Raw genomic sequence first — 112547 nt, 5'->3', positions numbered from 1 at the left:
AAGCCATTCAATCGACCTTCGATGGAGCCCATTGCCGGGACGACCCGGCAAGCGGTTCGCGCAGACTCGCGCATCTCCCGGGGACGACCCCGCTTTTTCATCGAAGTCTCTCATGGCCTGGATTCTGCTCGTGCTTGCCGGATTCCTTGAAGTGGCTTGGGCCGTCGGCCTCAAGTACACGCAAGGGTTTTCGCGTCTCGTCCCCTCCGTATTTACCATTGTCTCGATGGTCGGCAGCGTGTGGCTGCTGGCGCTCGCCGTGCGGACCTTGCCGTTAGGCACCGCCTATGCGATCTGGACAGGGATTGGGGCCGTCGGCGCCTTCGTCCTGGGGATCGTCCTGTTCGGGGAGTCGGCGTCGGCTGCCCGCATCGCCAGCGTCACCCTCATTCTGGCCGGATTGGTCGGGCTGAAGCTCACGGCGGCGTGATGTGCCACGGGGGCGATGACGTCGCCGCCCCCTTTTTGAGTCACCTGTGGTGCGTCGCCGTAACGCGCGGCATAATGGCGCGGTAACGGTCGCGGTCTGATGCGCGCTGTTACCGCGTCTGCAGGACGCGGACGCGTGATCGTGCGACGCCGTCATGTCGGCGGCAGCGAGGTCACCATGCTTGAATCGATTGCGCTCGGCGCAGGGCTGTCCTGGGGCAGCGGCCTGCGGTTGTACCTGACGGTGTTCTGCGCAGGGCTGGCGGCGCGGCTGGGCTGGTTGCATCTGCCTCCGACGCTCGCCGTGCTGGCGTCGACGTGGGTGATCGCGGCGGCCGGCGTGCTGGCGGCCATCGAGTTCTTCGCCGACAAGATCCCCTTCGTCGACAGTGCGTGGGATGCCGTGCACACCTTCATCCGCATTCCGGCGGGGATCGTGCTGGGCGCGGCGGCGCTGGGGCAGATGGACCCGACGGTCACGGTACTTGCCGGTCTGGCCGGCGGTGCGCTGGCCGGAACGGCCCATCTGGCCAAGGCGGGCAGTCGCGCGCTGATCAATACGTCGCCGGAACCTTTCTCGAATGTCGCGGCCTCAGCCGGCGAAGATGTCTCCACGGTGGGTGGTCTGGCGCTCGCGTTCTTCCTTCCCGCCGTTTTTCTCGTGATGTTGTTGGTGTTCGTCGTGCTGGCGTGGTGGTGGTTGCCGCGTGTCTGGCGCGGATGGCGCTCGTTACTGGCGCGGGTCAAAGGATTGAGGAACGATGGGGTTCACTGAGGTTGCCCGCCAGGCATGGCGGATGTTCCTGCGCGATTGGCGCGCGGGCGAGTTGCATCTGCTTCTCGTGGCGTTGTTGCTGGCGGTGGGCGCGCTGTCCAGCGTGGGTTTTCTCTCCGATCGGATGCAGGGCGGGCTTGAGCGCGATGCGCGTCAGATGCTCGCCGCCGATCTCGTCGTTCGCAGCGACGCTCCCCTGACCCCCGAATTTGCCCGGCAGGCGCAAGCCGACGGGCTGGCGACGGCCGTCATCGCCAATTTCCCCAGCATGGCCAGTGCTACCAGCCAGAGTGGCGAAAGTGGTGTGAGTGCCGGAACGAACGCGAGCCGTCTGTCCTCGCTCAAGGCGGTCAGCAGCGGTTACCCGTTGCGCGGCCGTGTGCGCATCGCGCCTGACGCCGCCGCCAACACCCCGGACGCTCCCGCCACCGACATCCCAGCCCCAGGTACCGTGTGGGTCGATGCCGCGTTGCTCGACGCGTTGCACGTCAAGCCCGGTGACAGCATCCGCGTGGGCAACCGCACGCTGCGCGTGGCGGCGGTCATCACTCGCGAGATGGATCGCGGCTACGGCTTCGGCTCGCTCGCCCCACGCGTCATGATGCGCTTCGACGAACTGCCGTCGACCGGCCTCGTGCAGTTCGGCAGCCGCATCACCTACCGTCTGCTGGTCGCCGGCACGGACGCCCAAGTCGGCAAGTTCGCCGCATGGGCGCGTCCGGCGGCGGAGCAGGCGCGCGGTGTGCATATCGAATCGCTGGAAGACGGGCAGCCGCAGGTGCGTCAGACGCTCGATCGCGCCGAACGTTTCCTCTCGCTCGTCGCGTTGCTCGCTGCCGTGCTGGCTGCGGTGGCGGTCGGTATCGCGTCGCGGCGGTACAGCGAGCGGCATCTCGACGCCTGCGCCGTCATGCGCTGTCTGGGCCTGCCGCGCCGGGCGCTGCGCGGCATGGTGACGCTCGAATTCATCGGACTCGGTCTGATCGGCGGCGTGCTGGGCGTCGGCCTCGGCTATGCGGCGCATGAGGTGCTGCTGGCACAGTTGGGTAACGTGATTCCGGCGGGATTGCCGGCGCCGACGTGGCGTCCGGCGGTGTTCGGGCTGGCGAGTTCGCTGGTGATGCTGCTGGGCTTCGCGTTGCCGCCGTTGCTGCCGCTATCGGAAGTCGCGCCGCTGCATGTGTTGCGTCGCGATGTGGTGGGCGGCGCACGTCGTCAGGGATGGCTCGCCTATGGGGCCAGCGCGTTGGCATTCGGCGCGCTGTTGCTCTTTGCGGCGCGTGATCTGCGCCTCGGTGCGATGGTGGCGGGCGGTTTTATCGCCGGTGCGATCGTGTTCGGCGTGCTGGCCTGGCTGGCAATCCGCGTGCTTGCGGCGTGGGCGCGACGCCACGGTGCGGCCGGCGGGGCCATGGGCGGCATCGGCTGGCGCTACGCGGTGGCGGGGTTGCGTCGTCGCGGGCTTGGCAGCGCGCTGCAAGTGGTGGCGCTGGGCCTGGGGTTGATGGCGCTGCTGCTGCTCGCCGTCACGCGCAACGATCTGGTGGCCGGCTGGCGTCAATCGACACCGGCAGACGCGCCGAACCGTTTCGTCATCGACATTCAGCCGGGGCAGGACACGCCGGTTCTCACACAGCTTCACGCGGCAGGATTGCCCGACGTGCAGCTCTCGCCGATGATTCGCGCGCGGCTCACGGCCATCAACGACAAGCCGGTGACCGGCGAGAGCTATACGGAGGAGCGGGCGAGACGTCTCGCCGAGCGCGAGTTCAACCTGTCGTACACGTCGGCTCTGCCCGACGGAAACCGTGTGACGGCCGGTCAATGGTATGGCGATGCGTCCAAACCGCAGATCTCCATGGAAGAAGGCATTGCGAAGACGCTCGGCCTGAAGCTGGGCGACGTGTTGCGTTTCGAAGTCACTGGGCAGACCATCGACGCGCCGATCACCAGTCTGCGCAAGCTCGATTGGGGATCGATGCGTGTGAACTTCTTTGTCGTGATGCCGCCGGCGGCGCTGCACGATTTTCCGATGACGTGGATTACGTCGTTCCATCTGGAACCGCAGCAGCAGGGCGTGGCGGACGCGCTGGTGCGTCAGTTCCCGAACGTGACGGTGATCGACACGGGCGCCTTGCTCGCGCAGATTCAGCAGATTCTGTCGCAGGTCATCGATGCCGTGCAGGCGCTTTTCCTGTTCACGCTCGCCGCCGGCGTGCTGGTGCTTTACGCGGCACTGGCGGGCACGCGTGACGAACGCATGCGCGAGAGCGGCATTCTGCGTGCGCTCGGGGCGTCGTCGCGACAGCTTCGCGATGTGCATCTGGCCGAGCTGGTGACGGTCGGCGCGCTCGCCGGGCTGCTGGCATCGTTGGGCGCCGGTGCGCTGGGCTGGGCGCTGGCGCGTTATGTCTTCGAGTTCGCGCTGAGCTTTAATCTCTGGTTGCCGGTGCTGGGCATCGGCGCCGGTGTGCTGTGTGCGCTGATCGGGGGATGGAGCGGTCTGCGGGCGGTGCTGCGTCAGTCTGCACTGCGCACGTTGCGCGAAATCTGAGTCTCTCGAAGGGGCGGCGCGCGACAGCGTCTCGCGCCGCAACCGCAGCCTCCGCGATTTCGAGACGGCGATCATGGCAGGCCCGACGGGCCTCGGGCACAATATCGGCCATGACGACCGAAAACACCTCCCAAACCTCTCCGGCGGACGACGATGCGCAGGACACGCCTGCCCAGCCGACCGCCTTTTCGCTGCTCGGCGGCGAGCCGCGCGTGCGCGAACTCGTCGACCGTTTCTACGACCTGATGGATCTGGAGCCCGAATTTGCGGGTATCCGTGGCATGCATCCGGCGTCGCTCGACGGATCGCGCGACAAGCTCTTCTGGTTTCTGTGCGGCTGGCTGGGCGGGCCGAACCATTACATCGAACGATTCGGTCATCCGATGCTGCGCGCACGTCATCTGCCGTTTCCGATTGCGTCGAGCGAGCGCGACCAGTGGCTGCGCTGCATGGCGCTGGCGATGCAGGATATCGGCGTCGAGGCCACGTTGCAGGAGCGTCTGATGCAGGCGTTCTACGGCACTGCGGACTGGATGCGCAACAAGGCGGGCTGAGGCGAGCTAAGGCGCTTCAGGGCAGATATCAGAGATTCATGACGAGCGGCGTGTCCGAGGCGTTCGCCACGCTCGACGACACACTTTTCAGTGATCGGTCGTCCATGCCGCTGTCGTCCGAAGCTTCGCCGGCTTCGAGATCCCATTCGGCGTCCCTGACCCGATAGCGTCCTTCAGTGCCGAACCCCTCCTCGTAGTTCAAGGCACGTTCGACGACATCCATATTGCGTTTGGCTTCCCTGGCGCTCATCCAGTCGACGACGCCGGTCGTCAAGGCATCGCCGAACAGGCGGTAGGCCAATGCCGCGAATCCGATGCAGTTCTGTAGGGTGTCGAGGTGTTGTAACTCAGTGCCCGGTGCTTCGGATGGCGACGGCAAGCCCAATGGCGCGGACGTCGATGTCTCGTCCATTTCCTGCTTGCTTTCATGTCCGCCCGCAAGCACCCCAGTGCCGTTGACGAACAGCATCATCGACGTGCCGAGCAAGGTTGTTTGATACTTCCCGCCGTAAGTCTCGAGGTGCTTCGAGCCGACGAGTTTTCCGGCCGACGCCATCCATGCCGTATTTTGGATTTGTGCGCTGGTCGACGACGGATTGCAGTATTTTCCGACGGCAACGGCCAAATCCATCAAGCTCGAAAGCGACGCGGCAGTGGCAGTGGAAAGCGTAACTTGATGGGCCGTGGAAAGCGTGCTGCTTTCATAGGTTTCCTTGATCGTGCTCAGGCTGGCCGCGCCCAATGCGCTGGCACTCAGCACGAAATTGCTGATGTGCTGAAACAACGCGGCAAATCGACCGACGGCCGGCGGCGACGGTGCGAAATCCTCCAGCGATCCGGCTTTTCGCGCGAGTGCGCTGAGCGCGTCGCCCGCGTCGGTCTTGAATGATGTCCCGTTGTTGCCGGGAAACTGCGTGCCGGTGGCGAGCGACGGGGAAACCGATGGGGTATTGGGGGAGAAGCGAGGGCTGTGCATTGCGGGGCAAATCCTTGATCAAAAGGGCGGGACGAGGCGAGTCAGAGGCTGTCGAGCAGGCGCGTCAGGTTGTCGTGCAGACCCGCGTGGCGATTCGAGCACCGCACCATTTCCAGTGCGTCGCTGGCCATCTCGCGAGCCGTGTGCACATCACCCAGTTGCTGCATGCAAATAGCGGCGAAGTAGAGCGGCTCGGGATTGCCGTATTCGCGTGACACCGCGACCATGAGCGGCGCCACGGCATGTTCGTGGTCACCGAGTTGGCAGAGCACATAACCGAACGCCTTGTAGACGTCGGCGTGCTCGGGAAGCGCGCTGCATAGGACGGCAAAGGCCCGCGCGGCGCCTTCCAGATCGTTCGCGGCATGGAGGGCGTATGCGTGCGCGAGTGCGCTGGCGTCGACCGGTCCGTTGATGTGCCCATGGAGCCACGAATTGGTGGAGGCGCCGGGCTCGCGTCCCATGAAGTCACGCGCAGGTGGTCGAGCGAAGGTGCCCGGCGCGTATGGGTTGCGCTGGGCAATGTGGGGTCTCGTCATGGCAGGTTTCCTTGCTGATGCTTCGAATTCGATCGCGTGGATGCGACCGCCACGTAATGTGCGGCTCACACAAAGTTGCGGCTATTGCACCGCGACAAACGGTGTCGAGAATTCGCGCAAGTTGCGGGCGGTTGGGGCACGCCCTATGGGATTTGAGGCGTCAGGGACTAAAGCGGGCGCGCTTGGGCGATGGCTCAGGAACCTGCCGCAGTGGCCGATAACGTCGACCGTACCGGCATTGGGGCGTGCGATTGTGCCTTGCCATGAGAACCGAAGTCGCGCGAATATGTCCCGTTCCCAAAGGAGGCACTATGACCACCGAAGCGCTGTTTCGACAAGACGCCTATCTGCGCCAATGTGAGGCGCGCATCACCCATATCGACGAGACGGGCATCATGCTCGACCGCACCGTGTTCTATCCGCTAGGCGGCGGACAGGCGGGCGACGCCGGTACGTTCGTGCTTGCCGACGGCACGCGTCTGAGCATTGCCGACACACGCAAATCGAAGCGCGAAGGCGCGACGCCGGACGATGCGGTGCATGTGCCGGCCGAGGGGCAAACCGATGCACTGGCCGGGTTGTCGGTCGGCGATGTCGTCCAGGCGGAAATCGATTGGGCGCGACGCTTCCGGCATATGCGGTTTCATACGGCGTCGCATCTGATGTGCGCCGTGCTGCCGCACCCGGTCGATGGTTGCAGCATCACCACGGAATACGCGCGGCTCGATTTCGTCACGAATGATCCCATCGAGCGCGAGACGGTCGAGGCCGGGCTGGCGGCGCTGATCGAGGCCGCGCGCCCGGTGGCGATCGACAGCATCAGCGACGAGGAGATGGCCGCACGTCCGGAGCTGGTCCGCACGATGAGCGTGAAGCCGCCGGTCGGGCTGGGGCGCGTGCGTCTGGTGCGTATCGAAGGCATCGACTTGCAGCCGTGCGGCGGCACACATGTGGCGAACACGTCGGAAATCGGTGCGCTGCGCGTGGCGAAGATTGAAAAGAAGACCTCTCGCACGCGTCGGGTGGTGTTGGCATTCGCCTGAGTCTGGCATCATCGGCCCATCCCTCATTTCCTTCAGGACGTTCGATGGCGACGCCAGCAGCAGAGATTTCGACGCAATCACAACCGATGCAACCGTGGCAAGCGGTGCTTGATTTCTGGTTCGGAACGCCGGATGCGGAGGTGTACGGGATGGCGCGTCCCGAGTGGTTCCGTAAGTCGGATGCGTTCGACGAAGCGATTCGTGCCCGCTTTGGCGCGTTACATGCGCGTGCCGTTGCGGGGGAATTGAGTGATTGGGCCGATACGCCGCTCGGCGCATGCGCGTTGATCGTGATGCTCGATCAGTTCTCGCGCAATCTCTTCCGGCATCGGGCTGAGGCGTTCGCCGGGGACGCGCAGGCGTTGGCGGTGGCGCGGCGTCTGGTGGAGGCGGGGGACGATCGTCGGTTGCCGACCGCGCAGCATCGCGTTTTCGTCTATTTGCCTTTCGAGCACGACGAGTCGTTGGAAAGCCAGCATCTCTCGCTGGCGTTATATGAGCAACTGGCGCAGGCGTCAGGGCTCGTGGACAACCTCGATTACGCGCGCAAGCACGCCGTCATCATCGAGCGTTTCGGCCGGTATCCGCACCGCAACGCGGCTTTGGGACGTGCATCGACGCCCGAGGAAATCGCGTTTCTCAAGCAGCCGGGATCGTCGTTTTGACGCGTCGGCTTTGGTGCCAGTGAATGGCGAAGAATCCGATGACGTACGCGAGAACGCCGCCGACCACGGCGAAGGCGGCCAACCCGGCGCAGAGATACAGGGTCGCGGCGCCGAAGTCGAACTGCGTCAGTTGTGTCCAGACGCTCTCGCTCGCATGCGCTGCCGCCGCGACTGTCGCTTCGATCTCGGCCTTGGGGGACCAGTCGAGCATCCAGCGCCCCACGCGATGCGCCCCCAGATAGACGAACGGCACGGTCAGCGGGTTGGTGATCAGCGTGCCGGCGGTGGCAAGAAACAGATTTCCGCGCATGAACGCAGCGACGAGAATCGCCACCGGCATTTGCGCCACGGGTAACAAGAAACCGAAAAAGACACCACAAGCCAACCCGGCTGCGACCCCTCGCGGCGTGGCCTGCCACAAGCTACGGCGCAGCAACAATCCGGCGTGCGGGCGCAACCAGCGCGAGCGCAGCAGTCGCATCGGGCGAAGCATCTTTAACATCATGGGCAGGTTGCTCGTCGGAGGATGTGGACCCAGGCGGGCATGGGGCACGGCGTGGCATAGTCAAACGTCCGCATACAACGGATGTCAGAGTGTGACGGGTGGCAAGAGTTCAATGAGGCTCCAAACTCAGGCTGTTGCCGGGAGATGTCACAAGATGCCGGTAAGACGCCACCGAACAAGCCGACGAACAAACCAACGAGCAGCGGGCGCGCGATATCGCTGAAGGGCGTAGAGGGCCGTACGGGGACCGGGCGTTGACGCGATAAGACGGCGGGAAGGCGAGCGGAGAGGAGCGTCGCAAAGTTGGCAAACAACTGCGGCAAACAGCAACGGCAATGAGCGGCAGGAGCGATCGCGAGGCCGACGGAATGCCGAAGGGTGGTGTGCTGCGGCGAGGGGGCTTGAGAAGGCACTGCGCGGCATGGCGGCCGCGCAGCGATCACATCGAAGGGCTTAGATCTGCGAGCGCTGATCCGACCAGCGATCGATTTGCGCCGGCTTGAAGCTGCGCATCGTGTCGAGCAGCGCTTCCGGCGACGTGGCGATTTGCAACTGATCGAGTTGCGGTGCCTTCAGGAACTGCTCGGTCACCATCGACTTGAGGAAGACCATCAGCGGATCGTAATACTGCTCGACGTTGAGCAGGCCGATCGGCTTCGCGTGATAGCCGATTTGCAGCCACGTGAACACCTCGAACAGCTCTTCGCACGTGCCGATGCCACCCGGCATGGCGATGAAGGCGTCCGAGAGGTCGGCCATCATCTGCTTGCGCTGGTGCATGTTTTCGACGACATGCAGTTCCGTCAGCCCGGTATGACCGACTTCCCTGGCCATCAGCGCCTTCGGGATGATGCCGACGGCCTCGCCGCCATGCGCGAGCACGGCGTCCGCGATGATGCCCATCAAGCCGACCTTGCCGCCGCCGTAAACCAGACGGATCCCGGCTTCGGCCATGCGACGGCCCAGTTCGCGGGCCGCTTCAGCGTATGCAGGACGCACACCCGTGGCGGCGCCACAGTAGATACAAATGGATTTGACTTCCGACGACATGCCTTACTGCGCTCCCTTGGACGAGGATTCCCGAGCCATCTTGTCATAAAGCTCGCGCGACTTGCCCTTCAGATACGGGGCCATCTGCGAGAGGATGTGATAGCTCGACTGATGCAACCCCGCGCCGATTTCTTCAGGATCGTTGTACTTGCGCGGGTTCATCACGAATTGGTACGACAACCAGTACGTGGACAACACCACCATGTTGGTGGTCACGACATCGATCTGCTCCGGCGTAATCTCCATTTCGCCGTCGGCCACGAGCAGGTCGCACATCTCGCGTGCGAATCGTTTCTTGTGGCCCACGATCTGCTTGAAATGCGTCTCGAGCGTGCGGTTGCGCGCCAGCAGGTCGTTCAGGTCGCGGTAGAGAAAACGGAAGCGCCACAGGAACTCGGACATGTATTGCAGATACGTCCAGACTTCGTCGAGCGTGGGCTTGTGGTCATCGGGCAGCCGCAGACGCCGTTCGATTTCCTGCTCGAACTGCGCGAAGATGCTGTTGATGATGTCGTCTTTGTTGCGGAAGTGATAGTACAGATTGCCGGGGCTGATTTTCATCTCCTCGGCAATCGTGGTGGTAGTGACGTTGGGTTCGCCGATTTCGTTGAAGAGTCGCAGCGACACTTCAAGAATTCGTTCGCGGGTTCGGCGTGGCGGCTTTGCTTCCATGTCTGTCGGCCCCGGTTAGCGGCAAGCTCGGCGAAGGATGTTCTCCGCTTGCGTTTATGAGTTGAGTGTCAGGTATACGGCGACCGATTATACCCGGCAGCCGACCGGTGCCAAGCATGGGGGCGGGGCAGGAAGCGCGATATCAGAAAAACGCCGTACGTACGAGTTCCACGATGACGGGCCCCGCAAGCGAAGCCCAGGTGAGCAGACACAGGCCGAGGGCGACGAGGACGGCGGCACTGCCGAAATCCTTGGCGCGCTTGGACAGTTCATGCCGTTCCAGTGAAATCCGGTCGATGGCGGCCTCGATGCTCGAATTGACCAGCTCGATGATGAGCACCAGCAGGATCGATCCGATCAGCAGGACACGTTCGACGGCGGTGACCGGCAGAAAAATGGCTGCCGGCAGCAGAATGGCGGCGAGCGCGAGTTCCTGACGGAATGCGCTCTCCTCGAACACGGCAAACTTGAAGCCGGACAGCGAATACTTCAGGGCGCGCCATGCGCGCATGACGCCCCGGTTGCCTTTGTAAGGGTTCGGTTGTTTGTCACGTGGCGGCGGGTGATCGATGAACAAGCGTCAGGTTCCTCGCCGCAACGGGCTCTATAGGTGGGTCAGATCGCAGGCGCGAGCGACGGCTCGGGCTTGCGAGGATGCAGGTGCGAGGCAAACTCTTCCGAGGCCGCTTGCCACGAGAATCGTTCGGCCCATGCACGGGCGCTTTCTCGCGATACTTTCAGCGCGTCGAGACACGCTTCGCGCAGATCCTCACGCAGTGCGCCGCCTTCGCCTTCGGGGCAACCGTCGAGGACATCGACCGGACCCGTCACCGGGAAGGCCGCGACAGGCAGACCGCACGCCATGGCTTCGAGCAGCACCAGACCAAACGTATCGGTGCGGCTCGGGAAGACGAAGACGTCGGCCGAGGCATACACCTTCGCCAGTTCGGGCTGCGAAAGCATGCCGAGATAGTTCACATCGGGGTAGCGCGAGCGGAGTTCGGCCAGTTGCGGCCCTTCGCCTGCGACCCATTTCGAGCCAGGCAGATCCAGCTTCAGGAAGGCTTCGATGTTCTTCTCCACGGCAACGCGCCCCACGTAGAGGAAAATCGGATGTGCTGAATTTAGCACATGTGCTTCCTGCACACGGAAGATGTCGAGATCGACGCCGCGCGTCCACAACACGACGTTATTGAAACCGTTGGCTTCCAGGTCGCGCTTGACCACGGGGGTCGGCGCCATGACGGCGCGCGACGGCTTGTGGAACCAGCGCAGGAAACGGTAGGTGGTGCTCAGCGGAAAGCCGAAGCGCGCCTGCACGTATTCGGGGAAGCGCGTGTGATAGGCGGTGGTGAACGGAAAGTCGTTGCGCAGCGCCCACTTGCGCGCGGCCATGCCGAGCGGTCCTTCGGTGGCGATATGCAGCGCGTCCGGTGCGAATTCCTCGATGCGCCGCGAGACACGGCCCCCGGCGAAGAAGGCGAGACGGATTTCCGGATAAGTGGGGCACGGGATCGTGCGGAATTCCTGCGGCGTGAGCAGCTCGACGCGATGGCCGGCAGCTTCCAACTGAGCGCGCGTGTTCTTCAACGTGCGGACCACGCCGTTGATCTGCGGATCCCAGGCGTCGGTGACGATCATGATTTTCATCGGGCGCTCCTTCGCGCACATGGCGCGGGTGGAATGACACGCGCAGCCGCGCGTGAAGGGGTAAGGGGGGGAGTGCGCCTGTCGTCTCAGGCGCTCACAGGCGTGGCTTTCACGCTCACGCGTGTGTCGCGTTTTTGCGTCCAGTAGATGATCTTCAACTCGCCCTCCATCGTCTCGACGAGTGCCGACAGACTCTCGACCCAGTCCCCGTCGTTGCAGTAGAGCAGGCCGTCGATCTCGCGGATTTCGGGCTTGTGGATGTGGCCGCAGACGACGCCGTCGCAACCCCGGCGACGTGCTTCGTCCGCCATCACATTCTCGAAGGCCGAAATGAAGTTCACGGCATTCTTCACCTGATGCTTCAGATACTGCGATAGCGACCAGTACGGGAAGCCGAAACGCGTGCGCACTCGGTTGAACCAGCGGTTGAGCAATAGCGTGAGCGTGTAGAGCGAGTCGCCGAGATAAGCGAGCCACTTGGCGTGCTGGATCACGCCGTCGAACAGGTCGCCGTGGGTGATCCACAGACGTTTACCCGACAAGGTGGTGTGAAAGGCTTCGTCGCGCACGGCGATGTCGCCGAAGGCCAGCCCGCAGAACTGGCGCGCGGCTTCGTCGTGATTGCCCGGGACATAGATGACTTGCGTGCCCTTGCGCGCGCGGCGCAGCATCTTCTGCACGACATCGTTGTGCGCCTGCGGCCAGTGCCAGCCCTTGCGCAGATGCCAGCCGTCGATGATGTCACCGACCAGATACAGGTAGTCCGAATCGTGGTGGCGCAGGAAGTCGAGCAGGTATTCGGCCTGACAACCTTGCGTGCCGAGGTGGATATCGGAGAGCCAGATCGTGCGGTAGCGGGTGATGCCCTCGGGCGGCGGGTCGAGCGGGTCGGGAGTGTCCGGCGGCAGATCGATCGTGGAAGGCGGCGCGGCGGGTGGGGGGGCGGGCGGGGAGGCGGGGCGGCCCGGCGGGGTGTCTGCGAAGTGACCGGCGCGAGCCGCAGGTGCGGGGATCGGCAACTCGAAGGTGGGTGTCGTCGTCATAGCGGCTCGCACGTCGCGTTGAACATGGGTGCATTGCGCCATGCCTTCGTGAAGGGAAGATGACAGTCATGCGCGTGTCGCGAAAGTGTCTTTTGACGTCGCGCAGATGCGACAGCCGCTTGAGCGGGGCAAAGCGCTTGCCATGCCCTCAGACACTCCGTGCGCCATGCGCGTCAGTTCGGGTGACGCAATCCCTGTGCAACGCGTTCGAGCGTCTCCAGCACCAGTGCCCGCGAACGTGGATGCGTGCCGAGCGACACGTGACCGAGGCCTTCCAGCGCGATGTTGTGCGCGCCTGGCAGCACCGACGTGCGCACGGGATACACCACGTTGTCGTGCGCGGTATAGATCGACGTGATGCGCGCGCGCGCCGTGTCGTTTTCGCCGTTGGCGAGCGCCACGAGCCAGTCGCTGCCGATGCTCATCTGGCGTACGTTGCGTCCAATGCCATGCCGCGCGTGAAGCGTGCCGAAGTGCGGCGAGCCCAGCGTGACCGTATGCACGACGGGCAGCATCGGATAGCGCCGCAGACAGGCGCGTGCCGCAAGACCGCCCATGCTGTGGCCGACGATGACGACCGGCGCGCGTGTGCGTTCGGCAAGCGCCTGTACGGCACCCGCGATGGTGTCGGCGTAGTCGTCGATGTCGCCGAGCAGCGGGGCGAGGTTGATGGCGTCGCAGTAATAGCCGGCGTCTGCCAGATGGCGCGAGAAGCGCAGCCAGAACGCCCGGTTACAGCCGTAGCCATGCAGCAGCAGAACGGCCACGGGGCGTGCCGGACCACTGGGCGCGGCCAGCGGCGCGGCACTGAACCACGGCTGGTAGATGTCGAGCAACAGGATCGACGCCGCACATTCGTAAGCCCAGACCGCGATGTTGGTGCCGGCGAGCGCGCGGCGCTCGGGCGTGGGATCGCCATGCGCGGCCATGACGAAGCCCGCAGCGAGACCGATGGCGTGAGAGACGGGCAACCACAGGATCGTCCAGAGGAACGTGGTCCAGGGGCTGTGCCAGGCCGACCAGGTCGCGATGGCAACGATGATCGACAGCGCGATCTCGACGCCGCCATAAACCAGATGCGGGCGGGAGGCGCGCAACGCGACGGCGCTGGCGGGTGGCGTGCTCATCGTCTCGTCATTTGTCGAGGATGCTGACGAGCCGGGTGCCTGCGAGCCGGTCATGCACGAACTGGTGGTCGGGCATCACGCGCATGGCCAGCGCCCAGAGCACGATCCAGCCGGCGAGCAGCGCGACGCTGCTCCAGCCGGTCAAGCCGAATGCCCAGTCGATGGCCATGGCCGGGAGTACCCACAGCCAGGCAAGCACGTAGCGCATGATGGCGCGGCCGACGCGCAGCGGCTGCCCATGCGCATCCACCAGGCGGATCTTCCAGGTCTTCATCGCAAGGGTTTGGCCGCCGTGGGTCCAGAACCAGACGAAATAGGCGCCGAGAACGAGAAACAGCCACGTCTGCATGGCATGGCGGTACATGAGACCGCTGCGTTGCTGCGTCAGGGCGCTGAAGAGGTAGCCGGCCAGGAACAGCACGCCGAAGAGCAGCAGCGACTCGTAGACCATCGACAGCAGCCGGCGACGCAGCGTGGGCACGGCATAGCTGCCAGGAGCGCTGCCCGGCGAGGCATTGGGCCCGGACGTCTGCCCGGCAAACGGTTGCGAACGCGGCGGCTTGGAAGGCTGAGGCGTAGCGGAGTCGGTCATCGCAGCGTGGTCTGAGGTCTTGTTATCGGGTATTGGGTATCGGAAGTCCCGCGCCGCGTTGGCTACGTTCGCCACGTTCGGCCTGGGCGCTGTGCGTTCGCATCGGGAGCGTCGCCCATTATGCGGAAGATTATGCCGATGGGCCAGCGAGCCCGCCGGTCGGCGCTTGGTGTGCCGTAATGCAAACGGCCGCCCGGAGGCGGCCGTCATGGCGTGTTGCTGCGAGTCGCTGCGTAATGCTGAGCGACGTCGCGTCAGTTGTGGTGGTACAGATCGGAATTGAACGCGTCGCCGCTCTTGTCGCCATTGGCCGGGGCGGCGCTCGCCGCGCCGTTGCTGGCCGCCGACGGAACGGATGCCGCTGCGCCCGGCATCGACGCCGCAGCGGGCTGCGAGGCGGCGGGCACCGAAGCGACCGGCGCGGGAACGGGCAGCGCACCGTTCTTGGCGGCTGCGCCGGTGTCCTTGCGATGCACGGCGGCGTAAGGATTCTTCACCCCCGAGCGGCCCGAGGGCGGGGCGCTCACGACGTTGGGGCGATTGGACTGCTTCTTGTCGTCGGCCGCCAGACGTTTTTTCTGTTCTTCCGTGAGCTGCTGGTACTGCTGCCACACCTGCGCCTTGCGCTCCGGCGGCAACGTCTTGGCGTTCTGGTAGCTTTCGCGCGCCAACTGGCGCTGCTCGGGCGTCAGACGCACCCAGTCGGCCATGCGGTCATGCAGGCGCTTGCGGGCCTCCGGCGACAACGTCTGGAAACGCTTGGCGATTTCGATCCACTTCTCGCGCTGGCGCTCGCTCATGCGGTTCCAGTCCTGGGAGAGCGGGGCGAGCGCTTCTTGCTGCGCCGCATTGAGCTTGGCCCAGGCGCCGCCGGGTGAGGGCAGCGCGGCCGCCGGTGCGCTGCCGTTGGCCGGGACACCGGCAGTCAGCGCGCCGACCGGGGCCGAGGACGTGCCCGGCGCGCCGTTGCCGGTCGCGGCCGACGTTGCGGTCGGCGGGGCGTCGGACACCGGGGCGGCATCCGGTGCTTGCGAGCGGCGCAGCGCGGCCGTGCCGGCAAGAGCGGCGACGATTAGCGCGGCGACCAGGAAAAGTACGTTGCGTCGCGTCACTGGGCGGTCTTGGATGGGGGGACTACTGGGCACGCTTCACATAGGCGTTGAAGCCGTGATCGGCATAGGCCGACAGCGGCAATTCGTCGCTCAATACGGCAGCATCGATATCCGCCAGATCCTGAATGTGTTGCTGATGTTCCCAGTACGCGATGCCGGCCAGACCGATCACCAGTGCGGCGAGCGGCCAGAGCAGGCCAAGGCGGCCGAGCTTGTCGAATGCGCGGCGCGGGCCGCCGATTTCCGGCGACTGCACGGCACCCACACCCGCGAGCACCAGCGCCGGTTGCACGACGGCGACCGGTTCTGGCTTCTTGCGGGCGAGCGCCTCCTGGCGCGCGGCGGCCAGCCGGGCCGCGATGTTCGGCGACGGCGAATCGGACGCTTCGTCCAATGCCAGTCGCACGCGATGTGCGAAGCGAATTTCCCTCGTTTCCAGATCGTGACTCATAACCTGATCCCTTTTGCCTTCAACGCCTGTGCCAACGCGTGAGTAGCACGCGAGCAGTGCGTCTTGACGCTGCCTTCGGAGCACCCCATCGTGGCGGCGGTCTCGGCAACGTCCATGTCCTCCCAATAACGCATGAGGAACGCTTCCCGTTGACGTGTCGGTAGTTTCTGTATTTCCGCCTCGATCAGCGCGAGGATTTCGGCACGCGAAACAGAGTCCTCGCTGCTCTCGGTTTGCACTGACCCATCCTCGCCCAGTAAGGTTTCCAGCGGGTCGAAATCGTCGCGCTCGTCCTCGCCGGGGCCGGCCAGGTTCGAAAACAGCGTCACCCAGGTGTTGCGCACCTTCTGGCGGCGGAAATAGTCGTGAATGGTGTTCTGGAGGATGCGTGTGAACAGCAACGGCAGTTCGGCCGACGGCTTGTCGCCGTACTTCTCGGCCAGACGGATCATCGCATCCTGAACGATATCGAGGGCGGCCTCGTCGTCGCGTACGGCATACACGGCCTGCTTGAAAGCGCGCCGTTCGATGCCTGCGAGAAAATCCGCCAGTTCCTTGTCAGATGCCATCCGGTGGGGTGCACGCAGCGTTTGCCGCTGCGCCTGTGAAATGCCGTGTAAGCGTAAAGATTACGTAAAGATCGCGTAGTCGGTGCGGATGCTACCAAAAACGCGCCTGCCTGTAACCGCTTTTGCTTCCGGTTGCGTCGCGTTGTGTCGTGTTACGACACCGGCGCATTCGCCAGCTTCCTATGATGTGAAGATTGTGCGCCAGCGTGGGGGTCTTGCACCGCACAGTGTGGGAATTTTGCGAAGCGAACTTCGCGATCATGCTGCAAATGCATAAACTCGCTTGACCATTTTGCTGCAAACCAGTAATGTTGCCAGTTCGCAATATCTGTGATTGTCTCAATATCGGCACGCCTATCCGGTGTGTCCATCATTCAGACGCGCAGCTTGAGCCCGGACCATAAGTTCGCGGGGAGAGCACCCGATCAAAATTTTTGCCGAAACTTTGAAAGGTCGACGATGAACATGCCAAGCGCGGAATTCTCCGAGGCGGAAGCTACACGCCACCAAAATACGACTGAAGACATGATTGGCGCCGAGATCCTCGTGCGCTCGCTTCAGGAAGAGGGAGTCGAACATCTGTGGGGTTATCCCGGCGGTTCGGTTCTCTACATCTACGACGAACTCTACAAGCAGGACAAGATCCAGCACATTCTGGTGCGCCATGAGCAGGCAGCCGTGCATGCGGCCGACGCTTATTCGCGTTCCACCGACAAAGTCGGCGTGTGCCTTGTGACGTCTGGTCCCGGCGTGACCAATGCGGTCACCGGTATCGCCACGGCGTACATGGATTCGATCCCGCTCGTCATCATTACCGGGCAGGTGCCGACGGCCGCAATCGGTCAGGACGCCTTCCAGGAATGCGATACGGTAGGTATCACGCGTCCGTGCGTGAAGCACAACTTCCTCGTGAAGGATGTGCGCGACCTCGCCGCCACCATCAAGAAAGCCTTCTATATCGCCAAGACGGGCCGTCCGGGTCCGGTGCTGGTCGACATTCCGAAGGACGTCTCCAAGGCACGTTGCCGCTTCGAATATCCGAAGTCGGTGGCGCTGCGCTCGTACAACCCGGTGACGAAGGGCCACTCGGGCCAGATCCGCAAGGCGATGAGCCTGCTGCTCTCGGCCAAGCGTCCCTATATCTATACCGGCGGCGGCATCATTCTGGCCGATGCGTCGAAGGAACTGAACCAGTTCTGCGACCTGCTCGGCTACCCGGTGACCAACACGCTCATGGGCCTGGGCGGGTATCGCGCGAGCGATCCCAAGTTCCTCGGCATGCTGGGCATGCACGGCACGTACGAAGCCAACATGGCCATGCAGCACTGCGACGTGCTCATCGCCATCGGCGCGCGCTTCGACGACCGTGTGATCGGTAACCCGGAACACTTCTCCTCGACTGCCCGCAAGATCATTCACGTCGATATCGACCCCTCGTCGATCTCCAAGCGCGTGAAGGTCGATATCCCGATCGTCGGCGACGTGAAGGAAGTGCTGCGCGAAATGATCGAGAATCTGCAAACGGCGGAACATGGCCCGGACACCGCGGCGCTTGCTGACTGGTGGAAGCAGATCGAGCAATGGCGTTCGCGCGATTGCCTCGCCTTCGATCGCGAGAGTGAAATCATCAAGCCGCAACATGTGGTCGAGACGTACTGGAAGCTTACGGACGGTGAAGCGTTCGTGTGTTCGGACGTCGGTCAGCACCAGATGTGGGCGGCTCAGTACTATCGCTTCAACAAGCCGCGCCGCTGGATCAATTCGGGCGGTCTGGGCACGATGGGCTTCGGCCTGCCGGCAGCGATGGGTGTGAAGATGGCGCATCCGGACGCAGAAGTCGCCTGTATCACCGGCGAAGGCTCGATCCAGATGTGCATTCAGGAACTCTCGACGTGCCTGCAATACCGCACGCCGGTCAAGATCCTGTCGCTCAACAACCGCTATCTGGGCATGGTTCGCCAGTGGCAGCAGATCGAGTACAGCAAGCGTTACTCCAGTTCGTACATGGATGCGCTGCCGGACTTTGTGAAGCTCGCCGAGGCGTACGGTCATGTGGGCATGCGCATCGAGAAGTCGTCGGATGTCGAGCCGGCACTGCGCGAAGCGCTGGCCCTGAAGGATCGTACGGTATTCATGGATTTCCAAACGGATCCCACCGAAAACGTCTGGCCGATGGTTCAGGCGGGCAAGGGCATCAGTGAGATGCTGCTCGGTTCGGAAGATCTGTAAGACGACGAGGCACGCTCGCGCTGCCAGCCGCTTCCGGCATTGCCGGGGCGCGGGCGCGACGTCCCAAACCAGGACAATCCGGGATACACCATGAGGCACATTATTTCTGTTTTGCTCGAAAACGAGCCGGGCGCGCTGTCGCGCGTTGTCGGGCTGTTTTCGGCACGTGGCTACAATATCGAGACCCTCACCGTCGCGCCGACCGAAGATCGTTCGCTTTCGCGCATGACGGTGGTCACGACCGGCTCCGATGACATCATCGAGCAGATCACCAAACACCTGAACCGGCTCATCGAAGTGGTGAAGGTGGTCGATCTGACCGAGGGGGCCCATATCGAGCGCGAACTCATGCTCATCAAAGTTCGCGCGGTGGGTAAAGAGCGGGAAGAGATGAAGCGGATGTCGGATATTTTCCGCGGCCGCATCATTGACGTTACGGAAAAGACCTATACGATTGAGCTCACCGGCAATTCATCGAAACTCGATGCATTTATCGAAGGGCTCGACCAGACGGCGATTCTCGAGACGGTTCGTACCGGTGGCTCGGGTATCGGGCGCGGTGAGCGCATCCTGAAGGTCTGACCGGCAACGACAACGCGGTAAGCGGATTTCGATCCATTCTGATTTCAGTTTATTTTTGGTAATACGGGACACTCCAAATGAAAGTTTTCTACGACAAAGACGCCGACCTCTCCCTCATCAAGGGCAAGCAAGTCACGATCATCGGTTACGGCTCGCAAGGCCACGCCCACGCACAGAACCTGAAGGACAGCGGCGTGAACGTGACGGTCGGTCTGCGCAAGAACGGCGCTTCGTGGAACAAGGCGGTCAACGCCGGCCTGAACACCCAGGAAGTGGCGGAAGCCGTGAAGTCGGCCGACATCGTCATGATGCTGCTGCCGGATGAGCAAATCGGCGATGTGTACAAGAACGAAGTGCACGCCAACATCAAGGAAGGCGCAGCGCTCGCATTCGCTCACGGCTTCAACGTGCACTACGGTTGCGTGATCCCGCGTGCTGACCTCGACGTCATCATGATCGCCCCGAAGGCCCCGGGCCACACGGTGCGCTCGACGTACTCGCAAGGTGGCGGCGTGCCGCACCTGATCGCCGTCGCACAAGACAAGTCGGGCGCCGCTCGCGACATCGCACTGTCGTACGCTGCCGCTAACGGCGGTGGCCGTGCCGGCATCATCGAAACCAACTTCCGCGAAGAAACGGAAACCGACCTGTTCGGCGAACAAGCCGTGCTGTGCGGCGGTACCGTCGAGCTGATCAAGGCCGGTTTCGAAACGCTGGTCGAAGCCGGTTACGCGCCGGAAATGGCTTACTTCGAGTGCCTGCACGAACTCAAGCTGATCGTCGACCTGATCTATGAAGGCGGTATCGCCAACATGAACTACTCGATCTCGAACAACGCTGAGTACGGCGAGTACGTCACGGGCCCGCGCGTCGTGACGGAAGAGACGAAGAAGGCCATGAAGCAGTGCCTGACCGACATCCAGACGGGCGAATACGCCAAGTCGTTCATCCTGGAAAACAAGGCCGGCGCTCCGACCCTGATCTCGCGCCGTCGTATCACGGCCGAGCACCAGATCGAGCAAGTTGGCGGCAAGCTGCGCGCGATGATGCCGTGGATCGCCAAGAACAAGCTGGTCGACCAGTCGAAGAACTAAGTTGTAAGCGCGACGTGCCGCTCGGTGCGTGGGCAGGGAAGTCTCCGGATCTCTCCGAACTCATGCATCGGTGGCAGACGATGATAGATAGTCGGGCTTGTGGCGACACGAGGTTCGGCCATCCGTGAATCATCGTTGCGTCAGGCCGTCCGTTTTGCCGTAGCCGTTGCTATGGCAAGGCGGACGGCCTTTTTCGTTTCAAACCCAGGGCTTTTTTCGCGTCGTCGCGAGCGGTGTTGTCCGGTCTCGCGAATGTGACGCGAACGTGTCGATTGGGGAAAAAGTGTCGCCACGTCGCGCGCATTGCTACAATGCCGCCACGTCACGGTTTGGCCCGAAGCAGGCCGACCCGCTCACTCAACCGTTTTACCAAGGACGCGAGTTCAATCGCATGAATTATCCTCACCCGATCATCGCCCGCGAGGGCTGGCCCTTCCTGGGTATCGCCGTCGCCGTTGCGCTCGTCGTGCATTTCATGGCTGGCGTGTTTTGGGCCGCGCCGTTCTGGGTGATCGCCCTGTTCGTACTGCAGTTCTTCCGCGATCCGCCGCGTGAAGTGCCCCAGCAGGCCGGTGCCGTGCTGTCCCCGGCAGACGGTCGCATCGTGGCCATCGAAACCACGCAGGACCCCTATGCAGGCCGTGAAGCGCTGAAGATCAGCGTGTTCATGAACGTCTTCAATGTCCACTCGAATCGTGCGCCGGTTGACGGCACGGTGACCAAGGTGGAATATTTCCCGGGCCGCTTCTTCAACGCCGATCTGGACAAGGCATCGCTCGAGAACGAGCGTAATGCGCTGGTGATCGACGTCGGTGGCCAGATCGTCACGAGCGTGCAGGTCGCCGGTCTGATTGCGCGCCGTATCCTGTGCTACGTGAAGGCGGGCGACCGTCTCTCGCGCGGCCAGCGCTACGGCTTCATTCGCTTCGGTTCGCGTGTCGACGTGTACCTGCCGCTCGGTTCGCGTCCGCGCGTGGCCATTGGCGACAAGGTGTCCGCCACCTCGACGATCCTCGCCGAGCTGTAAGCTGCGCCTGACTGCATCAGGGCCGTCGGCGGCGGTGTGACACGGGGTCGCACGTCGCCGCATCGTCGCGTCGGGGCTCGTATCCTGAGCGTGATGACGAAACGGCCTGCAACTGCTTTCGCTTTTCGCGTTCCAATAGCGGTGATCCGTCGCGGGTTCGCCCGCAGTCTTGGGGTCAGTGAGTCGACCCTAGCATCGTCAAGGAGTTACAGATGCCGGAAAACCATCGCGGCCGCTTGCGCAACAATGTCAGGCATCTCTCGCCGTTCGGCCGTCACAAGAATCCCTCAGAGCCATCGATGAACGAAGACCACGATCCGGGTGTGGACGAGGACCTGCCGGTGCGCCCGCGCAATCGCGGCATCTATCTGCTGCCCAACGCTTTCACGACTGCCGCGCTGTTCTGCGGCTTCTTCGCCATCGTCCAGGCGATGAACGACCGCTTCGAGCAAGCCGCCATCGCGATCTTTTTCGCGATGGTGCTCGACGGCATGGACGGGCGCGTTGCCCGCATGACCAATACGCAGAGCGCCTTTGGCGAACAATACGATTCGCTCTCGGACATGACGTCGTTCGGCGTAGCGCCGGCGCTGGTGATGTACGAGTGGATTCTGCATGAGATCGGCAAGTGGGGATGGCTCGCGGCGTTCGTCTACGTTGCGGGCGCGGCGCTGCGTCTGGCCCGTTTCAATACGAACATCGGCGTGGTCGACAAGCGCTTCTTCCAGGGGCTGGCCAGCCCGGCGGCGGCGGCGCTCATTGCCGGCTTCGTCTGGATTACGATCGACAACAAGTTGCCGGTCAACGTGTTCTGGATGCCGTGGGTGGCGTTTTTCCTGACGATTTACGCCGGGATGTCCATGGTCTCGAATGCGCCGTTCTACAGCGGCAAGGCGCTGGACGTGCGCCAGCGCGTGTCGTTCGGCGTGGTGCTGCTGTTCATGGTCGGCTTTATTCTGGTGTCGTCCGACCCGCCGCTGGTGCTTTTCGGCATGTTCTGCCTGTACAGCATTTCGGGCTACGTGCTGTGGGCGTTCCGCTTCCTGAAGGGCCGCCGGCAGCGGATCTTCGGTGAGGTCGACGAGTAAATCGGTCAATACAAGGGGCGTATGAGTACGCCCCCTTGTCACATCTACCTGTCAGAGTTGTCAGGTATTACGCCATCGGAATGTTCTACTCTTGACGATGGCGGCATCGAAGTACCCCCTGTGGCCCGGTCCGCGAGGCAATGCATGTGTGACCCGGCGCCGTTTCCGTAGGTCAATGTGACGAAGGAGAAATCATGGGCATTCTGGACTTCGTGAAGGAAGCTGGCGAAGCGCTTCTCGGCAAGGCGCAGGCGGCTGAGCCGCCGCCTCCCGGCCCCGATGCCGACGCGGCCAATCGTGCGGCAGGTGAAGCCATCGAGAAGTACATCGGCAGCCAGGGGCTGAGTGCGACGGCGCTCAGTGTCGAGTTCGACGGCGCAACACGCACGGCAACGGCGCGTGGCGTGGCGCCGGATCAGGCGACCAAGGAAAAGATCCTGCTGTGCTGTGGCAACGTCAAGGGCGTCGAGAAGGTGAACGACCAGATGTCCGTCTCGACCGCCTCCGCCGAGGCGAACTACTACACGGTCAAATCGGGCGACACGCTTTCGGCGATCTCCAAGGCGCAATACGGTGACGCCAACAAGTACAACGCCATCTTCGAGGCCAACAAGCCGATGCTTTCCAGCCCGGACAAGATTTACCCTGGGCAGGTGCTGCGGATCCCGCCGCTCTGATTCGTCGGCGGCGGCGTCATCGCGATCAGCCCGGCTTCGGCCGGGCTTCGTCGTTTTGGGCGGGAACACCGCGCGGGGCGCGTCGTCGCCTGCAAACGCCCGTGCGCATGGGCGTTGCCGGCGATTCCCCGCGTTGCGAAAACCCCCGATTGCGACTATATTGGCGCTCATGATTTCAGGCGCCACCCCGGCTCCGGGCCTTCCTCACGCAACGCCACCGCTATGCCGTTTTTCCGCCTTCGGGCCGGCCATGCCTGCGCGCGTGGCGCGCTGATTCCCTCCCGGTAGTTGCCCGCCTCAGCGGCCGTGTGCGTGTTTGCGCGCAGGCGCTGCCGCCAGACATCAAGAACAATCCCTACGAGATCCCCACAGGAGCAAATCATGGCCGACAAGCTGATCATTTTCGACACGACCCTGCGCGACGGTGAGCAGTCGCCGGGCGCGTCGATGACGCGCGACGAGAAGATCCGCATCGCCCGCCAACTGGAGCGTTTGCGCGTGGACGTCATCGAAGCCGGCTTCGCCGCCAGCTCGAACGGTGACTTCGAATCGATTCGGGCCATCGCCGGCATCGTCAAGGACAGCACCGTGTGCTCGCTGGCCCGTGCCAACGACCGCGATATTGCCCGCGCCGCCGAAGCGCTCAAGGGGGCGAATTCGTCGCGTATCCACACGTTCATCGCCACGTCGCCGCTGCACATGGAGAAGAAGCTGCGCATGACGCCTGATCAGGTGTTCGAGCAGGCGAAGCTCGCGGTGCGCTATGCGCGTCAGTTCACGGACAACATCGAGTTCTCGCCGGAAGACGGCAGCCGCTCGGATCTGGATTTCCTGTGCCGTGTGCTCGAAGCCGTGATCAACGAAGGCGCGACGACCATCAACGTGGCCGATACCGTCGGCTATGGCGTGCCGGAGCTCTACGGTCAACTGGTGCGTACGCTGCGCGAGCGCGTGCCCAACTCGGACAAGGCGGTCTGGTCGGTTCACTGCCACAACGACCTCGGCATTGCCGTAGCGAACTCGCTGGCCGGCGTACAGCTGGGCGGCGCGCGTCAGATCGAGTGCACGATCAACGGTCTGGGCGAGCGCGCGGGTAACACGTCGCTCGAAGAAGTCGTGATGGCGCTCAAGACCCGCAAGGATTACTTCGGTCTGGATCTGGGCATCGACACGACGCAAATCGTGCCTGCCTCGAAGCTCGTCTCGCAGATCACCGGTTTCAACGTGCAGCCGAACAAGGCGGTCGTGGGGGCGAATGCCTTCGCCCACGCGTCGGGCATCCACCAGGACGGCGTGCTCAAGGCGCGCGACACCTACGAAATCATGCGCGCGGAAGATGTGGGCTGGACCGCGAACAAGATCGTGCTGGGCAAGCTCTCGGGCCGCAATGCGTTCAAGCAGCGCTTGCAGGAACTGGGCATCGAGATGGAGTCGGAACAGGACGTGAATGCCGCGTTCGCCCGCTTCAAGGAACTCGCCGACCAGAAGGCCGAGATTTTCGACGAAGACATTCTGGCGATCGTCTCGAACGAAGCGCAGGCCGAAGGCGGCGAGCACTTCTACCTCGTGTCGATGGCCCAGCATTCGGAGACGGGCGAGCGCCCGAGCGCACGCGTGGTGTTCACCGCACAGGGCAAGGAACTGGTCGGCGAGTCAGACGGCAACGGTCCGGTCGACGCGGTGCTCAACGCCATCGAATCGCAGGTCCAGAGCGGCGCCGAGCAACTGCTGTATTCGGTCAATGCCATCACGACGGGTACGCAATCGCAAGGCGAAGTGACGGTGCGTCTGTCGAAGGCGGGTCGTATCGTGAACGGCGTCGGCACGGATCCGGACATCGTCGCCGCATCGGCCAAGGCTTATCTCTCGGCGCTCAACAAGCTGTACTCGAAGGCCGAGAAGCTCAACCCGCAACTCACGCCGTAATGGGGGCGGTACAACGCATCTGTGTTGTACCGTCAGAGGCCTCTTTCGTCGACAAGCCGATGAGTTCGGTGAAGTTGACGTAAGCTGGGGCAGCCGCCAGAAGTCGATGGAACCCGCCGCAAGCGCTCGCACTCTGCTCGTCAGGGGCGAGCGCTTTTGCTATTTCAACGCCGGATGGCGAGGGCCGTGCGCCTCCTGGTCATGACCTTGAGCGAGCGTGCGGGCTGCAACCGCTGTGCAGCGCTGGGCCGTGGCGTGATGGGTTTCGCAGCGGCCTGCCAGCCGGTGTTGCTGACTGGCAGGCCGGCGTGCATGCCGACGGGCGGTGGGTTACTGGCCGTGGTAGATGTTATCGAGGTGCGGAATGCCGCGATAAACACGTTGCATCGCGCCCGACGCCGAGACGGTGTCGCCCGTCGCGACGCCGGTGACGCTCGTGGCATTCGTGTTGTTTGCGTCACTGCTGCCCGATGCGGCGCGATTCCGCGACTGGCGTGCGAGCTCGGCGTTTGCCATCTGAATGTTCGCCGGATAGCGCGTGTTGTCGCTGGCAAAGGTGTACCCCACATCGTGCAGAGCCTTGAGTTCGGCACGGACTTCCGCACGCGTTTTTCCGGCTTGCGGTGCAGCGATGGCGACGCTCGAAGCGGCGATGAGGATGGCGGTCGTGGTGGCGAGGATGGACGTGTTCATGGTGGGTATCTCCAAAAGTGCAATAGGACAAAAGGTTCCGATCAAGCAGCGCGTTGGCTACCGATCGCACCGATTAGTCGTACGGAGATGCCGGATATGACAGCGAGATGCAAAAAAATTTTTAGAAGGGTGCCGCGTTGCTTGTCGACGTTGCGCCGACGTCGCTTTGACCCGACACGATGCGCGTGGCAAGACGCAGCGTCGCGAGTTGCGACGCATAGGCCCGGCATCCACGGCAAGCGAGTAGATGGACCCGCAGGCGAACGCGCTGGCCTCGCGTGAGCGGCCGGTCGAGTTGCTCGGAGATCGAACGAGTGGCGGTGGTGCAGTTACCCAATAGCATCGTTCGTCTCCAGCCCTTTGGCTGACAGGCAGGTGCGCATGCGAGTGCGCGCACGGTAAAGCAGCGCGCTGCAATGGTTGGCTTCCAGTCCGAGTTCCTGGCAGATTTCGGTGATGTCCATTTCGAGCAACTCGCGCATCGAGAACACACGACCGGTGGATTCGGGCAACGCGTTCAGACACCAGTCGAACATTGCCTGAACTGCTGCCGGGCGACGAGCGTCTCCGGGCGTGGCCACGGTCGCGGGCGTGTGTGCTCCGTCCAGTGCCCGCTGTCGTTGAACAGTTCGCGGTCGAAGACGGAGTCGTCGCCGGCCTCACCCTCCAGGGCAGACGCGTTGATAGTGCGACGTCGCGCCCGCATCATGTCGATGAGCTTGTTTCGCAAAATCGCGAATACCCACGTTTTGTGCTGAGCGCGTCCCGAGAACGCATCCGACGACAGGCAGGCCGCCGTCAGGGCGTCCTGAACGACATCTTCAGCGAGATGATCGTCTCGCAACTGAAGCCGGGCGAAGCGCAGCAGGTCGCGGCGCAAGTGGGCCAGATAGGCGGGGTCGAGAGGGGAATTCGCGGGGATAGGGCGCTCTCCTGTGCTCAGAACATGTTGTTATCCCGTTTCTCGTGCAGCGGATCCGGGCTGATTTGCGTGGTCTGGACGATGCCGTCCGGATCGAAGTAGAAGTTCATCATCGAAAACCACACGTCGTCCTGCTTGAACCGGTACGTCCAGACTTCGCGTTTCATCAGCGGGAATGCCGATGTCTCGACAGGCTCGCCGAAGTGATGCAGGACATCCGTTTTCGTCCACTTGCCGACTTCGACCTTGTTGAACTCGGTCGTCGAGAGCACCTGGGCCGTGCCCAGCAGACGGCCCTGTGCGTCGAAGTCGGCGGCGATCGTTTCTTCACCGAACGGCTTCGTCGGATACAGCCAGCGCGTGATGCCCGGCGCCAGCGGGTAGACCTCCTTCGGCTTGCCGAGCTGCGCCTGCACATCGGCTTGCGATGCCATCGGCGTCAGCGTTTGCCAGGCGGGCGTATAGCACCCGGTCAGGCCCGCGGTGAGCGAGAGCGCCAGCGCACCCGCGCTCAGCCAGCGCACGGGGGCGCTCGCCCCGATGCGCCGGTTCCGGTGGGGGCGTGCCGTGCCGGAAGGGTCGATAGTCGACGCTTTCGAAGGAACAAAGCGGGTGTGAGTACGATACGTCATGGTGGCCCTCGTGGTCGTGGGGAATGGCCCAAAAAGCAGTGCGATGGTGGTGCGGGAACCGGGCACTGGTTGTATTTGGCTAGGATAACGCCCCTGTTCCTTATCGTGGGGGCGCTCGGCTTGCCCGGGGCAGGCGTGGCAGTTATGATTCGCGCCGGGACAGTCCTAGAGGCCTCGATGAAATCTCAAGTCTTGCTTTCGCGTATCTGTGCCGTGGTTTGCACTTTCGGCCTGCTGGCCGCTGCCAGCGTGGCGCATGCGGCGCCGCCGATTCGCCTTGCGCTCATCGAAGGGATGAGCGGGCCGTTCGGTAACGCCGGGGCGATGGTCGAGCGTAATCTGCGGTTCGCCATCGATCGCGTGAATGCGCGGGGTGGCGTGAAGTTGCGCGACGGCGCCCATCCGCTGGAACTGACGGTATTCGACAGCAAAGGGGCGGTCGAGGACAGCCTCGTCCAGCTCAAGGCGGCGGGTGACCTTGGCATTCCGTTTGTGCTCCAGGGTAACAGTTCGGCGGTAGCGTCGGCGCTGATCGATGCCATCAACAAACGCAACGCGCGTGAGCCGGGGCAGCGCATGCTGTTCTTCAACTACTCGGCCGTGGACACCGCGCTGACCAACGAGCAGTGCAGCTTCTGGCATTTCGCGTTCGACGCCAATGCCGCCATGCGCATGCAGGCGCTCACCGAAGCCATCAAGGTCGACGACAGCATTCAGAAGATCTATCTGCTCAATCAGGACTACAGCTTCGGGCGTCAGGTCGCCGGGCTGGCGCGTCAGATGATCGGGTCGAAGCGTCCCGATGTGCAGATCGTGGGCGAGCAGTTCAGCCCGGTCGGCAGAGTGAAGGATTTCACGCCATATCTGGCGCGTATCCGGGCGTCAGGGGCCGATACGGTCGTCACCGGAAGCTGGGGCAACGATCTGACGTTGCTCGTGAAGGCGGCACGCGAGCAGGGGATGGAGCTCAAGTTCTACACGTTCTACGGCAATGCGCTGGGGGCGCCGGCGGCGCTGGGCGATGCGGGCGTAGGGCGGGTGTACGCCGTCGCCGAATGGCATCCGAACGTGGGGGGCGAGGCGTCTGACGCGTATTACAAGGCGTTCCGGGCACGCTATCCGGAGGCACGCGACGACTATCCGTTGCTGCGCATGAGCGTGATGATCGACATGATTGCCGCCGCGCTGGAGCAGGCGGGCACGACCGACGTGACGACGGTGGCGCGCGCGCTCGAGAATCGCCGGGTCCGCGAGGCGCCGGCCGATGCGTGGATGCGGGCGAACGACCACCAGATGATCGAACCGCTGTACGTGTCGGTGATGCGTCGTGCGGGCGAACCGGGGGTGAAATTCGACAACGAGGGCTCGGGCTATGGCTTCCGGACCGTCATGGAACTGCCCGCGAACAAGGTGGCGCTGCCGAGTACCTGCCGGATGGCGCGTCAGCGCTGATCGGGGGCGTGGCCTCCCGGTTAAGCGGCAAACCGTCGATTTGTCGTGAATTTCGGGATAATCCGGGGGGATTTTTAAAGATTGTTCTTGGGGTTTCCCGGATTGCAAGGCCTTGATAGCGCCTTGCGCCCCGTCTGCTGCGGCACAGCGTGGAAAAAAGTGGCGTCGTAAAGCCAGTTCCCGTATAATCGCGCACTTGCAGTTTTGTTTATGTACGGCAACGTACATGTTTTTGTAAGTTCACGGCACGGCCATTCTTCCGTGACCGCGTGTATCCAAAGGAAAGAAAATGTCGAACGCAGATATCAAGAAGTCGGACGTCGTGGCGCAATTCGCCCGCGCCGCCAATGACACCGGCTCCCCCGAAGTTCAGGTTGCGCTGCTGACCACGCGCATCAACGAACTGACCCCGCACTTCAAGGCACACATGAAGGATCACCACAGCCGCCGCGGTCTGCTGCGCATGGTGAGCCGTCGTCGTAAGCTGCTCGACTACCTCAAGGGCAAGGATGCAGACCGCTACCGCGCCCTGATCGAGAAGCTGGGCCTGCGTAAGTAAGCGATTACGATTACGACAAGATGCCTGTATCAGCGTGCTGATGCAGGCATTTTGTTTTTGGGCGGTGCCCGATCGATGTCCTGAGCGCAGGTTCGGGGCGTGTCGATCCGGTGATTGTCGCGGGCTTCGGTGACGATAACGGTCACGCAAACGCTCGCGAAATGCCCGTCTGATTGTCCGGTATTACCCAGTTTATGGGGCCTCGTCGGCAAGCAGGGCTTGTGTCATTCCAGGGTCGTCTCAGCGCAAGCGGTCGCACTGAGCACCGGACTACGCTGGAATGGCATAACACTCCCCCCTGTAAGACGTCGGGATCACCCCGGCAGCGATATCGCGCCGCTGCTGCATTCGCGCGATTCGATATAGGAGTGCAAATGTTCAATAAAGTCGTCAAGTCTTTCCAATGGGGACAAAACACGGTTCGTATGGAGACCGGTGAGATTGCTCGCCAGGCATCCGGCGCCGTGCTCGTCGACATGGACGATACCGTCGTGCTCGCCACGGTCGTGGGCGCGAAGAAGGCCAAGGCTGGCCAGGATTTCTTCCCGCTGACCGTCGACTATCTGGAAAAGACTTACGCCGCCGGCAAGATCCCGGGTGGCTTCTTCAAGCGTGAAGGCCGTCCGTCGGAAAACGAAACGCTGACGTCGCGCCTGATCGATCGTCCGATTCGTCCGCTGTTCCCGGAAGGCTTCTACAACGAAGTCCAGGTCGTGGTGCAGGTCGTCTCGCTGAACCCGGAAGTGCCGGCCGACATTCCGGCCCTGATCGGCGCATCGGCCGCGCTCGCCATCTCGGGTCTGCCGTTCAACGGCCCGGTCGGCGCCGCACGCGTTGCTTACGTCGACAGCCAGTACGTGCTGAACCCGTCGCGTGAGCAGATCGCCAAGTCGAAGCTCGACCTGGTCGTCGCCGGCACGGAACAAGCCGTGCTGATGGTGGAATCGGAAGCCCAGGAGCTGCCGGAAGACGTGATGCTCGGCGCCGTGGTGTTCGGCCATGAGCAAATGCAAACGGCCATCAACGCCATTCACGATCTCGTGCGTGACGGCGGCAAGCCGGAGTGGGACTGGGCGCCGGCCGCCAAGAACGATGCGCTGATCGCACAAGTGAGCGAGCTGGCCGAAGGCTCGCTGCGCACCGCTTATCAAACGCGTGAAAAGCAAGCGCGTACGCAACAACTGCGTACCGTGAGCACGGACGTCATCGCCAAGCTGGGCGAAGCGGCTGCCGCCAAGGGCGAAGCTGCGCCGGACGACATCGAAGTCGGCAACATCCTGTTCGATCTGGAAGCCAAGATCGTGCGTAGCCAGATCCTGGCTGGCGAGCCGCGTATCGACGGCCGCGACACGCGCACCGTGCGTCCGATCTCGATCCGCACCGGCGTGCTGCCGCGTGCTCACGGCTCGGCCCTGTTCACGCGTGGTGAGACGCAGGCCCTCGTGGTTGCCACGCTGGGTACCAAGAGCGACGAGCAGATCATCGACGCGCTGCAAGGCGAGTACCGTGATCGCTTCATGCTGCACTACAACTTCCCGCCGTTCTCGACGGGTGAAACCGGCCGCGTGGGCTCGCCCAAGCGTCGCGAAATCGGTCACGGCCGTCTGGCCAAGCGCGCACTGGTGGCTTGCCTGCCGGGCGCCGACGATTTCGGCTACACCGTGCGTGTCGTGTCGGAAATCACCGAATCGAACGGTTCGTCGTCGATGGCTTCGGTCTGCGGCGGTAGCCTCGCCATGATGGACGCCGGTGTGCCGATGACCTCGCCGGTCGCCGGTATCGCGATGGGCCTGATCCTCGACGGCAACAAGTTTGCCGTGCTGACCGATATTCTCGGCGACGAAGATCACCTGGGCGACATGGACTTCAAGGTGGCGGGTACGTCGAATGGCGTGACCGCACTGCAGATGGACATCAAGATCCAGGGCATCACGAAGGAAATCATGCAGGTCGCGCTGGCGCAAGCCAAGGAAGGCCGCCTGCACATCCTCGCCAAGATGACGGAAGCGCAGTCGGGCGTTCGTACCGAGCTGTCGGAATTCGCGCCGCGCATGGTCACCATCAAGATCAATCCGGAAAAGATCCGCGACGTGATCGGCAAGGGTGGCTCGGTGATTCGCGCGCTGACGGAAGAGACGGGCACGAGCATCGACATTTCGGACGATGGTGTGGTCACCATCGCCAGCCCGAGCGCCGAAGGCATTGCCGAAGCCAAGCGTCGTATCGAACTGATCACCGTGGAAGTCGAAGTGGGTCAGGTCTACGATGGCACCGTGCTCAAGCTGCTCGAGTTCGGCGCGATCGTCTCGGTGCTGCCGGGTAAGGACGGTCTGCTGCACATCTCGGAAATCGCCAACGAGCGTATCAAGGACATCAACGAGTACGTCAAGGAAGGTCAGGCCGTGCGCGTGAAGGTGATCCAGCAGGACGACAAGGGTCGTCTGCGTCTGTCGCACAAGGCGCTGACCGATGAAGAGAAGCAAGGTGGTCCGCTGCTCGTCAAGCGTGAAGGCGACGCCCAGTAAGCAGGGTATCGGCATGACGCAAGGCGGTGCGTAGCTGCACCGCCATTGCCGAAAGCAAAACGGCGACTCGAATGAGTCGCCGTTTTTTCATCTTTCGCACGGATTCGCAAAATAATGCGGAAAAAATGCGGGAAGGGTATTTACAGGAAATGGGTTTGTCATTAGAATCTCATTTCTCTGTTCGGGGGGGTATAGCTCAGCTGGGAGAGCGCTTGCATGGCATGCAAGAGGTCAGCGGTTCGATCCCGCTTACCTCCACCACGGATTCAGAAGCTTGATTTTCAAGCTGCGTCGAAACAGCAAGATTCTTGCAAAAACGATGCAAAAAACTTGAAAATAAAGCTTCACAAGCGAAGAAATGTTGTTTAGAATAGCGTTCTTCGCGAAATGCAGTAAGCGGTTAGCGAAACAGACAAAGTTTTGACGATTTTGTCCCCTTCGTCTAGAGGCCTAGGACATCACCCTTTCACGGTGAGTACAGGGGTTCGAATCCCCTAGGGGACGCCAGAATTGGTGCCGGTAGCGAGTCGGTATCAGTTTGAAAATGCCAAGCAGTTAGTGGCGTAAAGCCCGCTGAAAGTTAGGCGGGTTTTTTTGTCGGTTTTGGAGCGGTAGTTCAGTTGGTTAGAATACCGGCCTGTCACGCCGGGGGTCGCGGGTTCGAGCCCCGTCCGCTCCGCCAAAACCTACGAAGTTCGGTGATATGCGCGTGAAAACGCAGCAATGCCGAGCAACTAGCAGGAAAGCAAAGTGAGTGACATCGCGATGCTGTAGCAAGTTTGGAGCGGTAGTTCAGTTGGTTAGAATACCGGCCTGTCACGCCGGGGGTCGCGGGTTCGAGCCCCGTCCGCTCCGCCAAACGAAGAAAGCCCAGGCTTAACCGCCTGGGCTTTTTTTATGTCTGTCGCAAATCTGTTTGTTGCGCCGCTTTATCGATGTCCTGCAACGGGGCTATTCGGGTGCTTCAATATCGATTTTTCCCTCAGTGATTCGATCTCAAGGTGGCTTGCGGATTTTTCGCGCAATCTATGAAAAATTCGTAGATCGCGCGCATTGCGACTTCCTGCTGACAGGGCGGCTGGATTTTTGCGCCAACTCGCCCTGAATTCAACATGCCGTGCCTCGATCACCGCACGAGGCAGGGGCGCTTCGGATCGAATTTCCAGTCGGGGATCAGGTATTGCATGGCGACGCTGTCATCGCGCGCACCCAGACCATGTTCCAGATAAAGCGCGTGAGCCGCTTCGACAGCCTCCATGTCCAGCGTGACACCCAACCCCGGTGTCGTCGGCACCTGAACGTTGCCGTCGACGATGCGAAGGGGATTACGTGTGAGGTACTGGCCATCCTGCCAGATCCAGTGTGTGTCGATCGCAGTGATCTTGCCGGGCGCCGCCGCGGCGACGTGAGTGAACATCGCGAGCGAAACGTCGAAGTGATTGTTCGAGTGCGAGCCCCATGTCAGTCCCCACTCATGGCACATCTGGGCGACGCGCACCGAACCCTGCATCGTCCAGAAATGCGGGTCTGCCAGCGGGATGTCGACCGACTGAAGCTGAATCGCGTGGCCCATCTGACGCCAGTCCGTCGCGATCATGTTGGTGGCCGTCGGCAGGCCCGTCGCGCGACGGAATTCGGCCATGACTTCGCGTCCCGAGTACCCGTTTTCTGCGCCGCAGGGATCTTCGGCATACGCGAGCACATCATGCTGGTCGCGGCACAGGCGCACCGCTTCTGCGAGCGACCATGCGCCGTTCGGGTCCAGTGTGACCCGAGCTTGCGGGAAGCGTTTGGCGAGCGCGGTGACGGCCTCGATCTCGGCATCGCCTTCGAGTACGCCGCCCTTGAGCTTGAAGTCCTGAAAGCCGTATCGCGCGTGGGCGGCTTCCGCCAGACGAACGACTGCGTCGGGGGTCATGGCGACTTCGGTACGAACGCGCTCCCAATCGTCTCTGGCACCTCGGTTGTCTGCGTAAGCGAGATCGGTCGCCTGTCGGTCTCCAATGAAGAAGAGGTAGCCGAGCATCGCGACTTCGCTGCGCTGCTGCCCCTCGCCAAGCAGTGCGGCGACCGGCACTTCCAGATGTTGACCGAGCAGATCGAGCAAGGCGGCTTCGAGCGCGGTCACGGCGTGGATCGTGGTACGCAGATCGAAGGTTTGCAGGCCGCGTCCGCCGGCATCGCGGTCGGCGAACGCACGACGGGTCTGACCGAGGATTGTCTGAATGTTCGCGACCGATTGTCCGACGACGTAGGGGCGTGCGTCTTCCAGCGTCTTGCGAATCGATTCTCCGCCGGGGACTTCGCCAACGCCGGTGTGTCCGGCGCTGTCCTGGAGGATGACGAGGTTACGCGTGAAGAAGGGGCCGTGCGCGCCGCTCAGATTCAGCAGCATGCTGTCGCGGCCGGCGACGGGAACAACGCGCAATTCGGTGACGATGGGGGTTCGGCTCATGGCAGGGAACGTTGATCAGACCAAAGGGAACGAAGCGTCAGACATACATTGTTGTATGTCGTCAGACAACATTCTATGAAAAGTTCAGTGCGTTGCCTTTTCGGGTATACCCGTTTCGCGATGACCACGTCGTCATGAAGACATTGTGGGTTAAGGGATTTGGCCGTGTAGGTGTCTGATGCCAGCCGGGCTAGAAGGGGGCTGGCATATCGCTTTGCGATTGTTATCGTACAACCATCGATGACGAGGAAGGGCGGGTACTACGTTGCAAGTACCGTCCGGCGTGTGCGCGTCGCTCAATACTCAACGTGCCTTCGCGTGAACGACCCAGCGCAGATACATCAGCAGCCCGACGGCGGCGACCGCAACGCTGGCACTGTTGGCCGCCCAGAAGCCCGTTGCACCGTGCAGCCAGGCGGGGGAGACACCGCCGACGTCGAAACCCAGGACATAACCGCCGCCCAGGCCGACGCCCCACAAGGACACGGCATAGATGACCGTCGGCACGACCGCCACCTTCCATGCGCGAAGTACGAAGACAGCGTTGACCTGAAGCGCATCGAAGATGTGATAAACGGCGACGATGGCGAGCAGCGGCGTGGTGACGGCGGCGACCAGCGGATCGGCGGTATAGGCGGCGAGAACCAATGGTCGGCACAGCCACATCAGCGCAGCCATCACCAGCCCCAAAGTCCCTGCGAGCTCGACGCCCCGGCGTCCCACCAACTGCGCAGCTTTGAAGTCACGCGAGCCGATGGCCTGGGCGGTGAGTGTTGCCGTCGCGATGCCGATCGACATCGGCAGCATGTACATGAGTGCGCCGAGGTTCGCGGCGATCTGGTGGCCGGCGAGGGTGACGTCTCCCAGGCGAGCGATGAAGATCGCCATGAACGAGTACGCCGTCACTTCGATCAGGTAGCTCAGCCCCATCGGCACGCCGAGCTTCAGCAGCGCGCGGATTGCCTGCCATTGCGGCCAGCAGAACTTCGCGAAGACGCCGAACTCACGCAGCTTCGGGTGACGCGCCATGAGCGTAAGTCCCAGTCCGCACGACACCCAGTTGATGGCGGTGGTGGCGATGGCGCAGCCGGTGCTGCCCAGTGCCGGAATGCCGAACCGCTCGACGCCGTAAATCAGGGCGAGGTTCAGCGGCACCTTGAGGGCCAGTCCTGTCACCTGAATGACCATGACGATGCGTGGCTGCGCGACGGCCGTCGACAGCGACGAATACACACGAAACAGCATGGCGGCAGGCAGGCCGTACGCGAGGATGTGCAGATACGCACTTGCGCGGGCTTCGAGTTCGGGTGTCGCTTGCGAGAGACGCAGGATGAACTGTGGATGCGACAGCACCAGGAACCCCGGAATCGCGAGGAATAGCGCGAGCCAGAACGTCTGACGCACCTCTTCGCCGATCGCGGTACGCCCACCCGCGCCGTAAAGCTGTGCTGCGATGGGGGAGAGCGCGACGAGAATGCCCATCAGGCCAACGTAGACCGTGATGTAGATCGAGCCTCCGAGGGCCAGCGATGCGAGATCGAACGCGGATGCGCGTCCGACCATGGCGGTATCCATCACCCCGAAGGCGATGACGGCCAATTGACCAATCAGAACCGGCCACGCGAGTGTGGCAATGCGTTTGATGTCGTGCCACATGGTGAGGGTCGGTGACGGTGGCGAGCGATCAGCGCGGGCGCGCGGCGCGCCGCCACGGACGTTCCTGGAGCACGTAGAGACGGAAGCGCTCGTCGCGGTCGGCCGCGCGGCGGCCTTCCCAGAGTTGGCGCCATTCGTACGGCGCGAGCGACAGCGGTTCGCTGTAATCCTGTGAATCCTGACGCAGCAGCACGTCGCAATCGTCGTCTGCCGAACCGAAGCGCATGTTGCCGAAGTACGCGAACGACGCGAGCTGTGCGTCGCCCACTCTTGCGGTACGGATGCAGGTGTAATCTGCGGGCAGGTGTGCCGAGATCTGCGCGGCCACGTCGCGATACGTGCGGCCGTAGTTCACGACCGGCAGCCAGAGTGTCATGAGCAGCACCCACATCAGGGTTGTGCCGCCGGACGACAGCACCACGCTGCGCCACAGCACCTTCGGGCTGCGCGACACGCGCCATGCCACGAGCGTCACCCAGGCACCCGTGACGAGCAGGGCGCTGATGAGCGTGATCCAGCTGAATTCCGGGGCAAAGCCGGGCACAAGGCGTCGCAGATTACGTGCCGTCGAGGCCGGGAAGCCGGTAATGCCTGCGAGCCAGACGATCCATACGAAGCCCGCCAGCACGGTGAACGAGAGCACGGCAAACCAGTCGATGGCGTTGACCGTGCCGCGCTTGAGCGTGGGCAAACCGAACGCCGCGATGATGGACAGAGCGGGCAGTACCAGCATGAAGAGCTGGTTGCCCTGATGCGCTTGCAGCACGATCAGCACAAGCAGCGTGATGGCGAAGACGAGCGATATGGCGATATGCGGCGCGCGTCGCATACCACGCCAGGAATACAGTGACCACGCAGCCAGCGGCCATGCAGGCCACGCGAACAGTGCGAGGTTCTTGACGATATAGCTCAGCGAGCTGAGTGTCGGTCCGCTGAAAGTGTCTACGCCGATGTCGGCCCATTCGCCGAGCCAGCGACGTGCACCGTCTGCGAACTTGAGCGCGGCGAGCGGCCAGGTGCAGGCGAGGAGCAACGTGATGGGGGTGGACACCAGCAACAGCATGCGCAGGGGCAGGGCGCGGCACACCACGGCAGCGACGATGCCGGCGATCCACAGCGAGAGCGTCATCAGCGGTGAAGACGCGAGCGCCATGCCGCCGAGCGCGAAGCCGAACCACACGGCGCCCTGGCGCGGCTTGTCCAGACTGCGCACCAGACCGTAGATGGCCATCGAGATGAGCGTGAGCTGTCCGACCGTTGCCGTGGTTTCATGACCGCGTTCGGCCAGACCGAAACAGGCAAGCAGAATCAGCAGTGCGCCGTCGGCAAGCGTACGGCCGTAGTCGCGCGGCTCGGGTTCGCCACCGAAAGCGTATTTGAACGGTTGCACTTCCGGGCGGCGACCGAGCAGATAGGTGCCGTACCAGATGAACGTGCAGGTGATGTAGAAGCAGAGGCCTGTGACGATGCGGGCGGCGTCGGGCGCGTCGAGCCATGAGAAAGCGCGAATGGCGAGCGCACCGAGCCACGAGACGAGCGGGCCGTTATCGTAAATGGGTTTGCCTGCGATGTTCGGCAGCAGCCAGTCGGACAAATGACCATGGGCCATCGTCCACATGATGCCGAAGCCGGCAGCGTCTTCGTTTTTCCACGGGTCGCGACCAAACAACCCCGCCAGCACATAGATGACGCAAATGGCGATCAGCAGCGAACGCGGCAGCGCGCTGGTGGCGGAGGCAGTGATGCGAACTCGTTTCATAGGCAATACGGCAGGACCGGCAGAGCGGCCGGATCGGGAAAGCGGAGGGATGGCCGGAAATGACCCGGGGGGTCAAACCTGCGGCAACGCGTGGTGCCAACCTGGAGGAAGGCCCGGGGCGCCCGGAAAAGTCGACAGTATGACAGTAACCGATGAAATGGCGCAGAACAGAACCAAGAAAAAAGGGCAGCCTGAGCTGCCCCTTTCCAACACTTTCCGCAACGCCGGGGTATTGCCCCTGATGCACTGGCCCGCCATCGTCTGCCGGGCCCCGCATCGCGTTGTGCGGCGATCTGCCTGTAAAACTTAGGCAGCCTTGCCGCCGGCGCGGTTGCCGAACTTCTTGCGGAACTTGTCCACACGACCTTCCGCGTCCATGATGCGGGTTTCGCCGGTGTAGAAGTTGTGCGATGCCGACGACGTATCCAGCTTCACGAGCGGGTAGGTCTTGCCGTCGATTTCGATGCTTTCCTTCGACTGAACCGTCGAGCGGCAGATGAACTGGAAGTCGATGCCCGGGGTCATGTCCTTGAACACGACTTCGCGGTAATTCGGGTGAATGCCTTCTTTCATGATGGGCCTTGAGTTAAGTCGGTAGCCAGCCTGCGCGAGTCACCTGACCCGCTAACGCAATTGCCGCCTTTTGACGGAATACGCGTCGACCACTTTCCGGATTTGGAAAACGCGCATTATGCCACGAAAACCACAATTTTCGCAAAGTTTTCATGGGGTTGCGGAAGGCCCGGGCGTCGCGGGCGGCGTGGCGTCCGGCAGCGCAGTGACTGGCGTGGCGGGATCTTGCAGGAAATAGCGCGAAAACAGCGCGTACAGGGCCGGATATTCGTGCCGGAAGGCCTCCGGGGCCACGAAGAACGCTTCGGCGCATACCGCGAAGAATTCCGACTCGTGTTCCGTCGCATACGGATCGAGTAGCGAGGTCGACGCGAAGGCGTCCCAGTCGGCGTCCGGGACATTCGCCACGTGGTGACAGAACTCCTCGTAGGCCGGATCGAAGACGTTGCACCATACTTCCGTCGTCAGATCGCCGTGAAGGCGGCGCAGCATCGGCGGCACGCCGTCGGCCTCGCCACCCTCCATATCGATCTTGTGGACGAATTCATGGATCACGACGTTGTAGGCGAGCACGTCGCTCGCCTGAACGTCTTGCCACGACAGCACGACAGGTCCGCCCTCCCACGCTTCGCCGCTGGCCTCCTGCTCGACGTCATGCACGACGCCGGCCTCATCCTGCACCGTCTTGCGGATCAGAAACTCGCCCGGGTAGAGCACGATGCCGGTCCATCCGCGATACAACGCCGGGGGTAGATGGAGAATCGGCAGGCACGCCTGTGCGGCGACGGAGACGCACATGGCGTCGGTCAGCGGCAGGTCGTGTGCGGTGGAGAAGTGCTTGCTGGCCAGAAAGTCGGTGGCCAGTGTGCGGAGCTTTTCGAGGTCTGCCGAGGTGCGTCGGGAAAGGAATGGCAATGCGCCGACGACTTCGTGCCAGATGCTGTCGTCGATCGCTGTGGCTTTGCGGGAGAGTCCGAGGCTGGCGAACAGGGTCTTGAGCATGGCGTGCGTGTCCGGCGTGGCGCTGCGGCGAGGGTTCGTGCGGTACCAATGCGCCTGCGGCGCAAAGGCAAATGACGCTGACGATTCTAATTTAGCTGCTTCTGGATTGCCGCAAAAATTGCGCCACACAGCGCCACGATGGCGATGAAGTGAAAGCCGTCGATGAACGAGAGAAACGCGGCTTGCCGCTGGATCATCTGGGCGATTTGCGCAAGCGCGGCGCCGTGCGCCTGCGATGCGGCAACGCCTGCGTGAGTGAGCGCATTGGCGAGGGTGTCCAGCGTCTGCGTGAAGATCGGGTTGTATGGATTGGCGACCTCCGTGAGCCGGGTGCGATGCAGCGCTTCGCGATGCTGCTCGAAGGCTACGATCGTCGAGACGGCGAACGAGCCGGACAACTGGCGAAGAATGTTCTTCAGCCGGTAGCCGTGTACGAAGCTTTCGTGATCGAACGTGCGAAACGTCAGGTTTGCCACCGGCAGCACGGTGAAAATGCCGAAAACCGCCTTGAGGGCGAGCACACCGTAGAGCTGCGACTGGCCAGCGTCGGGCGGCATGGCGCCAAGCCAGACGCTGGTGCTGATCGTCATCAGGAAGCCGCTCACGATCAGCAGCTTCTTGTTCGTAATGAACTTTGCGACGCGAAAGTAGGCGATCAGCAGGATCACTGTGAGCAACGCCGAATAACCCAGCAGTTGTCCGGTGCGCTCGACGGTGAAGCCAAGGCCCTGCTCCAGCAGGCGAGGCATCAGATAGCTCTGGGTGTTTGCCAGATAGTAGTAAGCCGCGTACAGGACCAGGCCGACTTGAAACTCGCGTCGACGCAGCGATTGCAGGCGGATGAACGGCGCGGGGTGCTGCCATTGGTGGTAGCCAAACCAGACCAGCGCACCGACACCGACGACGGTCAGCAAGGGCAGCACCGGCGTTTGCAGCCAGAGCGTGTAACGCATTTCCTGAAGCACGACCTGAAACGCGCCCATTGCAAGGGCGAATGCCATGAACGGTGCGAACGGGTAGCTGCCGCCCGAGACGCGATCGCGCAGACGGCCGACGTCCGGCACGGCGAACCAGGCGAGCCCGGCTAGCAGCACCGCGGGCGGCGCCGTGCACAGGAAGAGGGTGCGCCAGGTGTATTCGGACACCAGCAAGCCGCCGATGAGTGGTGCGGCGGCCGCCCCGGTGAACAGCAGCAATGCGAACGTCTGCACCGTCTTGCCACGGCGCTCCGCCGGCACGCTCACCTGCGCCAGAATGCGGCACGAACTCATCCAGCTACCCGCGCAAAATCCCTGAAACGCCCGGGCAATCACGAGCTGCGTCACGCTCTCGCTGGTGCCCGCGAGGATGGCGCCGCAGGCATAGAGCAGTAGCGATGCCGTCAGATAGCGACGGTAACCGATGCGCTCGACGAACCATTGTTGTTTGAGGATGGCGAGCACCGAGGCGATGCCGTAGGCCGTCGTCATCCAGACGAACTCTTTCGGCGAGGCGTCCACGCCGCCCGACACGTAGACGGCGAAGTAGACGAGCAGTGCGTTTTCGAAGAACTCGAGACCGGGAATCAGGCCAATGGCATAGCGATAGGCCTCCGCCCGCATCGGCCGCAAGGGGCCGGCACCCCCGGACGCCGACGGGCGCGGAGGCGTCGTCGGCGGCGATGGTGCGGTATGGGAGGGCGCTGCGGTGCGTGTCATGGCGGGAGAAGGTTGGTGCGGGAGCGAGGGGTCAGCGAGACGACGGCTGGCGCGCTTTCGCGGCGCGTTCGGCCAGCAACTCGTCGGCAGGCACGCCGCGAAGCCGCTGCTCGATGTACTTGAGGTCGTGCTCGATCTGGGCTTCGAGTTTTTCCGCCTCGCGTAACTCGCGTCGAACCTGCGCAGTGCGTTCCCGGAGGGTGTCGAGTTGGGACGTCAACGCCTCGCGCACCACCTGGAGGTCTTCCTCGTTCATGCGCGACTTGCCGGCTTCGACCATCCGGCGCGGGCGCTTGAGCATTTCCGTGATGGCGGCAATCGAGAAGCCTAGCGAGCGCATGCGCAAAATGCGGCCGAACGTGGCCAGATCGGCTTGCGTGTACATCCGGTAACGTCCGCCGCTGCGGGCCGGAACGACGAGATTCAGCTCTTCGTAGTACTTCAGCGTGCGGGCCGTGACGCCGAGCGCAGCGGCCGCCTGACCGACGCTCAGCATTGACGTGTCGTCGAACGAGGTGTCGACGTCGGGTGAGGCGGTTGGGGATGAAGGATCTGCGGGCATGAGCGTGCCTCCGATCGAATGATGGCACGAATATTAGCACAACCTATACGTGAACGTACAGGTTTGGGTGTGTCGGTGATCTTGAAGGACAATCGGCCCGCCACACCACGACGCGGGAGCGTCGAAATGTGGCGGGCCGACGGATCGCGGGAAGGACTGGGTCAGCGTGCCGAGAGATTTGGCGCCGTTTCCCAGCGGATCGCGCGCACGCCAGCGGTGTCGCCGAGCGTCGAGACGAGGTGAACGAGCGCTGCGCGACGATTGCGCTCGCACCGCAGCACGTAATCGAGTTCGAGCAAGTAGCCGCCCGAGCGGTCCGTGCGGGTCGCCATTTCCGGGGTAATGCGCTGGGTGCGCAGTGCGTCGCAGACGGTCGCGTCGATGGCGTCGGCCTTCGATGCCAGCGTCAGGACGACCAGCCGGTACTGCGGCGAATGAGGCTGGTGTGTGTCGCTGGCCTGGGCTACGGTTGGCGTCGAAGCTGCGGCGTTGGGCGCCAGCCGGGCGCGAGCGCGATCGAACAGCGACGGGATAAGCATTTGCAGCGTCATGGTGTCCTCCTGAATCAAGGGCCTGAGACGGCGGATGCCGGGGCTTGGCGATGTGTCGCATAGGACTCGTGATGGCCTCGTCCAGTGTCAACCGGGACGGGAACGTACGAGACGCCATGCAATACATGAATTCGACGCAAGCGTCGGCAGGCTTTCGTTGCTGAATGCGAGCGACGGTGAGATGTCGGACGCGCAATAGCGCCTGGAGCGTGCCTTGTGCCGGACGAGGTGTCCCCATCCGTCAAACAAACGCTGAACTGCGGGGTAGATGCGGGAAAACGAGTCGCGTGATTGCGAGATCGAGAGATCGCTGCCGAAAGACGCGGATGACGCTGGCGTCATCGGAACTCGGTGCGATCGATGCACTACCGCTGCGGCATTGGGACCGGCAGCGGCAGTCGAGGACGACTGCGGGTTACCGGGCCAACGCGTCGCCGGTCATTGCCGACGCTTGCGTGCTACTAGAGCAACTGCCCACGGAAAACTCCGTCGTAATTGGAAAGATGCCATTCTAGGGGTTCGGTGCACCCATGTAAAGAAAATGGCGGCATTTCGCGGCTTTTTGTCGCGAAATTGACGACATTTCTTCAAGTTTTGGCGATTTCTTGATGCGAATCGCCTGGCGTGATGCGTCGAGGCTGAGGTCGAGGCTGGGTACCCCGAGTACGCGTGTCCGCTGGCTCACTCAGTCGGGCAGCACCTTGCCAGGATTCATCAGGCCGAGCGGATCGAGGGCGGTCTTGATCGCGCGCATCAGCGAAAGCTCTACCGGCGATTTGTAAGCGGCCGCCGCCTCACGCTTGAACTGACCGAGTCCATGTTCCGCGCTGATGGTGCCGCGATGCGCATGCACGCTGTCGTGCACCGCGGAGGTCACGGGTGCCTGATACTGCTTGAGAAACGCGGCAGGATCGACGCCTTCGGGCGCCATGACGTTGTAATGCAGATTGCCGTCGCCGAGATGACCGAACGTCACCATGCGGGCGCCGGGCGCGATGCGCTGGACGATAGGGTCGGTGGCCGCGATGAACGCTGGCACTTGCGAGACCGGCACCGCGATATCGTGCTTGATGTTGAGGCCGGTGGCCGATTGCGCGAGCGGAATGCTCTCGCGCAAATGCCAGAGCGCATTGGACTGTGCGAGGCTGCTCGCGACGACGGCGTCGCGCACGATCCCTTGTTCGATGGCGTCGTTCAGCACTCGCTCGAGCAGGTCGCGGGCGTGCGCTTCGCTCTCGTTGTCGGAAAGCTCCAGCAGGACAGCTTGGGCATACGGTTGCGAGAACGGATATCGCTGCTGCTCGAACACCGTCGCGACGAGCTTCAGGCAAAAGTCCGACATCAGCTCGAAGCCCGTGAGCAACGGACCCGCCATGCGTTGGGCGAGATTGAGTAGCGCGAGGGCGTCAGCAGGGCTGTCGAGTGCGGCGAGCGCAGTCATGCGGGCCGCCGGCTGCGCGAAGACCTTGAGCGTCGCTGCGGTAATGAGGCCGAGCGTGCCTTCCGCGCCGATGAAGAGATCGCGCAGGTCGTAACCGGTATTGTCCTTGCGCAGACCGCGCAGTCCGTCCCACAGTTCGCCTTGTGGCGTCACGACCTCGAGCCCGAGACACAATTCGCGTGCATTGCCGTAACGCAGCACGGCAGTGCCGCCCGCATTCGTCGCGAGATTGCCACCGATGGTGCAACTGCCTTCTGCCGCGAGGCTCAGCGGAAAGAGTCGTTCGACGGCGGCGGCGGCTGCCTGCACGTTGGCGAGCAGGCAGCCCGCCTCGGCGGTCAGGGTCATGTTATCGGCGTCGACTTGCCGGATGCGGTCCAGACGACGCAGGCTGATGACGACCTGGCGTCCGCTCGCGTCGGGTGTCGCGCCTCCGGCAAGGCCTGTGTTGCCGCCTTGAGGCACCATCGGTACACCGTGCGCAACGCATAGACGCACCAGTGCGGCGGTCTGTGCTGCGTCAGCCGGGCGCAGCACGGCGAGGGCATTGCCGACATAGCGCTTGCGTTGATCCGTGAGGTAGGCGCTGGTGTCGGTGGCCGCTTCCAGGACATGGTCACGTCCCAGCAGGTCGCGGCAGGCGGTGAGGAATTCGGCGTGGTTCATGGCAGTGGGGGCCTTGCCTGGCCTGAGATCGCGCAGCCCGCTGTTGATTCAGGCGGGGCGGGCGAAGCTGACGGCGCGGACATGAGCAGCGTGAGAGACGTGAGAGGCGTGACGGCTGATCGGTGAGTGCGGTCTGAAACGATAGCGGGCGACGGCTAACGGGCGGCTGTCGCACATGCTTTCGCCGCGCGCTTATAGGGACGCAGGTAAAAGACCGTGGCGAAAAAGAAGACGAGCGAGAGCGCCGTCTCGATCCAGGCCAGTGAGGCGGATGCGCCGGTATCGGACATCCCGCGCACTACGCCTTCCGCAAGAAACAGCAGGATGAACATGCTCGACCATTGAAGCGTGTACAGATTGCCGCGCAGCACACCGCGCAGCGGCAACAACAGAAGCAATGCCTTGAGCACCAGCCACGAGCCGCCGGGACGCAGCGGCGCGAGCCACAATTCCCACGCCACCGACAACGCAATCAACGCCAGCAGACTCGCGATGCTCAGACGGCGCAACCAGTGCGCGCGGTTCGCCGAGGCGTGTGGGGGCACGTCCGGACGGGTAACGTCGTGCGGCAGATCGGGCGGTGTAGCAGTCATGGGCTTGTCTCGTGGGCCTTGAATACTGCGGAGTGAGGCGTGATGACGCGTGGTGACCGGGCCGGCCGGGTGTCGTGGGCGACGCTTGTTCGCTCGCCGTCCTTTATCGCCACCCTTTACCGCCACCCTTTACCGCCACCCTATAACGCTGGCCGCTAACGCCAATCTTCGATCCGTCGCCCGACAGGGGGGACATCGGCAAATCGGCGCCGCCGCCGTTCACGCGTAGCAAACGCTTATTCTGCCAGCTTGCTGGCCGCGCGTGCGAGTCGCGCGCCGAGGGCCGACGCCAATTGACGTTCGTCTGCCGAGAGCGGATTGCCGTCGTGCGCGAAGTGTGTCGCGCCATAAGGCGAGCCGCCGGTGCGCGTGGTGGACAATGCAGGCTCCGTGTAGGGGAGGCCCATGAGCAACATGCCATGGTGCAAGAGCGGGATCATCATCGACAGCAGCGTACTTTCCTGACCGCCATGCAGGCTGGCGCTCGACGTGAAGACGCAAGCCGGCTTGCCGGCGAGCGCACCCGAGAGCCACTGCGGTGTGGTGCCGTCGAGGAAATATTTCAGCGCGGCGGCCATGTTGCCGAAGCGTGTCGGGGAGCCCAGCGCCAGGCCGGCGCACTCTTCGAGATCGCGCAGTTCCACATAAGGCGGGCCGCTATCGGGAATGTCGGGTGCGCTGGCTTCGCATACCGTCGACACGGCGGGAACGGTGCGCACCCGTGCCTGCGCGCCGGGCACACTATCGATGCCCGCAGCGATGCATTGCGCGAGTTGTGCGGTCGTGCCGTGACGACTGTAGTACAGGACGAGAATTTCGGTCATGAAATCGAAGCGGTCGAGTCGGTGGTGAACCGGCCAAAACATTGGGTTCGGACTGAAAAGCCCGCGAAAAGTGCGGGTATTATAGGGCGTTCCTCATGGCGTTACGGTATGTCAGCGTGCGTAAGCGCATCGTTGACGTGCGTTCGGCGCATGACTCTCCCGCATTCCCACGTTCCCTTGAGCGTGGCGACACCGCGCCGGCATTCACTACGGAGCCCGATTTGCTGAAACTGTCCCGCATCAACTGGAATAACGCTCGCCAACTGTTGACATACGCGCTTGCGCGGGCGCAGGACGACCGGATTCCGCAAGTCGCAGGCAGTCTGACGTTTACTTCGATCCTGTCGATCGTCCCGCTGTTCGCCGTGACGTTCGCGCTGTTCACGGCCTTCCCGATTTTCAATTCGTTTCGCGACGCCTTGCAGGGCTTCCTGCTCGAACATCTGATGCCGGAGAGCGTCAACGCGCAGATCTTCAACTATCTCAATCAGTTCGCGTCGAAGGCAAAAAGCCTGACGGCATTCGGCCTGATCGGTTTGCTGGTCACGGCCGTGTTGACATTGATGACGATCGAATCGGCATTCAACGTGATCTGGCGCGTGCCGCGTCCGCGTCCGCTGGCGCAACGTCTGCTCATCTACTGGAGCCTCCTCACACTCGGGCCGCTGCTGTTCGGCGTGAGTCTGTCGATCAGTTCGTACGTCTTCAGCCAGTCGATGTCGCTGGTGAGCACACTGCCGCCTGCGGTGGCGTCAATGCTGAGCCTGATTCCGCTGGCGCTCACGAGCGTGGCGTTCATGCTGATGTACGTCTACATGCCGAACTGCAAGGTGGACTGGCGCGATGCGCTGGTCGGCGGTGTGGTGGCGGCGCTGGCATTCGATCTGACCAAGCGCGGCTTCGGCATGTACATCCGTCAATTCCCGACCTACACCGCCGTCTACGGGGCATTTGCAGCGGTGCCGATTTTTCTGCTGTGGATTTACCTGTCGTGGTTGGTGGCACTGCTGGGTGCGACGATCACGTCCGTATTACCGGCGTTGCGGCTCGGACATTTCCAGTATCCGCGCTTCCCGGGCAGCGATCTGCTCGATGGCCTTACGCTCATCCATCTGCTCAATCAGGATCGCGAAGCCGGCGGAGGCGGGTTTACGACACAGCAACTGGCGCGCACCATGCGCACGAGTCTGGAGCACGCCAACGACCTGCTCTGTCGGCTCGAGCGCATGGGATGGGTCGGGCGTCTCACCATGCAGCCCCCCGCCGAGCGCTGGCTACTGTTAGCCAATCCACGCACGACCACGCTCTCACCGCTGGTGGCCCAACTGGCGCTCAACGTCGACGAACTGGCGCGGCAGATGGAGCGTCACGCGCTCGATGGTGCCCACGTGGCCGACATCCTGCGCGAAGGCAAGTGGGATGTGCCGCTGGCCGACGCCTTGCCGCGCGACCCTTCGGTCAGCGATGACAATGACGATAGCGACGATGGCGACGTCAACGATGACGGCGAAGGCGTCGCGGCAGATGCGGCAGATAAGGCACGCGCGGATCGCGAACGCGAGCCCCATCCGTCTGCGCGCTAAAGTTTGATGCGGCCCACGCAGATATCGCGAAACATGACCCAGTCGCCCATCAGGCTGTAGATCGGATGACGGAAGGTAGCTGGGCGGTTCTTTTCGAAGAAGAAGTGACCGACCCAGGCGAACGCATAACCGCATACCACCGCCGCGAGCAGCCACCAGGCATTGCCTGTCACGGCGAATGTCACCAGCAAGGCGATAACACCCCATGAGCCGACGAAGTGCAGACGACGGCAGGTGGCGTTGCGGTGCTCACCGAGATAAAACGGGTAAAAGTCTGCAAACCGGTCAAAGGTTTGCGCCGACGGTGCGGGCTTCTGTTCCTCGGTCATAGCAAGCCTCCTTGTCCTGAATGGCGAAGGTGACGCGCTCAGTCTCGCACGAATCGCTTGAGGGCATCGAGCAGGGCGTCCGGTTGCTCCGTCATGATCGCGTGCCCCGCGTTGACGGTCTCCACCGTCACCGGTGCGCCCGCGTTGCGCAAGGCGTCGAGCAACGCCTGTGCCGCGCGCGGCGGTGTCATCTGGTCACGCTGCCCTAACACGGCAAGCACCGGACATTGGATGCTTGCGATCCCCTCCGTACCCAGATCGTATGAATTACAGGCGATGAAATCCGTCAGGAACACCTTCGCCGGATTGCGCTGCGCCACGCGCTCCATCAATCGCTGATTGCCGCCCCACGTCCAGGATCCCGGGCTCGGCGCCGAGGGTTTGGCCGCGAGCGTGCTATGGGACCACGCGTTGACGAGTGCGATGGCCTCGGGCTCGCGTTCTGCGGCGGCCGTGAGCAGCGTGTCGGAGACCTTCATCGGATACGCCGTGCCGACGAGCGCGATGCGCGAGACGCGTTCGGGGTGTCGCGCCGCGGCGTCCAGCGCGATCAGCGATCCCATGCTGTGACCGACCCAGACGGCCCGCTCGATACCGGTGGCATTCAGTACATCGACCACGCGGTCCGCCATCTCGCCAATGGTTTCGAGCGGCGCCCCGGTGCTTCGATGATGTCCGGGCAGATCGAGGGCGAGTACGTTCATGCCGTGATGCGCGAGGTACCGGCTTTGCAAGCCCCAGACACTGTGATCGTGTTGCGCGCCATGCAGAAAGACGACCGTGGGCTGCGCGGGGTTCATCGCCTTGCCCGCAGTGTAGGCGTAAAGGTTGTTGCCTGCGATTTCGAAGTTCATCGGCCTTGCCCCTTCGTGGACGATTTGACGGCTGCTTTCAGGCCGCGCTTGAGGTCCTGGATCAGGTCGTCGGGGTCTTCGAGTCCAATGGACAGACGCACCGTGCCTTCGCCGATCCCCGCGGCGGCGAGAGCGGCTGCGTCCATGCGGAAGTGTGTCGTGGACGCCGGGTGAATGACCAGCGAGCGGGCATCTCCCACATTTGCCAGATGGGAGAACAGTTGCAGCGACTCGATGAAACGCTTGCCGGCTTCACGATCGCCGTTCAGATTGAAGCTGAACACCGCACCAGCGCCGCGAGGCAGTAGTCGCTTGGCCAGCGCGTAGTCCGGGTGCGATGGCAACTCAGGGTAGGCCACACTGGCCACCGCTTCGTGACCCGCCAGAAATTCCACCACACGGCGTGCGTTGTCGACATGTCGCGCCATGCGAAGCGGCAACGTCTCGACACCTTGCAGCAGTTGCCATGCCGCTTGCGGATGCAGGCACGCGCCAAAGTCGCGCAATCCTTCACGACGTGCGCGCAGCAGGAAGGGGGCAACGGAGCTTTCCTCGGCGAAGACCATGCCATGGAAACCGTCGTACGGTTCGGTCAGCTCGGGAAATTTGCCGCTCTTTTCGAAATCGAAGGTGCCGCCGTCGATTAGCACACCCCCGATGGTCGTGCCATGTCCGCCCAGAAACTTGGTCGCCGAGTGATAGACGAAGTCCGCCCCATGCGCGAACGGCTGGATGAGCCACGGCGTAGTGAACGTGCTGTCGACAAGCAGCGGCACACCGGCGTCGCGCGCAATCCCGGCGACTTGCGCGATATCGAGCACGTCGAGCCCCGGGTTGCCGAGCGTTTCGCCGAAGAAAAGACGCGTTTCCGGCCGGACCGCGGCGCGCCATGCGTCCAGATCGCCGGGGCGAACGAAGGTCGTTTCGATGCCGAAACGGCGCAGCGTGTAGTGCAGCAGATTATGTGAGCCGCCATAGAGCGCACTTGACGCGACGATGTGCGAGCCCGCCCCCATCAGCGTGGCGATGGCCAGATGCAATGCGGCCTGACCGCTGGCTGTCGCGATGGCCCCGACGCCGTTTTCCAAGGCGGCCATGCGCTCTTCGAATACGGCATTGGTCGGGTTGGATATGCGCGAGTACACATGTCCGGCGCGCTCCATATTGAACAGGGCGGCAGCCTGGTCGGCGTCGGAGAAAACGAACGACGTGGTCTGGTAAATCGGTGTGGCGCGTGCGCCGGTGGCAGGATCGGGAGCGGCCCCGGCGTGCAGGGCAAGCGTGTCGAAGTGCGGAACTGACATGTCGGAGAGGGCCTCGCTGATGGCGTGAAGTGGGCGCTTGAGTGATGAGCGCTGACCGGGCTGACTCGTGATGCAGGCTTTACGTATACGGCAATCCTAGCACCACCTTCGTGCGCTCCGGCAGCCTTTATCTGGTCCATCAGGGAAATTGCGGTGTTGTCCGATGTCGGGGGTAAGGTGTTGTCTTATCACGGGTGCGGAATCGCCCGAAAACCCGCGCCGAGCGGTCATGCGAGCGTCTTTCGCCTTTCCTTTTCGGACGCTTTCCGATAGCATCCATCGAACAGGTTTCAATCCCTATTTGACGCGGAGACAACGGGCGTACGCGTCGGTCATCCGTCTCGCAAGCCGAAGTCCGGCGAGGGTGCTTCGTCGCATTTCGTCGCACATCGGCGCGAATTGCCGCGAGGTACCGCGAATTGCCCGAGCAACACAATGAGGAGTGTGTGCCATGCGTGTGTCTGACATTCTGAAAGTAAAGGGCAACACCCTTTTCACCGTGACCCCGGAAACGTCGCTGGCCGATGCCGTCGACACGATGGCGGAGCACGACATCGGTTCGCTGGTCGTCATGGAGTTCGGCGATCTTGTGGGCATGCTCACGTTCCGCGAAATCATCAACACGATCAGCAAGAACGGCGGCACGGTCGGCGGCTCCACGATTCGCAAGATCATGGACGACCATCCTCTCACCTGCACCCCCGAGACCGACGTGAACGAAGTGCGCCGCATGATGCTCGAGCGTCACGCCCGTTATTTGCCCGTCATGGAGAACCGCACGCTCATGGGCGTGATTTCGTTCTACGACGTGGCGCGTGCGGTCGTCGAGGAGCAATCCTTCGAGAACCGCATGCTTAAGGCCTACATTCGCGACTGGCCTGCCGAGGAAGCGGAAAACGCAAAGTGAGTGAGGCCAGTCAGCGCGAGGCTCGCGGCGACGGCCACCAATCACGACTGCTGAGAGAGCGTCGGTTCGCGCCGTTCTTCTGGACGCAGTTTCTGGGCGCGATGAACGACAACGTGTTCAAAATCGCGTTCACGTCGCTCGTCACCTACCACGCATCGCTGTTTCAGGACGTCGACGGCAAGACGGCGGCGTTCCTGATTTCGGCGATCTTCATTGCGCCGTTCCTGCTGTTTTCGGCGACCAGCGGACAGATTGCCGACAAGTGGGACAAGGCGCGTCTGATTCGATTCGTCAAGACGCTGGAAATCGCCATCATGGTCGTGGGGGCGGCCGGTTTCGTCTGGACGAGCGCGCCGCTTCTCTATACCTGCACCTTCCTGATGGGGCTGCATTCAACCCTGTTTGGACCGGTGAAATACGCCTATTTGCCTCAGCATCTCGCCAACCATGAACTGGTCGGAGGGAACGGACTTGTCGAAATGGGCACGTTCGTGGCGATTCTTCTGGGCACGATCATCGGGGGAGAGATGGCGGGCGCAGGGGCAGGCGCGCTGCCCTGGATCGCGGGCGTGTGCATCGGTGTCGCCGTGGTGGGGCGCGTCGTATCGACGTGGGTGCCGCAAACGCCGGCCGCGCAACCGGATCTGCGCATCAACTGGAACCCGTTGACCGAGACGTGGCGGAATCTGCGTATTGCACGTGAGGACCGCGCGGTATTTCAGAGCCTGCTCGGTATTTCCTGGCTCTGGTTTCTCGGTGCAACGTTCCTCGCCTCGTTCTTCAATTTCGCGCGCGACGTCCTCGGCGCGAGTCCGGACGTCGTCACGTTGCTCCTTGCCATGTTCTCCGTGGGCATTGGCGTGGGCTCGCTGTTGTGCGAACGCCTCTCCGGCGGCAAGGTGGAAATCGGGCTGGTGCCGTTCGGCTCGATCGGCATGACGGTCTTTGCCGTTGACCTTTACTTTGCTAGCCGTGGCGGTACGGCGGGCACGTCGCTGTTGACGGTCGGCGAGTTCATTTCGCGGCCTGCTCACTGGCGTGTGCTGGCGGATCTGTTCCTGCTGGCGATGTTCGGTGGCTTTTACAGCGTGCCGTTGTATGCGCTGATCCAGAGTCGCAGCAAACCGTCGCATCGGGCGCGCATCATCGCGGCCAACAATATTCTCAACGCACTGTTCATGGTCGTGTCCGCGCTCATGGCGATGGCGCTCACCAAGGCCGGGTTCACGATCGATCAGTTGTATCTGGTGACGGGGATCCTCAACGCATTGGTCGCCGTTTATCTGTACACGCTGTTGCCGGAATTCCTGATTCGGTTTGTCATGTGGCTGATGCTTCACACGATCTACCGCATCGATGTCAAAGGGGCCGACCAGATTCCAGATGAGGGGCCCTGTGTGCTCGTGTGCAATCACGTGAGTTTTGCCGACGCGGTTGTCATTGGCGCGTCGATCCGGCGTCCCGTGCGTTTCGTGATGGATCAACGGATTTTTCGCATCCCTGTGCTCTCGTGGTTCTTCCGGACCGTTGGCGCAATTCCGATTGCGCCAGCCCATGAAGATGCGGCCAGACTCGAGCGGGCCTATGAACAAATTGCCAGGGCGCTTGCGGCGGGCGAGGTCGTTTGCATCTTCCCCGAGGGCAAGCTGACTGCGTCGGGGGATCTGCAAGTTTTCCGGCAAGGCGTGCAACGCATTATCGAGCGCTCGCCGGTGCCGGTCGTGCCGATGGCATTGCGCGGGCTCTGGGGCAGTTTCTTCTCGCGGCACGGCGGGGCGGCAATGACGCGTCCGTTCAAACGCGGCATTCTGAATCGACTGGAGCTGGTGATCGGTGAACCGGTCGCGCCGGCCCAGGCCACGCCGGAGTCGTTGCGCGACAAGGTGCTCAAGCTGCGCGGCCCCTGGCCGGTATAATAGAGTCTTTCCGTCCCACCCCAACCTGATCCCCGTATGTCTGGCAATACGCTTGGAACCCTGTTTACCGTGACCACTTTCGGCGAATCGCATGGCCCGGCCATCGGCTGTGTCATCGATGGCTGCCCGCCGGGAATGGCGTTGACGGAAGCCGACATTCAGATCGAACTGGATCGCCGACGCCCGGGCACGTCCCGGCACGTCACGCAACGTAACGAGCCGGATGCTGTCGAGATTCTCTCCGGCGTGTTCGAGGGCGTGACGACGGGCACCCCCATTGCCTTGCTTATCCGCAACACGGATCAACGCAGCAAGGACTACGGCAACATCGTCCAGACTTTCCGTCCCGGACATGCCGATTACACCTATTTGCAGAAGTACGGCGTGCGCGATTATCGCGGCGGCGGCCGTTCGTCTGCGCGCCTCACGGCACCTGTGGTGGCCGCTGGCGCTGTGGCGAAGAAGTGGCTTGCCGAGCGTTATGGCGTGCAGGTGCGCGGTTGCATGACGCAGCTCGGTGACGTGGAGATTCCGCAGACCGATTGGGCGCAGGTGTCGCAGAACCCGTTCTTTGCGGCCAATGCCGATGTTGTCCCGCAGTTGGAAACGTATATGGACGACTTGCGCAAAGCGGGCGATTCCGTGGGCGCGAAGCTGCGCGTCGTGGCGACCGGCGTGCCGGTCGGCCTGGGCGAGCCGCTGTTCGATCGTCTCGACGCCGACATCGCGCACGCCATGATGGGCCTGAATGCCGTCAAGGGCGTGGAGATCGGCGCGGGCTTTCGCAGCGTGACGCAAAAGGGCTCCGAGCATGGTGACGAACTGACGCCGGAAGGCTTCGTCGGCAACAATGCCGGTGGCATTCTCGGCGGTATTTCGACCGGCCAGGATATCGACGTCTCGATCGCCATCAAGCCAACGTCCAGTATTCGCACGCCGCGTCGATCGATCGATGTGGCGGGGCAACCGTCGACGGTGGAGACGTTCGGCCGTCACGATCCGTGTGTCGGCATTCGTGCGACGCCGATTGCCGAGGCACTGCTGGCGCTCGTGCTAATCGATCATGCGCTGCGTCACCGTGCGCAGTGCGGGGACGTGCACATCGAAACGCCGGTCATTCCTGCGCGCGCACCGGACTAAACCGGACTAATCGAGGCGGAGAACGGACAGAGCTCTTGATGCCTTCGTCGCGTTATCGAGCGCCAAACAAGAACGCCAGACAACAGACTGTCTGGCGTTTTTTTACAGTTGCATGCGCTGCGCGGTTGGGTCACTCACGGCATTGCGTGATGGGGCGCTCGTCCTTTGCGGTATAAAGCGTGCCTTCCGGGCCTTTGCTCCACCAGATGAGCGTGCGTCCCACGTGCTTTTCGCCGCTTGCCGCGCGTGCGGGTTTGAGCACTTCGCGCTGCCCCATCCAATAGAGCGTCACGTTGCCGCCGAGATCGTGATCGTCATAGACGACCACTGCGACATGCGAGTTATCGCACAAGTAGCTCACCGTCTTGGCCTGCGCGGCACCTGCCGCAAGCGCGAGCGCACCGGCCAGTGCCACACCCGAAAGTCTTGAGGAAATGCTCGGCATCATGCCTCCTTGCCTTTGGCGTTGATTCGGAGTCAATTCGACACTTGCAGTTCGGGCGAGTTGCCCGGGCGACGTCAACGTCGACGTCCAAACAAAAACCGCCGGACGAACCGGCGGCATTACAACATCACATATTCGGGTAGTTCGGCCCGCCGCCACCTTCCGGCGTGACCCACACGATATTCTGCGTCGGGTCCTTGATGTCGCAGGTCTTGCAGTGCACGCAGTTCTGCGCGTTGATCTGTAAGCGCTCCGAATCGTCGTCGTTCTTCACGAATTCATACACGCCTGCCGGGCAATAGCGTTGCTCCGGACCGGCATACTCGCTCAGGTTGATGCCGACGGGCACGCCCGGATCCTTGAGCGTCAGATGGGCCGGCTGATTCTCTTCATGATTGGTGTTCGAGATGAACACCGAAGAGAGACGATCGAACGTGAGCTTGCCGTCCGGTTTCGGATAAACGATCGGCTGGCATTGCGCGGCCGGCAGGAGCGATTCGTGATCGGCCTTCTTGCGGTGAATCGTCCAGGGCATCTTGCCGCCCAGCAGCTTTTGCTCGATGCCGGTCATCAGTGTGGCGACCGTCAGCCCCTTCTTGAACCACTGCTTGAAGTTGCGGGCCTTGTTCAGCTCTTCATGCAGCCAAGATTGTTCGAACGCGACCGGGTAGGCGCTCAACTCGTCACGCTGACGGTCCGCCGTCAACGCATCGAATGCCGCATCGGCGGCCATCATGCCGCTCTTGATCGCGGCGTGGCTCCCCTTGATGCGGCTCACGTTCAGGAAACCGGCTTCGCAGCCGACCAGCGCGCCACCCTTGAAGACCAGCTTGGGCAAGGCCAGCAGGCCACCGGCCGTAATGGCGCGCGCGCCATACGAGATCCGCTTGCCACCTTCGAGGAAGTGACGGATCGACGGGTGTGTCTTGTAACGCTGGAATTCTTCGAACGGCGACAGATACGGATTGCTGTAGTCCAGACCGACGATAAAGCCGACAGCGACTTGATGGTTTGGCAGGTGATAAAGGAACGAGCCGCCATAAGTCTGCGCGTTAAGCGGCCAGCCGGCAGTGTGGATGACGAGGCCTTCCTTGTGCTTGGACGGATCGATTTCCCACAATTCCTTGATCCCAAGGCCGTAGGCCTGCGGATCGCGGCCATCGTCGAGGTTGAACTTGCGCATCAACTGACGGCCGAGGCTGCCACGCGCGCCTTCCGAGAAGATCGTGTACTTGGCGTGCAACTCCATGCCGAGCTGGAAGTTTTCGGTCGGCTCGCCGTCCTTGCCCACGCCCATGTTGCCGGTCGCCACGCCCATCACCGCGCCGTTCTCGTCGTATAGGATCTCGGCAGCGGGGAAGCCCGGGAAGATTTCGACGCCCAGCGCTTCGGCTTGCTGGCCCAGCCAGCGCACGACATTGCCCAGGCTGATGACGTAGTTCCCATGGTTCTGGAAGCAGGCAGGCAGCAGCCAGGACGGGGTGGCCGTCGCACCGGTTTCGTTCAGGAACAGGAAACGGTCTTCGACCACGGGGGTGTCGAGGGGGGCGCCGAGTTCCTTCCAGTTGGGGATGAGTTCAGTGAGCGCTCGCGGATCCATCACGGCGCCGGACAGAATATGGGCGCCGATTTCCGAACCTTTTTCCAGCACGCAAACGGAAATATCCTTGCCTGCTTCCTGAGCACGTTGCTTCAATCGGATAGCCGTGGACAGGCCGGCCGGACCGCCGCCAACAACGACGACGTCATATTCCATCGACTCCCTCGGGCCGTACTGCTCAAGCAGCTTGGGATCCATTGATGCTCCTGTTATAAACGTTAGAATTCGTGGGTGCGGCCATTTTCCGGGAATGGGGTTCACCTCGCAACCGCATATTAATAGCACGATCGTTCGGTTTGGTAGGTAGGAAGCTCTAGCGGCGGGCCTTGCGGCAACGCCGTAGTTCAATGCAGGTCCAGGCACGAGGGAGAACAAGATGGGTCGTTCGCTGAATCTGGAGGGCAAAGTCGCCATGGTCACGGGGGCGTCGAGCGGGCTTGGCATGCAGTTCGCCAAGGTGCTGGCGCAGGCGGGGGCCAAAGTCGTGCTGGCCAGCCGCCGCGTGGAGCGGCTCAAGGAGTTGCGGGCGGAAATCGAGGCGCAGGGCGGCGCTGCCCATGTCGTGCCGCTCGATGTGACCGATTACGACAGCATTCGCGCGGGCGTCGCTCACGCGGAGACCGAAGCCGGGGCCATCGATATCCTGATCAATAATTCCGGGGTGTCGACACAGCAGAAGCTGGTCGATGTCACGCCGCAGGACTATGACTACGTCGTCGACACGAACACTCGCGGTGCGTTCTTCGTCGCACAGGAAGTCGCCAAGCGCATGATCCGCCGCAGCAAGGGGGATCCGCAGCGACAGCATCGAATTATCAATGTGGCGTCGGTGGCCGGGCAGCGGGCGATATCCATGCTGGGCGTCTACTGCATGAGCAAAGCGGCGGTCATTCACATGACGCGCTCGATGGCGCTTGAATGGGGGCGCTTCAACATCAACGTGAATGCGCTGTGCCCGGGCTATATCGATACCGAAATCAATCACGATCATTGGCAGACCGAAGCCGGGCGCAAACTGATCCAGATGTTGCCGCGTCAGCGAGTGGGTGAGCCAGGCGATCTCGATGGGTTGATTCTGCTTCTGGCTTCAGACGATTCCCGATTTATCAACGGCTCCATCATGACCATCGACGACGGTCTGGCCATCGGCTGAGAGGGTGAAGACAGGCCGGGCGGGCCGATGGCGGCGCCCGATCCGCGCCGATCGCGAGACGATTTTCCCGATTGTGCAGGCCAGTCGCCATGCGGCAATCGGGGATTGTCCGAGGCAGTCAGCTTCATGGCGACGAGCGCATAATTTCGGGACGTTTACGGGAATCGCGAATGGCGTCGTGTTGACGTCGGATCCCGAATCATCTCGAGGACAACATGCGTAATCAAGGCTGGCGGGGGCTCGTCGGAGTCGCGCTTGCCCTCGCCGCAATCGCGCTGCCGGTGGCCGCACAACCTTACAAGGCCGAATACACGCTGTCGATCGTGCCCGATACGGGCTCGCCCTGGGGCAAAGGCACCCAACTCTGGGCGGACATGGTGCGCGAGCGGACTCACGGGCGCATCAACATTCGACTGCATCCCAACGCCACGCTCATGGGCGGCGACCAGACGCGCGAGTTCACGGCGTTGCGTCAGGGGGTCATCGACATGGCCGTGGGGTCGACGATCAACTGGTCGTCGGCCATTCCGGAGTTCAATGTTTTCTCGCTACCGTTCCTGCTGCGCGGCTATCGTTCCGTCGACGCGCTGACGCAGGGCGACGTCGGGCGCGAGCTGTTTCGTCGCGTGGAAGAGCAGGGCGTCGTGCCGCTTGCGTGGGGGGAAAACGGCTTTCGCCAACTGAGCAATTCTCGGCGTGCGATCCGATCGCCTGACGATATGCGCGGGCTGCGTTTCCGTGTGGTGGGCTCCCTGCTGTTCAACGACATTTTCACGGCATTGGGCGCGACACCGACCCAAATGACGTGGGGCGAGGCGATTCGCGCGCTGCGCGCGCGCAAGATCGATGGTCAGGAAAATCCGATCACGATTTTCAACAACGCCAAGCTCGATACGGCCGGGCAACGCTACATCACGATGTGGGATTACGTGGCCGACCCGATCGTCTTCGTGGTCAACCGGCAGGTCTGGGATAGCTGGTCACCGCAGGATCGCGACATCGTACGCGACGCAGCCATGGAGGCGGCACGCTTCGAAGTGACGCTCGCTCGCGAGGATCTGCTGAGCACCGGGCAGGGCATGTGGGATGAACTGGAGGCGCGCGGCGTGAAGGTCACCCGATTGACGCCCGAGCAGCGTCAGCGCTTTGTCGATGCAACGCGTCCGGTCTATGCCAAGTGGAAGGCGCTCGTTGGGCGGGATCTGGTCGAAAAGGCGGAAGCAGCGGTCAAGGACGATTCGATGGCCAGCAAGCCGCAGACCCCGGCCCAGGCTGGCGGCGTTCGCAAGTAGCACTCACGGCCTCGGGCCGATCCCGCGCTGCCGCTTCGGAATCTTCCGAGGCGGCGCTCCCCAGCAATTCTGAAATAACGCCTTCTCGAAGCCAATCCCCATGGCGTGATGCGCGCCGCCCGGGCCGAGGCGCTACACTTCATTCTCATGACGCCTTGTCATTTCTCGGCAAGGCGCTGTTTTCGATCATGAGGAATTTGCAGTGTCGTCAGAGTTCAAGGAAGTCTTCCGAATGAGCATGCCCATTCGCTGGGGCGATATGGATGCTTTCGGACATGTCAACAACACCGTGTACTTCCGCTACATGGAGCAGGTGCGTATTTCGTGGCTGGAGACGCTGGATATCGCGTCGGAAGAGCGTGAGACGGGAGAGGGGCCGGTCATCGTCAACGCGAATATGACGTTTCTGCGTCAGTTGCGTTACCCGGGCGATATCGATTGCCGCATGTTCATCGGTGAACCCGGGCGCAGCAGTGTCGATACGCGCTTCGAACTGCGCCGCGCCGATCTGCCCGACGTCCTCGTCGCCGAGGGCGGCGCCAAGATCGTATGGGTGAACTATCAGGCCGAGAAGTCGGTGCCGCTGCCGCAGGCCGTACGGACCTTGTTTGCCGGAGAGTAATGTTCCCTCCCCCTCCACCCCCGTGATGCACGGGGGAGATTGGGGTTAGTTGCCGAGCAGGCGCTGGACAAGTTCGGTCGCCGTGCCGGCGCCGTATTTTTGCATCAGGCGCGCCCGATAAATGTCGACGGTGCGCGGGCTGATCTCGAGGACCTTGCCGATCTGTTTGCTCGTCTTGCCTTGCACGAGTTGTGCGGCGATTTCGCGCTCACGGGCGGTCAGGGCGACGGCGACGCGTCGCGTGGCCGAAATGTCCTCGAAGGTCCACAAACCGGCGGCGTGCGGATCGTTCACGTCGAGTGAGCGGCCGGTGACATGGCACCAGAACAGCTCGCCGTTAGCGCGACGCATGATGCGCTCATCCGAATAGACGCCCTGTGTGCTCATGATGGGAGGAATGCGCTCGCCGATGCGCTCGAACTCTTTGGGCGACGGATACAACACCTGAAAGGATTTGCCGATCAGTGTTTCGTGGTCGTAACCGAAAATCTTGCCGAGCTGGCGGTTACAGTCTTCGATGATGCGCTGGCGTGAGATGACCAGACCCACTGGTGCGATGTGAAAGGCTGTCTGGTAGTCGAACGTCGGCATGGGGGAAGTACGATCCGGTCGGTCACACGTGCGGCTTCGCCGCGTGTTGCGGCGCGGCGCGCGGGAAGATATGTAATTTCACGTATTGTGCCCCATTTGCGCGGCACCGTAAGCTCTGTGGTTGCATGAGGCGCGTGGACGGTGGCATTTCGAGGGTTCGCGCGAGTCTCGCAACGCGTGAGCGCGCGGCATAATTTCAATTCTCAACCGAGGGAAAGGGACAAACGATGAACAAGGTATACGCCAGCGCCAAGGAGGCGCTCGCCGGTGTCGTCGCAGACGGGCAAACGCTCGCCGTCGGTGGCTTCGGCCTGTGTGGCATTCCGGAGGCCCTGATCGCCGCGCTGCGCGACTCGGGCGTCAAGGGGCTCACCTGCATCAGCAACAATGCCGGCGTCGATGGCTTTGGCCTCGGTCTGCTGCTCGAGACGCGTCAGATCAAGAAGATGATTTCGTCGTACGTGGGCGAGAACAAGGAGTTCGAGCGCCAGTATCTGGCGGGCGAACTCGAGCTTGAATTCACGCCGCAAGGCACGCTGGCCGAGAAGCTGCGCGCCGGTGGTGCGGGCATTCCGGCGTTCTTTACGAAGACCGGTGTGGGCACTGTCGTGGCCGAGGGGAAGGACACACGCGAGTTCGACGGCGAAACGTACATCATGGAGCGCTCGCTGCGCGCCGACGTCGCACTGGTGAAAGCGGCCAAGGCCGATCGCGCCGGCAACCTCGTGTTCAATCGCACCGCCCGTAACTTCAACCCGATGGCCGCCATGGCCGGCAAGATCACGATCGTCGAAGTCGAGGAGCTGGTGGAAACCGGTTCGATCGATCCGGACGACGTGCACCTGCCGGGGATCTTCGTTCAACGCATCGTGCTGAACGCGCATCCGGAAAAACGCATCGAACAGCGCACGGTACGTGCCAAGTAAGCGCCGAGATCAAGGAGATAACCATGGCATGGAATCGTGATGAAATGGCGGCTCGCGCGGCGCGTGAGCTTGAAGATGGCTTCTACGTGAACCTCGGTATCGGCTTGCCCACACTGGTGGCGAACCATGTGCCGGATGGTATGGAAGTCTGGTTGCAATCGGAAAACGGTCTGCTCGGTATCGGCCCGTTCCCGACGGAAGACGAAGTCGACGCCGACATGATCAACGCGGGCAAGCAGACGGTGACGACGCTGCCCGGTTCGTCGATCTTCTCGTCGGCCGACTCGTTCGCGATGATTCGCGGCGGTCACATCAATCTGGCAATTCTCGGGGCGATGCAGGTCAGCGAAAAGGGTGATCTCGCCAACTGGATGATACCGGGCAAGATGATCAAGGGGATGGGTGGCGCGATGGATCTCGTCGCTGGTGTCGGCCGCGTGGTCGTGCTCATGGAGCACGTTGCCAAGGGCGATGCCCACAAGATTCTCAAGGCTTGCGATCTGCCGTTGACGGGCGTTGGTGTGGTCAACCGCATCATTACCGATCTGGGCGTGATCGATGTGACGCCGGATGGCTTGAAGGTGGCCGAGTTGGCGCCGGGCGTGACGAAGGAAGAAATCTCGCAGAAGACCGGCGCGCCGCTCGACACGAGCGCTGTCTGACGTTGGGCGAAGCACTGCGCACGCTCGGCGGGAGTTGGCCGTTGAGCAGGTCGCAGCGCGCGATTGACGACGGGTGGGTTGCCGCGGCCGTTGAACCCGGCGGCCTGTGCGAGTAGGAAGTTGGTTCGTCAAATGCAAAACGGGCGGGGATATCCCCGCCCGTTTTGTTTTTCAGATGTCGCCAACCTATAGCGTCGACTTATAGTGCCGACAGTATCGCAGACTCATTGCGCGACCCAGCCGCCGTCCATGTTCCATGCGGCGCCACGCACCTGCGCCGCCGCTTCGCTGCACAGGAAGACCGCAAGGGCGCCAAGTTGTTCGGGGGTAACGAACTCACCCGACGGCTGCTTCTCGCCAAGCAGCGAGCGCTTCGCTTCGTCGCCGGAGAGCTTGTCCCGTGCCGCGCGATCGTCCACCTGCTTCTGCACGAGCGGGGTGAGGACAAATCCCGGGCAAATGGCGTTTGCCGTCACGCCGGTCTGTGCGTTTTCCAGTGCCGTGACCTTGGTCAGGCCGACAATGCCGTGTTTGGCTGCCACATATGCCGATTTGCCTGCCGATCCGACAAGACCGTGCACCGACGCAATGTTGATGATGCGTCCCCAGTTGCGGGTACGCATGCCGGGCAATGCAAGTCGCGTGGTGTGAAAGGTGGACGTCAGGTTGATGGCAATGATCGCGTCCCATTTGTCCGTCGGAAAATCCTGAATTTCGGCGACGTGCTGAATGCCCGCGTTGTTCACCAGAATGTCCACGCCGCCGAACTCGGATTCGGCGTACAGCATCATTGCCTCGATCTCGCTGGCGCGGCTCATGTCCGCACCGTGATAGCCGACCTGTGTGCCCGTGTGGCCCGCCTTTGCCGCTGCGGCGGTGATGGCGGCGCGCGCCGCGTCGGCGTCGCCGAAGCCGTTCGTGATGAGCGTGGCGCCCTGTGCGGCAAGCGCTTGTGCCATGCCCAGACCGATGCCGCTGGTCGAGCCGGTCACGAGGGCGATTTTTCCTTTCAGCATTGCATGGTCTCCGTGTGGGAGGAGGGTGGGGGAGGAAGCTGCGTTCGATGAGTGCGTTCAATGAGTGCGGCCGCAGGGTGCGGCGCAATGCGACTCATGAGTGACCTCATTCTAGCTTACGGTTCGCGGCAAGCGCGGTAGAATTCGGGTCTGGAAACCGATCCGATGAGCCTGTCATGCCGAGCCACGTGCCGCGTCTATCGAACGTTCAGTGTCTGAGTCCTTCCGGGTTGCATCGCATGGCCTACGCGGAATGGGGCGACCCTGACAATCCCCGGGTATTGGTCTGCGTCCACGGCCTCACGCGATGTGGCCGCGATTTTGACGCGCTGGCGAAGGTGTTTGCGAACGATTACCGTGTGGTGTGTCCCGATGTCGTGGGGCGCGGGCAGTCGTCCTGGCTGGCGAATCCCTCAGGCTACGTCGTGCCGCAATACGTGTCGGACATGGTGACGCTGATTGCGCGTCTCGGTGTGGCGACAGTGGACTGGTTCGGTACGTCGATGGGCGGGCTCATCGGCATGGGGCTCGCGGGACTGCCGGACACGCCGATTCGCAACTTGTTGCTCAATGACGTGGGACCGCATATCGATGCGGCGGCACTCGCACGCATCGGTCAATATGTCGGCATTCCGAAGCGTTTTGCCACATTGGACGAAGGCGCCGATTATCTCTGGTCGATTTCGTCGGCGTTCGGGCCGCATACGCGAGAGGAGTGGCTTGGCCTTAGCGAACCGCTGCTCAAGGCCGATGGCGACGGTTATGTGCTGCGTTACGATCCATCCATCGGCGCGGCATTCGCGGCAATTCCGCCCGAGGCCATTGCTGCTGGCGAGGCCATGCTCTGGGCGTCGCTGGCGGCGTTCCCGGGCCGCACGCTGGTCGTGCGGGGTGAGCAGTCGGATCTGCTCTCACGTACGACGCAAGAACAGATGCTGGCGCACGCGCAACACGCGCGCGCCGTGGAAATCCCCGGCGTGGGTCACGCGCCGACATTCGTGCATGCGGATCAAATCGAGATCGCGCGCCGGTTTTTTGAGGGGTATGCCGACTGATGCTCGCCTTGGCGGCGACGTGCGGTGGCTTATCCGAAGTCAGAAGAACACGAGGAGTTTTACATCATGGCAGTACAACGTTTTTACGTCGAAAAGCGCTGGTCGGACATGGCCGTGCACAATGGCACCGTTTATCTGGCCGGTCAGACCCCCGATGACCGCTCGCAGGACATGGCCGGTCAGACACGTCAGGTCCTCGCGCATATCGACCGTCTGCTCGGCGAGGCCAACAGCGACAAGTCGCTGATTCTGTCCTGCCAGATTTTCATCTCGGACATGAAGTACTTCGGTGAAATGAACCAGGTGTGGGACGAGTGGGTGCCGGCCGGTAACGCTCCCCCGCGCGCCACGGTGCAGGCATTGCTCGCCGATCCTGCCATGCTTGTTGAAATCGTGGTCGTGGCCGCTCAGCGCGAAAGCTGAGTGCGCGACCCGCAATATCCGGGGCGCTGGTCGCCCCGCGTTCCGACATGAACCAACACCAAGCACCGACATCTACAGGGTCGCCCTCGACGCCGGGTGTGGGTGATGCACCTTTGCCCGCCACGCTCGACGACGCCCTCGCGTTCGCCGCGACGCTGTGCGGCGAGAACGTGCTTTCGTCCGGCGAGCCGATCATGGCGCATGCGCGCGGCATGATCGCGATTCTCGACACGCTGCGTGTCGACGAGGCGACGCATCAGGCGGCGGCGCTTTTCTCTGCCGTCGAATTCCTCCCGGATCCGCAAACCACACTGACGCAGAAGTTTGGCGCGGAAGTGGCTGCGCTCGTGATCGATGTGCGCAAGCTGCAACGTCTGTCCGGCGCGGGCGCCCGTGCTGCGCAGGCGATGCCGTCCGACGGGCGCGATCGCGACGCGTCGGCGGAGCGCAAGTCGCAGGTCGAAGGCTTGCGCAAGATGCTGCTGGCATTTGCTCAGGACATCCGTGTCGTGATGATCCGGCTGGCGTCGCGTCTGCAATCCCTGCGCTGGTATGCCGCCGAAAAGAAGGCCCCGCCGGAAGACATGCCGCACGAGGTGCTTGAGATCTATGCGCCGCTGGCGAACCGTCTTGGTATCTGGCAACTGAAGTGGGAGCTCGAAGATCTCGCGTTCCGCTTTCTGGAGCCGGTGACCTACAAGCAGATCGCCAAGCTGCTGGAGGAAAAGCGCGTCGAGCGGCAGACGTTCATCGAAGGCGCGATTCAGCGTCTTCAGGATGAACTGGCGCGCGCGGAAGTGAAGGCCGAGGTGTCGGGGCGGCCCAAGCACATCTACAGCATCTGGAAGAAGATGCGCGGCAAGGCGGTCGATTTTGCCGAGCTTTACGATGTGCGGGCGTTTCGCGTGATCGTCGAAGACATCAAGGATTGCTACACGGTGCTGGGCATCGTCCATAACCTGTGGCAGCCGATTCCGAAAGAGTTCGACGATTACATCTCTCGACCGAAACCCAACGGCTACAAGTCGTTGCATACGGTAGTGATTGGCGACGACGGGCGGGCGTTCGAGGTGCAGATCCGGACGCACGAAATGCACCACTTTGCCGAGTATGGCATTGCGGCGCACTGGCGCTACAAGGAAGCCGGGCAGCGCGGTTATGGCGGCGCGTTTTCGGCGAACGAGGCCTACGACGAGAAGATCGCGTGGCTGCGTCAATTGCTCGCATGGAAAGACGATGTTGCCGATACCGTCGGTGCCGAAGGCGCGGTGCAGCCGTGGGAGCAGCTCAAGCGGGCGACCATCGATGACCACATCTATGTGCTGACGCCGCAGGCGCGTGTCATTTCGTTGCCGCAAGGCGCGACGCCGGTCGACTTTGCCTATCACCTGCATTCGGAGCTGGGGCATCGCTGCCGTGGCGCTCGCGTGGATGGCGCGATGGTGCCGCTCAATACGCCCCTTCAAAACGGGCAGACGGTCGAGATCGTCACGGTCAAGCAGGGTGGGCCGTCGCGGGATTGGCTCAATTCGCAGTTGGGGTATTTGCAGAGCCATCGGGCGCGTCAGAAGGTGCGGCAGTGGTTCAATGCCATCGACCTCGAAGAGACGATCGCGCAGGGCCGTACGCTGGTCGACAAGACGTTGCAGCGCGAAGGCAAGACGTCCGTCAATCTTGAAGAACTGGCGGCGCGTCTCGGTTTTCGTACGCCGGACGATCTTTACGCGTCCATCGCGAAGGACGAGTTCAGTCTGCGTCACGTGGAGCAGGCGTTGTCCGGCAACTTGCCGGGGCCGGAGCCGCGTGACGAAGACACGCTCGTTGCCAAGAAAAGTCTCGACACGAGCGTGGCGCAGGGCGCGAAGAGCGGTGTGCTGGTGGTCGGCGTGGGCGCGTTGCTCACGCAATTGGCGAAGTGCTGCCGCCCCGCGCCGCCCGATCCGATCGTCGGGTTCGTCACGCGCGGCAAGGGCGTGTCGATTCACCGGCAGGACTGCAATAGTTTCCAGGCGATGAAGGCGCGTTCGCCGGAGCGTGTGATTCAGACGGCCTGGTCGTCCGATGTGCTGGAAGGGCGTGGTGTGGCCGCGTATCCGGTGGATATTCAGATCGAGGCGACCGACCGTCAGGGGTTGCTGCGGGATATCTCCGAAGTGTTTTCTCGGGAAAAGCTCAATGTGACGGGCGTCAGCACGCAATCTCGCGGGGCGCAGGCATTCATGCAATTCACCGTGGAAGTGCGCGATGGCGGTCAGTTGCAGCGTGCGCTGGCGCAACTGACCGGGGTGACGGGTGTGGTGTCGTCGCGCCGGCGTTAAGCGATAGGCGATAAGCGACAAGTCGTCGCGGGGTGGCTCGGTCGGCGGTTTTGACGGCCGACCGAGCCGTTTCAAGAGCTTGACCTTGCGATGCAACAACGCGTGAAAGCCTTGTTTGATGCGGTTTTCGATCGGCAGGCACAATAATCGCTTGGCGATGTGACGAAACCTTGCTAGAATCTCGTTCTCTTGCAGTAGGCTCGTAGCTCAGTTGGTTAGAGCACCACCTTGACATGGTGGGGGTCGTTGGTTCGAATCCAATCGAGCCTACCAACGAAATTTAATGCATTGCAGTCCGCGAAACCCCGCAGACACAGGCGCTGGAAAACACTCATGTTGAAGACTGCCCGAACTTTCACAGTGGTGAAGGTGCGACGTTAAGTCGAGGGTGTTTTTCGTCTGGATGCAAGGAATGAAGAGACGGCCTCGACGACAGTCGAGGCCGTTTTTTTTCGTGGTTTGCCGCGTGGCGTGGGCCGCGCGTGACGTTTTTGCGCATGGGAGTGCGACATGATTTCGGTACGTTTGCCTGACGGTTCGCAACGCCAGTACGAAGCCCCGCTCACGGTGGCGCAAGTGGCCGGCTCGATCGGCACGGGGCTGGCCAAGGCGGCCCTCGCAGGTCGCGTCGACGGCAAGCTGGTCGACACGTCTTATCTGATCGATCGCGACGTGAGTCTCGCCATCGTCACAGATAAGGATGCCGACGGCCTGGACATCATTCGTCACTCGACGGCTCACTTGCTGGCATATGCCGTCAAGGAGTTGTTCCCCGAGGCGCAGGTCACGATCGGTCCGGTCATCGACAACGGCTTCTACTACGACTTCTCGTTCCACCGTGCTTTCACGCCGGAAGACCTCGAAGCCATCGAGAAGAAGATGCATGAGCTCGCCAAGAAGGACGAGCCCGTCACGCGCGAAGTGATGTCGCGCGACGACGCCGTGCGTCTGTTCATGTCGATGGGCGAGAAGTACAAGGCGGAGATCATCGAATCGATTCCGGCAACGGATGAGATCGGCCTGTATCGCGAAGGCAAGTTCGTCGACCTGTGCCGTGGTCCGCACGTGCCGTCGACCGGCAAGCTCAAGGTCTTCAAGCTGATGAAGGTCGCCGGCGCCTACTGGCGTGGCGATGCGAAGAACGAGCAGTTGCAGCGTATCTATGGCACGGCCTGGACGAAGAAGGAAGACCAGGACGCGTATCTGCATATGCTCGAAGAGGCGGAAAAGCGCGATCACCGCAAACTCGGCCGTGCGCTGGACTTCTTCCATATGCAGGAAGAGGCGCCCGGTCTCATCTTCTGGCACCCGAAGGGCTGGACGCTCTGGCAGCAGGTCGAGCAGTACATGCGCCGCGTCTATCGCAACAACGGCTATCAGGAAGTGAAGGGGCCGCAGATTCTCGACCGCTCGCTCTGGGAAAAGTCGGGACACTGGGAGAACTACAAGGACAACATGTTCACGACGGAGTCGGAGAATCGCGCTTACGCGCTGAAGCCGATGAACTGTCCTGGGCACGTTCTGATTTTCAATTCGGCGCTGCATAGCTACCGCGATCTGCCGCTGCGCTACGGCGAGTTCGGGCAATGCCATCGCAACGAGCCGTCGGGCGGTTTGCACGGTTTGATGCGCGTGCGCGGGTTCACGCAGGACGACGGTCACATTTTCTGTACGGAAGATCAGATCCTCGACGAGTGCGTGAACTACACGGCGCTGTTGCATGCCGTCTACAAGGATTTCGGCTTTACGGACATGATCTACAAGGTCGCTACGCGCCCTGAGCATCGTGTCGGTTCCGACGAGAACTGGGATAAGGCCGAGTTTGCGTTGATGGAATCGCTGCGCCGTTCGGGCTGCGAATTCGAGATCGCCGAGGGTGACGGGGCGTTTTACGGTCCGAAGATCGAATACACGCTCAAGGACGCGCTGGGCCGTCAGTGGCAGTGCGGCACGATGCAAGTCGACTTCTCGATGCCTGAGCGTCTCGACGCCGAGTACGTCGCTGAGGACAACAGCCGCAAGCGCCCCGTCATGCTTCACCGCGCGATCCTCGGGTCGCTCGAGCGTTTCATCGGTATTCTGATTGAGCACCATGCTGGTGCATTGCCGGTCTGGCTCGCGCCGGAGCAGGTGATCGTCATGAATGTCTCGGAAAAAACGGCCGATTACGCTCAGGAAGTGACGAAAAAGTTGAAAGAACAAGGGCTTAGGGCTCGGAGCGATTTGCGCAACGAGAAAATTAGCTATAAAATACGCGAGCACTCCTTGCAGAAAGTTCCCTATCTCATCGTGGTGGGGGATAAAGAGCAGGAGGGGAATACGGTAGCCGTGCGTGCCCGTGGCGGCGTGGATCTGGGTGTAATGCCCGTTGACGCGCTCATCGAACGTCTTGCGCAGGATTGCGCATCGTTCCAATAACGCCTGTCGGACAGCGCGGCTAAATTTTTGACTTTTTTCGAGGATAAGCAACATCGCTACCGATAAGTCGCATCGCATCAACGGCGAAATCACTGCGCCCGAAGTGCGTCTAAATGGCGTCGACAACGAGCCGCTCGGCATTGTGAAACTGGCAGAAGCTTTCCGTCTGTCCGAAGAGGCTGATGTCGATCTGGTGGAAATTGCACCGACCGCGAATCCGCCGGTTTGCCGTCTGATGGACTACGGCAAATTCAAGTATTCGGAACAGAAGAAAGCGCACGAGAACAAGCTGAAGCAGAAGGTTGTCCAGATCAAGGAAGTCAAATTCCGTCCTGGCACCGACGACGGTGACTACAACGTCAAGCTGCGCAATCTGAAGCGTTTCCTCGAAGACGGCGACAAGACCAAGATCACGCTGCGTTTCCGCGGTCGTGAGATGGCTCACCAGGAAATCGGTGCTCGTATGCTGGAACGTCTGAAGTCCGATCTCGAAGAGTTCGGCCAGCCGGAACAGATGCCGAAGATGGAAGGCCGTCAGATGATCATGGTCATCGCGCCGAAGAAGAAATAAGGCCGTGGCGGTGCCGAGTGGCGCCGTCAGGCAGTAAGGAATTGCCGCTGTAGTCCGCAAGGACCGCAGCAGCGATGCAGGGTGCAGTCAGACCCTGAAAATAAGTGGTCCCAGGTCCTGAAAGGGGCGCGATTTTGGCGTCACACCTGTGATCATGTTAAAAACCCTGGAGTTTTTCATGCCCAAGATGAAAACCAAGAGCGGTGCCAAGAAGCGCTTTCGCGTGCGTCCTGGCGGTACCGTTAAGCGTGGTCAGGCCTTCAAGCGTCACATTTTGACGAAGAAGACCACCAAGAATAAGCGTCACCTGCGCGGTGCCGTCGGCGTTCATGAGTCTGATCTGAACTCCGTACGCGCAATGCTGCCCTTCGCTTAAACCCCGACTTAGATAGGAGAGAAACATGCCTCGAGTCAAACGTGGGGTCACCGCACGGGCCCGCCATAAGAAAGTCATCGCAGCAGCCAAGGGTTTCCGCGGCCGCCGCAATAACGTCTTCCGCATCGCCAAGCAAGCGGTCATGCGCGCCGGGCAATACGCCTATCGCGATCGCCGTAACAAGAAGCGTGTGTTCCGCGCTTTGTGGATTGCGCGTATCAATGCAGGTGTGCGTCAGCACGGTATGACCTACAGCGTGTTCATCGCTGGTCTGAAGAAGGCCTCGATCGAACTCGACCGCAAGGTGCTGTCCGACATGGCCATCAACGACAAGCCGGCATTTGCCGCGATTGTCGCCCAGGTGAAAGCCGCCGTCGCAGCCTAAGCTGTAGTTAGCGTATAGCGCGTTTTATCGCGTGCCATTCGCCAGGAGGGGGCTCTCATCGGAGCCCCCTTTTGTTTTTCGCCCGCTTTTTTGCTTGAACATGCGGCCACTCCGACCGCCTAACCTGAGTCTGTAGCATATGGATCTGGAACTTATCGTCAGCGAAGCGCAGCGTGCATTCGCCGCCGCTCCCGACGCCGCCGCACTGGAAAACGAGAAAGCCCGCTTTCTTGGCAAGACCGGTCAGCTGACCGAGTTGCTCAAGGGCCTCGGCAAGCTCGATCCCGAAGCGCGCAAGACCGAAGGCGCACGGATCAATGCGGCCAAGCAACAGATCGAAGGCGCCTTGCAGGCGCGCCGTCAGGCCATGGCCGACGCGCTGCTCGATGCGCGCCTGTCCGCCGAGGCTATCGACGTCACGCTGCCCGGCCGAGGCCTGGGCGCTGGCAGCCTGCACCCCGTGCTCACCACCTGGGAGCGCGTTGAACAGATTTTCCGTTCCATTGGTTTCGACGTGGCCGACGGCCCCGAGATCGAATCCGACTGGTTCAACTTCACTGCGCTGAACAGCCCGGAAAATCACCCGGCCCGTTCGATGCAGGACACCTTCTATGTCGAAGGCAATGACGACGCCGGCAAGCCGTTGCTGCTGCGCACGCACACGAGCCCCATGCAGGTGCGCTACGCGCGCATGAACAAGCCGCCGATCAAGGTGATCGCGCCGGGCCGTACGTATCGCGTTGACTCCGATGCCACCCACTCGCCGATGTTCCACCAGGTCGAGGGGCTGTGGATCGCCGAAGACATCAGCTTCGCCGACCTGAAGGGTGTGTACACCGACTTCCTGCGCAAGTTCTTCGAGCGCGACGACATTCAGGTGCGTTTCCGTCCGTCGTACTTCCCGTTCACCGAGCCTTCCGCCGAGATCGACATGCAGTTCGAGACCGGCAAGAACGCCGGCAAGTGGCTCGAGATCTCGGGTTCGGGGCAGGTGCATCCGACGGTGATCCGCAACATGGGGCTCGATCCCGAGCGCTACATCGGTTTCGCGTTCGGTTCGGGTCTGGAGCGACTCACGATGTTGCGTTACGGCGTGCAGGACCTGCGCCTGTTCTACGAGAACGACCTGCGCTTCCTGCGCCAATTCATGTAATCGATACCGGCCGCCCCTGGCTGGCGCGCAACGTCGCTGCCGCCGGGCTGCCGGAAGTGAAGACTTAACTGCGAGCGAACTGATCCATGCAATTCTCTGAATCGTGGCTGCGTACCCTGGTCGACCCGGATTTGTCGACGGACGCGTTGGCGCACGCCCTGACGATGTCCGGGCTGGAAGTCGAAGAAACCGATCCGGTCGCCCCGCCGTTTCACGGCGTGGTCGTGGCCAAGGTGCTCGAAGTCGCCCGTCATCCGGATGCCGACCGTCTGAATGTTTGCCAGGTGGATGCCGGTACCGGCGAGACGCTCACCATCGTGTGCGGAGCGCCGAACGTTGCGCCGGGCATCAAGGTGCCTTGCGCGACCGTGGGCGCGGCATTGCCACCGGCAGAAGCCGGCGGTGCGCCGTTCCAGATCAAGATCGGCAAGCTGCGCGGCGTGCAGAGCTTCGGCATGTTGTGCTCGGCACGCGAGCTGAAGCTCTCGGAAGATCACGCCGGCCTGATGATCCTGCCGGAAGATGCGCCGGTCGGCATGAACATCCGCGAGTATCTCGATCTCGATGACACGGTGTTCGTCGTCAAGCTCACCCCTAACAAGGCGGATTGCCTGTCGCTGCTCGGCGTGGCGCGCGAAGTCGCTGCCATCACCGGTGCCCCGCTCAAGGATCTGCCGGGGCAGGGCGCGCAAGCGGCGACCATCGCCGACACGTTGCCCGTGCGCATCAGCTCGCCGGAGGGCTGTGGCCGCTTCGGTGGTCGCATCATCCGTAATGTCAATGCCGCCGCACCGTCGCCGCGCTGGATGGTCGAACGCCTCGAGCGTGCTGGCCAGCGCAGCATCTCGGCGCTGGTCGACATCACCAACTACGTGATGCTCGAACTGGGCCAGCCGTTGCACGTCTACGATCTGAACCGTCTGCAAGGCGGGATCGACGTGCGCTTCGGTCGTGCGGGTGAAACGCTCAAGCTGCTCAACGAACAGACCGTGACGCTCGATGAGAGCACGCTCGCGATCACCGACGCCAGCGGCCCGATCGGCCTGGCCGGCATCATGGGCGGTGATTCGACGAAGGCCGGTCTGGAGACGCAGAACATCTTCCTGGAAGGCGCGTTCTTCTTCCCGCAGGCCATTCAGGGACGTGCACGCAAGTACAACTTCACGAGCGATGCATCGCATCGCTTTGAGCGCGGTGTCGACTTCGCGGGCAATGTGCGTGCGCTTGAGCGCGCAACGCAACTGGTGCTCGAGATTTGCGGTGGTCAGGCGGGTCCGCTGGAAGACCAGGTTGCGAAGCTGCCCGAGCGTCAGCCGGTCAAGATGCGCGTGGCGCGTGCCGTCAAGATCCTGGGCGTGCCGGTCTCCGAGCAGGAGATGAGCGAGATCTTCACGCGTCTCGGCCTGCCGTTCACGTTGCAGGATGGCGTGTTCGAAGTGACGCCGCCGTCGTACCGCTTCGACATCGAGATCGAAGAAGATCTGATCGAAGAGATTGCACGTATTTACGGTTTCGATCGCATTCCGGCCAATCCGCCGGTGGCAGCGAGCGAAATGCGTCCCACCCAGGAAGGCCGCCGCTCGCAACATGCCGTTCGTCATGCCGTCGCCGCGCGTGACTATCACGAGACGGTTGGTTTCAGCTTTGTCGACGTGGAATGGGAAGCCGACTTTGCTGGCAATGACAATCCGATAAAGTTGCTCAATCCGATCGCAAGTCACCTTGCCGTGATGCGCTCGACGCTCATCGGCAGCCTGATTGCGACAGCGCGCTACAACCTGAATCGCAAGGCATCGCGCGTTCGCGTGTTCGAAATCGGCCGCACCTATCACCGTGACAACACGGTGGCGTCCGGCGAGTTGAGCGTTGGCGGTTATCGTCAGCCGCTGACGGTTGCTGCACTGGCTTATGGCCCGGTGTTCGAAGAGCAGTGGGGCACGGCAGCGCGTCAGGTCGACTTCTTCGACGTGAAGGGCGATCTCGAAGCGTTGCTGGCACCGCGCACGGCACGTTTCGTGAAGGCTGAGCATCCGGCGCTGCATCCGGGACGCAGTGCTGCGATCGAAGTGGACGGCAAGCGCGTGGGCTTCATCGGTGAGCTTCACCCGCGCTGGCAGCAAAAGTACGATCTGCCGCACGCGCCGGTGCTGTTCGAAATCGAAGCCGAGGCGTTGTTCGGTCGTGACGTGGCAAGCTACGAGGACATCTCGAAGTTCCCGCCCGTCACCCGTGACATTGCCCTGGTGGTCGATCAGTCGCAGCCGGTGCAGGTGTTGCTCGATGCCATGCTCGCCGCACGTCAGGACGATCCGGCGTGCAACGTCGTGCAATCGGTGCGCCTGTTCGACGAGTTCCGGCCCAAGGCCGGCGCGGCGTCGGGCTCGCTGGGAGCGCAGGACAAAAGCTTGGCGTTTCGTGTTACTCTGCAAGACCCCTCGGGTACGTTGCAGGACGAGACGGTCCAGGGCGCCATTAACGCACTGGTACAACGGGTAGAAGGGTTTGGCGCACGTTTGCGCGCCTAAAGCTCAGTAAAAAATCCGGGTGCGAGTGGGTTATCGCACTGTCATCGCCATCGCGTGGGACGTATGAACGAAATGAATCCTGGTGAATTTGAAGCCATGCTTGCGGCGCAGCGGATCGCGCTGGGCCGCAGCGAAGTGAACGAGGTCTCGACCGAGGCGCCGACGCTGACGAAGGCCGAACTGGCTGAGCTGCTGTTCGAGCACGTCGGTCTGAACAAGCGCGAAGCGAAAGATATGGTCGAAGCCTTCTTCGAATCGATTCGCGATGCGCTTGAGTCCGGTGACAGCGTCAAGCTGTCCGGCTTCGGTAACTTCCAGCTACGCGACAAGCCAAAACGGCCGGGCCGGAATCCGAAGACGGGCGAGGAGATTCCGATTGCTGCGCGTCGTGTCGTCACCTTCCACGCCAGCCAGAAGCTCAAGTCGATGGTCGAGTCTGGTGTACTGAGCAAGTAATTCCCCGGCCGCCGCATTCTGTGGCGGCCGTTGGTTTTTCGTCCGCAATTTAACCGTCGTCCCATTCCGCTAACGCCGCGATGGATCACGTTGCCTTGCCGCCGATTCCCGCCAAGCGTTACTTCACCATCGGTGAGGTGAGCGAGCTATGTGGTGTCAAGCCGCATGTGCTGCGCTATTGGGAGCAAGAGTTCACGCAACTGCGTCCGGTCAAGCGACGCGGCAACCGACGGTACTACCAACATCACGAAGTCCTGCTGATCCGGCGAATCCGGGAACTGCTTTATGAGCAGGGCTTCACCATCAACGGCGCACGCAATCGTCTGGAGGCGGACACGCCCCGCGGTGCCCGCGCATCCAGTGCTGCAGGCGCCCAGGCGTCTGGTCAGGCGACTGCCGACACGGCGGCAATGGACGAAGGGGCGCTCGACGTAGGCGACCTGCGCCGCCGTCTCGAATCCGTCATCGACCTGTTGAAATCCTGAGCCGGGGTCGCCATCCGGCTTATCTGGCCTATACGGTCCATCCGGCGCCACGTCCTGGTGCTCGTCGGATCCGGGATTCTCCTAATGCGGCGGTGGCCGAAACTTCCGTAATCCGAGATAAGGCACGCTTCACGGCGGGGCGACGCTCGTCCGGCACGATGAACGCCATACATCCCCCGATTGAGACGATACAGAACGACTTCCGGGGGCGGGGCGATTGCCTTACACTTGCCGGAAACATGACGCCCGTCAGTGGCGTCGCCTGGATCCTCTTAACGAACGGGCCAATACCGACCTTACCGCGCGGGGGCGCGAAGGGCTGAAAGGATCTCGACCTATGGCGGAACCGAGCATGATGGGAGCGCGACGCGGACGTTGGGCGACTTCCTATCGCTCGATCGTCGCAATCCTGATTTTCGGTCTCCTGATTCTTGTCCTTCTCTGGACGGCGGTGCTCTGGCGCATCTCCATCGAGCACAAAGCCATTCTGCGTGACACGGCGGCGTCGGCATCGACGGTCTCTACCGCGCTGGAGCAACAGACCCTGCGCGCCATCCGTCAGGTCGATCAGATCACGCGCTTCGTGAAGTATGAGTACGAACGTCGCCGCAGTGATTTCAATCTGAAGCAGACGCTTTCCGACGGCATCGTGGCCGAGCGCTACATGGTGCTCGTGAGCGTGGCAGATGCCAAAGGCAACATCGTCACCGCCACGATGCCCAGCACTGCGGGCGTGAACATTGCCGATCGCGAACACTTTCGCGTGCACCTCGACGACGAGAGCGACGGTTTGTTCATCAGTCACCCGGTCTTCGGTCGCGTCTCGCGCAAGTGGGTGCTCCAGTTCAGCCGACGCCTGAACAATCCCGACGGCACCTTCGCGGGGGTGGTCGTGGTGTCGCAGGAGCCGAGTTACTTCACGTCCGATTTCTATACGAACGCCGTGCTCGGGCAATACGGACAGATCGCCGTGATTGCGGACGATGGCGCCTTGCTCGCGCGTAGCACCGGTGCGAGCGTTGCCATTACCGGGACCGGCGAGTTGCCGCCGTTCACCGCCGAGCAACGCAGCTCGGGTGTGCAGCGCGATCCGATCGACGGTGTGGAGCGCATCGTCGCCTATCGCCATTTGCGCGATTACCCGCTCGCCGTCCAGGTGGGGTTGTCGCTCGATGAGGAGTTGTCCGAGTACCGTCACGTCGAGCGTGTCTATCTCACGATGGCGACGTTCATTTCGGTGGCGCTCGTGGTGTTCTTCGCGCTCATCGCCTACCTGATGCAACGTCTGATCGGCCGGGATCAGCAACTGACAAGGCTCATTTCCTTCGACGCGCTCACCGGTCTGCCGAACCGCTATGCGTTGATGGAGTCGTTGCGCCAGTCGCTGTCGAGTCCCGATCAACTGGGCAAGGTCGCCCTGCTGCACATCGACCTCGACAACTTCAAGAGCGTGAATGACACGCTTGGCCATTCGCAGGGCGACGAGATCATCCGGCAGGTCTCGGAGCGCTTCATTCCCCGTATGCCCGCCGGGGCGATGCTCGCGCGTTTCGCCGGCGACGAGTTCATGGTGCTGCTCGAAGGCGATGGAGCCCCCGAGCAAGCCGAGCCCCTGGGGGAAACGTTGCTGGCGGCGCTGAAGGCGCCCATGGTGGCGGACGGTACGTCGTTTGCGTTGCATGCCAGCATCGGGGTGACGTTCTGGACCAAGCCGGAAGAGACCGAGGCGGATCTCATCAAGAAGGCGGATCTGGCGATGTACTCGGCCAAGGAGGCCGGCAAGAGCGTGGTACGCGTCTATACGCAGCAAATGACGTATCAGGCCCATCAATTGGTCGTCTGGGAGCGTCAGATGGAGCAGGCGCTGGCCAACGGGGAGTTCTTCCTGGCGTATCAGCCGATCATTTCGCTCGGCAGCGATTGCATCTGCGGCATGGAAGCGCTGATTCGCTGGCGTCACCCGGAGCGTGGGGTGCTCAGCGCAGGCGAGTTCATCCCGTTGGCGGAGACGACCGGGCAGATCGTGGCCATCGGCGAGTTCGCGCTCACTCAGGCCTGCCGTCAACTCGTGGCCTGGCGCGATACGCCGATGGGCTCGCTGCGCCTGGCCGTCAATGTTTCGTCCGTGCAGTTCTGGCGGGGGGACATCGGGGAACTGGTCGAGCGTCTGGTCAAGGAATACGCCATTGAGCCGCAGCGGCTCGAACTGGAAATCACCGAATCGGTGATGGTGAAGAATCCGGCGCTTGTGGAGATGAAGATCGAGCAGTTCAAGCGTGCCGGTTTGCGCATTGCGCTCGATGATTTCGGCACCGGTTACTCGTCGTTGTCCTATCTGACGCGTTTTCCCGTCGACACATTGAAAGTCGATCGCTCGTTCGTCGAATCGATTCCCGATTCATCGCGCTCATGCCTGATGATTTCGAATATCGTCAATATTGCCCGCTCGCTCGGCATCGATTTGATCGTCGAGGGGGTAGAGAACGAGCGACAACTCGATTGGCTGCGTCACTTCGTTCCACTCAGCGCTCAAGGCTATTTATTTTCCCGTCCGGTGGAAATTGGGCAGCTGGATTCGCTAATTGCCCGATTTGGCATTTGCCGATAAAGAAGCAGTAAATGATAAACGTAAAACCGAGCTAGTTAATACGTTAAATAGATATTGGTAATATTTCGAATGTTCGACGGTTTTTCATACGGCATCATCGTCGGAGTACTATAGAATCACTTCGTTCTCGCAATGGTTTGAAACGGCGTGAACGGATGGCCGTCGGCCCCAACCGGCAGTAGATCGGGCAGGGGTGACGGGCTGTCAACAGCCTGCAATTGTCGGGGTGGACAATGGCAGGTAGCAGGGATCCGAAGGCGCGGGGCGCGACAAGCCGGGGATCGGAAACGAGGGAAAGTGTTTGACGCGCAGACCAGAATTGGCGGGAATTCGCAGGCACAACGAATGCCGGTCGTGACCAGATGCGCTGTCCGGGGAAGTGACAGAAACGCGACTAGATGGAAGCGAATACTTTGCCAACGTAATAAGTGAAAAATATTAGAACGAGCGTTTGATTTTCGGATGAGGATAAGGCATTGGCTTTATGCCGCCTGTGTCTCGGTCGGCGTGCTGGTCGCCTGCTGGGTTGCCGCTGACCGCACGGCGACGTCTCTGGTTGGTGACAAGCTTTCGCAGAGTGTCGATGCGGGGCAAACGGTCGCTGATCGCGTTGCCGACGGCATGGTGCACGCCATCAACACGGATTTGTCGATGGTCAGAGCCATCCCGTCGACACTGGCCGAGGTGGATTTGCTGCGTGACGTTCTGCCCGCGGCGGGCGCTCGCCCGGCGAGCGCAGACATCGTGGCGCGCGCCAACGAATTCTTGCGCGGGGCACAGGGCTACTTCGGTGTGGACCGCGTGTGGGTGCTCGACCCCAATGGCGTCTGTGTGGCGGCAAGCAACTATCGTGATGCGCCGTCCCCCGTCGGGCAATCCGTGGCCGGTGTTCCATACGTCACACACGCCTTGCTCGGCGATCGCTTCGAGGGCTACGCCTCCGGCTGGGAGCAGCAGGCGCCTGGTCTTTACTTCAGCGCCCCCATTTATCGCGACGGCTCGCTGATCGGCGTGGTCATGACCAAGATTGGACTCACGCGTCTGCGCCATTGGGTCGGCAGCGGGGAGTCATTCATCACCGACGGCAACGGTGTCGTCATCATGGCCAACGATCCGCGCTTCGAGAATCGCTTCATGCTCGATGGCAAGCTCGGTTCGCTGTCTGACGTCGAGCGTCTGGCGTTGTATCAGCGTAACGATTTCGCGCGCATGCCGATCTCGCAGTTCAAGCGGGCGCCGGGGCGCTCCAATGCCTGGGTGCCGCAGGAATTGCTTGACCGGATGTCTGAATTCAACGACCAGCACAAGCCGTTCGTGATCTCGTCGCGTCCGAGTTCGAGTAACGATCTGGTGGTCTATGCGGTCGAGAACGTCGAAGCCTGGGAGGCATTGACGCGCCAGCACGCCAAGGACCTGGCGCTGTGCTTGTTACTGTATCTGGGCGGTGTCGTCATCGTGGCGCTGGCCGGCTGGACTTACTGGCGCGAGCGTGTGCAGCATCGCGAGACGCGTCAGTCGAATGAAGAGCTCCGCGCGGCGAACAACCAGTTGGCGTTCGAAGCCAGCTACGACGAACTGACGGGTAGCCTCACGCGCCGCTACTTCTTCCATCGTTTCGAGCAGTTGTTGGAGGCGGCGCAACGCAAGAACGAACCGATGAGCCTCATCGTGGCCGATCTGGATCATTTCAAGACGATCAACGACACCTACGGGCACGCCATCGGCGATCAGGTGCTGTGCCGGTTTGTGCTCGTCTGCTCGTCGACACTGCGCGGTGACGATCTGATCGGACGCATCGGTGGCGAGGAGTTTGCGATTTTGCTGCCGGGCGCGAGCGAGCGCGATGCCCTGCGTGTGGCTGACCGGATTCGTGAGCGCTGCAAACGTGAATCGCTGGAAGGCAGCGAACCGCCGCTGCGCTTCTCGGCCAGTTTCGGCATCACTGAATGGCAGGAGACGGATTCACCGATGAACATGGTCGAGCGTGCCGACATGGCGCTGTATCGCGCCAAGCGCGCCGGGCGCGACCGCTGCTGGGTGTTCTGAGCCCGCCAATCCAGTTTCGCTGCGGTTACCAATGTCACGTTTGGTAACCAAAGAGCGAGTCCTTTCCCCGCATTTCACGGGAACCCGCATGTCTAATGGATCAAGCAGGCGTGGCGAATGCTTCGTCACGCAGGATCCGAATAGTTCGTGCAGGAGACATCATCGTGAAAAGCACACTCATGCTGGCCGGCGGCGCTGCCGTCGCCTTACTGTTGGGCGGTTGTGTGGCGGTGCCTTACGGGGCGCCCGCATACGGCGGCGGATATTACAGCGGATACGACTACGCGCCTGGTTACTACGCGCCGGGCTATGCCGTGGCGCCGGCGCCGGTCGTCACGTTCGGCGTGTCGGGCGGGGGGTACTACGGAGGCGGCTATCACCGCGGATGGGGCCGTGGCCGTGGGTGGGGCTGGCATCACTGATGCCGTGTCTGCGAGCCGAACCGCAGGCGGCGCAGATATTTGACGGATATCGCGGCATCATCCCGAGCGCGGGGGGGAGGGCATAGCCGACGCGCCCGGGCCGGGCAACGCCGTCTCGTGTCAGAACTCCGACAGCGCGAAATCTTCCTTCGACACGTCGCACTCCGGGCAGCGCCAGTCGGCGGGCACGTCGGCCCAGCGCGTGCCGGGGGCGAGGCCGTCGTCCGGCGCGCCTTCGGCTTCGTTATAGATCCAGCCGCAAATCAGGCAAATCCAGCTCTTGAATTCAGTGGGGGTGTCCAGCGTGGTGGTCATGATGTCGATTCATCAGGGAAAACTTGGGCGACCCGCATTGTAAGGCACGCGCGCGACATCGTCCTGTTTGCGAACCGGCGCCGGTGCGCAAAGTTAATCCAGATCAATGGATCGAAGGGGAAATGCCAGTGGCGCGCCGCGACGCAACGGCAGGGGATGCGCCGGCAGACGCCGGCGCGGCAACCGTCACCAGTGAATCTGGTTGAGGAAGATCGGGGCCATCTGGGCCAGCGAGTTCAGCAGGGACATGGCGGTATCGCGGTGCGAGACTTCCTTCCACAACCGGCTTTCCTTCACGACACGATCGCGATCTTCCGAGGTCTGCACATCGGGTTCGCGCAGCCGCTTGATCAGATCGATGACGGAGGCCCGGTCGACGGTTTCGGTGACCGAGTGTCGCGCGAGCAATTCGTCCAGATGGACGCGTTCGGCTTCCGTTACCGATGTGTCGAGCGTATCGGTTCGGGCGTCTGCTGGCGTGGCGTTGACGGACGGCTTGTCGGATTGGGTCATACGAGACGTTCTCCTCGCGAGGTGTCGCATGTCTCTATCATAGGCCGTTTCCCTTGTGCTGCGAACCCTCCCGTGCACGCGATGCCGGGCACCCGAGCCGTGAACCGGCAGGGAGCGGTTGGCAGCATCTCGTGCTGTTTCGCGCCGATTCGTGGCGTGTCAAAGCTGTGACAAGGCTGTCTGGAAGCAGGGTCGACGTGACCCGGAAACGAGCCAGAAGCGGTGGCAAACGTCAAGCCCAATAAATTTGTCCAATGCTGACGCTGAAACGGGCAATCCTCTTGACAGCGTGTAACGGCGGGCGTTCTGCGAGGGTGGTGTGAGGTTATCCAGTGGGTTATCCACAGAAGCTGTGGGTAACTTTAAGGGGACGACAGGGATTCGCCGCGATGTCAGCGGCGTGACCCCTGTGTGACGTGTCACCGAAACAGTGGACGCAGCATCAGCAGGGCGAAGAACAGCGCAACACCGACAGGCAACAGTCCCGTGAAGAAGGCGGGCCACGGGGCGCGTGCGCGGTGGCGTGCACCGAACGACGAGATCAATCCCGCACAAAGGCACAGTACCCCGACACCCCAGGTGGGGTTCGGACTCTTGAGGACCCAGGCGGCCGCGGCGAGCAGCCCGATCCACGCGAGCGGCGTGGCGCCCGGCGGCGGCGGTGTGACGTCGACGGCGGCCGGTTTGGTTTGACGGGCTTTGTTGGCGGTGTCTCGAGGCTCAGGGGTATTGGCGGACATTGCGATTCATGAGAGGCGGTAGGCGTGTCGGAAATCGATGGGGACGACACGCGAAAGCCGCAGCATAGCAAACGTGATGGCCAATCGCTCAGGACGTCACGCCATGCAAGGTGAGCGCGCCCGGGCGTCGCTGCGACATGCCGGGGTATCGCTCCGGTGCATCGACATACCAGATGGATGTCGAGTCGACGTCGCGCGTCGGCGCGAAGGCGGGCGGCGTGGCACACCGGTTGTCGAGGTCGACGTGCCACTTGTGCACCGGTTGGCCCGTGAACGTGGCGGACATGGCGGATGTGATGGCGGGGCGCTTGTCCGGGATCGGCGCGTTCGGCATCGCCCGAACGGCCACACACGGTTGATGAAATGCGTCGACGGGTGTGGCGGAGGCAGGCGGCATCGACTGCGCTCGGGCAAGTGGCGATGCGCTCAGTGCCAGAAGACCGAGTATGAGGATGGCGAGGACGCCCATAAGGTCGACGCGCCGCCATTCGGCAACAGCGGTTGGGTCAGCGGCCGTCGACCGGATGCGTTGAAGGTCGTGGCAAGGCGGTGTGACGTGTCTCGGCGGCATGATGGGCTCCGTCGGGGCAATCGTTGAGAGGGGCATTGCATCGAAGCGCATGGCGCATCGTGCAACGTTTCCCGCAACCAGAAGCCAATATCGTGCCGGATCCGATAACTTTTTGATTTGTATGGTGTTATTCGTGATGTGACACAAGCTGAAGTCACTTCTCCTGCATCAAGTGTTGCAGTTCCGAAACGTGCACTGGAGAATCGACGTCGAGGCGCTTCATGTGCCATGCAGATATGCAGGCATTCTCAGACTCCCTGAATACTGTATATAATTACAGTATTCACTCCACGGCGAGACACGATATCCCATGAAAGCCAACTACTCCATCGCCGACATCGAACAGGCGATCAATTACTGGACAAGCCATCAGGCTGCCGACAGCAACCTGTCGCTCTGCCCGTCGGCACGCGCGTTGGCGAATGTTTATGGCGAGATGATCTATCGTCGAGAGACGAGCGTTGCCGCCGACGCCCTCAATGGCGAGCAAAGTCAGGCGATCGAGACGGCCCTGCATCAAATGGAATTGGGGCTGGCACCTTGAATTGGCGCTTGGCGTTCAGCGGATGAATCCGGAGCGCGGCGCGCCGAAATCCATCGGGAGCCCTCGAACTCAGGCCGGGTGAGCCGTATGCCGACGCGCAGACCATTGCTCAAGCCAATGCTCGATACCGTCGGCCGATAGCGCAGGCGAGAACAGATAGCCTTGTGCGACGCGATAGCCCTGTGCGACCAGCAGATCGCGCTGGGCTTCATCTTCCACGCCTTCCGCGACCACGGTGAGATGCAGGTTACGGCCGATGCTGATGATGGCATTGGTCAGCGCGCGCACCGTTTCATCGCGCGTGATGTCATGGACGAAGCTGCGATCGAGCTTCAGTTCCGAAACCGGCAGACGCCGCAGATACCCCAGGCTCGAATAGCCGGTGCCGAAATCGTCCATCGAGAGACGCACGCCCAGGTTGTGGACTTCCTCGATGATGCGCAAAGTGCTCGGGTTGTGGTCCATCAGCACGCTTTCCGTGATTTCGATGGCCAGGCACGACGGCGGCAACTCGTGATCGGCCAGCGCCTCTGCAATCGTGCGCGGCAGATCGTGGTCGTGGAAATTGGTCGGTGACAGGTTGACCGACACATTGCTGATACCGATGCCGCGCCGCCGCCAGTCCGCCAGTTGACGGCACGACTCGTGCAGCGTCCATATTCCAAGTTCGCCGATCAGTCCGCATTCTTCCGCAAGCGCGATGAAGCGCGACGGCGGCACGTCACCGTGTTGCGGGTGTTTCCAGCGAGTGAGCGCTTCCGCCCCGTACACCGAGTCGTCGAGCAGATTGATCTGCGGCTGATAGAAGAGTTCGAGCTTACCCAGACGCAGGGCGTCGCGCATGGCGGTCTCGAGTTCGAGGCGCTCCTGCGCGTGGATATTCATGTCTTCGCTGTAGAAGCGCACGCTGCCCGGGCTTGTCATCTTTGCCTGATACATCGCCATGTCGGCATGTTGCAGCAGCAGGTCGAATTCGCGACCGTGATTCGGAAACAGGCTGATGCCGAAGCTGCCCGACGGGACCAGCGTCACCCCTCCGATCTGGCACGGCGCCGTGAGGGCGCTGCGCATGCGTTCGATGGCGATGTCGAGCCGCTCCGGGTCGCACTCCGTGAGCACGGCCACGAACTCGTCGCCCGAGAGTCGCGCGACGATGTCGGCACCGCGTAGCGCCCGGCGCAGACGCTGCGCGATCGTGCGCAGCAGTACGTCTCCCGCCTGATGCCCGAGCGAGTCGTTGACCTGCTTGAAGCGGTCCAGATCGATGAAGATGACGGCCATGCGCGTGTTCAATTCCGTCGCGCTGGCGATGGCCTGCGCGGCGAGCACGCCGAGCATGCTGCGGTTGGGCAGGCCGGTCAGGCTGTCGGAGAACGCCAGTTGACGAATACGCGTGCGCGATTCGTCGCGCTCGAAGGCGAGTTTGCAGAGATGCACGCACACGTCGACCAGACGCTCGTGCAGCGCATTCGGGCCGCGCACGGTGCGGTAATAGAACGCCAGCACGCCGAGCACCCGCCCGTCGTTCGCAATGATCGGCATCGCCCATGACGCCGCCAGGCCGAACTCGGCGGCCATCTCCCGGAAATCGGCCCAGCGCGGGTCGTTCGCAATGTCGGTCACGATGACGGGGCGCGCCAGAAAGGCGGCCGTGCCGCAGGTGCCCACGTTAGGCCCGATGGCGACGCCGTCGATCGTCTTATGGTATTGCGCGGGCAGACTTGGCCCGGCTTGCGGGCGCAACCGGCCCTCGGCGTCGACCCGCACGACCGAGGCTATGACCTCGGGGGCGATCTGCTCCAGTTCGCGGCACACGAGCGTGAGCACTTCCACGAGCGGCGCATCGCGCACCATCGCGGCCAGCGCCTTGTGCTGCAACACTTCCTGAATCTTCGATTGCGTGATGTCGGTGAACAGCACCACGGCATTCACGAGCTTGCCGTGGGCATCCAGAATCGGGTTCGTGACAACGGAGACCCACAGCGGCTGACGCTGCGCGGTCCGTACGAGCACTTCGCAATGGCAACTGCGGCCGTCGCGGGCGGCCACCAGACACCCTGAGAGCGCCTGCCGGATGTCGAGCGCCGACGTGTCGTCGGCGAACTCGCCCAACGGGGCATCGGCGAACGGGGCATGCGCCAATTTGCCGAGCACCTCGCTCGCGGCATAGCCGAGCATGCGCGTAAAGCCTGCATTCACGTAACAGACGCTGCCCTGTGCGTCGGTGATGAGCACTGCGTTGTCCGTCTCGTCGACGCCGAGCGAGAGCAGGTGCAGACGGGCGTCGTCGGCGGCCTGGCGCGCCACGCGCTCGGTCACGTCCACGGCGAACTTGATCACGTACGTGAGATTGCCGTCGTCGTCGAATACGGGGTTGTAGGTGGCTTCGAGCCAGAGCGCGCTGCCGTCGCGGCGAAGGCGCCGTACCTGATCGGTGTGCGAGCGTCGGGTGCTGACGACTTGTGCGAGTGCGTCGCCGCAGGTGTCGTCGAGCGGATCGCACAGCATGGCGTGGCGTTTGCCGATCAGCGCGTCGCGTGTGTACCCGAAGACACCGAGGAGTTTGTCGTTGACATCGACGACGGTGCCATCCGGCGTGAGCGTGAGCATGCCCAGCGAGCGGTCGAGTGCTTCGAGCAACGCTTCGCGCCCCGGCGCCGGTGTGGCGCCGACGGCGGACGGTGAACCGGGCGCGACCATCGAGCGGACCTCCTCGGACGTCCTGAGGACATTGTCGGGTGTGACTGGGGCTGACACGCCAAAATCGCTTTCAAGTATAGCGACCTGCGGGGGCAGGCTCACGTGGGAGAAACCGGGAGACGACAAGTGACGATGGCGTCCCGGGCAATACGACAGACGGAAGAAAAGCGGTCGGTGGACGGTATTGAGCGACCTTCGCGAGACTTTCCCGCCGGTTGGCCTGAGCGCGCGCTCAGGCCGCCTTGACGCGAATGCGGATTCCGCCCACGGCGACGGTCTGACCCGCGCGGATCTTGCAGGTCTTGCGCGTTTCCAGTTGGCCGTCGACCGTGACTTCGCCGTTGGCCACGAGGACCTTGCCCGCGCCGCCGGAGTCGACGACACCGGTGAGTTTAAGCAGGTCGTTCAGGGCGACGAATTCGCCCGTCAATTCAAAAGTTACGTTTTGCATAGTGGAGCGGATACTACGTAAAAACCCGATGCGCGTCGACAGGTGTCGCGCATCGGTTCAGACGCTCAGGCGTCGATCACGTGTTCGAGACGGCGGTCGGGAATCAGCCACACGGCGGCCATCAGCGCATACAGCGCGAGTGAAACCGCGGGCACCACGAACGCCAGCCCGATGGCCACGGCATACACCACGACAGAAAGCTTGCCCTTGTAATCGCGCCCGAGGGCGGCGGCGAGCCGCTTGTTGCCGCCGTCGTGCACGGCCAGCAGGGCGCGCGACAGAATGAAGTGAGCAATGGCCGCCATGCAGAGCACCACGCCGTAGAGTGCCGTCGGCCAGGCGGTGAAGTGGTTTTCGCCCAGCCAGTGCGTGACGAACGGAATCAGCGACAGCCAGAAGAGCAGATGCAGATTGGCCCAGAGTACGCCGCCGGAGACCTTTTGCACCACCTGGAAAAGATGGTGGTGGTTGTTCCAGTAAAGGCCCACATAGACATAGCTGAGGATGTAGGTCAGGAACGTGGGTGCGACCGGCAGGAGGTCGGCCAGTTCGCTGCCGTGCGGTGCTTTCATTTCCAGCACCATGATCGTGATGATGATGGCGATTACGCCATCGCTGAAGGCTTCCAGTCGGCTTTTGCCCATGCTTTCGTCGATTCGTCAGTACGGTAGGGGGTTACAGCACGGCCACGCGGTTGCGGCCGGCCTGCTTGGCCGCATACAGCGCGCGGTCAGCGCGTTGCAGCAGCGTGCCGAAGTCGGCGTCGTCCGGGGTGATGCTGCTCACGCCGATGCTCGCGGAAAACCGCACGGGGCCGGTCGCACTGGTCGGACCCGGCACGCTCGCGCCGTTGATCGCACTCAGCATGCGCTCGGCCGCCTGGGTCGCACGGTGCGCATCGGCCTCGGGCAACAGCATGGCGAATTCCTCGCCGCCCAGACGGCCGATCACAGTACTCTTGCGCAGTGCCGCCCGCAAGACCAGCGTCAGTTCGACGATGACGCGATCGCCGATAGCATGCCCCCACGTATCGTTGACGATCTTGAAATGGTCGATGTCGAGCATCAGCACCGACAGTCGGCGCTGCTGGGCGCGCGCGGTGGCGAACTGGCGCTCGGCCTGCATCAGGAACGCCCGGCGGTTGAGCAGACCTGTCAGGCCGTCGCGCATCGCCATGTCGCCCAGTACCCGGTTCACGCGGCGGAGTTCGAGTTCGTCGACCACGAGCGAGGAGAGATCGGCGAGCAGGGCGCGCTTCTCGTCGTCGAGATCGCGAGGACGGCGGTCGATCACGCACAACGTGCCGAGCCGATGTCCTTCTGGCGTGCGCAGCGGGGCGCCGGCGTAGAAGCGGATGTTCGGATCGCCCGTGACCAGCGGGTTGTCGGCAAAGCGCCGGTCGGCACGGGCATCGGGCACGACGAGCACGTCGTCGCTGAGAATCGCATGCGAACAGAAGGCCATCGAGCGCGGTGTGTGTGTTGCATCGATACCGCGACGTGCCTTGAACCACTGACGCGACTCGTCGAGCAGCGAGATGAGCGAGATCGGTGTGCCGAGCACGTGAGACGCCAGTCGCACGATACGGTCGAACGCGGGTTCGGGCGGCGTGTCGAGGATCTCATAGCGGCGTAGCGCAGCGAGGCGATCGGCTTCGTCGAGGCCGACGCTGCCGGTACCACCGAGACAGCTCATGCGGCCAGACGAAGGGGACGCCGGCCGTTGCAGGCCTTGGCGGGCGTCGTCGAAATCAGATGAATCGGCACCGGATGCAGTCATGTCGCGACGGGTGGGCAGGGCCCAGCGATTAGACGACAGCAGTGCCGGCGACGGAAATTCCTGCCGCAGATCCGGCAACTGCACGAAAGGTTCGAAAGACTCGAAAGTTCCGAAATTCTCGCGTTGCTGGTGATGCTGGTGATGCTCAAGGCGCTGGCGTGCAAACGCCGGACTCGCAGATGACTCGGATGTCGCGGGAGAGACTTGCGACCGGGCGCGTAGCCAGGTGGACTCCCGATCGAAGACATCCGTGACGCTGTCAATTCTGCCCCGCCCGAAGTCGCTTGGCAATTGCGACGATGCGACGCCCGTTGCAGCGCCCATATCACCCATGCCGCGCATTTCGCCGACGCTGCTCATCGGATTCACTGCGGCGCTCACTTCATCCGTTTCGCCCACGGAAGTGCCTGCTCGCCAGCGCGCCAGGGCGTGCTGTGCCGTCTGGGCAGCTTGCACGGCTTGAGCGGCTTGCACGGCTTGTGCGACGTCGTCGGCGCGGTCCGGGGAGCGCGGCGTGGGCAGAGTGTGGCTCATGAGTTGGCGGTGGAAGGGCTGTCGGGTGGGATGTCGAACGCTTCGCCGGTCTCGAAAAAGTTGCCGCCGGCAATGTAGTGGAGACTGCGCGAGACGCCCGGCGCGAACTGCCAGTGCCCGTCGCGAAACGCGCGCGGATCGGCCCACGCCGCCACGACTTCGCCGAGAAACAGGTCGTAGCGATCCTGATTGTGCGGCTCGGGGATCACGCGGCATTCGAGCCATGCGAGGCAACCGTCGATCAGCGGGGCGCCGATGTGCGAGCCTGCGAAGGCCGTCACGCCGGAGCCGTCGGCAAACTTGTCGGTGTCGCGACCGGAGACTGACCCTACGTGGAGCGTTTCGCGGGCGATGAGGCGCGCGGGCACGTTCAGCGAAAACTCTCCCGACGCTTCGACCAGCTCTCGCGTGAGCGTGTTGCGGTCGATGACGACAGCGACCTTCGACGGCGAGAAATCCAGCGGCATCGACCAGGCGGCCGCCATCACATTGCGGCGTTCGGCGTGGGCGCTGCCGACGAGCACGGTCGGGCCGTGATTGAGCAGGCGGTAGGCTTTCGGAAGTTCGACGGGCAGGCGTTCGGTCATGATGGGCAATCCGTGCAATCTCGATGCATCGTGTTGATCGGGCGGCCCATGATAGCGCGGTGGCAGAGTGGCCGATCGCGTGCATAACGACGGCTGGCGTGCGAACTGACGTCCGAGGAAATGGAAAAAGGCGGCCCGCAGGGTTAGCTGCGGGCCGTACAAACGGCACGGTGCGGGGAGCGCGTGCCGGATCAGATCTGCATGCAGTATTTCATGCGTTCGTCCCAGTCCGGTCCCCGTGCGGCGGCTGTTGAGTGCGGCAAGCGTCTCAGGCGGCGTGACGCTTCAGAAATGTCTCGACGACGCTCGCGAAATACGGCGGGCATTCCTGCATCGGGTAGTGCCCACAATTCGGCATCACCTGCAATGTCGCGTTGGGATGCCATGCGAGAAACGTTCGCTCCATCGCTTGCGCATCGAGTCCGGGGTCCTTGTCACCGACCACGATCAGAAACGGCGTCTCCAGACCTCGGACGTCATCGGCGAAGTCCGCCGTGACCAGCATGTCGAGGTACTTCATCCGGCATGCGGGAGCGACCGAATCACGGTTTTGCCGGACCTTGCGATCGGCCCACGTATCCGAGAGTCCACCGGTGACGAACTTGAACAGTCGTCGAAGGGCGTCATCGTCCTGCGTCGTGCTTGCGAAGAACGCGAGCGCTTCCGGACTAAGACGGTTGCCGGCCGCGGACACCGGACATACGGCGATGGCGCTCGCGATGCGCGACGGGGCGTCCGCCGCCAGCCGTTGCGTCACCATGCCCGTCATCGAGTGACCGATGACGTGAAAGCGCTGCCAGCCGAGATGATCGGTGAGCCGGAGGCAATCTGCCGCAATTTCCGGCACGGTGAATTCGCCGGTCATGTCGATGGAATGCCCGTAGCCGCGCAAGTCGACGAAGGCATAGGTGAAGGCGTGAGCGTCCAGCCAGGGCAGAGCGGTGTCAAAGCTGGTGTGGTCGCCGAGCCAGTCGTGCATGACTAGCACATGCGTGGGGCCGTCGCCGTAACGGACGTAGCCGAGGAGGTTGCCGGTGCTGGCGTGGATGTCGAAGGCTGCTTTCATTTCAAGGTTCCATGTAGTTGGGTGGAACCAAAACGAAACGCCCTCCCGGCGGACCGGGAGGGCGTTTTGAAAGTGAACCGATCGTATCAAGCGGCCAGGCGAGAGTCAATAGCCTTGCTGCTTTGCATTTCTCGACCTTACGAATCACGCCACTCGCGACCCCATGGCATTACCATGCGCCAACATCAAAATGGGAGACCGTATGCGCCGGCTGATCGTCACTGCCTTGTTGGTCGGGGCGACAGGATTGCAGGGGTGCGCAAGCTCGGCACAAACGTTCCTGCTGGGGACCGCCGTCGGCGCTGCTGCCGTGATCGGTGCGGCAGGGTGCTCGCTCGCCTGCCGCTGATCTCCCTCACTCGACCTTCGTCACTCACACCTCGATCGTCTCAATCACTGGTTCGCAGTCGATGGGGAAATTGACCGAATTGGCCACGTAGCACTTCTCGTGCGCGGTGTGATGCAGGTGTTCGGCGAGCGCGACGTCGCCGCCGGCGCGAATCGTAACGTGCGGGCGCAGTACGATCCGGGTGAAGCGTCCTTCGGTCGCGGTGTCGATCATCGTGCCCAGGGCGTTGTCGCGATACCGTTCGACGACGATGCCCGCTTCGGCGCACAGATGCAGATACCAGAGCTTGTGGCAGGCGCTTGCGGACGCGACGAGCAGATCTTCCGGATTCCAGCGGGCTGCATCGCCACGAAAGGCGGGGTCGGCCGAGCCGGGAATCGACGGTTTGCCGTCTGCGCGAATCTCGTGATTGCGCCCGTATGCGCGATAGCCCGAGGTCCCGCTGCCTTCATTGCCGACCCATTCCACCTCGACGCGGTACTCGTGTTCGCCCGATGCCATGACTTCCCTCCGTTCCTGTCGCCGTTGTCGCTGTTGCCAGCGTTGTCTCTACTGAGGGCCGACTGGCGGATGCTGCCGTGCCCGTTCGCGATTGTCGCAGGTGAGCGCGCAGTGCGCCGGTCATTTTCGGCCATCAAAAGGCCGTATCTCGTCGGACCTGGCCCGAAGGCGGCGCCGTAGCGATCATCGCCGGTCGAAAGGGCGGGGGACGTCGGAAACTGAGCCGGCTTAACGTCGGCTCAGGCCAGCGGCTCCGTCGTGAGCGCACGCGTGAGGCCGTGCATCGGGCGGCGCATCGCGACATCGAACGGATTGGTCTGCGGGCCGATCAACTCGGCCTGACGTCGCAGCAATTCCACCACCATCGGCAAACGATCCTGCGACAGACGCGCAGCCAGCGTGCCGACGCTCAGCGCGGCGACAGCGTGCCCCGTACGGTCGAAGACCGGTACCGCGACCCCCGCCATGCCATCGAGCACGCCGCTGTTGCTTCCGGCATACCCCAACTGGCGCACCCGTTCGATCTCGGTGCGCAGGTAGACCTCGTCGAGCACGCCGTAGCCGCGCAACCGCGGCACGTTGAAGCGAATGATCTCCTCGCGCTCCGCTTCCGGCAGGAACGCCAGAATCGCAAGACTGCCCTGACCGACGCCCAGCGCGACGCGTCCACCGATGTCACCGGTGAACGAGCGGATCGGGAAGGGTCCTTCGCACATGTCGAGACAGACCGCGTCGAAACTGCTGCGCACGAGCAGGAAGATCGTGTCGCCGAGGCTTGCGCACAGACGCAGCAGCGACGGGCGGCACAGCGTGCGCATGCCGCTCGGGTTGCCCGCCTGCGCGGCCATGGCGAAGAAATCGATGCTCAGTCGGTAGAGCTTGGACGTCTCGTCCTGCTCCACGACCTGTTCGGCAATGAGGGCGTGAAGAATCCGGTGCACCGTGGCCTGACTCAGGCCGACGGCCTTGGCGATATGGGTGACGCGCTCGCCTTCGGGTTTGGCGACGCCTAGGGCGCGAATGACGGCGAACGTGCGTTGCAGGATGCCTGCGCCGGCGGATTCTGCGGGCGACGCTTCCTTCACGTCGGTCATGCGGGGTGAATCGGAGGTGCTCATCAGGGTCTCGAATATTCCGTCAAACGGAATACTAGCGCAAGCCGATATGGCTTGAAAACTGACGCGATGTCTCGAAACCCCCAAAAACCACCAATAATCATCATAAGTTAGGGATTATCCCGAGACGCTGACACGAAACGAAAGGGCGTATTCATTCGTCAAATATTCCGTCAAACGAAATAATCTGAAAATTTATCTCATTTCATGGAATCGTTATCTTGCGGCATGCAATTTGGCTCGCTACTGTTCGATGCAATTGCATTTCATGTGGCGCATGTGCGCCCCAAAGGTAGTGACCATGTCTTTTCTGACTTTGACGGATGTTTCCAAGACGTTTGGCGAGCTCAATGCCGTCTCGAACGTCAATCTCTCGGTGGAGAAAGGCGAGTTCGTCTCGCTGCTCGGGCCTTCGGGCTGCGGCAAGACCACCACGTTGCAGATGATCGCGGGCTTCGTCGAAGCCACCACCGGGCGCATCACGCTCGACGGGCGCGACATCACCAACATGCGCCCGAACAAGCGCGGCCTGGGCATCGTCTTCCAGAGCTACGCCCTGTTCCCGCACATGACGGTGGCGGACAACGTCGGCTTCGGCCTCGAGATGCGGGGCGTCGACAAGGCAGAACGCAAGGACCGCATTCGCGAGGCGCTCGCGCTGGTGCGGCTCGATGCCCTCGGTCACCGTTTCCCGCGTGAACTGTCGGGCGGCCAGCGTCAGCGTGTGGCGATCGCGCGTGCGGTCGTGATTGCGCCGCCCGTGCTGCTGCTCGACGAACCGATGTCCAACCTCGACGCCAAGCTGCGTGAAGACATGCAGTTCGAGCTGCGCTCGATCCAGCGCAAGATCGGTACGACCACGATCATGGTGACGCACGACCAGTCCGAAGCGCTGTCGATCAGTGATCGCGTCGTGGTCATGGAAGCCGGCCGTATCACGCAGGTCGACACGCCGTACCGGGCGTACGAGCGTCCGGAAACGCCGTTCGTCTCGCAGTTCATCGGCAAGGCCAACATGCTGGCCGGCCGTGTGGCCGCGCGCGACGGCGAGCATCTGCACATCGAACTGGGCGCGCAACTCACGCAGCGCGCAGCGCTCTCGGACCTGGCGCCGCGCGACCGCAGCATGGCGGTGGGCGATGCCATCACGATGTGTCTGCGTCCTGAGAAGGTGCGCCTGTGCGCGCCGTCGGCCGGCCGCTTGTCGGCAACGGTCACGAGCCGCTTCTTCCTCGGCAGCCAGTGGCTGTATCGCGTGGACAGCGCGCTGGGCGAAGTGCTCGTGTGCTGCCAGAACGAAGGCGGCGAACCGTTGAACGAAGGTTCGCCGGTCGGCCTCGACTGGCATCCGGAATCGGTGCGCTTCGTCGCTGCGGGAGCGTGCGCCAATGGCTGAAACCCTGCAAGTCCCGCACACGGACACCGCGCGCCCCACGCGTGCGCCGTGGCATGCCTACCTGCCGATGTGGGTGATGAGTGCGCCGGCCATGCTGCTGTTCGTGGCGCTGGTGCTCATTCCGTTGCTCATGACGCTCGCGCTCACGTTCTATCAGTTCGACCCGGCGAGCGGTCCGATTGCGGCGTTCCAGTTCGAGAACTACAAGGAAGTGCTGTTCGACTCGTACTTCCATACGATCTTCCTGCGCACCTTCGGCATTTCGCTGACGGTCACGGCGATCTGCGCCGTGGTCGGCACGTTCGAAGCCTATGTGCTCTCGCGCATGGGTGACCCGTGGCGCTCGCTGTTCCTGCTGGTGATTCTCTCGCCGCTGCTCGTGTCCATCGTGGTGCGGGCGTTCGGCTGGAGCATGCTGCTGAGTTCCGGCGGCCTGATCAATCAGGCGTTCGGGCTGATCGGCATCGGGCCGTTCAAGATGGAGTACACCAACTTCGCCGTCGTCGTGGCGCTCTCGCACGTGATGCTGCCGTTCATGGTGATTCCGGTGTGGACGTCGCTGCAACGTCTCGATCCGCAGACGGAGAACGCGGCGCTCTCGCTCATGGCGTCGCCCGTGACCACGCTGCGCCGCATCGTGCTGCCGCAACTGGTGCCCGGCATTCTCTCGGGCAGTCTGATGGTGTTCGGTCTGTCGGCCAGCGCTTTCGCGATTCCGAGCCTGCTGGGCGGACGCCGTCTCAAAGTTGCCGCCACCGCCGTGTACGACCAGTTCCTCAGTTCGCTGAACTGGCCGCTGGGCGCGACCATCGCCGTGCTGCTGCTCGTGGCGAACCTGATCGTGATGCTGACGTACTACCGTCTGCTCGATCGTCGCTATTCGCGAAGCATGGGCTAAGGCCCTCGGGTCTTTCGCAGAACAGAACTCACTCGCCATCATGCGCAAAAACAGTCCTCTGGCGCTCGCGTTCCACGCGCTCGTCATTCTCTTCGTGCTCGCCCCGATGATCATCGTGGTGCTGGTCGCGTTCACGCCGGAACAAACGCTCTCGCTGCCCACGCGCGGTATCTCGCTGCGCTGGTTCCGCGCGATTCTCGACTACCCCGACTTCATCGCGTCGTTCTTCACCAGTCTGAAGCTCGCGTTCATCTCGGCCACGCTCTCGCTCGCGATTGCGCTGCCGGCCGCGCTGGCCATCGGCCGTTCGCGCTTTCCAGGACGCAACTTCCTCAACGGTCTGCTGCTCTCGCCGCTGGTGATTCCGGGCCTCGTGCTCGGCATCGCACTGCTGCGCTTCTTCGCGATGCTCGGCGTGACCGGCTCGTTCGGCGCGCTCATCTTCGCGCACATGATCATCGTGACGCCGTTCATCATGCGTCTCGTGCTCGCGTCGATCAGCGGTCTGGACCGCAGCGTCGAGAACGCGGCCGCCTCGCTCGGCGCCGGTTCGTGGACGACGTTCCGCCGCGTGACCATGCCGATGATCCTGCCGGGCATTACCGGCGGCTGGCTGCTGGCGTTCATCAACAGCTTCGACGAACTGACGATGTCGGTCTTCCTCACGGCGCCGCAAACCGTCACGCTGCCGGTGCGCATGTATATGTACGCCACTGAGTCGATCGACCCGATGATGGCGTCCGTCTCGGCGCTCGTCATTGCAGTGACGCTCGGCGCGATGCTGCTGCTCGACCGCATCTACGGCCTGAATCGCATTCTGATCGGCCAGCACTGAACGCGCGCTCAACGACGACTCCTATGTCCAGTTCTTCCCAATTCCCTCAATCGTCGCGCGCGACGGGGCAAACGACCGGCCATCCGCAAATGAAGCGGCTGGCCGAGACCTCGCGCTCGCCGGTCACGTTCTTCATCGACGGCGAGCCGGTGCAGGCGCTCGCGGGCGACACGCTGCTCACCGCCATCCTCACGCATCAGCGTCACGTGCGCATCAGCGAGTTCAGCGGCACGCCGCGTGCGGGCTTCTGCCTGATCGGCGCCTGTCAGGACTGCTGGGTGCGTTGCGAGACGACGACGGCCGGTGGCGGCGATATGCAACTCACGCGTTTGCGTGCATGTTCCACCACCGTGCAGGCCGGCATGCGTATCGTCACGCGTGCGGCCGACGTCAACGAAATTCACGGAGGCTCGCATGAATGAGCGCGCCGGAAACCGGACGCTCGTGAATGGCGCTGACGTCGTGATCGTCGGCGCCGGTCCGGCGGGGATTCGCGCAGCGCAGACACTCGTTGCGGCCGGCGTGCGCCCGATCGTGCTCGACGAAAACATGCGCTGGGGCGGTCAGATCTACCGTCAGCCGCCCGCCGACGCGGGATTCGCGCGCAGCAAGCAGGCGTTGTACGGCTTCGAAGCCGCCAAGGCCGACACCGTCCACAACGCCATGGCCGCGTTGCTGCCGCAGGTCGACTATCGTCCCGAAACGCTGGTGTGGGCGTGCGATCCGAAGCGGCTCCACACGATGCATGGCGGACGCGAAACGGCCGTGCCGTTCAGTCATCTCATCATTGCCAGCGGGGCGACGGATCGCGTGCTTCCGTTGCCGGGCTGGACATTGCCGGGCGTGTACACGCTGGGCGGCGCGCAGGTCGCGCTCAAGGCGCAGGGCTGCGCCATCGGTGAACGCGTGGTGTTCGCGGGCACCGGACCTTTGCTGTATCTCGTGGCGTACCAGTACGCGAAAGCCGGGGCGAACGTCGTCGCGGTGCTCGACACCAGCGCGTTCGTCACGCAGGCGAAGGCTGCGCCGCGACTGCTCAGTCAGCCATCGACGTTTGCCAAGGGCGTCTACTACGTGGGCTGGTTGCGCGCCCGTGGCGTGCGCATCGAAACCGGCGTGACGCTCGACGGTATCGACGGTACTGCCGGGGTCCGCGCGATTCGCTGGCAGCGCGATGGCCGCGACCAATCGCTCGAATGCAGTGCGGTGGGACTGGGCTATGGCCTGCGTCCGGAAACGCAACTCGCCGATCTGGCTGGTTGCCGTTTCGTCTTCGACGATCTCAACCGTTGCTGGCTGCCTGAGCGCGACGCCGCAGGCCGCAGCTCGCAGCCGGGCATCTATCTGGCGGGCGACGGTGCTGGCATTGCCGGCGCCGACGCCGCAGAACTCGCCGGCCGCCGCGCGGCACTGGCGTTGCTCGAAGACCTCGGCATCGCGGCGCCCGCCATGGCTGATGCGCCTGATGCCGCCACCATCGAACGCAAGCTCGCGAGCATCCGCCGTTTTCGCGAAGGCATCGAGCAGGCATTCGCATTGCCGGAGGATCCGGCTTCGCAGTGGCCCGACGACATGCTCGTGTGCCGTTGCGAAGAAGTCACCGCCCGCACTTTGCGCGATTGCGCGCGTCTTGACGGCGTGACCGAAATCAACCGCCTCAAGGCGCTCACCCGCGTGGGCATGGGGCGTTGCCAAGGCCGCATGTGCGGCGAAGCGGCATGCCATGTGCTCGCCGAGGCGAGCGGGCAGACATTCGCGCAAGTGGGTCGTCTGCGTGCGCAGGCGCCGATCAAACCGATTCCGATTGCCCCCATGCTTTTCGACGAGAACGTCGCCGCCATTCCCGAGGAGGCGCGCGATGAGTGAGACCTTGCATTACGACGTCGTGGTCGCCGGTGGCGGGTTGGTCGGCGCATCGGCCGCACGAGCGTTGGCCGAGCGCGGCCTGAAGGTCGCGCTGTTCGAGCGACGCTATTGCGGCGCGCAAGCCAGCGGCGTCAATTACGGCGGCGTGCGTTGTCAGGGGCGTCCCGAGGAGCAATTGCCGCTCGCAATGCGTGCGCGGCGGGTCTGGGATCGTCTGCCGGAACTCATCGGTATCGACGGCGAGTTCGTACGCTCGGGGCACCTGCGTCTTGCGCGTCGCGAGAGCGACCTCGAACCGCTCGACCAGTGGTCCGCCATGGCCGCCAATTACGGCTTGTCCGCCACGGTGTTTCGTGGGGCCGAGTTCCGTCAGCGCTTTCCGTGGCTGGGCGATGGGGCTGTCGGCGGCTCGCTATGCATGAGCGACGGCCATGCGAATCCGCGTCTTGTCTCGCCGGCCTTCGCGCGTGCGGCGCGTGCCCTTGGTGCCGACGTTCGAGAACGCACCCCGATCACATCGATCGCGCATGACGGCAGGCACTTTCAGCTCACGGCTCAGCCCGAGGCGGGCGACGCCCTGCACGTGAGCAGCCACTGGCTGCTCAATACGTCCGGCGCGTGGGCAAATCACATCGCCGGGACGTTCGGTGAGCGTGTGCCGATGCATGCCATCTATCCGAACATGTGGGTGACGGAGCCGTTGCCCCGCTTCGTCGGACACAGCCTTGGGGTCTACGGCGGTGGTGTCTACGCACGTCAGGTCGAGCGCGGTAACTGCGTGATCGGCGGCGGGCGCGGCACCGGCGACGGCGAGTACGCTCAGCCGTCGGCCGACACCACGCGCGCGGTGATGCGCGAGGCGTGTGCGTTGTTGCCTGCGCTGCGCAACGCCTTGCTGATTCGCACGTGGAGCGGCGTGGAAGGCGAGACGCCCGACGACAACCCGATCATCGGGATGAGCCGTACCACCCCGCAACTGGTGCATGCCTTCGGCTTTTGCGGCGGCGGTTTTCTGCTGGCGCCCGGCGTCGGCGAAGTGCTGGCCGATCTGGTCACGCAAGGGCAGACGGCTACGCCGATCGATGCCTTTGCGGTCGACCGGTTCGCGAAAGTCGGCGCGGCCGCTTGATGTACACGAGATGCACACGAGGGAACCCGAGACATGCCACACGTTCTGAGTCCGTCCACAACCTACATTCCTAACACCCTGGAAAACGCAAGGAGAACCACGATGAAGCTATCCCGTAAGGTCGTCATGTGCGCTGCGGCGCTGGCATTGGGCGCGAGCAGCGCGGCCTGGTCGCAGTCGAAAACGCTGTACATCGGCATGAATGGCGGCCCGATGGAAAAGGCTTACACGAGTCAGGTCTTTCCGGAATTCGAGAAGGCCAACAACGTGAAGGTCGTGGTGGTGCCGGGTACGTCGTCGGACGTACTCGCCAAGCTGCTCGCCAACCGGAACAGCCCGCAGATGCATGTCGTGTTTCTCGACGACGGTGTGATGGCACGCGCCATCAGCATGGGGGTATGCCAGAAGCTCGACGATGCGCCGGTGCTCAAGGAACTGCTGCCCTCGGCTCGCGTGAAGGACGACATGGGCGCAGGCGTGCAGCTCGGCATGACCGGTATCGGTTACAACACGAAGCTCTTCAAGGAAAAGGGCTGGGCGGCGCCGACATCGTGGACGGACTTCGCCGATCCGAAGTACAAGGGCAAGGTCGTGTTCCAGTCGGCATCGAGCAGCACGTTCGGTCTGCACGGTTTCCTCGCGCTGAACCGTATCTGGGGCGGTAGCGAGACGAACGTCGAACCGGGCTTCACGAAGTGGGCGTCGACCGTCGGTCCGAACGTCGTCGAGTACATCCCGAACTCGGCGAAGCTCTCGGAAATGATCCAGACGGGCGAAGCCGCGATTTTCCCGCTGACCCCGACGGCCGTGAGCGACCTTCAGGACAAGGGCATTCAGGTCGGCTACGTGGCCCCGAAGGAAGGCGCGGTGCAGTTGCTCGTCGACCTGTGCGTCGTGAAGAACAGCCCGGACAACGCCATGGCGCAGAAGCTTGCGCAGTACCTGCTGTCGGCCAAGGGCCAGTCGCTGGCTGCGGCGGCCGGCGCCTACATCCCGACCAATCCGCAAGCGACGGTTCCGCCGTCGATGCAAAAGCGTCTGGGCAAGCTCGACGACCTGACCAAGAACATCAAGACGGTCGATTGGGATGCCATCAACCAGCGTCGCGCGCAGTGGGATCAGCGCTGGAACCGTCAGATCGAGCAGTGATCGCAATGGTATGAATCGCTGCGCATGACGCGATCGTTCGCGCAGGCGTTGCGCAGGCCTCGAAACAACGACGCCGGGCACCTCAGGTGGCCCGGCGTCGTCGTTTGTGCGGCTTGGCTGGCGTGGTTCGGCGCTGTGCCGATGCTGCGGGTTACATCACGTCCGCCTGCGCGGCGAGCACGTTGAACGCCCCGATCAGTTGCGCGTGATCTGCCGGCATGACGAAGGTATGCAGCGCGTGGGCGGGTTCGTCGAGCACCAGATAGCCCAGGCTCCAGGACGAGAAGGCGCCGGGCTGGCGTGGTGTGCCGTCGAGCAGCACCTGGATGGCGCAATGGTGGCGCGACGCTTCGATGCGCTGACGAGCGTCGGCCAGCGCCTGCGCCGGTCCTTCGATGTACTGACAGAAAGTCATGCCGTCGTAGAGCAGCAGACCGGTCACGCCGTGGGTATCGTTGAACCCGCGTGAGTGGACGATGATTTTGGACAGCGCCACCGGATCGAGATCCGGCAACGCACGGCTGATGTACGCGTAGCACTCGGTCATTGTTATGTCTCCCCCCGTACAAGTCGGCGCATCGCCCCGTCGTGTCGCGTCGATGGCACGATAATGGCGTCGCTTTTGCATCAACTTTGCGTCGACGCGCATTAGAATACCCCAAGTGCGATGCCCGGGACGCTCACTCGCCATGCCGATCAATTATCTACGCGGTTTCACCCAGCCGGTGCGCACGGACGCGGCGAACCGGCGTCTGGGGTGTTCGCTCGCCTTCGTGGCCGGGGCGGCCAACGCCGGGGGCTTTCTGGCCGTCGGTCAGTACACGTCGCACATGTCGGGTATCGTCGCTTCGCTCTCCGACAATCTCGTGCTCGGCCAGTTGCTGCTGGTGCTCGCCGGATTGAGCGCGCTGGTGGCGTTCCTGCTGGGCGCGGCCACCTCCGCCGTGCTGATTCATTGGGGACGACGTCACCACACGCATAGCGAATATGCCGCGCCGCTCATGCTCGAGGCCATGCTGTTGCTGACGTTCGGCATGATGGGTGCCAATCTGGAGGATCACCGGTTGCTTTACGTGCCGGCGACCGTGGGCCTGCTGTGCTACGTGATGGGCCTGCAAAATGCCATCATCACCAAGATTTCCCGGGCCGAAATTCGTACCACGCACGTCACCGGGCTGGTCACCGACATCGGTATCGAGCTGGGCAAGATGAGCTACTGGAACCGGCCGGGCGTGGCGCAGGACCTGCCGCGCGTGGCCGGCGACCGGCAGAAGCTACGTCTGCTGTGTGCCTTGTTGGGCAGTTTCTTCATGGGCGGGCTCGTGGGGGCGCTGGGCTTCAAGCATCTGGGGTTCGTCTCCACAATTCCGCTCGCTGTCGTATTGATCATGCTGGCCATCGTGCCGCTGCTCGACGATTTCTCGCGCAACGCCAGGCATTCGCGCTAACGGGCAGGCTTCCTCGCTAGTTCACCAGTCGGTAACCGTGTCGGGCCATTCGTCATGACTACACGCTCGGACGTATCTCGCAAACAGAGTGGGTTCCGGAGTTGGTTTGGGCAGAGACTGCGCGCGCTGTTCGACAAGTTCGACGACTATCCGGCGATGGTCGGCGTGATCGGCACGGCCATCGCCATTGCAATTCTGGTCGGGGTTTCGCTGTTGCTGCGCGCGGACCGTCAGGCGCGCTACCTGTTTGCCCTCGAACGGGCGCAGAGCGTGGCATCGGTCGTGGCGACGAGTCTGGGCGGCAACATTGCTGTCTACGACACCTTGCTCAAGGAGATGGTCCGTGAGGCAGAGGATCCCACGACACCGTTGTTCCCGGAGCGCGTGCGTGACCGGGTGCGCTTCGGGCAGACGCTAAGTCGCGATTTTCTGGACGATGCCTACGTCGTCGACAAGACCGGCCGTATCTCCGCGCCGCTGGACGGGCAACCGAATGTGGTCGTGAACGTCGCAGACCGCGATTACTTCAGGTCGCACGCGCTCAGTCCGTCACTCGGGTTGTACATCTCGCAGCCTTACGCGTCGCGCACCCATGGCGGCGTGTTGTCGGTGGCGCTCACGCGCCGCATTGCGGCGCCCGATCACACCTTTGCCGGTGTGGCGGTGCTGGCCCTGCGGCTCGACCATCTGGGCACGTTGGTCAGCGATGTGGATTCGGCCGACCTGCGCTCGATCGAAATCGTGGAAGAGAAGGGGACGGTGCTGGCCTGCGATCCCTGCTCAGGCGCGCGGCCGGGGGCGCTGGTCACGTTGCCAGGGGGGGCGGCGCGCAATGGCGATCTGTCGGCGGCGCTCGCGTTTCCGAAGGGCATGAGTGCGTTGGATTACCGGTCGGTGCGAGTGCCCGGGGCGTCGATGTACGTGGTGGTGACGCCCTCGACGCATTTGCTCATGCGCGAGTGGTTACGACAGGTGTGGATATTCAGTGCCATCGCGATCACATGCGCGGCCACACTGATCGCCGGATCGTGGTTGCTGACGGCGGCCATACGCACGCGCTCGAGCGCTGCGGCAAGGCTCGTGAGCCTGAGTGTGACCGACGGCCTTACCGGGCTGGCGAACCGTCGTGCGCTCGACACCAAACTCGCGGCCGAATGGCGGCGCGCGAAGCGGTCCGGCAGTCCTTTGTCGATTCTGTTCGCGGACATCGACCATTTCAAGCATTTCAACGACGCTTACGGCCATTCGGTCGGCGACGACGTGCTGCGTGCCGTCGCCAAGAATATCGGCGGCCATGTGCGGCGCGAAAGCGACATGGCGGCTCGCTACGGCGGCGAAGAGTTTGCTGTGGTGTTACCCGATACGGATGCACAAAGCGCGGCCACGATGGCCGAGCAGGTCCGGCGCGACATCGAGCGCCTGCATATCGATCACGCAGGGAGTGCCGCAGGCATGGTGACGATCAGCGTCGGAGCGGCGACCGGTGTCGCCGGCGAGTGCGGCAGCGCCGAGGCCATCCTGACGGCGGCCGATGAGCAACTCTTCATTGCGAAACAGTCCGGCCGCAATCGCATCAGCACGATCGTGCTGGGCAAGACACCCTCACCCGACGAGCCTTCGGATTCGCCGTCGAGTTAGCGGATACCGGGCGGCCGCCCTCTCACAGAACGTTCCGAGGGGTTGCGATCGCGCGATTCAGGGTGGCGATGCAATCCGCTTGTCGGCCAATGGGCTGAGCAGGGGGCGTCTACTGTGATTAATGCAAGGCGACACCGTGCGCAGAGGCTGAGACAATTCAGCCATCGACAAACACGCCTTGATTCGCCAAACGGGGGGCTATATGAACCGCACTCACTTCTTCGCCGCTTGCCTGTGCCTGAGCGGCGCGCTGATCTTCGGTCACGCCAATGCGCAGTCCTATCTCGGCGCAGGCGATCTGGGCAGCATCCGTCAATCGAATCAGACACCGGCTGTGAGCCCGGCGGTAGCGGCACTCGGCGGCCAGAGCGCGCCCGTGACCGACGCGCATGCCGCCAGCGCCAGCATCAATCGCACGGCAAGCGAGCGCAATGGTCCGGCCACGGGGCCGAGCACGCAGGAAGTGCTCGCGCAGCGCCGGGCGCTCGATACGCGGGACATGCAGCATCCGCGTCAGACCAAAACGTTCGACAGCATCGCCCGTCCGTCGCGCCCGGAGTGAGGCCCGGCACTCGCCGCTCAGTCAGCCATCGCCGGAATGGCGCCTTCCTGGAAGAGAACGCGCGGGGCATCCATCGTGCCGTCCTCTTCGTCGACCAGCACCTCGTAGGCGGCGATGCCCGCGAACCCGGACGCCATCGACTGCGCGATACGCACTGCACCGAATTCGGTGCTCGCCTGACGCAGCTCGCCGGGTTGCAGCACGCCGTCCTTGTTCTTGCGATATGGCACGACGATGAACTTGATGGATTTGGCGTCGCTCATGGTGTCCCTCACGATGAAGTTGAATGATGGGAAATGTAGCATGACTACTGTATAAAAATACAGTGATACGCAATGATTTTTCGCCAAACAACATCTCGTAATGACGACATAACTAGTCAATATTCGTATATTCCTTCGCCGCTTGATAGCCTGTAGTTCTAATCGCGAATTGTTTCCCACTAAGTCGCGACCAAAACGACAAGCATTGAGAGCATCGAATGAATGCAGGCAATCTGATTTCGGCGAACCGACTCCAAGACGGTCTGGTCGTCTGGCTGGACCAGCAATACCACTGGGTAGACGATCTGACGCAGGCGCACGTGTTCGATGCGGACGGTCTCGAGCAGGCGCAGGCGGCCGCCAAGGCCGCTGCGGCTGCCAACCTGATCGTGGATCCCGTGCCGCGTCCGGCCGAACTCGGCGACGCCGGTCCTGTGCCGGTGGACTTCCGTGAACAACTGCGTTCGCGTGGCCCGTCGGTCCGTGAAGACCTCGGCAAGCAGGCGGCAGATGCCGGCGTGCAGGCCGCGCTGGCGGACGCACCGGCCTTGACCGTGGCCCCCGAGCACGCGGGCATCTATCGCTACGATCCGTCGGAGCGCGAATACCTCAAGGACCGCGCGAAGGAGTTCGGTCAGCAAGTGGCGCGCCGTCTGAGCGGCGAGCTGAGCGAGGACGATTTCAAGGTCTACCGTCTGATGAACGGCCTGTACCTGCAGCTGCACGGTTACATGCTGCGCGTTGCGATTCCCTACGGCACGTTGAGCGCGGTGCAGTTGCGCCAGCTCGCGTTCGTGGCGAATCGTTACGACAAGGGCTACGGGCACTTCACCACGCGTCAGAACCTGCAATTCAACTGGCCGACGCTGACCGATTCTCCGGACATTCTGTCGGCGCTGGCGGATGTCGATCTGCACGCCATCCAGACGAGCGGCAACTGCATCCGTAACGTGACGACCGACCAGTTCGCCGGCGCCGCGAAGGATGAAGTCATCGATCCGCGCGTGTATGCCGAAATTCTGCGTCAATGGTCGACGGACCACCCAGAGTTCACCTATCTGCCGCGTAAGTTCAAGATCGCCATCACTGGCGGTCAGACGGACCGTGCGGCGGTGCGTTTTCACGACATCGGCATTCTGGCGCGCACGAACGAGCAGGGCGAAGTCGGCTTCCAGATTTACGCCGGTGGCGGTCTGGGCCGCACGCCTATCGTCGGTACGCTGGTGCGCGACTGGTTGCCCGAGGCCGATCTGCTGCGCTTCGTCGAAGCGATTCTGCGCGTGTACAACGCGCTGGGTCGTCGCGACAACATCTACAAGGCGCGCATCAAGATCCTCATCAAGGAAATGCAGCCGGCGAAGTTCATCGAGATGATCGAGGAAGAATTCGCCCGCATCGCCCAGACGCATCGTCCGCTGGCGGACAGCGTGATCAAGGCCATCGGCGAGCGCTTCATCCTGCCCGAGTTCGCCACGCTGCCGGCGCAGTCCAGCGCGTACGAACAGTCGTACAAGACTGACGTGGCGTTCAAGCACTGGGTCGATACCTGCACGCACGAGCATAAGGTGCCGGGCTACATCAGTGCCGTCGTGTCGCTCAAGCCGGCCGCCGGGATTCCGGGCGACGCCAGCGCGCAGGAGATGCTGGTGCTGGCCGATCTGGCCGACAAGTATTCGTTCAGCGAACTGCGCGTGACGCACGAGCAGAACCTCGTGCTGCCGCACGTGAAGCTCGACGATCTGCATGCCCTGTGGAAGCAATTGAAGGCGGCCGGGCTCGCGACGCCGAACATCGGTCTGATCTCGGATGCGATCGCATGCCCGGGGCTGGATTACTGCGCGCTCGCCAATGCGCGTTCGGTGCCGGTGGCGCAGCGCATTGCGTTGCGCTTTACTGAGGAACAGCAGCGTGACATCGGACCGGTGACGCTCAATGTGTCCGGTTGCATCAATGCCTGCGCGCACCACCACGTCGCTCACATCGGCATTCTCGGTGTGGACAAGGCAGGCAAGGAAAACTATCAGATCACGCTGGGCGGTTCGGCGGACGATAACGCGGCCGTCGGCAAGATTCTCGGCCCGGGCGTGTCGTACGAGGCCGTGCCGCAGGTGATCGAAAACATTCTCGGACGCTATCTCGATCTGCGTCACGAGGGTGAGCGCTTCATCGATACGCTCGGACGTGTCGGCGCGGAAGAATTCAAGGGAGCTCTGAATGTTGATTGATCGTAACGGACTGCCGGCCGAGGACGTCTGGACTTATCTTGGCGCCGACGCGCAATTCGCGCCGGACGCTTCGGACGAAACCCGCAGCGAAAGCGTGCTGCCGCTCGACGCGTGGCTTGCCGCGAACGAGCAGGGCGTGGCGCCTGCCGGTATCCGCGTGCAGGGGCATGACGATCCGGAGCGCATCGCCGCGCTGTTGCCGCAGCTTGAACTCGTGGTGATCGAGTTCCCGAAGACGCGCGATGGGCGTGGCTTCACGCTGGCGAAGTTCCTGCGCGACAAATGGAATTTCCAGGGCGCGATCCGCGCTGCGGGGCCGCTGCTGCCGGATCAACTGGCGATGTTGTGGGCTTGCGGCTTCGATAGCCTGCTGTCGCCCTCGGAGGTGCCGACGGCACGCTGGCGCGAGGCGGCGCTTGCCGCGCAGGTTCGCGCCGGGCGGCCGCGCACGCTGCTGGCGCGTCTGACGGCCTGACAGGAGCGTTCTCCGGAGATCATCTGGTAAAGCAGCACGGGCAGGAAGACACCAACGGAAGGGCACAAACGCGTTTTGACGGGTTTGTGCCTTTTTTGTTGGACGGCGGTTGGTGCAGGGGCTTCAGACGTTCTTGAGGGTTTACGGGCGTTCCACGGGGTTCTCGGGCATTTCCGAAGGGTTGAGCGTGCATTCGGGTTGACGGGGCGTTGAAGGGCAACGACAGGGCGCCTGACGGATACTGCGGCGACGACAAATTTCTTAACGACGTGTAGGAATAGTTCGGGGGTATGCGTCGTTATGGAAGGGAAAGCCGAAGCCGTGCGCGCCGCGTCGGCACCGCAGGGGAAGGCGCGTTTTACACAGCAATAAGATCATGAACGCAAGAAAACGTCTGCCGCTGCGCGCGGTCCTGTCGCGGGGTTGTCTGACGTTATTGGCGCTGGCCTTGTCCGGTGCGAGTGCCTGGGCACAGGATTTTCAGGTGCGAGACAACACTGGGGCGGCCCTCGACGACGCCGTCGTTTATCTCACCCCGGAAGACGGAAAGCTGCCCGCGGGGCGTCCTGCACCGGCGTCCATCGTGCAGAAGCAGAAGATGTTCATGCCCATGGTCACCGTCGTACAGAAGGGCGCCGCCGTCGATTTTCCGAATCGTGACGACATCGCGCACGACGTCTATTCCCTCTCCGATGCGAAGCGCTTCGAGCTCAAGCTCTATCGTGGCGGCTCCAGGCAAGTGGTGTTCGACAAGCCCGGCGTCGTGACCATCGGTTGCAACATCCACGACATGATGATTGCGTACGTCGTTGTGGTGGACACGCCGTATTTCGCGAAGACCGGTGGCGGCGGTCGCGGCGAGTTGCCGACGGTACCGGCCGGCCGGTATCGGGTCGCCGTGTGGCATCCACGACTCGGGAGTGCGTCGGCAACGGTCGTGGGCACTTTTCAGTTGCCGGGAGCGGCGCCCGCTGCCCCGGGCGTCACCATCGCGCCGCTTTCCCTCGTGCTCCCGCTGCGTGGCGACTGAGGCGTGCAGTTCTTTCCCGCATTTCTCCGCTTCCGTAGCCGGATGGTTCGCCTTGGCGTGAGCCTCGGGTGGTATCGACTGCGCACGAAGATCACGCTCGTGTTCGTCGCGCTGATTCTGGTCGTGCTCGCCGTGATGCAAATGACGGCCAGTCGCGCTCTCAACGACGCGTCCGCGGCGCAGGTCAACGAGCAGCTTGCCGTTGGGCAGCGTGTGTTCTGCCGGGCGTTGCAAACCAAGGCGGACGAGCTGACACAGGTAGCGCAGGTTGTCACGGCCGACTTCGGTTTCCGGGAGGCGGTGGCGCTGCACGATCCGGTGACGATGCATTCGGCGCTCGAGAACGTACGGGAGCGCGTGCATGCCGACGTCGCCCTGCTCATCGACCTGAATGGCGCGGTGATTGCCGACTCGCGCATCTCGGGCGTGCGTGGCGACGGTGCGGCACCGGCACTGCCGGGGCCGTCGCGCGGGCGATTACGAGCCAAGGCGGGGACTTCCGTCTCGTCGATCGGCATGCTCGACGGACGGGCTTACGAGTTGGTGAGTGTGCCGGTCAAAGCGCCGCTGGTCATCGGCTGGGTGACGATGGGCTTCTCGCTGGACGATGCGTTCGCGCGCGACATGCACGAGTTGTCGGGGCTTGAAGTGTCGCTGGTGCATCGGGCGGCATCGGGGCAATGGAAGGTGGTGGCGAGTTCGCTGCGTGCGGCGGATCGCACCGAGTTGCAGGCGGCGCTGGCGAGCCACACCGTGTCGGTGACGGAGGCGGCGAGAATGTCGCGCGTGAGCGGGTATGCGCTCAAGGTCGTCAATCTCTCCGGCACGGATGCCCCGGTCGTCGCGGTGTTGCAGCGCTCGGTGACCGAAGCGGCCGGACCTTTCCGTCAATTGCGCTCCACGCTGCTGTGGCTGACGCTCGGCGGCATTGTGATTTCGATCCTGGGGGCGGCGCTGATCGCGCGCAGCGTGACGCGTCCGCTGGCGTCGTTCGTCGATCTGGCGAGGCGCATCGGCAAGGGCGATTACGGTGACGATACGGTGGCCATCGACTTGCGACGCCGGGATGAGACCGGCGATCTGGCGCGCGCTTTCGATTCGATGCGCAATGCGATTGCACAGCGCGAGGAGCGGATCACGGAACTCGCTTACGTCGACACGCTGACCGGGTTGCCGAACCGCGCGGCGTTCAGTGAGCGGATGCAATCGGATATCGAGGAGGCTTACCGTGGCGGCGCACCGTTCGCCGTCATTCTGATGGACATGGACCGTTTCAAGGATGTGAACGACACGTTGGGGCACCACGTGGGCGACCATCTCTTGTGGGAAGCGGGCCACCGGCTGAGCACCGAATTGAAGGACGCCGGATACATGGTCGCGCGGCTGGGCGGAGACGAGTTCGCGATTCTCGTGCGTGGCGGCGATCAGGCGGCGGCCCACCAATGTGCGACGCGTCTGGCGGGCGCGCTGGATGTGCCGATCGTCGTGGATGGTCAGACGGTCGACGTCGGTGCGAGCTTCGGCATTGCGGTGTATCCGGAGCATGGGTCGGATATGCATACGTTGCTGCGGCGTGCCGATCTGGCGATGTATGCGGCGAAGCGCTCGAACCTGGGCGTAGCCATCTACGAGCCGGATACGGAGAGTCGTGACCGGGACCGTCTGTCGTTGATGAGTGATCTGCGTCATGCCATCGAGCATGGCGGCTTGTACCTGTACTACCAGCCGCAGGTGGATCTGGCGGATGGGCGGGCGGTGCGGGTGGAGGCGTTGGTGCGCTGGCGGCATCCGAAGCGCGGCATCGTGCCGCCGGCGGAGTTCATACCGTTTGCCGAGCAGACGGGTTTCATCCGGGTGATCTCGCGATGGGTGGCCGCCGAGGCGATCGCGACGTGCGCGGCGTGGCATGCCCGGGGCGTAGAGGTCGGCATGTCGATCAACCTGTCGGCACGCGATCTCGTGGATACGGACTTGCCGGACTATCTGAAGCGGGTCTTGCGGGAGCACGCGCTGCCGCCGCACTGGCTGTGCGTGGAGATTACGGAAAGTGCCTTGATGGACGATCCCGAGCAGGCGCTGATTACGATGGAGCGACTGCATCGCATGGGCATTCGTATTGCCATCGACGACTTTGGTACGGGGTATTCGTCGCTGTCGTATCTGAAGCGCATGCCCGTGGAGGAGATCAAGATTGACCGGTCGTTCGTGAAGGGCATGGCTCACGAGCAGAACGATGCGTTGATCGTGCGCTCGACGATCGCGTTGGGCCACAGTATGGGCATTCGCATCGTGGCGGAAGGTATCGAGGATGCCGTGACGCTGGAGAAACTACGCGCGCTGGGATGCGATTTCGCGCAGGGCTATTTCCTGAGCAAGCCGCTGCCCGAGGCCGAACTGGAGGATTGGGCGCGGGCATGGCAAGCGGAGCAGAGGGAAGCTTGTGTGCGGGTTTGTCGGTCGATCTGACGCATCACTGGAACGCACACTCCCCGAGTTGAAATGCAGGGGATTCATCCGGTATATTCGGAAAAAAATAATTGATGAGTCGGGGTGCTGAGTAATCAAACACAAATGATTGCAGCGCGTAAGCTTGTACTTTTTCTGACATCGGCCTATATGAGCGGGGTGGCCTTTGCGCAACCCGTGGATGAAACGGCGATATGTGCCGGCATGACGGCGATCGTCGCCACCTGGCGATGCAGCGGACCTGCCGGAGACGCCGTTTGCACGCTGTGGGGCGTAGATGCTTCACGCGAAGGCAAGTGGACCGACAAAGGTCGCTTCGTTATCGAGGGACCGCGATCGGTCAAGCGGGTCAGTTATGCGGAGGCGTGCATTGGCCTTCGCTGCTCCCGGCCGCAATACTCCATCTGTTCAATGCCGGTTAGTCAAGCGGCACAGATCGAAGCGCTTCTGCGTTCGGGGACGTAGCACGGGGCGTCATTTAGCTTTGCCCCATGAAAAAACCCGCACAGCCAATGACTGTGCGGGTTTTTCAATTCTGGTCGGGGCGAGAGGATTTGAACCTCCGACCACCTGCACCCCATGCGGGTGCGCACTCGCCTGAGAGGCGCATGCCGATTGGGTTTTGCGTTGCGTAGCCTAATAACTGCACATTATTTGCGCACGGGAAGCGCCCGTTCCGCAAAAGTGTCCCGCGAAGTATTAGGCGCTATTCCACGGCAATTTCACGTCCAGAACCGATGCCCGCAGCCGGGAACGCGAGCGCCCCGAAGGCATGACCCAAGCCTTCCATGTCAGCTTGTACAAGGTCGACCCAAGGATCGACGTCCTTGCTCGCAACTTGCTCTCCAAGGACCGTTGCAGGCATTCGCTCACGGATGAGATGGAAGAAGTGAGGCCAGAGGTGCCGCTCGTCAGCAAACCCAAGTCCTGCGCCTGCCGCGCTGAAAGGTTGGCACGGACAGGAACCGGTCCAAACAGGTCGGTCATCAGGCCATCCGGCCATGCGGAGGGCGTAGCACCAGACGCCGATTCCTGCGAAGAAATGGCACTGTGTGTAGCCTCGGAGGTCGTCAGGGGATGACGACGAATCGGGTGGTGTGTGGATATCGCACGGCGGCCTCCCTCGTGGTGCTGATTAGGGAGGTAAACTATCATGAAATGCTGTATGAAAATACAGTATTTTGGTGTCGAAGGTGTCGGCTATCCTTCCCGCTTTACGGGGGAGGCTTGTAGCAAATGACCGAAGTTTTTTCGCCGAGAGCGATCGATTGCCTGTTTAGGGCTTCTGCACTGCTGAAAGAGGGAGGGAAGGCTTCCTTGCTATACGCGGCGCTAGAACTTCGGATGGGGATCGAGGGCCGTCTTCATGACATTAAGGACGCGAACGCAGACATTGTGAAGATGAGGAAGGGAATGTGGGAAATAGCCAAGATCGGAAAAAATCTCGATCAAGCATTTCGTACTGGCCAGAAAATATGTGAGTTTTCGATTCAAACTACCGATCGCATTTACTCCGTATTTTTCGGGCCCGTGGGCAAGGATCTACGTGCAATTGGCATGCGCCTTGCCGCTTGCCTACACAGCGCTCAAAACCCCAAGGCATATTCTGATGAGTGGTGGCACGTGTTAGAGGCAGACTTGCGACGAGGCATAGAGTTGCTTTCGGTTTCTTGTGCGTGCGCGGTTATGGGGCCGCCAATGCTAAATGCGGCCACACGTCAGATGAGCATGAACATCTACCCCGACATTCGAGACGAGAGATCGATTGAGTTCGTCGAGGTTACGAAAGCATCAGGGATCGGGTCAGTGCACAACATACTTATTGCTTATCACGACTCACTTCCCGAAGCGGCCAACTGGCTCACACCGTTGGTTCTATAGTCAAGAGAGACTGGGACTGAATCGCCGGGTCACCGTGTTTTCGCAGGATGGACGATATGTGCACAAACTACCGCGTTCCCGATCGGCAGTTGTTCAGCGACAATTACGGCGTGGTCGCGCCGGCGGGCGAGTGGCGGGAGGAGGTCTACAAGGACTATTTCGCCCCGATCATCCGTCCCCGTTGAGCAGAGCTTGGATGTAATTGATCAGTGCGGTTGTGCGTCAGGTTTCATCGGAAATTGACCTGGTGCGCAGGCGTTACCACGACGGCCTTAGCGTATTTGCATGCCGACAATATGCTCGGCCAAACTGGGTGGGTTCGAAGTGTTTGCCAACTCGATGGATCAGTTCTCTAGCCAGCAAGGCGTTAATGACTGCCTCGGACGGCTGTTTAGGACTTTTCTCGGTGATGTGCTGTAGCGCAGCTGTTATTGCCTTCGCTGAAAGGGCGAGCATTTCATGCTCCTATAAGAGTTTTAGGGTGCCCCGGTGCTTCGCTTGAACTCGAAACTCAGTTGGGCTGATGTTGCTTTTCTAAGGACCGTTCACGGAACCACTTGCCTATGCGACCGTGTTGAGCAAATCGTGTGGCTGCGGTTTTCTGGCTCATCGCTATTGCGCGCCCAATAGAGAGGACTGAGCAGAACCTCGTCCTGTCTGGAGGGGTATATTCGGCGTATAGAAACCAGTTGGGGGCGGCGAGCATCATGATGCTTGCGCCGTAGTCTGATCGATTAATTCATCGACCAACGTGCGCCCAAATTTATCGCCGGCTCGCCGCGCGTCGCCGATTGAATCAAACAGAACGCTTTCAAGCCGAAATACTCGCGATTCCGGCGACGGAACAAGATCATCTGAATCGTCTGGGCTTATGCGCACAGAAACGGCGAGCAGCCTTTCGTGCTTCTTCCCAGAAGAATCTCCGGCGGGGTCGTGAAACACCAACGTTACTAGTCGAAAGCCCCTGTATGACTGTGTGCCTTGGGACATATTTCCTCCGGCAGGGCGAGCAGATCCACATCACCGCGCGCATGCGCGGTGATTCGGGAAAGCAAAGGAAGAAGTTACGCGGGCTTTATGTTGGAGGCCTGCAAGCCCTTTGGGCCGCGCGTGACGTCGTACGAGACGTGCTGATTTTCCTGGAGAGATCGAAATTCCGTACGCCCTTGAGGCTGGATTTCCGAGAAGTGCGCGAACAGATCTTCGCTGCCGTCATCCGGCTTGATGAAGCCGAACCCTTTGCTATCGTTGAACCACTTAACAATTCCGGTACTCACGTGAACCCCTAGTTTTCCCGGCGAACTGTCATCGCGGGATGCGTGACTGGTCGCCAGTGGCGGACAAACAAGAAATTCAGAGATCGGAAGTGTCTCGCAAAGATCAGTGAGATCGACGCTGGATCGATAAAAGTCAGACTTGATGTTCGGTACACCACTTATACGCGGGTTGTGCATTGAGCACAATGCAATTCGTGTAACGGTCTCGCCGCTCCCTCAGCGAGGCGGCTCACCGTCCATCTGAGGCAACAATCCCCGCCGGCGACGCAGATCCCCCAAATCCCCCCGCAAGCATTCCAGCGCAATGAGCCTCGTCGCGCCCATCTCTTCTTTCCACGCCTGGTGGATTGCCGACGTCTCCCCGTATTCAGTAGCACCGGGCTTTGGAGTCCGAGGGTTAATGTATCTGCTTTCCTGCCAGTATCTGGGCATATGCTGCTGGCGTTAATCCACCCAGTGATTTCTTCGGTCGCTCCTCGTTGTACTCCCGCCGCCAGGATTCGATCACGACCTTTGCGTGCGACAGGCTGGTGAACCAGTGCTCGTTGAGGCATTCATCCCGAAATCGCCCATTGAACGATTCGATATAGGCGTTTTGGTTCGGCTTGCCTGGCTCGATCAGGAATAGCTTCACACCTCGTACGTGCGCCCAGCTCAGCATCGCACGACCGCAAAATTCCTTGCCGTTGTCAGTGCGAATTGCCTGTGGCAGACCACGATGCAATGCCACTCGATCCAGAATGCGCGTCAGTCCATTCCCGCTGATTGCCCGTTCCGGCACGATGGCGACCGCCTCATGCGTTGCATCATCAACCACCGTCAGGTTCTTGATCACACGGCCTTCGGCGGTTCGGTCGAACACGAAATCCATCGACCAGACCTGATTGGCCACCGACGGCCGCCCCAGCGGCTGGCGATCTGAGACGGGTACTTTCTTTCGCTTGCGGCGACGCACCTGCAATTTCTCTTCCGCATACAGACGCTCGACGCGCTTGTGATTCACCGCCTGCCCTGACTGGCGCAGCTTCAGATAAATCATTCCCGAACCATAACGGCGATGCCGCTGAGCCAGCGCCACGATTTGTGCTCGCAAAACCACGTTCCGGTCCGGGACCGGTCGATAACGATAGGCGCTGGCGCTCATACCGATTACCCGCAAAGCCTGGCGTTCG

General features: G+C 62.5%; 108 protein-coding genes, 5 tRNA genes and 1 pseudogene. 62 read left to right on the top strand and 52 right to left on the bottom strand.

Annotation, left to right across the window (positions count from 1 at the left end):
• Positions 1-112: 112 nt before the first annotated feature.
• The 4 genes from sugE to PCA20602_RS23955 all read left to right on the top strand — a co-directional run bounded on the left by sugE (position 113) and on the right by PCA20602_RS23955 (position 4312).
• Positions 113-430 carry a quaternary ammonium compound efflux SMR transporter SugE gene (gene sugE / locus PCA20602_RS23970; protein WP_069343095.1) on the top strand — a complete coding sequence of 106 codons (318 nt, stop codon included), beginning with the start codon at positions 113-115 and terminating at the stop codon, positions 428-430.
• Positions 431-607: 177 nt separating this feature from the next.
• Positions 608-1204 (top strand): DUF4126 domain-containing protein, encoded by a 597-nt coding sequence (locus PCA20602_RS23965; RefSeq protein WP_150681189.1) that lies wholly within the window; start codon positions 608-610, stop codon positions 1202-1204.
• Positions 1191-3758, top strand: a complete 2568-nt coding sequence (locus PCA20602_RS23960) for an ABC transporter permease (protein ID WP_246182318.1) — start codon at positions 1191-1193, stop codon at positions 3756-3758. Before PCA20602_RS23965 ends, PCA20602_RS23960 begins: the two co-directional genes overlap by 14 nt.
• Before the next feature lie 110 nt (positions 3759-3868).
• Positions 3869-4312, top strand: coding sequence for a group II truncated hemoglobin (locus tag PCA20602_RS23955; protein ID WP_150723313.1), 444 nt, complete (start codon positions 3869-3871; stop codon positions 4310-4312).
• Between the two features lie 28 nt (positions 4313-4340).
• On the opposite strand, the gene PCA20602_RS23950 is transcribed toward PCA20602_RS23955, so the two are convergent.
• Together PCA20602_RS23950 and PCA20602_RS23945 are read right to left on the bottom strand one after the other, a co-directional pair.
• Positions 4341-5096: a hypothetical protein gene (locus PCA20602_RS23950; RefSeq protein ID WP_150723312.1), complete on the bottom strand. Its 756-nt coding sequence runs from the start codon at positions 5094-5096 to the stop codon at positions 4341-4343.
• 233 nt (positions 5097-5329) lie between these two features.
• The gene (locus PCA20602_RS23945) at positions 5330-5827 is read right to left on the bottom strand and encodes a hypothetical protein (RefSeq protein WP_150723311.1); all 498 of its coding nucleotides are present in this window, start codon (positions 5825-5827) and stop codon (positions 5330-5332) included.
• 311 nt (positions 5828-6138) lie between these two features.
• Here PCA20602_RS23945 and PCA20602_RS23940 point away from each other — a divergent pair, with 311 nt between their 5' ends.
• Entirely contained in the window at positions 6139-6870 is a 732-nt protein-coding gene (locus PCA20602_RS23940; RefSeq protein WP_150723310.1) for an alanyl-tRNA editing protein, read from the top strand.
• Between the two features lie 44 nt (positions 6871-6914).
• Positions 6915-7535: a DUF924 family protein gene (locus PCA20602_RS23935; RefSeq protein WP_150723309.1), complete on the top strand. Its 621-nt coding sequence runs from the start codon at positions 6915-6917 to the stop codon at positions 7533-7535.
• On the opposite strand, the gene PCA20602_RS23930 is transcribed toward PCA20602_RS23935, so the two are convergent.
• From PCA20602_RS23930 to PCA20602_RS23880, 11 genes are all read right to left on the bottom strand, one after another.
• Positions 7510-8040 (bottom strand): DUF2062 domain-containing protein, encoded by a 531-nt coding sequence (locus PCA20602_RS23930; protein ID WP_150723308.1) that lies wholly within the window; start codon positions 8038-8040, stop codon positions 7510-7512. The two genes, PCA20602_RS23935 and PCA20602_RS23930, sit on opposite strands and share 26 nt — an antisense overlap.
• Before the next feature lie 453 nt (positions 8041-8493).
• Positions 8494-9090 carry an LOG family protein gene (locus tag PCA20602_RS23925; protein ID WP_069343103.1) on the bottom strand — a complete coding sequence of 199 codons (597 nt, stop codon included), beginning with the start codon at positions 9088-9090 and terminating at the stop codon, positions 8494-8496.
• Between the two features lie 3 nt (positions 9091-9093).
• On the bottom strand, positions 9094-9762 hold the full coding sequence (locus PCA20602_RS23920; protein WP_047905105.1) for a TetR/AcrR family transcriptional regulator: 669 nt from the start codon (positions 9760-9762) through the stop codon (positions 9094-9096).
• A 142-nt stretch (positions 9763-9904) separates the two neighbouring features.
• Positions 9905-10339, bottom strand: coding sequence for a diacylglycerol kinase (locus PCA20602_RS23915; RefSeq protein WP_069343105.1), 435 nt, complete (start codon positions 10337-10339; stop codon positions 9905-9907).
• A 38-nt stretch (positions 10340-10377) separates the two neighbouring features.
• The gene (locus tag PCA20602_RS23910) at positions 10378-11412 is read right to left on the bottom strand and encodes a glycosyltransferase family 4 protein (protein ID WP_150723307.1); all 1035 of its coding nucleotides are present in this window, start codon (positions 11410-11412) and stop codon (positions 10378-10380) included.
• A gap of 86 nt (positions 11413-11498) precedes the next feature.
• Positions 11499-12455, bottom strand: a complete 957-nt coding sequence (locus PCA20602_RS23905; RefSeq protein ID WP_425495711.1) for a UDP-2,3-diacylglucosamine diphosphatase — start codon at positions 12453-12455, stop codon at positions 11499-11501.
• A 173-nt stretch (positions 12456-12628) separates the two neighbouring features.
• On the bottom strand, positions 12629-13582 hold the full coding sequence (locus tag PCA20602_RS23900) for an esterase/lipase family protein (protein WP_174981524.1): 954 nt from the start codon (positions 13580-13582) through the stop codon (positions 12629-12631).
• A gap of 7 nt (positions 13583-13589) precedes the next feature.
• Positions 13590-14174, bottom strand: a complete 585-nt coding sequence (locus PCA20602_RS23895) for an RDD family protein (RefSeq protein ID WP_150723304.1) — start codon at positions 14172-14174, stop codon at positions 13590-13592.
• 254 nt (positions 14175-14428) lie between these two features.
• Positions 14429-15286: a DUF3106 domain-containing protein gene (locus PCA20602_RS23890; RefSeq protein ID WP_150723303.1), complete on the bottom strand. Its 858-nt coding sequence runs from the start codon at positions 15284-15286 to the stop codon at positions 14429-14431.
• A 22-nt stretch (positions 15287-15308) separates the two neighbouring features.
• The gene (locus PCA20602_RS23885; protein ID WP_150723302.1) at positions 15309-15737 is read right to left on the bottom strand and encodes a DUF3619 family protein; all 429 of its coding nucleotides are present in this window, start codon (positions 15735-15737) and stop codon (positions 15309-15311) included.
• The gene (locus PCA20602_RS23880; protein ID WP_150723301.1) at positions 15734-16306 is read right to left on the bottom strand and encodes an RNA polymerase sigma factor; all 573 of its coding nucleotides are present in this window, start codon (positions 16304-16306) and stop codon (positions 15734-15736) included. Before PCA20602_RS23880 ends, PCA20602_RS23885 begins: the two co-directional genes overlap by 4 nt.
• Before the next feature lie 459 nt (positions 16307-16765).
• On the opposite strand from PCA20602_RS23880, the gene PCA20602_RS23875 reads away from it, so the two are divergent.
• The 7 genes from PCA20602_RS23875 (at position 16766) to PCA20602_RS23845 (ending at position 24929) form a co-directional block, all read left to right on the top strand.
• Positions 16766-18535, top strand: coding sequence for an acetolactate synthase 3 catalytic subunit (locus tag PCA20602_RS23875; RefSeq protein ID WP_069343111.1), 1770 nt, complete (start codon positions 16766-16768; stop codon positions 18533-18535).
• Between the two features lie 90 nt (positions 18536-18625).
• Positions 18626-19117 (top strand): acetolactate synthase small subunit, encoded by a 492-nt coding sequence (gene ilvN / locus PCA20602_RS23870; RefSeq protein WP_069343112.1) that lies wholly within the window; start codon positions 18626-18628, stop codon positions 19115-19117.
• A 77-nt stretch (positions 19118-19194) separates the two neighbouring features.
• Positions 19195-20211, top strand: a complete 1017-nt coding sequence (gene ilvC, locus PCA20602_RS23865; protein WP_150723300.1) for a ketol-acid reductoisomerase — start codon at positions 19195-19197, stop codon at positions 20209-20211.
• Positions 20212-20602: 391 nt separating this feature from the next.
• Positions 20603-21238, top strand: a complete 636-nt coding sequence (locus PCA20602_RS23860; protein ID WP_069343128.1) for a phosphatidylserine decarboxylase — start codon at positions 20603-20605, stop codon at positions 21236-21238.
• 212 nt (positions 21239-21450) lie between these two features.
• Complete coding sequence (pssA, locus tag PCA20602_RS23855) at positions 21451-22326, top strand: CDP-diacylglycerol--serine O-phosphatidyltransferase (protein WP_069343113.1); 876 nt, start codon at positions 21451-21453, stop codon at positions 22324-22326.
• A gap of 194 nt (positions 22327-22520) precedes the next feature.
• Entirely contained in the window at positions 22521-23003 is a 483-nt protein-coding gene (gene lysM, locus PCA20602_RS23850) for a peptidoglycan-binding protein LysM (RefSeq protein WP_069343114.1), read from the top strand.
• 381 nt (positions 23004-23384) lie between these two features.
• Positions 23385-24929 (top strand): 2-isopropylmalate synthase, encoded by a 1545-nt coding sequence (locus PCA20602_RS23845; RefSeq protein ID WP_150723299.1) that lies wholly within the window; start codon positions 23385-23387, stop codon positions 24927-24929.
• 330 nt (positions 24930-25259) lie between these two features.
• Here PCA20602_RS23845 and PCA20602_RS23840 read toward each other — a convergent pair whose 3' ends face one another.
• The 4 genes and pseudogenes from PCA20602_RS23840 to PCA20602_RS23825 all read right to left on the bottom strand — a co-directional run bounded on the left by PCA20602_RS23840 (position 25260) and on the right by PCA20602_RS23825 (position 27176).
• A complete protein-coding gene (locus PCA20602_RS23840) occupies positions 25260-25622 on the bottom strand; it encodes a DUF4148 domain-containing protein (protein WP_150723298.1) in 363 nt (120 codons plus the stop codon).
• A gap of 121 nt (positions 25623-25743) precedes the next feature.
• Positions 25744-25965, bottom strand: a complete 222-nt coding sequence (locus PCA20602_RS23835; protein ID WP_150723297.1) for a zf-HC2 domain-containing protein — start codon at positions 25963-25965, stop codon at positions 25744-25746.
• Positions 25952-26544, bottom strand: a pseudogene (locus PCA20602_RS23830) (sigma-70 family RNA polymerase sigma factor). Before PCA20602_RS23830 ends, PCA20602_RS23835 begins: the two are co-directional and overlap by 14 nt.
• A gap of 17 nt (positions 26545-26561) precedes the next feature.
• Positions 26562-27176, bottom strand: coding sequence for a hypothetical protein (locus PCA20602_RS23825; protein WP_246182316.1), 615 nt, complete (start codon positions 27174-27176; stop codon positions 26562-26564).
• A gap of 177 nt (positions 27177-27353) precedes the next feature.
• Here PCA20602_RS23825 and PCA20602_RS23820 point away from each other — a divergent pair, with 177 nt between their 5' ends.
• The 7 genes from PCA20602_RS23820 (at position 27354) to PCA20602_RS23790 (ending at position 32570) form a co-directional block, all read left to right on the top strand.
• Positions 27354-28628: a branched-chain amino acid ABC transporter substrate-binding protein gene (locus tag PCA20602_RS23820; protein ID WP_150723296.1), complete on the top strand. Its 1275-nt coding sequence runs from the start codon at positions 27354-27356 to the stop codon at positions 28626-28628.
• A gap of 289 nt (positions 28629-28917) precedes the next feature.
• Positions 28918-29187, top strand: a complete 270-nt coding sequence (gene rpsO, locus PCA20602_RS23815) for a 30S ribosomal protein S15 (RefSeq protein ID WP_039397648.1) — start codon at positions 28918-28920, stop codon at positions 29185-29187.
• 368 nt (positions 29188-29555) lie between these two features.
• Entirely contained in the window at positions 29556-31712 is a 2157-nt protein-coding gene (gene pnp / locus PCA20602_RS23810; RefSeq protein WP_150723295.1) for a polyribonucleotide nucleotidyltransferase, read from the top strand.
• A 185-nt stretch (positions 31713-31897) separates the two neighbouring features.
• Positions 31898-31973: transfer RNA gene (locus PCA20602_RS23805), tRNA-Ala, on the top strand.
• Between the two features lie 170 nt (positions 31974-32143).
• Positions 32144-32219: transfer RNA gene (locus tag PCA20602_RS23800), tRNA-Glu, on the top strand.
• 98 nt (positions 32220-32317) lie between these two features.
• A tRNA-Asp gene (locus PCA20602_RS23795) sits at positions 32318-32394 on the top strand.
• Between the two features lie 99 nt (positions 32395-32493).
• Positions 32494-32570, top strand: a tRNA-Asp gene (locus PCA20602_RS23790).
• A 268-nt stretch (positions 32571-32838) separates the two neighbouring features.
• Here the strand turns inward: PCA20602_RS23790 and gudD are convergent.
• The 11 genes from gudD to wrbA all read right to left on the bottom strand — a co-directional run bounded on the left by gudD (position 32839) and on the right by wrbA (position 45491).
• Positions 32839-34167, bottom strand: coding sequence for a glucarate dehydratase (gudD, locus tag PCA20602_RS23785; RefSeq protein ID WP_150723294.1), 1329 nt, complete (start codon positions 34165-34167; stop codon positions 32839-32841).
• Between the two features lie 303 nt (positions 34168-34470).
• Positions 34471-35823, bottom strand: a complete 1353-nt coding sequence (locus PCA20602_RS23780) for an MATE family efflux transporter (protein WP_150723293.1) — start codon at positions 35821-35823, stop codon at positions 34471-34473.
• 28 nt (positions 35824-35851) lie between these two features.
• Positions 35852-37582: an ArnT family glycosyltransferase gene (locus PCA20602_RS23775; protein ID WP_150723292.1), complete on the bottom strand. Its 1731-nt coding sequence runs from the start codon at positions 37580-37582 to the stop codon at positions 35852-35854.
• 306 nt (positions 37583-37888) lie between these two features.
• A complete protein-coding gene (locus PCA20602_RS23770; protein WP_069344703.1) occupies positions 37889-38155 on the bottom strand; it encodes a type B 50S ribosomal protein L31 in 267 nt (88 codons plus the stop codon).
• 150 nt (positions 38156-38305) lie between these two features.
• Positions 38306-39157, bottom strand: a complete 852-nt coding sequence (locus PCA20602_RS23765) for a M90 family metallopeptidase (protein ID WP_150723291.1) — start codon at positions 39155-39157, stop codon at positions 38306-38308.
• Positions 39158-39243: 86 nt separating this feature from the next.
• Positions 39244-40758: an MFS transporter gene (locus tag PCA20602_RS23760; RefSeq protein ID WP_246182321.1), complete on the bottom strand. Its 1515-nt coding sequence runs from the start codon at positions 40756-40758 to the stop codon at positions 39244-39246.
• Between the two features lie 127 nt (positions 40759-40885).
• The gene (locus tag PCA20602_RS23755; protein ID WP_150723289.1) at positions 40886-41416 is read right to left on the bottom strand and encodes a MerR family transcriptional regulator; all 531 of its coding nucleotides are present in this window, start codon (positions 41414-41416) and stop codon (positions 40886-40888) included.
• A gap of 161 nt (positions 41417-41577) precedes the next feature.
• Positions 41578-41967: a hypothetical protein gene (locus PCA20602_RS23750; protein WP_150723288.1), complete on the bottom strand. Its 390-nt coding sequence runs from the start codon at positions 41965-41967 to the stop codon at positions 41578-41580.
• Positions 41968-42652: 685 nt separating this feature from the next.
• On the bottom strand, positions 42653-44074 hold the full coding sequence (locus tag PCA20602_RS23745; RefSeq protein WP_150723287.1) for an FAD-binding oxidoreductase: 1422 nt from the start codon (positions 44072-44074) through the stop codon (positions 42653-42655).
• 155 nt (positions 44075-44229) lie between these two features.
• Positions 44230-44667 (bottom strand): DUF2069 domain-containing protein, encoded by a 438-nt coding sequence (locus tag PCA20602_RS23740; RefSeq protein WP_150723286.1) that lies wholly within the window; start codon positions 44665-44667, stop codon positions 44230-44232.
• 236 nt (positions 44668-44903) lie between these two features.
• On the bottom strand, positions 44904-45491 hold the full coding sequence (wrbA, locus tag PCA20602_RS23735; RefSeq protein ID WP_150723285.1) for an NAD(P)H:quinone oxidoreductase: 588 nt from the start codon (positions 45489-45491) through the stop codon (positions 44904-44906).
• A 221-nt stretch (positions 45492-45712) separates the two neighbouring features.
• Between wrbA and PCA20602_RS23730 the strand changes: the two genes are divergently transcribed.
• The gene (locus tag PCA20602_RS23730) at positions 45713-47074 is read left to right on the top strand and encodes a YihY family inner membrane protein (protein WP_246182315.1); all 1362 of its coding nucleotides are present in this window, start codon (positions 45713-45715) and stop codon (positions 47072-47074) included.
• On the opposite strand, the gene PCA20602_RS23725 is transcribed toward PCA20602_RS23730, so the two are convergent.
• From PCA20602_RS23725 to PCA20602_RS23715, 3 genes are read right to left on the bottom strand one after another with little or no spacing between them, the layout of a single operon-like run.
• Positions 47071-47403 (bottom strand): Mpo1-like protein, encoded by a 333-nt coding sequence (locus PCA20602_RS23725; RefSeq protein ID WP_069344390.1) that lies wholly within the window; start codon positions 47401-47403, stop codon positions 47071-47073. The genes PCA20602_RS23730 and PCA20602_RS23725 overlap by 4 nt on opposite strands.
• Before the next feature lie 38 nt (positions 47404-47441).
• Complete coding sequence (locus tag PCA20602_RS23720; RefSeq protein ID WP_150723284.1) at positions 47442-48257, bottom strand: alpha/beta fold hydrolase; 816 nt, start codon at positions 48255-48257, stop codon at positions 47442-47444.
• On the bottom strand, positions 48254-49561 hold the full coding sequence (locus PCA20602_RS23715; RefSeq protein ID WP_150723283.1) for an O-acetylhomoserine aminocarboxypropyltransferase: 1308 nt from the start codon (positions 49559-49561) through the stop codon (positions 48254-48256). Before PCA20602_RS23715 ends, PCA20602_RS23720 begins: the two co-directional genes overlap by 4 nt.
• A 451-nt stretch (positions 49562-50012) precedes the next feature.
• On the opposite strand from PCA20602_RS23715, the gene PCA20602_RS23710 reads away from it, so the two are divergent.
• The 3 genes from PCA20602_RS23710 to aroC are packed head-to-tail and all read left to right on the top strand — an operon-like array spanning position 50013 to position 53524.
• Complete coding sequence (locus PCA20602_RS23710) at positions 50013-50468, top strand: CBS domain-containing protein (RefSeq protein WP_069344393.1); 456 nt, start codon at positions 50013-50015, stop codon at positions 50466-50468.
• On the top strand, positions 50465-52384 hold the full coding sequence (locus PCA20602_RS23705) for an MFS transporter (protein ID WP_150723282.1): 1920 nt from the start codon (positions 50465-50467) through the stop codon (positions 52382-52384). The genes PCA20602_RS23710 and PCA20602_RS23705 overlap by 4 nt, the downstream gene beginning before the upstream one ends.
• 36 nt (positions 52385-52420) lie before the next feature.
• Positions 52421-53524: a chorismate synthase gene (gene aroC / locus PCA20602_RS23700; RefSeq protein ID WP_150723281.1), complete on the top strand. Its 1104-nt coding sequence runs from the start codon at positions 52421-52423 to the stop codon at positions 53522-53524.
• Between the two features lie 130 nt (positions 53525-53654).
• Here aroC and PCA20602_RS23695 read toward each other — a convergent pair whose 3' ends face one another.
• Both PCA20602_RS23695 and PCA20602_RS23690 read right to left on the bottom strand, forming a co-directional pair.
• Positions 53655-53972, bottom strand: a complete 318-nt coding sequence (locus PCA20602_RS23695) for an MliC family protein (RefSeq protein ID WP_174981519.1) — start codon at positions 53970-53972, stop codon at positions 53655-53657.
• A 124-nt stretch (positions 53973-54096) separates the two neighbouring features.
• The gene (locus tag PCA20602_RS23690) at positions 54097-55767 is read right to left on the bottom strand and encodes an electron transfer flavoprotein-ubiquinone oxidoreductase (protein WP_150723279.1); all 1671 of its coding nucleotides are present in this window, start codon (positions 55765-55767) and stop codon (positions 54097-54099) included.
• A gap of 178 nt (positions 55768-55945) precedes the next feature.
• On the opposite strand from PCA20602_RS23690, the gene PCA20602_RS23685 reads away from it, so the two are divergent.
• From PCA20602_RS23685 to PCA20602_RS23675, 3 genes are all read left to right on the top strand, one after another.
• Entirely contained in the window at positions 55946-56722 is a 777-nt protein-coding gene (locus tag PCA20602_RS23685) for an SDR family oxidoreductase (RefSeq protein WP_150723278.1), read from the top strand.
• A 215-nt stretch (positions 56723-56937) separates the two neighbouring features.
• On the top strand, positions 56938-58014 hold the full coding sequence (locus tag PCA20602_RS23680) for a DctP family TRAP transporter solute-binding subunit (RefSeq protein WP_150723277.1): 1077 nt from the start codon (positions 56938-56940) through the stop codon (positions 58012-58014).
• Positions 58015-58216: 202 nt separating this feature from the next.
• A complete protein-coding gene (locus PCA20602_RS23675; RefSeq protein WP_139133362.1) occupies positions 58217-58636 on the top strand; it encodes an acyl-CoA thioesterase in 420 nt (139 codons plus the stop codon).
• 45 nt (positions 58637-58681) lie between these two features.
• On the opposite strand, the gene PCA20602_RS23670 is transcribed toward PCA20602_RS23675, so the two are convergent.
• A complete protein-coding gene (locus PCA20602_RS23670; protein ID WP_150723276.1) occupies positions 58682-59227 on the bottom strand; it encodes a LuxR C-terminal-related transcriptional regulator in 546 nt (181 codons plus the stop codon).
• 227 nt (positions 59228-59454) lie between these two features.
• On the opposite strand from PCA20602_RS23670, the gene PCA20602_RS23665 reads away from it, so the two are divergent.
• Both PCA20602_RS23665 and PCA20602_RS23660 read left to right on the top strand, forming a co-directional pair.
• Positions 59455-60153, top strand: coding sequence for a CoA transferase subunit A (locus PCA20602_RS23665; protein ID WP_069344402.1), 699 nt, complete (start codon positions 59455-59457; stop codon positions 60151-60153).
• A gap of 23 nt (positions 60154-60176) precedes the next feature.
• Positions 60177-60815: a CoA transferase subunit B gene (locus PCA20602_RS23660; protein ID WP_069344403.1), complete on the top strand. Its 639-nt coding sequence runs from the start codon at positions 60177-60179 to the stop codon at positions 60813-60815.
• 224 nt (positions 60816-61039) lie between these two features.
• Here the strand turns inward: PCA20602_RS23660 and PCA20602_RS23655 are convergent, their stop codons facing one another.
• The gene (locus PCA20602_RS23655) at positions 61040-61831 is read right to left on the bottom strand and encodes a 3-hydroxybutyrate dehydrogenase (protein WP_150723275.1); all 792 of its coding nucleotides are present in this window, start codon (positions 61829-61831) and stop codon (positions 61040-61042) included.
• Between the two features lie 176 nt (positions 61832-62007).
• On the opposite strand from PCA20602_RS23655, the gene PCA20602_RS23650 reads away from it, so the two are divergent.
• The 15 genes from PCA20602_RS23650 (at position 62008) to PCA20602_RS23580 (ending at position 79072) form a co-directional block, all read left to right on the top strand.
• Positions 62008-62886 (top strand): alpha/beta fold hydrolase, encoded by an 879-nt coding sequence (locus tag PCA20602_RS23650; RefSeq protein WP_150723274.1) that lies wholly within the window; start codon positions 62008-62010, stop codon positions 62884-62886.
• 66 nt (positions 62887-62952) lie between these two features.
• Positions 62953-63309 carry a RidA family protein gene (locus PCA20602_RS23645; protein ID WP_039397700.1) on the top strand — a complete coding sequence of 119 codons (357 nt, stop codon included), beginning with the start codon at positions 62953-62955 and terminating at the stop codon, positions 63307-63309.
• 47 nt (positions 63310-63356) lie between these two features.
• Complete coding sequence (locus PCA20602_RS23640; protein ID WP_069344406.1) at positions 63357-65627, top strand: RelA/SpoT family protein; 2271 nt, start codon at positions 63357-63359, stop codon at positions 65625-65627.
• Positions 65628-65823: 196 nt separating this feature from the next.
• Positions 65824-65900: transfer RNA gene (locus PCA20602_RS23635), tRNA-Val, on the top strand.
• Between the two features lie 237 nt (positions 65901-66137).
• Positions 66138-68045, top strand: a complete 1908-nt coding sequence (thrS, locus tag PCA20602_RS23630) for a threonine--tRNA ligase (RefSeq protein WP_069343920.1) — start codon at positions 66138-66140, stop codon at positions 68043-68045.
• 52 nt (positions 68046-68097) lie between these two features.
• Entirely contained in the window at positions 68098-68616 is a 519-nt protein-coding gene (gene infC, locus PCA20602_RS23625) for a translation initiation factor IF-3 (protein ID WP_072617484.1), read from the top strand.
• A 178-nt stretch (positions 68617-68794) separates the two neighbouring features.
• Positions 68795-68992, top strand: coding sequence for a 50S ribosomal protein L35 (gene rpmI, locus PCA20602_RS23620; protein WP_010806049.1), 198 nt, complete (start codon positions 68795-68797; stop codon positions 68990-68992).
• A gap of 25 nt (positions 68993-69017) precedes the next feature.
• The gene (gene rplT, locus PCA20602_RS23615; protein WP_010806048.1) at positions 69018-69377 is read left to right on the top strand and encodes a 50S ribosomal protein L20; all 360 of its coding nucleotides are present in this window, start codon (positions 69018-69020) and stop codon (positions 69375-69377) included.
• 139 nt (positions 69378-69516) lie between these two features.
• Positions 69517-70530: a phenylalanine--tRNA ligase subunit alpha gene (pheS, locus tag PCA20602_RS23610; protein ID WP_069343921.1), complete on the top strand. Its 1014-nt coding sequence runs from the start codon at positions 69517-69519 to the stop codon at positions 70528-70530.
• A gap of 86 nt (positions 70531-70616) precedes the next feature.
• Positions 70617-73055 carry a phenylalanine--tRNA ligase subunit beta gene (gene pheT / locus PCA20602_RS23605; RefSeq protein WP_150723273.1) on the top strand — a complete coding sequence of 813 codons (2439 nt, stop codon included), beginning with the start codon at positions 70617-70619 and terminating at the stop codon, positions 73053-73055.
• Positions 73056-73118: 63 nt separating this feature from the next.
• Entirely contained in the window at positions 73119-73511 is a 393-nt protein-coding gene (locus PCA20602_RS23600) for an integration host factor subunit alpha (RefSeq protein ID WP_069343923.1), read from the top strand.
• Between the two features lie 80 nt (positions 73512-73591).
• On the top strand, positions 73592-73996 hold the full coding sequence (locus tag PCA20602_RS23595; RefSeq protein ID WP_150723272.1) for a MerR family transcriptional regulator: 405 nt from the start codon (positions 73592-73594) through the stop codon (positions 73994-73996).
• A 337-nt stretch (positions 73997-74333) separates the two neighbouring features.
• Positions 74334-76604, top strand: a complete 2271-nt coding sequence (locus PCA20602_RS23590; protein ID WP_246182314.1) for a bifunctional diguanylate cyclase/phosphodiesterase — start codon at positions 74334-74336, stop codon at positions 76602-76604.
• Between the two features lie 462 nt (positions 76605-77066).
• Positions 77067-78650: a sensor domain-containing diguanylate cyclase gene (locus PCA20602_RS23585; RefSeq protein ID WP_150723271.1), complete on the top strand. Its 1584-nt coding sequence runs from the start codon at positions 77067-77069 to the stop codon at positions 78648-78650.
• Between the two features lie 164 nt (positions 78651-78814).
• Positions 78815-79072 carry a hypothetical protein gene (locus PCA20602_RS23580; protein ID WP_217432501.1) on the top strand — a complete coding sequence of 86 codons (258 nt, stop codon included), beginning with the start codon at positions 78815-78817 and terminating at the stop codon, positions 79070-79072.
• A gap of 120 nt (positions 79073-79192) precedes the next feature.
• Here the strand turns inward: PCA20602_RS23580 and PCA20602_RS23575 are convergent, their stop codons facing one another.
• The 4 genes from PCA20602_RS23575 to PCA20602_RS23560 all read right to left on the bottom strand — a co-directional run bounded on the left by PCA20602_RS23575 (position 79193) and on the right by PCA20602_RS23560 (position 81037).
• Positions 79193-79387 (bottom strand): rubredoxin, encoded by a 195-nt coding sequence (locus PCA20602_RS23575; RefSeq protein ID WP_039397716.1) that lies wholly within the window; start codon positions 79385-79387, stop codon positions 79193-79195.
• 186 nt (positions 79388-79573) lie between these two features.
• On the bottom strand, positions 79574-79900 hold the full coding sequence (locus PCA20602_RS23570) for a hypothetical protein (protein ID WP_069343927.1): 327 nt from the start codon (positions 79898-79900) through the stop codon (positions 79574-79576).
• 419 nt (positions 79901-80319) lie between these two features.
• Positions 80320-80640, bottom strand: coding sequence for a hypothetical protein (locus tag PCA20602_RS23565; RefSeq protein WP_150723270.1), 321 nt, complete (start codon positions 80638-80640; stop codon positions 80320-80322).
• Between the two features lie 88 nt (positions 80641-80728).
• A complete protein-coding gene (locus PCA20602_RS23560) occupies positions 80729-81037 on the bottom strand; it encodes a hypothetical protein (protein ID WP_150723269.1) in 309 nt (102 codons plus the stop codon).
• A gap of 484 nt (positions 81038-81521) precedes the next feature.
• Between PCA20602_RS23560 and PCA20602_RS23555 the strand changes: the two genes are divergently transcribed.
• Entirely contained in the window at positions 81522-81755 is a 234-nt protein-coding gene (locus PCA20602_RS23555) for a DUF3717 domain-containing protein (protein WP_069343931.1), read from the top strand.
• 69 nt (positions 81756-81824) lie between these two features.
• Here PCA20602_RS23555 and PCA20602_RS23550 read toward each other — a convergent pair whose 3' ends face one another.
• The 6 genes from PCA20602_RS23550 to PCA20602_RS23525 form a co-directional block, all read right to left on the bottom strand.
• On the bottom strand, positions 81825-84455 hold the full coding sequence (locus PCA20602_RS23550; protein WP_150723268.1) for a sensor domain-containing protein: 2631 nt from the start codon (positions 84453-84455) through the stop codon (positions 81825-81827).
• A 232-nt stretch (positions 84456-84687) separates the two neighbouring features.
• Positions 84688-84906: an RNA-binding S4 domain-containing protein gene (locus tag PCA20602_RS23545; RefSeq protein WP_069343933.1), complete on the bottom strand. Its 219-nt coding sequence runs from the start codon at positions 84904-84906 to the stop codon at positions 84688-84690.
• 65 nt (positions 84907-84971) lie between these two features.
• Positions 84972-85550, bottom strand: coding sequence for a TMEM175 family protein (locus PCA20602_RS23540; protein ID WP_069343934.1), 579 nt, complete (start codon positions 85548-85550; stop codon positions 84972-84974).
• Positions 85551-85581: 31 nt separating this feature from the next.
• Positions 85582-87219 carry a GGDEF domain-containing protein gene (locus PCA20602_RS26120; RefSeq protein WP_246182313.1) on the bottom strand — a complete coding sequence of 546 codons (1638 nt, stop codon included), beginning with the start codon at positions 87217-87219 and terminating at the stop codon, positions 85582-85584.
• A complete protein-coding gene (locus tag PCA20602_RS23530) occupies positions 87216-87806 on the bottom strand; it encodes a flavin reductase family protein (protein WP_150723267.1) in 591 nt (196 codons plus the stop codon). Before PCA20602_RS23530 ends, PCA20602_RS26120 begins: the two co-directional genes overlap by 4 nt.
• Before the next feature lie 268 nt (positions 87807-88074).
• Positions 88075-88872: an alpha/beta fold hydrolase gene (locus PCA20602_RS23525; protein WP_150723266.1), complete on the bottom strand. Its 798-nt coding sequence runs from the start codon at positions 88870-88872 to the stop codon at positions 88075-88077.
• A 202-nt stretch (positions 88873-89074) separates the two neighbouring features.
• Between PCA20602_RS23525 and PCA20602_RS25770 the strand changes: the two genes are divergently transcribed.
• Positions 89075-89221 carry a hypothetical protein gene (locus tag PCA20602_RS25770; protein WP_170836292.1) on the top strand — a complete coding sequence of 49 codons (147 nt, stop codon included), beginning with the start codon at positions 89075-89077 and terminating at the stop codon, positions 89219-89221.
• Positions 89222-89245: 24 nt separating this feature from the next.
• On the opposite strand, the gene PCA20602_RS23520 is transcribed toward PCA20602_RS25770, so the two are convergent.
• Together PCA20602_RS23520 and PCA20602_RS23515 are read right to left on the bottom strand one after the other, a co-directional pair.
• Entirely contained in the window at positions 89246-89722 is a 477-nt protein-coding gene (locus tag PCA20602_RS23520; protein ID WP_150723265.1) for an OsmC family protein, read from the bottom strand.
• Between the two features lie 239 nt (positions 89723-89961).
• On the bottom strand, positions 89962-90816 hold the full coding sequence (locus PCA20602_RS23515; RefSeq protein WP_139133329.1) for an IclR family transcriptional regulator: 855 nt from the start codon (positions 90814-90816) through the stop codon (positions 89962-89964).
• 322 nt (positions 90817-91138) lie between these two features.
• On the opposite strand from PCA20602_RS23515, the gene PCA20602_RS23510 reads away from it, so the two are divergent.
• The 7 genes from PCA20602_RS23510 (at position 91139) to PCA20602_RS23480 (ending at position 98110) form a co-directional block, all read left to right on the top strand.
• Complete coding sequence (locus tag PCA20602_RS23510; RefSeq protein WP_069343939.1) at positions 91139-92233, top strand: ABC transporter ATP-binding protein; 1095 nt, start codon at positions 91139-91141, stop codon at positions 92231-92233.
• The gene (locus PCA20602_RS23505; RefSeq protein WP_150723264.1) at positions 92226-93131 is read left to right on the top strand and encodes an ABC transporter permease; all 906 of its coding nucleotides are present in this window, start codon (positions 92226-92228) and stop codon (positions 93129-93131) included. The genes PCA20602_RS23510 and PCA20602_RS23505 overlap by 8 nt, the downstream gene beginning before the upstream one ends.
• Before the next feature lie 40 nt (positions 93132-93171).
• Positions 93172-93966 (top strand): ABC transporter permease, encoded by a 795-nt coding sequence (locus PCA20602_RS23500; RefSeq protein WP_069343941.1) that lies wholly within the window; start codon positions 93172-93174, stop codon positions 93964-93966.
• 23 nt (positions 93967-93989) lie between these two features.
• A complete protein-coding gene (locus tag PCA20602_RS23495) occupies positions 93990-94388 on the top strand; it encodes a (2Fe-2S)-binding protein (RefSeq protein WP_150723263.1) in 399 nt (132 codons plus the stop codon).
• The gene (locus tag PCA20602_RS23490) at positions 94381-95832 is read left to right on the top strand and encodes an FAD/NAD(P)-dependent oxidoreductase (protein ID WP_150723262.1); all 1452 of its coding nucleotides are present in this window, start codon (positions 94381-94383) and stop codon (positions 95830-95832) included. Before PCA20602_RS23495 ends, PCA20602_RS23490 begins: the two co-directional genes overlap by 8 nt.
• Positions 95825-96961: an NAD(P)/FAD-dependent oxidoreductase gene (locus PCA20602_RS23485; RefSeq protein WP_150723261.1), complete on the top strand. Its 1137-nt coding sequence runs from the start codon at positions 95825-95827 to the stop codon at positions 96959-96961. Before PCA20602_RS23490 ends, PCA20602_RS23485 begins: the two co-directional genes overlap by 8 nt.
• 102 nt (positions 96962-97063) lie before the next feature.
• A complete protein-coding gene (locus PCA20602_RS23480) occupies positions 97064-98110 on the top strand; it encodes an ABC transporter substrate-binding protein (protein ID WP_150723260.1) in 1047 nt (348 codons plus the stop codon).
• A 151-nt stretch (positions 98111-98261) separates the two neighbouring features.
• Here PCA20602_RS23480 and PCA20602_RS23475 read toward each other — a convergent pair whose 3' ends face one another.
• On the bottom strand, positions 98262-98657 hold the full coding sequence (locus PCA20602_RS23475; RefSeq protein WP_174981514.1) for a BLUF domain-containing protein: 396 nt from the start codon (positions 98655-98657) through the stop codon (positions 98262-98264).
• A 142-nt stretch (positions 98658-98799) separates the two neighbouring features.
• On the opposite strand from PCA20602_RS23475, the gene PCA20602_RS23470 reads away from it, so the two are divergent.
• The 3 genes from PCA20602_RS23470 to PCA20602_RS23460 all read left to right on the top strand — a co-directional run bounded on the left by PCA20602_RS23470 (position 98800) and on the right by PCA20602_RS23460 (position 101758).
• Positions 98800-99558, top strand: coding sequence for a YoaK family protein (locus tag PCA20602_RS23470; protein ID WP_150723258.1), 759 nt, complete (start codon positions 98800-98802; stop codon positions 99556-99558).
• 54 nt (positions 99559-99612) lie between these two features.
• Positions 99613-101196, top strand: coding sequence for a GGDEF domain-containing protein (locus tag PCA20602_RS23465; RefSeq protein WP_150723257.1), 1584 nt, complete (start codon positions 99613-99615; stop codon positions 101194-101196).
• Between the two features lie 202 nt (positions 101197-101398).
• The gene (locus PCA20602_RS23460; RefSeq protein ID WP_150723256.1) at positions 101399-101758 is read left to right on the top strand and encodes a hypothetical protein; all 360 of its coding nucleotides are present in this window, start codon (positions 101399-101401) and stop codon (positions 101756-101758) included.
• 17 nt (positions 101759-101775) lie between these two features.
• On the opposite strand, the gene PCA20602_RS23455 is transcribed toward PCA20602_RS23460, so the two are convergent.
• Complete coding sequence (locus PCA20602_RS23455; protein ID WP_039402924.1) at positions 101776-102021, bottom strand: hypothetical protein; 246 nt, start codon at positions 102019-102021, stop codon at positions 101776-101778.
• Positions 102022-102239: 218 nt separating this feature from the next.
• Here PCA20602_RS23455 and PCA20602_RS23450 point away from each other — a divergent pair, with 218 nt between their 5' ends.
• The 4 genes from PCA20602_RS23450 to PCA20602_RS23435 all read left to right on the top strand — a co-directional run bounded on the left by PCA20602_RS23450 (position 102240) and on the right by PCA20602_RS23435 (position 108217).
• Positions 102240-104246 (top strand): DUF2849 domain-containing protein, encoded by a 2007-nt coding sequence (locus PCA20602_RS23450; protein WP_150723255.1) that lies wholly within the window; start codon positions 102240-102242, stop codon positions 104244-104246.
• Positions 104236-104721, top strand: a complete 486-nt coding sequence (locus tag PCA20602_RS23445) for a DUF934 domain-containing protein (protein WP_150723254.1) — start codon at positions 104236-104238, stop codon at positions 104719-104721. Before PCA20602_RS23450 ends, PCA20602_RS23445 begins: the two co-directional genes overlap by 11 nt.
• A 376-nt stretch (positions 104722-105097) precedes the next feature.
• Positions 105098-105751 carry a methylamine utilization protein gene (locus tag PCA20602_RS23440; RefSeq protein WP_150723253.1) on the top strand — a complete coding sequence of 218 codons (654 nt, stop codon included), beginning with the start codon at positions 105098-105100 and terminating at the stop codon, positions 105749-105751.
• A 3-nt stretch (positions 105752-105754) separates the two neighbouring features.
• On the top strand, positions 105755-108217 hold the full coding sequence (locus PCA20602_RS23435) for a putative bifunctional diguanylate cyclase/phosphodiesterase (RefSeq protein WP_246182312.1): 2463 nt from the start codon (positions 105755-105757) through the stop codon (positions 108215-108217).
• 706 nt (positions 108218-108923) lie between these two features.
• Here PCA20602_RS23435 and PCA20602_RS23430 read toward each other — a convergent pair.
• A complete protein-coding gene (locus PCA20602_RS23430; protein WP_246182311.1) occupies positions 108924-109220 on the bottom strand; it encodes a DNA cytosine methyltransferase in 297 nt (98 codons plus the stop codon).
• A 233-nt stretch (positions 109221-109453) separates the two neighbouring features.
• Between PCA20602_RS23430 and PCA20602_RS23425 the strand changes: the two genes are divergently transcribed.
• Together PCA20602_RS23425 and PCA20602_RS26245 are read left to right on the top strand one after the other, a co-directional pair.
• Entirely contained in the window at positions 109454-110098 is a 645-nt protein-coding gene (locus tag PCA20602_RS23425) for a hypothetical protein (RefSeq protein WP_150723252.1), read from the top strand.
• Positions 110099-110154: 56 nt separating this feature from the next.
• Positions 110155-110283, top strand: coding sequence for a hypothetical protein (locus tag PCA20602_RS26245; protein WP_281354672.1), 129 nt, complete (start codon positions 110155-110157; stop codon positions 110281-110283).
• Between the two features lie 879 nt (positions 110284-111162).
• On the opposite strand, the gene PCA20602_RS26115 is transcribed toward PCA20602_RS26245, so the two are convergent.
• Together PCA20602_RS26115 and PCA20602_RS23415 are read right to left on the bottom strand one after the other, a co-directional pair.
• The gene (locus tag PCA20602_RS26115) at positions 111163-111375 is read right to left on the bottom strand and encodes a cold-shock protein (RefSeq protein ID WP_039399016.1); all 213 of its coding nucleotides are present in this window, start codon (positions 111373-111375) and stop codon (positions 111163-111165) included.
• Positions 111376-111772: 397 nt separating this feature from the next.
• Positions 111773-112547, bottom strand: a 775-nt coding sequence (locus PCA20602_RS23415; RefSeq protein WP_150723251.1) for an IS3 family transposase, incomplete at its 5' end; no start/stop codon positions are given.

The sequence above is a fragment of the Pandoraea capi genome, from assembly GCF_902459735.1.
GTDB lineage: Bacteria > Pseudomonadota > Gammaproteobacteria > Burkholderiales > Burkholderiaceae > Pandoraea > Pandoraea capi.
Note: the sequence above shows the minus strand (reverse complement) of the source record. Positions and strands in the feature narration are given on the sequence as shown.

Bases quoted from the DNA above. Each gene is read 5' to 3' on its own strand.
- PCA20602_RS23455 (WP_039402924.1), bottom strand. From the start codon at position 102,021: ATGAGCGACGCCAAATCCATCAAGTTCATCGTCGTGCCATATCGCAAG.
- PCA20602_RS23960 (WP_246182318.1), top strand. From the start codon at position 1,191: ATGGGGTTCACTGAGGTTGCCCGCCAGGCATGGCGGATGTTCCTGCGC.
- PCA20602_RS23695 (WP_174981519.1), bottom strand. From the start codon at position 53,972: ATGATGCCGAGCATTTCCTCAAGACTTTCGGGTGTGGCACTGGCCGGT.
- pheT (WP_150723273.1), top strand. From the start codon at position 70,617: ATGCAATTCTCTGAATCGTGGCTGCGTACCCTGGTCGACCCGGATTTG.
- PCA20602_RS23670 (WP_150723276.1), bottom strand. From the start codon at position 59,227: ATGCCGACGTTCGACTACCAGACAGCCTTTCACATCGCACCAGTGGGT.
- lysM (WP_069343114.1), top strand. From the start codon at position 22,521: ATGGGCATTCTGGACTTCGTGAAGGAAGCTGGCGAAGCGCTTCTCGGC.
- rpsO (WP_039397648.1), top strand. From the start codon at position 28,918: ATGTCGAACGCAGATATCAAGAAGTCGGACGTCGTGGCGCAATTCGCC.
- PCA20602_RS23900 (WP_174981524.1), bottom strand. From the start codon at position 13,582: ATGAGCACGCCACCCGCCAGCGCCGTCGCGTTGCGCGCCTCCCGCCCG.
- PCA20602_RS23560 (WP_150723269.1), bottom strand. From the start codon at position 81,037: ATGCCGCCTGCCTCCGCCACACCCGTCGACGCATTTCATCAACCGTGT.
- PCA20602_RS23660 (WP_069344403.1), top strand. From the start codon at position 60,177: ATGGCATGGAATCGTGATGAAATGGCGGCTCGCGCGGCGCGTGAGCTT.
- PCA20602_RS23600 (WP_069343923.1), top strand. From the start codon at position 73,119: ATGAACGAAATGAATCCTGGTGAATTTGAAGCCATGCTTGCGGCGCAG.
- PCA20602_RS23930 (WP_150723308.1), bottom strand. From the start codon at position 8,040: ATGATGTTAAAGATGCTTCGCCCGATGCGACTGCTGCGCTCGCGCTGG.
- PCA20602_RS23940 (WP_150723310.1), top strand. From the start codon at position 6,139: ATGACCACCGAAGCGCTGTTTCGACAAGACGCCTATCTGCGCCAATGT.
- PCA20602_RS23520 (WP_150723265.1), bottom strand. From the start codon at position 89,722: ATGGCATCGGGCGAACACGAGTACCGCGTCGAGGTGGAATGGGTCGGC.
- ilvC (WP_150723300.1), top strand. From the start codon at position 19,195: ATGAAAGTTTTCTACGACAAAGACGCCGACCTCTCCCTCATCAAGGGC.
- wrbA (WP_150723285.1), bottom strand. From the start codon at position 45,491: ATGACCGAAATTCTCGTCCTGTACTACAGTCGTCACGGCACGACCGCA.
- PCA20602_RS23755 (WP_150723289.1), bottom strand. From the start codon at position 41,416: ATGCCCGCAGATCCTTCATCCCCAACCGCCTCACCCGACGTCGACACC.
- rpmI (WP_010806049.1), top strand. From the start codon at position 68,795: ATGCCCAAGATGAAAACCAAGAGCGGTGCCAAGAAGCGCTTTCGCGTG.
- PCA20602_RS23525 (WP_150723266.1), bottom strand. From the start codon at position 88,872: ATGAAAGCAGCCTTCGACATCCACGCCAGCACCGGCAACCTCCTCGGC.
- PCA20602_RS23550 (WP_150723268.1), bottom strand. From the start codon at position 84,455: ATGGTCGCGCCCGGTTCACCGTCCGCCGTCGGCGCCACACCGGCGCCG.
- PCA20602_RS23490 (WP_150723262.1), top strand. From the start codon at position 94,381: ATGAATGAGCGCGCCGGAAACCGGACGCTCGTGAATGGCGCTGACGTC.
- PCA20602_RS23555 (WP_069343931.1), top strand. From the start codon at position 81,522: ATGAAAGCCAACTACTCCATCGCCGACATCGAACAGGCGATCAATTAC.
- PCA20602_RS23935 (WP_150723309.1), top strand. From the start codon at position 6,915: ATGGCGACGCCAGCAGCAGAGATTTCGACGCAATCACAACCGATGCAA.
- PCA20602_RS23665 (WP_069344402.1), top strand. From the start codon at position 59,455: ATGAACAAGGTATACGCCAGCGCCAAGGAGGCGCTCGCCGGTGTCGTC.
- PCA20602_RS23765 (WP_150723291.1), bottom strand. From the start codon at position 39,157: ATGCTCAAGACCCTGTTCGCCAGCCTCGGACTCTCCCGCAAAGCCACA.
- PCA20602_RS23565 (WP_150723270.1), bottom strand. From the start codon at position 80,640: ATGTCCGCCAATACCCCTGAGCCTCGAGACACCGCCAACAAAGCCCGT.
- PCA20602_RS23505 (WP_150723264.1), top strand. From the start codon at position 92,226: ATGGCTGAAACCCTGCAAGTCCCGCACACGGACACCGCGCGCCCCACG.
- PCA20602_RS23740 (WP_150723286.1), bottom strand. From the start codon at position 44,667: ATGACTGCTACACCGCCCGATCTGCCGCACGACGTTACCCGTCCGGAC.
- PCA20602_RS23955 (WP_150723313.1), top strand. From the start codon at position 3,869: ATGACGACCGAAAACACCTCCCAAACCTCTCCGGCGGACGACGATGCG.
- sugE (WP_069343095.1), top strand. From the start codon at position 113: ATGGCCTGGATTCTGCTCGTGCTTGCCGGATTCCTTGAAGTGGCTTGG.
- thrS (WP_069343920.1), top strand. From the start codon at position 66,138: ATGATTTCGGTACGTTTGCCTGACGGTTCGCAACGCCAGTACGAAGCC.
- PCA20602_RS25770 (WP_170836292.1), top strand. From the start codon at position 89,075: ATGCGCCGGCTGATCGTCACTGCCTTGTTGGTCGGGGCGACAGGATTG.
- PCA20602_RS23515 (WP_139133329.1), bottom strand. From the start codon at position 90,816: ATGACCGACGTGAAGGAAGCGTCGCCCGCAGAATCCGCCGGCGCAGGC.
- pssA (WP_069343113.1), top strand. From the start codon at position 21,451: ATGCCGGAAAACCATCGCGGCCGCTTGCGCAACAATGTCAGGCATCTC.
- PCA20602_RS23835 (WP_150723297.1), bottom strand. From the start codon at position 25,965: ATGCTATTGGGTAACTGCACCACCGCCACTCGTTCGATCTCCGAGCAA.
- PCA20602_RS23840 (WP_150723298.1), bottom strand. From the start codon at position 25,622: ATGAACACGTCCATCCTCGCCACCACGACCGCCATCCTCATCGCCGCT.
- PCA20602_RS23920 (WP_047905105.1), bottom strand. From the start codon at position 9,762: ATGGAAGCAAAGCCGCCACGCCGAACCCGCGAACGAATTCTTGAAGTG.
- PCA20602_RS23540 (WP_069343934.1), bottom strand. From the start codon at position 85,550: ATGGGCAAAAGCCGACTGGAAGCCTTCAGCGATGGCGTAATCGCCATC.
- PCA20602_RS23745 (WP_150723287.1), bottom strand. From the start codon at position 44,074: ATGAACCACGCCGAATTCCTCACCGCCTGCCGCGACCTGCTGGGACGT.
- pheS (WP_069343921.1), top strand. From the start codon at position 69,517: ATGGATCTGGAACTTATCGTCAGCGAAGCGCAGCGTGCATTCGCCGCC.
- PCA20602_RS23570 (WP_069343927.1), bottom strand. From the start codon at position 79,900: ATGACCCAATCCGACAAGCCGTCCGTCAACGCCACGCCAGCAGACGCC.
- PCA20602_RS23875 (WP_069343111.1), top strand. From the start codon at position 16,766: ATGAACATGCCAAGCGCGGAATTCTCCGAGGCGGAAGCTACACGCCAC.
- PCA20602_RS23500 (WP_069343941.1), top strand. From the start codon at position 93,172: ATGCGCAAAAACAGTCCTCTGGCGCTCGCGTTCCACGCGCTCGTCATT.
- PCA20602_RS23820 (WP_150723296.1), top strand. From the start codon at position 27,354: ATGAAATCTCAAGTCTTGCTTTCGCGTATCTGTGCCGTGGTTTGCACT.
- PCA20602_RS26120 (WP_246182313.1), bottom strand. From the start codon at position 87,219: ATGAGCCACACTCTGCCCACGCCGCGCTCCCCGGACCGCGCCGACGAC.
- PCA20602_RS23725 (WP_069344390.1), bottom strand. From the start codon at position 47,403: ATGACCGAGGAACAGAAGCCCGCACCGTCGGCGCAAACCTTTGACCGG.
- PCA20602_RS23685 (WP_150723278.1), top strand. From the start codon at position 55,946: ATGGGTCGTTCGCTGAATCTGGAGGGCAAAGTCGCCATGGTCACGGGG.
- PCA20602_RS23495 (WP_150723263.1), top strand. From the start codon at position 93,990: ATGTCCAGTTCTTCCCAATTCCCTCAATCGTCGCGCGCGACGGGGCAA.
- PCA20602_RS23445 (WP_150723254.1), top strand. From the start codon at position 104,236: ATGTTGATTGATCGTAACGGACTGCCGGCCGAGGACGTCTGGACTTAT.
- PCA20602_RS23710 (WP_069344393.1), top strand. From the start codon at position 50,013: ATGCGTGTGTCTGACATTCTGAAAGTAAAGGGCAACACCCTTTTCACC.
- PCA20602_RS23645 (WP_039397700.1), top strand. From the start codon at position 62,953: ATGGCAGTACAACGTTTTTACGTCGAAAAGCGCTGGTCGGACATGGCC.
- PCA20602_RS23770 (WP_069344703.1), bottom strand. From the start codon at position 38,155: ATGAAAGAAGGCATTCACCCGAATTACCGCGAAGTCGTGTTCAAGGAC.
- PCA20602_RS23845 (WP_150723299.1), top strand. From the start codon at position 23,385: ATGGCCGACAAGCTGATCATTTTCGACACGACCCTGCGCGACGGTGAG.
- PCA20602_RS23760 (WP_246182321.1), bottom strand. From the start codon at position 40,758: ATGCGGGCGGAGGCCTATCGCTATGCCATTGGCCTGATTCCCGGTCTC.
- PCA20602_RS23440 (WP_150723253.1), top strand. From the start codon at position 105,098: ATGAACGCAAGAAAACGTCTGCCGCTGCGCGCGGTCCTGTCGCGGGGT.
- PCA20602_RS23895 (WP_150723304.1), bottom strand. From the start codon at position 14,174: ATGACCGACTCCGCTACGCCTCAGCCTTCCAAGCCGCCGCGTTCGCAA.
- PCA20602_RS23715 (WP_150723283.1), bottom strand. From the start codon at position 49,561: ATGTCAGTTCCGCACTTCGACACGCTTGCCCTGCACGCCGGGGCCGCT.
- PCA20602_RS26245 (WP_281354672.1), top strand. From the start codon at position 110,155: ATGTGCACAAACTACCGCGTTCCCGATCGGCAGTTGTTCAGCGACAAT.
- PCA20602_RS23825 (WP_246182316.1), bottom strand. From the start codon at position 27,176: ATGACGTATCGTACTCACACCCGCTTTGTTCCTTCGAAAGCGTCGACT.
- PCA20602_RS23905 (WP_425495711.1), bottom strand. From the start codon at position 12,455: ATGACGACGACACCCACCTTCGAGTTGCCGATCCCCGCACCTGCGGCT.
- PCA20602_RS23530 (WP_150723267.1), bottom strand. From the start codon at position 87,806: ATGACCGAACGCCTGCCCGTCGAACTTCCGAAAGCCTACCGCCTGCTC.
- PCA20602_RS23680 (WP_150723277.1), top strand. From the start codon at position 56,938: ATGCGTAATCAAGGCTGGCGGGGGCTCGTCGGAGTCGCGCTTGCCCTC.
- PCA20602_RS23470 (WP_150723258.1), top strand. From the start codon at position 98,800: ATGCCGATCAATTATCTACGCGGTTTCACCCAGCCGGTGCGCACGGAC.
- ilvN (WP_069343112.1), top strand. From the start codon at position 18,626: ATGAGGCACATTATTTCTGTTTTGCTCGAAAACGAGCCGGGCGCGCTG.
- PCA20602_RS23545 (WP_069343933.1), bottom strand. From the start codon at position 84,906: ATGCAAAACGTAACTTTTGAATTGACGGGCGAATTCGTCGCCCTGAAC.
- aroC (WP_150723281.1), top strand. From the start codon at position 52,421: ATGTCTGGCAATACGCTTGGAACCCTGTTTACCGTGACCACTTTCGGC.
- PCA20602_RS23965 (WP_150681189.1), top strand. From the start codon at position 608: ATGCTTGAATCGATTGCGCTCGGCGCAGGGCTGTCCTGGGGCAGCGGC.
- PCA20602_RS23510 (WP_069343939.1), top strand. From the start codon at position 91,139: ATGTCTTTTCTGACTTTGACGGATGTTTCCAAGACGTTTGGCGAGCTC.
- PCA20602_RS23720 (WP_150723284.1), bottom strand. From the start codon at position 48,257: ATGAACTTCGAAATCGCAGGCAACAACCTTTACGCCTACACTGCGGGC.
- PCA20602_RS23575 (WP_039397716.1), bottom strand. From the start codon at position 79,387: ATGACCACCACGCTGGACACCCCCACTGAATTCAAGAGCTGGATTTGC.
- PCA20602_RS23640 (WP_069344406.1), top strand. From the start codon at position 63,357: ATGAACCAACACCAAGCACCGACATCTACAGGGTCGCCCTCGACGCCG.
- rplT (WP_010806048.1), top strand. From the start codon at position 69,018: ATGCCTCGAGTCAAACGTGGGGTCACCGCACGGGCCCGCCATAAGAAA.
- PCA20602_RS23925 (WP_069343103.1), bottom strand. From the start codon at position 9,090: ATGTCGTCGGAAGTCAAATCCATTTGTATCTACTGTGGCGCCGCCACG.
- PCA20602_RS23450 (WP_150723255.1), top strand. From the start codon at position 102,240: ATGAATGCAGGCAATCTGATTTCGGCGAACCGACTCCAAGACGGTCTG.
- PCA20602_RS23885 (WP_150723302.1), bottom strand. From the start codon at position 15,737: ATGAGTCACGATCTGGAAACGAGGGAAATTCGCTTCGCACATCGCGTG.
- PCA20602_RS23780 (WP_150723293.1), bottom strand. From the start codon at position 35,823: ATGTGGCACGACATCAAACGCATTGCCACACTCGCGTGGCCGGTTCTG.
- PCA20602_RS23860 (WP_069343128.1), top strand. From the start codon at position 20,603: ATGAATTATCCTCACCCGATCATCGCCCGCGAGGGCTGGCCCTTCCTG.
- PCA20602_RS23430 (WP_246182311.1), bottom strand. From the start codon at position 109,220: ATGGCCGGATGGCCTGATGACCGACCTGTTTGGACCGGTTCCTGTCCG.
- PCA20602_RS23590 (WP_246182314.1), top strand. From the start codon at position 74,334: ATGGCGGAACCGAGCATGATGGGAGCGCGACGCGGACGTTGGGCGACT.
- PCA20602_RS23945 (WP_150723311.1), bottom strand. From the start codon at position 5,827: ATGACGAGACCCCACATTGCCCAGCGCAACCCATACGCGCCGGGCACC.
- PCA20602_RS23750 (WP_150723288.1), bottom strand. From the start codon at position 41,967: ATGACGCTGCAAATGCTTATCCCGTCGCTGTTCGATCGCGCTCGCGCC.
- PCA20602_RS23595 (WP_150723272.1), top strand. From the start codon at position 73,592: ATGGATCACGTTGCCTTGCCGCCGATTCCCGCCAAGCGTTACTTCACC.
- PCA20602_RS23425 (WP_150723252.1), top strand. From the start codon at position 109,454: ATGACCGAAGTTTTTTCGCCGAGAGCGATCGATTGCCTGTTTAGGGCT.
- PCA20602_RS23480 (WP_150723260.1), top strand. From the start codon at position 97,064: ATGAAGCTATCCCGTAAGGTCGTCATGTGCGCTGCGGCGCTGGCATTG.
- PCA20602_RS23880 (WP_150723301.1), bottom strand. From the start codon at position 16,306: ATGGCATCTGACAAGGAACTGGCGGATTTTCTCGCAGGCATCGAACGG.
- PCA20602_RS23690 (WP_150723279.1), bottom strand. From the start codon at position 55,767: ATGGATCCCAAGCTGCTTGAGCAGTACGGCCCGAGGGAGTCGATGGAA.
- PCA20602_RS23585 (WP_150723271.1), top strand. From the start codon at position 77,067: ATGAGGATAAGGCATTGGCTTTATGCCGCCTGTGTCTCGGTCGGCGTG.
- PCA20602_RS23655 (WP_150723275.1), bottom strand. From the start codon at position 61,831: ATGCTGAAAGGAAAAATCGCCCTCGTGACCGGCTCGACCAGCGGCATC.
- gudD (WP_150723294.1), bottom strand. From the start codon at position 34,167: ATGAGCCGAACCCCCATCGTCACCGAATTGCGCGTTGTTCCCGTCGCC.
- PCA20602_RS23775 (WP_150723292.1), bottom strand. From the start codon at position 37,582: ATGAAACGAGTTCGCATCACTGCCTCCGCCACCAGCGCGCTGCCGCGT.
- PCA20602_RS23910 (WP_150723307.1), bottom strand. From the start codon at position 11,412: ATGAAAATCATGATCGTCACCGACGCCTGGGATCCGCAGATCAACGGC.
- PCA20602_RS23485 (WP_150723261.1), top strand. From the start codon at position 95,825: ATGAGTGAGACCTTGCATTACGACGTCGTGGTCGCCGGTGGCGGGTTG.
- PCA20602_RS23465 (WP_150723257.1), top strand. From the start codon at position 99,613: ATGACTACACGCTCGGACGTATCTCGCAAACAGAGTGGGTTCCGGAGT.
- PCA20602_RS23475 (WP_174981514.1), bottom strand. From the start codon at position 98,657: ATGACCGAGTGCTACGCGTACATCAGCCGTGCGTTGCCGGATCTCGAT.
- PCA20602_RS23460 (WP_150723256.1), top strand. From the start codon at position 101,399: ATGAACCGCACTCACTTCTTCGCCGCTTGCCTGTGCCTGAGCGGCGCG.
- PCA20602_RS23650 (WP_150723274.1), top strand. From the start codon at position 62,008: ATGCCGAGCCACGTGCCGCGTCTATCGAACGTTCAGTGTCTGAGTCCT.